Source organism: Pseudorhodobacter antarcticus (assembly GCF_900110135.1).
In the GTDB taxonomy this organism is placed as follows: Bacteria; Pseudomonadota; Alphaproteobacteria; order Rhodobacterales; family Rhodobacteraceae; genus Pseudorhodobacter; species Pseudorhodobacter antarcticus.
Genome location: NZ_FOCO01000011.1, coordinates 1 through 101,473, shown reverse-complemented (window position 1 = coordinate 101,473; position 101,473 = coordinate 1). Strand labels below are relative to the sequence as shown.

Annotated in this window: 86 protein-coding genes, 1 tRNA gene and 1 pseudogene; 39 read left to right on the top strand and 49 right to left on the bottom strand. The window is 60.4% G+C overall.

Annotated features, from left to right (window positions below; all coding sequences use genetic code 11):
• The 8 genes from BMY36_RS20430 to BMY36_RS07825 all read right to left on the bottom strand — a co-directional run.
• Nucleotides 1–269, bottom strand: a 269-nt coding sequence (locus BMY36_RS20430; protein WP_074818566.1) for an IS3 family transposase, incomplete at its 3' end; no start/stop codon positions are given.
• A 530-nt stretch (nucleotides 270–799) separates the two neighbouring features.
• Nucleotides 800–1,279 (bottom strand): RNA pyrophosphohydrolase, encoded by a 480-nt coding sequence (locus BMY36_RS07855; protein ID WP_050519650.1) that lies wholly within the window; start codon nucleotides 1,277–1,279, stop codon nucleotides 800–802.
• Between the two features lie 65 nt (nucleotides 1,280–1,344).
• On the bottom strand, nucleotides 1,345–2,682 hold the full coding sequence (locus BMY36_RS07850) for a carboxyl-terminal processing protease CtpA (RefSeq protein ID WP_050519670.1): 1,338 nt from the start codon (nucleotides 2,680–2,682) through the stop codon (nucleotides 1,345–1,347).
• A gap of 8 nt (nucleotides 2,683–2,690) precedes the next feature.
• Entirely contained in the window at nucleotides 2,691–3,815 is a 1,125-nt protein-coding gene (locus tag BMY36_RS07845; protein ID WP_050519649.1) for a murein hydrolase activator EnvC family protein, read from the bottom strand.
• Entirely contained in the window at nucleotides 3,812–5,329 is a 1,518-nt protein-coding gene (gpmI, locus tag BMY36_RS07840) for a 2,3-bisphosphoglycerate-independent phosphoglycerate mutase (RefSeq protein WP_050519648.1), read from the bottom strand. The genes BMY36_RS07845 and gpmI overlap by 4 nt, the downstream gene beginning before the upstream one ends.
• 119 nt (nucleotides 5,330–5,448) lie before the next feature.
• Nucleotides 5,449–5,919 carry a 23S rRNA (pseudouridine(1915)-N(3))-methyltransferase RlmH gene (rlmH, locus tag BMY36_RS07835; RefSeq protein WP_050519647.1) on the bottom strand — a complete coding sequence of 157 codons (471 nt, stop codon included), beginning with the start codon at nucleotides 5,917–5,919 and terminating at the stop codon, nucleotides 5,449–5,451.
• Nucleotides 5,919–6,305, bottom strand: a complete 387-nt coding sequence (rsfS, locus tag BMY36_RS07830; RefSeq protein WP_050519646.1) for a ribosome silencing factor — start codon at nucleotides 6,303–6,305, stop codon at nucleotides 5,919–5,921. The genes rlmH and rsfS overlap by 1 nt, the downstream gene beginning before the upstream one ends.
• 196 nt (nucleotides 6,306–6,501) lie before the next feature.
• Nucleotides 6,502–7,836, bottom strand: a complete 1,335-nt coding sequence (locus BMY36_RS07825) for a mechanosensitive ion channel family protein (RefSeq protein ID WP_050519645.1) — start codon at nucleotides 7,834–7,836, stop codon at nucleotides 6,502–6,504.
• 254 nt (nucleotides 7,837–8,090) lie between these two features.
• Here BMY36_RS07825 and leuC point away from each other — a divergent pair, with 254 nt between their 5' ends.
• The 5 genes from leuC (at nucleotide 8,091) to leuB (ending at nucleotide 13,474) form a co-directional block, all read left to right on the top strand.
• Nucleotides 8,091–9,509, top strand: coding sequence for a 3-isopropylmalate dehydratase large subunit (gene leuC, locus BMY36_RS07820; protein WP_050519644.1), 1,419 nt, complete (start codon nucleotides 8,091–8,093; stop codon nucleotides 9,507–9,509).
• Between the two features lie 12 nt (nucleotides 9,510–9,521).
• A complete protein-coding gene (leuD, locus tag BMY36_RS07815; protein WP_050519643.1) occupies nucleotides 9,522–10,127 on the top strand; it encodes a 3-isopropylmalate dehydratase small subunit in 606 nt (201 codons plus the stop codon).
• A 282-nt stretch (nucleotides 10,128–10,409) separates the two neighbouring features.
• Nucleotides 10,410–11,216 (top strand): hypothetical protein, encoded by an 807-nt coding sequence (locus BMY36_RS07810; protein WP_175469266.1) that lies wholly within the window; start codon nucleotides 10,410–10,412, stop codon nucleotides 11,214–11,216.
• A gap of 32 nt (nucleotides 11,217–11,248) precedes the next feature.
• Complete coding sequence (locus BMY36_RS07805) at nucleotides 11,249–12,268, top strand: endonuclease/exonuclease/phosphatase family protein (RefSeq protein ID WP_074818581.1); 1,020 nt, start codon at nucleotides 11,249–11,251, stop codon at nucleotides 12,266–12,268.
• A 96-nt stretch (nucleotides 12,269–12,364) separates the two neighbouring features.
• The gene (leuB, locus tag BMY36_RS07800) at nucleotides 12,365–13,474 is read left to right on the top strand and encodes a 3-isopropylmalate dehydrogenase (RefSeq protein ID WP_050519667.1); all 1,110 of its coding nucleotides are present in this window, start codon (nucleotides 12,365–12,367) and stop codon (nucleotides 13,472–13,474) included.
• A gap of 127 nt (nucleotides 13,475–13,601) precedes the next feature.
• On the opposite strand, the gene BMY36_RS07795 is transcribed toward leuB, so the two are convergent.
• The gene (locus BMY36_RS07795) at nucleotides 13,602–14,498 is read right to left on the bottom strand and encodes a DMT family transporter (protein ID WP_050519666.1); all 897 of its coding nucleotides are present in this window, start codon (nucleotides 14,496–14,498) and stop codon (nucleotides 13,602–13,604) included.
• Nucleotides 14,499–14,665: 167 nt separating this feature from the next.
• Between BMY36_RS07795 and BMY36_RS07790 the strand changes: the two genes are divergently transcribed.
• Nucleotides 14,666–15,622, top strand: coding sequence for a DMT family transporter (locus BMY36_RS07790; RefSeq protein ID WP_050519642.1), 957 nt, complete (start codon nucleotides 14,666–14,668; stop codon nucleotides 15,620–15,622).
• A gap of 502 nt (nucleotides 15,623–16,124) precedes the next feature.
• On the top strand, nucleotides 16,125–16,379 hold the full coding sequence (locus tag BMY36_RS07785) for a hypothetical protein (RefSeq protein ID WP_050519641.1): 255 nt from the start codon (nucleotides 16,125–16,127) through the stop codon (nucleotides 16,377–16,379).
• A 98-nt stretch (nucleotides 16,380–16,477) separates the two neighbouring features.
• On the opposite strand, the gene BMY36_RS07780 is transcribed toward BMY36_RS07785, so the two are convergent.
• From BMY36_RS07780 to BMY36_RS07755, 6 genes are all read right to left on the bottom strand, one after another.
• On the bottom strand, nucleotides 16,478–17,392 hold the full coding sequence (locus BMY36_RS07780) for an ornithine cyclodeaminase family protein (RefSeq protein ID WP_050519640.1): 915 nt from the start codon (nucleotides 17,390–17,392) through the stop codon (nucleotides 16,478–16,480).
• Nucleotides 17,389–18,012, bottom strand: coding sequence for an HAD family hydrolase (locus BMY36_RS07775; RefSeq protein ID WP_050519665.1), 624 nt, complete (start codon nucleotides 18,010–18,012; stop codon nucleotides 17,389–17,391). Before BMY36_RS07775 ends, BMY36_RS07780 begins: the two co-directional genes overlap by 4 nt.
• Entirely contained in the window at nucleotides 18,012–19,019 is a 1,008-nt protein-coding gene (locus BMY36_RS07770; protein WP_050519639.1) for a DMT family transporter, read from the bottom strand. Before BMY36_RS07770 ends, BMY36_RS07775 begins: the two co-directional genes overlap by 1 nt.
• Nucleotides 19,020–19,083: 64 nt before the next feature.
• Nucleotides 19,084–19,536 carry a YaiI/YqxD family protein gene (locus tag BMY36_RS07765; protein ID WP_050519638.1) on the bottom strand — a complete coding sequence of 151 codons (453 nt, stop codon included), beginning with the start codon at nucleotides 19,534–19,536 and terminating at the stop codon, nucleotides 19,084–19,086.
• Nucleotides 19,537–19,542: 6 nt separating this feature from the next.
• Nucleotides 19,543–20,373 (bottom strand): S-formylglutathione hydrolase, encoded by an 831-nt coding sequence (gene fghA / locus BMY36_RS07760; RefSeq protein ID WP_050519637.1) that lies wholly within the window; start codon nucleotides 20,371–20,373, stop codon nucleotides 19,543–19,545.
• Between the two features lie 8 nt (nucleotides 20,374–20,381).
• Nucleotides 20,382–21,308: an AEC family transporter gene (locus BMY36_RS07755; protein ID WP_050519636.1), complete on the bottom strand. Its 927-nt coding sequence runs from the start codon at nucleotides 21,306–21,308 to the stop codon at nucleotides 20,382–20,384.
• Nucleotides 21,309–21,667: 359 nt separating this feature from the next.
• On the opposite strand from BMY36_RS07755, the gene BMY36_RS19190 reads away from it, so the two are divergent.
• Entirely contained in the window at nucleotides 21,668–22,261 is a 594-nt protein-coding gene (locus BMY36_RS19190) for a thermonuclease family protein (protein ID WP_231579713.1), read from the top strand.
• 54 nt (nucleotides 22,262–22,315) lie between these two features.
• Here the strand turns inward: BMY36_RS19190 and rlmN are convergent, their stop codons facing one another.
• Nucleotides 22,316–23,494 carry a dual-specificity RNA methyltransferase RlmN gene (gene rlmN, locus BMY36_RS07745; RefSeq protein WP_414811682.1) on the bottom strand — a complete coding sequence of 393 codons (1,179 nt, stop codon included), beginning with the start codon at nucleotides 23,492–23,494 and terminating at the stop codon, nucleotides 22,316–22,318.
• Nucleotides 23,495–23,586: 92 nt separating this feature from the next.
• Nucleotides 23,587–24,111: an invasion associated locus B family protein gene (locus BMY36_RS07740; RefSeq protein WP_050519635.1), complete on the bottom strand. Its 525-nt coding sequence runs from the start codon at nucleotides 24,109–24,111 to the stop codon at nucleotides 23,587–23,589.
• A 190-nt stretch (nucleotides 24,112–24,301) separates the two neighbouring features.
• Between BMY36_RS07740 and BMY36_RS07735 the strand changes: the two genes are divergently transcribed.
• On the top strand, nucleotides 24,302–25,294 hold the full coding sequence (locus BMY36_RS07735; protein ID WP_050519662.1) for an asparaginase: 993 nt from the start codon (nucleotides 24,302–24,304) through the stop codon (nucleotides 25,292–25,294).
• 368 nt (nucleotides 25,295–25,662) lie between these two features.
• On the opposite strand, the gene uvrC is transcribed toward BMY36_RS07735, so the two are convergent.
• From uvrC to BMY36_RS07690, 10 genes are all read right to left on the bottom strand, one after another.
• A complete protein-coding gene (gene uvrC, locus BMY36_RS07730) occupies nucleotides 25,663–27,528 on the bottom strand; it encodes an excinuclease ABC subunit UvrC (protein ID WP_050519634.1) in 1,866 nt (621 codons plus the stop codon).
• Nucleotides 27,529–27,839: 311 nt separating this feature from the next.
• Complete coding sequence (locus BMY36_RS07725) at nucleotides 27,840–28,619, bottom strand: SDR family oxidoreductase (RefSeq protein ID WP_050519633.1); 780 nt, start codon at nucleotides 28,617–28,619, stop codon at nucleotides 27,840–27,842.
• A gap of 1 nt (nucleotide 28,620) precedes the next feature.
• Entirely contained in the window at nucleotides 28,621–29,565 is a 945-nt protein-coding gene (locus BMY36_RS07720) for a calcium/sodium antiporter (protein WP_050519632.1), read from the bottom strand.
• 8 nt (nucleotides 29,566–29,573) lie between these two features.
• Nucleotides 29,574–29,798, bottom strand: a complete 225-nt coding sequence (locus tag BMY36_RS19435; RefSeq protein ID WP_139193971.1) for a hypothetical protein — start codon at nucleotides 29,796–29,798, stop codon at nucleotides 29,574–29,576.
• A gap of 3 nt (nucleotides 29,799–29,801) precedes the next feature.
• The gene (locus BMY36_RS07715) at nucleotides 29,802–30,641 is read right to left on the bottom strand and encodes a S49 family peptidase (protein WP_050519631.1); all 840 of its coding nucleotides are present in this window, start codon (nucleotides 30,639–30,641) and stop codon (nucleotides 29,802–29,804) included.
• Between the two features lie 162 nt (nucleotides 30,642–30,803).
• Nucleotides 30,804–31,442: a 4'-phosphopantetheinyl transferase family protein gene (locus BMY36_RS07710; protein ID WP_050519630.1), complete on the bottom strand. Its 639-nt coding sequence runs from the start codon at nucleotides 31,440–31,442 to the stop codon at nucleotides 30,804–30,806.
• Nucleotides 31,439–35,968: a MupA/Atu3671 family FMN-dependent luciferase-like monooxygenase gene (locus BMY36_RS07705; RefSeq protein WP_050519661.1), complete on the bottom strand. Its 4,530-nt coding sequence runs from the start codon at nucleotides 35,966–35,968 to the stop codon at nucleotides 31,439–31,441. Before BMY36_RS07705 ends, BMY36_RS07710 begins: the two co-directional genes overlap by 4 nt.
• Nucleotides 35,969–35,978: 10 nt before the next feature.
• Nucleotides 35,979–36,965 (bottom strand): glycosyltransferase family 2 protein, encoded by a 987-nt coding sequence (locus BMY36_RS07700; protein ID WP_074818564.1) that lies wholly within the window; start codon nucleotides 36,963–36,965, stop codon nucleotides 35,979–35,981.
• A gap of 8 nt (nucleotides 36,966–36,973) precedes the next feature.
• Nucleotides 36,974–43,309, bottom strand: coding sequence for a type I polyketide synthase (locus BMY36_RS07695; RefSeq protein ID WP_050519629.1), 6,336 nt, complete (start codon nucleotides 43,307–43,309; stop codon nucleotides 36,974–36,976).
• Nucleotides 43,310–43,640: 331 nt separating this feature from the next.
• Nucleotides 43,641–45,053 carry a hypothetical protein gene (locus BMY36_RS07690; protein ID WP_050519628.1) on the bottom strand — a complete coding sequence of 471 codons (1,413 nt, stop codon included), beginning with the start codon at nucleotides 45,051–45,053 and terminating at the stop codon, nucleotides 43,641–43,643.
• Between the two features lie 286 nt (nucleotides 45,054–45,339).
• Here BMY36_RS07690 and BMY36_RS07685 point away from each other — a divergent pair, with 286 nt between their 5' ends.
• Complete coding sequence (locus BMY36_RS07685; protein ID WP_050519627.1) at nucleotides 45,340–46,086, top strand: WecB/TagA/CpsF family glycosyltransferase; 747 nt, start codon at nucleotides 45,340–45,342, stop codon at nucleotides 46,084–46,086.
• On the opposite strand, the gene BMY36_RS07680 is transcribed toward BMY36_RS07685, so the two are convergent.
• Complete coding sequence (locus tag BMY36_RS07680; protein WP_231579712.1) at nucleotides 46,087–47,055, bottom strand: glycosyltransferase family 2 protein; 969 nt, start codon at nucleotides 47,053–47,055, stop codon at nucleotides 46,087–46,089. It abuts the gene before it with no gap.
• Between the two features lie 299 nt (nucleotides 47,056–47,354).
• Between BMY36_RS07680 and BMY36_RS07675 the strand changes: the two genes are divergently transcribed.
• Both BMY36_RS07675 and BMY36_RS07670 read left to right on the top strand, forming a co-directional pair.
• A complete protein-coding gene (locus tag BMY36_RS07675) occupies nucleotides 47,355–48,290 on the top strand; it encodes a CpsD/CapB family tyrosine-protein kinase (RefSeq protein WP_050519625.1) in 936 nt (311 codons plus the stop codon).
• Nucleotides 48,291–48,301: 11 nt separating this feature from the next.
• Nucleotides 48,302–49,699 (top strand): GumC family protein, encoded by a 1,398-nt coding sequence (locus tag BMY36_RS07670; protein WP_050519624.1) that lies wholly within the window; start codon nucleotides 48,302–48,304, stop codon nucleotides 49,697–49,699.
• Between the two features lie 106 nt (nucleotides 49,700–49,805).
• Here the strand turns inward: BMY36_RS07670 and BMY36_RS07665 are convergent, their stop codons facing one another.
• From BMY36_RS07665 to BMY36_RS19880, 3 genes are all read right to left on the bottom strand, one after another.
• Complete coding sequence (locus tag BMY36_RS07665) at nucleotides 49,806–50,519, bottom strand: sugar transferase (RefSeq protein ID WP_050519623.1); 714 nt, start codon at nucleotides 50,517–50,519, stop codon at nucleotides 49,806–49,808.
• A 168-nt stretch (nucleotides 50,520–50,687) separates the two neighbouring features.
• Complete coding sequence (locus tag BMY36_RS19885) at nucleotides 50,688–50,927, bottom strand: hypothetical protein (protein ID WP_175469265.1); 240 nt, start codon at nucleotides 50,925–50,927, stop codon at nucleotides 50,688–50,690.
• Nucleotides 50,928–50,969: 42 nt separating this feature from the next.
• Nucleotides 50,970–51,179 carry a hypothetical protein gene (locus BMY36_RS19880; protein ID WP_050519621.1) on the bottom strand — a complete coding sequence of 70 codons (210 nt, stop codon included), beginning with the start codon at nucleotides 51,177–51,179 and terminating at the stop codon, nucleotides 50,970–50,972.
• A gap of 341 nt (nucleotides 51,180–51,520) precedes the next feature.
• On the opposite strand from BMY36_RS19880, the gene BMY36_RS07650 reads away from it, so the two are divergent.
• Nucleotides 51,521–52,741 carry a glycosyltransferase family 4 protein gene (locus BMY36_RS07650; protein WP_050519620.1) on the top strand — a complete coding sequence of 407 codons (1,221 nt, stop codon included), beginning with the start codon at nucleotides 51,521–51,523 and terminating at the stop codon, nucleotides 52,739–52,741.
• 29 nt (nucleotides 52,742–52,770) lie between these two features.
• On the opposite strand, the gene BMY36_RS07645 is transcribed toward BMY36_RS07650, so the two are convergent.
• From BMY36_RS07645 to BMY36_RS07635, 3 genes are read right to left on the bottom strand one after another with little or no spacing between them, the layout of a single operon-like run.
• Nucleotides 52,771–53,604 carry a glycosyltransferase family 2 protein gene (locus BMY36_RS07645; protein WP_074818561.1) on the bottom strand — a complete coding sequence of 278 codons (834 nt, stop codon included), beginning with the start codon at nucleotides 53,602–53,604 and terminating at the stop codon, nucleotides 52,771–52,773.
• On the bottom strand, nucleotides 53,589–56,174 hold the full coding sequence (locus BMY36_RS07640) for a hypothetical protein (RefSeq protein WP_050519618.1): 2,586 nt from the start codon (nucleotides 56,172–56,174) through the stop codon (nucleotides 53,589–53,591). Before BMY36_RS07640 ends, BMY36_RS07645 begins: the two co-directional genes overlap by 16 nt.
• 42 nt (nucleotides 56,175–56,216) lie before the next feature.
• On the bottom strand, nucleotides 56,217–57,176 hold the full coding sequence (locus BMY36_RS07635; protein WP_050519660.1) for a hypothetical protein: 960 nt from the start codon (nucleotides 57,174–57,176) through the stop codon (nucleotides 56,217–56,219).
• A gap of 86 nt (nucleotides 57,177–57,262) precedes the next feature.
• On the opposite strand from BMY36_RS07635, the gene BMY36_RS07630 reads away from it, so the two are divergent.
• A complete protein-coding gene (locus BMY36_RS07630) occupies nucleotides 57,263–57,508 on the top strand; it encodes a WGR domain-containing protein (RefSeq protein WP_050519617.1) in 246 nt (81 codons plus the stop codon).
• On the top strand, nucleotides 57,505–58,551 hold the full coding sequence (locus tag BMY36_RS07625) for a saccharopine dehydrogenase (protein ID WP_050519616.1): 1,047 nt from the start codon (nucleotides 57,505–57,507) through the stop codon (nucleotides 58,549–58,551). The genes BMY36_RS07630 and BMY36_RS07625 overlap by 4 nt, the downstream gene beginning before the upstream one ends.
• Nucleotides 58,552–58,555: 4 nt before the next feature.
• Here the strand turns inward: BMY36_RS07625 and BMY36_RS07620 are convergent, their stop codons facing one another.
• The 5 genes from BMY36_RS07620 to BMY36_RS07600 are packed head-to-tail and all read right to left on the bottom strand — an operon-like array spanning nucleotide 58,556 to nucleotide 63,156.
• A complete protein-coding gene (locus BMY36_RS07620; protein ID WP_050519659.1) occupies nucleotides 58,556–59,293 on the bottom strand; it encodes an SDR family NAD(P)-dependent oxidoreductase in 738 nt (245 codons plus the stop codon).
• A complete protein-coding gene (locus BMY36_RS07615) occupies nucleotides 59,293–59,835 on the bottom strand; it encodes a DUF3833 family protein (protein WP_231579714.1) in 543 nt (180 codons plus the stop codon). The genes BMY36_RS07620 and BMY36_RS07615 overlap by 1 nt, the downstream gene beginning before the upstream one ends.
• Before the next feature lie 23 nt (nucleotides 59,836–59,858).
• Nucleotides 59,859–61,121, bottom strand: coding sequence for an MFS transporter (locus tag BMY36_RS07610; protein ID WP_050519614.1), 1,263 nt, complete (start codon nucleotides 61,119–61,121; stop codon nucleotides 59,859–59,861).
• A complete protein-coding gene (locus tag BMY36_RS07605) occupies nucleotides 61,118–61,870 on the bottom strand; it encodes a DUF1365 domain-containing protein (RefSeq protein WP_050519613.1) in 753 nt (250 codons plus the stop codon). The genes BMY36_RS07610 and BMY36_RS07605 overlap by 4 nt, the downstream gene beginning before the upstream one ends.
• On the bottom strand, nucleotides 61,867–63,156 hold the full coding sequence (locus BMY36_RS07600; RefSeq protein WP_050519612.1) for an NAD(P)/FAD-dependent oxidoreductase: 1,290 nt from the start codon (nucleotides 63,154–63,156) through the stop codon (nucleotides 61,867–61,869). Before BMY36_RS07600 ends, BMY36_RS07605 begins: the two co-directional genes overlap by 4 nt.
• A 208-nt stretch (nucleotides 63,157–63,364) precedes the next feature.
• Here BMY36_RS07600 and BMY36_RS07595 point away from each other — a divergent pair, with 208 nt between their 5' ends.
• On the top strand, nucleotides 63,365–64,012 hold the full coding sequence (locus BMY36_RS07595; RefSeq protein ID WP_082224837.1) for a sigma-70 family RNA polymerase sigma factor: 648 nt from the start codon (nucleotides 63,365–63,367) through the stop codon (nucleotides 64,010–64,012).
• A gap of 11 nt (nucleotides 64,013–64,023) precedes the next feature.
• Nucleotides 64,024–64,656: a ChrR family anti-sigma-E factor gene (locus BMY36_RS07590; protein WP_050519611.1), complete on the top strand. Its 633-nt coding sequence runs from the start codon at nucleotides 64,024–64,026 to the stop codon at nucleotides 64,654–64,656.
• 37 nt (nucleotides 64,657–64,693) lie between these two features.
• Here BMY36_RS07590 and BMY36_RS07585 read toward each other — a convergent pair whose 3' ends face one another.
• Entirely contained in the window at nucleotides 64,694–64,891 is a 198-nt protein-coding gene (locus BMY36_RS07585) for a DUF1674 domain-containing protein (protein ID WP_050519610.1), read from the bottom strand.
• A 76-nt stretch (nucleotides 64,892–64,967) separates the two neighbouring features.
• Here BMY36_RS07585 and BMY36_RS07580 point away from each other — a divergent pair, with 76 nt between their 5' ends.
• The 10 genes from BMY36_RS07580 (at nucleotide 64,968) to BMY36_RS07535 (ending at nucleotide 77,114) form a co-directional block, all read left to right on the top strand.
• Nucleotides 64,968–66,236: an RsmB/NOP family class I SAM-dependent RNA methyltransferase gene (locus tag BMY36_RS07580; RefSeq protein WP_050519609.1), complete on the top strand. Its 1,269-nt coding sequence runs from the start codon at nucleotides 64,968–64,970 to the stop codon at nucleotides 66,234–66,236.
• Between the two features lie 102 nt (nucleotides 66,237–66,338).
• Nucleotides 66,339–68,069 (top strand): heparinase II/III family protein, encoded by a 1,731-nt coding sequence (locus tag BMY36_RS07575; RefSeq protein WP_050519608.1) that lies wholly within the window; start codon nucleotides 66,339–66,341, stop codon nucleotides 68,067–68,069.
• A 27-nt stretch (nucleotides 68,070–68,096) separates the two neighbouring features.
• A complete protein-coding gene (gene purH / locus BMY36_RS07570) occupies nucleotides 68,097–69,701 on the top strand; it encodes a bifunctional phosphoribosylaminoimidazolecarboxamide formyltransferase/IMP cyclohydrolase (RefSeq protein WP_050519607.1) in 1,605 nt (534 codons plus the stop codon).
• Between the two features lies 1 nt (nucleotide 69,702).
• Nucleotides 69,703–70,185 (top strand): signal peptidase II, encoded by a 483-nt coding sequence (gene lspA / locus BMY36_RS07565; protein WP_050519606.1) that lies wholly within the window; start codon nucleotides 69,703–69,705, stop codon nucleotides 70,183–70,185.
• A 52-nt stretch (nucleotides 70,186–70,237) separates the two neighbouring features.
• Nucleotides 70,238–70,765, top strand: a complete 528-nt coding sequence (locus tag BMY36_RS07560) for a DUF3035 domain-containing protein (protein WP_050519657.1) — start codon at nucleotides 70,238–70,240, stop codon at nucleotides 70,763–70,765.
• A 97-nt stretch (nucleotides 70,766–70,862) separates the two neighbouring features.
• A complete protein-coding gene (locus BMY36_RS07555; protein WP_050519605.1) occupies nucleotides 70,863–72,224 on the top strand; it encodes a M16 family metallopeptidase in 1,362 nt (453 codons plus the stop codon).
• A complete protein-coding gene (locus BMY36_RS07550) occupies nucleotides 72,224–73,537 on the top strand; it encodes a M16 family metallopeptidase (protein ID WP_414811681.1) in 1,314 nt (437 codons plus the stop codon). The genes BMY36_RS07555 and BMY36_RS07550 overlap by 1 nt, the downstream gene beginning before the upstream one ends.
• A gap of 63 nt (nucleotides 73,538–73,600) precedes the next feature.
• A complete protein-coding gene (gene mutL, locus BMY36_RS07545; RefSeq protein WP_050519604.1) occupies nucleotides 73,601–75,424 on the top strand; it encodes a DNA mismatch repair endonuclease MutL in 1,824 nt (607 codons plus the stop codon).
• Nucleotides 75,421–76,587 (top strand): DNA recombination protein RmuC, encoded by a 1,167-nt coding sequence (locus BMY36_RS07540; protein WP_050519603.1) that lies wholly within the window; start codon nucleotides 75,421–75,423, stop codon nucleotides 76,585–76,587. The genes mutL and BMY36_RS07540 overlap by 4 nt, the downstream gene beginning before the upstream one ends.
• Nucleotides 76,584–77,114: a HutD/Ves family protein gene (locus BMY36_RS07535; protein WP_074818557.1), complete on the top strand. Its 531-nt coding sequence runs from the start codon at nucleotides 76,584–76,586 to the stop codon at nucleotides 77,112–77,114. Before BMY36_RS07540 ends, BMY36_RS07535 begins: the two co-directional genes overlap by 4 nt.
• Nucleotides 77,115–77,120: 6 nt before the next feature.
• On the opposite strand, the gene BMY36_RS07530 is transcribed toward BMY36_RS07535, so the two are convergent.
• Nucleotides 77,121–77,942 (bottom strand): ABC transporter permease, encoded by an 822-nt coding sequence (locus BMY36_RS07530; protein WP_050519601.1) that lies wholly within the window; start codon nucleotides 77,940–77,942, stop codon nucleotides 77,121–77,123.
• Between the two features lie 131 nt (nucleotides 77,943–78,073).
• Between BMY36_RS07530 and cysQ the strand changes: the two genes are divergently transcribed.
• The 7 genes from cysQ to BMY36_RS07495 all read left to right on the top strand — a co-directional run bounded on the left by cysQ (nucleotide 78,074) and on the right by BMY36_RS07495 (nucleotide 86,558).
• Nucleotides 78,074–78,868: a 3'(2'),5'-bisphosphate nucleotidase CysQ gene (cysQ, locus tag BMY36_RS07525; protein ID WP_050519600.1), complete on the top strand. Its 795-nt coding sequence runs from the start codon at nucleotides 78,074–78,076 to the stop codon at nucleotides 78,866–78,868.
• The gene (locus BMY36_RS07520) at nucleotides 78,865–80,085 is read left to right on the top strand and encodes a glycosyltransferase family 2 protein (protein WP_050519599.1); all 1,221 of its coding nucleotides are present in this window, start codon (nucleotides 78,865–78,867) and stop codon (nucleotides 80,083–80,085) included. The genes cysQ and BMY36_RS07520 overlap by 4 nt, the downstream gene beginning before the upstream one ends.
• Nucleotides 80,086–80,270: 185 nt before the next feature.
• On the top strand, nucleotides 80,271–81,167 hold the full coding sequence (gene galU / locus BMY36_RS07515) for a UTP--glucose-1-phosphate uridylyltransferase GalU (RefSeq protein WP_050519598.1): 897 nt from the start codon (nucleotides 80,271–80,273) through the stop codon (nucleotides 81,165–81,167).
• A gap of 3 nt (nucleotides 81,168–81,170) precedes the next feature.
• Nucleotides 81,171–82,400, top strand: coding sequence for a glycosyltransferase (locus tag BMY36_RS07510; protein WP_050519597.1), 1,230 nt, complete (start codon nucleotides 81,171–81,173; stop codon nucleotides 82,398–82,400).
• A 62-nt stretch (nucleotides 82,401–82,462) separates the two neighbouring features.
• Nucleotides 82,463–83,473: a glycosyltransferase family 2 protein gene (locus tag BMY36_RS07505; RefSeq protein WP_050519596.1), complete on the top strand. Its 1,011-nt coding sequence runs from the start codon at nucleotides 82,463–82,465 to the stop codon at nucleotides 83,471–83,473.
• Nucleotides 83,470–85,167: a DUF5927 domain-containing protein gene (locus tag BMY36_RS07500; protein WP_050519595.1), complete on the top strand. Its 1,698-nt coding sequence runs from the start codon at nucleotides 83,470–83,472 to the stop codon at nucleotides 85,165–85,167. The genes BMY36_RS07505 and BMY36_RS07500 overlap by 4 nt, the downstream gene beginning before the upstream one ends.
• 2 nt (nucleotides 85,168–85,169) lie before the next feature.
• Nucleotides 85,170–86,558, top strand: coding sequence for a nodulation protein NodH (locus tag BMY36_RS07495; RefSeq protein WP_139193970.1), 1,389 nt, complete (start codon nucleotides 85,170–85,172; stop codon nucleotides 86,556–86,558).
• A gap of 9 nt (nucleotides 86,559–86,567) precedes the next feature.
• Here BMY36_RS07495 and fzlA read toward each other — a convergent pair whose 3' ends face one another.
• The 8 genes from fzlA to BMY36_RS07455 all read right to left on the bottom strand — a co-directional run bounded on the left by fzlA (nucleotide 86,568) and on the right by BMY36_RS07455 (nucleotide 97,224).
• Nucleotides 86,568–87,233, bottom strand: coding sequence for an FtsZ-binding protein FzlA (gene fzlA / locus BMY36_RS07490; RefSeq protein WP_050519594.1), 666 nt, complete (start codon nucleotides 87,231–87,233; stop codon nucleotides 86,568–86,570).
• A gap of 74 nt (nucleotides 87,234–87,307) precedes the next feature.
• The gene (gene mtgA / locus BMY36_RS07485) at nucleotides 87,308–88,015 is read right to left on the bottom strand and encodes a monofunctional biosynthetic peptidoglycan transglycosylase (protein ID WP_050519593.1); all 708 of its coding nucleotides are present in this window, start codon (nucleotides 88,013–88,015) and stop codon (nucleotides 87,308–87,310) included.
• 101 nt (nucleotides 88,016–88,116) lie between these two features.
• Nucleotides 88,117–92,664, bottom strand: a complete 4,548-nt coding sequence (gltB, locus tag BMY36_RS07480) for a glutamate synthase large subunit (RefSeq protein ID WP_050519654.1) — start codon at nucleotides 92,662–92,664, stop codon at nucleotides 88,117–88,119.
• Nucleotides 92,665–92,710: 46 nt separating this feature from the next.
• On the bottom strand, nucleotides 92,711–93,088 hold the full coding sequence (locus BMY36_RS07475; protein WP_050519592.1) for a hypothetical protein: 378 nt from the start codon (nucleotides 93,086–93,088) through the stop codon (nucleotides 92,711–92,713).
• On the bottom strand, nucleotides 93,078–93,818 hold the full coding sequence (locus BMY36_RS07470; protein ID WP_231579710.1) for a hypothetical protein: 741 nt from the start codon (nucleotides 93,816–93,818) through the stop codon (nucleotides 93,078–93,080). Before BMY36_RS07470 ends, BMY36_RS07475 begins: the two co-directional genes overlap by 11 nt.
• The gene (locus tag BMY36_RS07465; RefSeq protein WP_050519591.1) at nucleotides 93,818–95,254 is read right to left on the bottom strand and encodes an NAD(P)-dependent oxidoreductase; all 1,437 of its coding nucleotides are present in this window, start codon (nucleotides 95,252–95,254) and stop codon (nucleotides 93,818–93,820) included. The genes BMY36_RS07470 and BMY36_RS07465 overlap by 1 nt, the downstream gene beginning before the upstream one ends.
• Nucleotides 95,255–95,414: 160 nt before the next feature.
• The gene (locus BMY36_RS07460) at nucleotides 95,415–96,221 is read right to left on the bottom strand and encodes an undecaprenyl-diphosphate phosphatase (protein ID WP_139193969.1); all 807 of its coding nucleotides are present in this window, start codon (nucleotides 96,219–96,221) and stop codon (nucleotides 95,415–95,417) included.
• A 16-nt stretch (nucleotides 96,222–96,237) separates the two neighbouring features.
• On the bottom strand, nucleotides 96,238–97,224 hold the full coding sequence (locus tag BMY36_RS07455; RefSeq protein ID WP_050519589.1) for a complex I NDUFA9 subunit family protein: 987 nt from the start codon (nucleotides 97,222–97,224) through the stop codon (nucleotides 96,238–96,240).
• A 149-nt stretch (nucleotides 97,225–97,373) separates the two neighbouring features.
• Between BMY36_RS07455 and BMY36_RS07450 the strand changes: the two genes are divergently transcribed.
• From BMY36_RS07450 to BMY36_RS19185, 5 genes and pseudogenes are all read left to right on the top strand, one after another.
• A tRNA-Leu gene (locus BMY36_RS07450) sits at nucleotides 97,374–97,458 on the top strand.
• Between the two features lie 232 nt (nucleotides 97,459–97,690).
• On the top strand, nucleotides 97,691–98,518 hold the full coding sequence (locus BMY36_RS07445; protein WP_050519652.1) for a flagellar motor protein MotB: 828 nt from the start codon (nucleotides 97,691–97,693) through the stop codon (nucleotides 98,516–98,518).
• Nucleotides 98,519–98,634: 116 nt separating this feature from the next.
• Nucleotides 98,635–99,942, top strand: a complete 1,308-nt coding sequence (locus BMY36_RS07440; protein ID WP_050519588.1) for a flagellar hook protein FlgE — start codon at nucleotides 98,635–98,637, stop codon at nucleotides 99,940–99,942.
• 12 nt (nucleotides 99,943–99,954) lie between these two features.
• Nucleotides 99,955–100,881, top strand: a pseudogene (gene flgK, locus BMY36_RS20425) (flagellar hook-associated protein FlgK); the annotation flags it as partial.
• Between the two features lie 317 nt (nucleotides 100,882–101,198).
• Nucleotides 101,199–101,473 (top strand): transposase (locus BMY36_RS19185; RefSeq protein WP_139193968.1); only part of this gene is annotated, 275 nt, incomplete at its 3' end.

The following is a 101,473-nucleotide window of genomic DNA, read 5'->3' as shown; positions in this document are numbered from 1 at the left end:
GCATTGGCCAAAAAATCCCGTTCCACCACAAGTTGGCCAATCTTGGAATGCAGCTTGTCGAGTTCAGCCGCACTTACCTGCTCCGGGGCGGCACCTCGGCGCGCAAAAGCTGTCGCCATGTTCTCTATCGCCGCGCGCTTCCAAGTGCCGAGTTGTGTCGGATGAACATCGTACTTCTTCGACAGCTCCGCCAGCGTCAGCTCCTCACGGATCGCTTCAAGCGCAACCTTGGCCTTGAAATCAGGCGAATGGTTCTTTCGTTTCTTCATTCTGGATCACTTCTCTCATCATGCGATCCACCTTAACAACTGGTCCGAAATTCCGCGACCAACTCTGTCGACAAAGGCCTCAATAAACCGAACGACGTTGTCAGGCCCAACATAATCATCCACGCAGGCAGGCAACAAAAGCGTCTGGGCGCGGGAACTTCCTTGGATGTGTTTCATGCACGAGGATACCATTTCTGCACCCCGCAAGGAATCCCTGATGAGGTGGAAAAGGAAGTAATCAGGGCCATTTCCAGGGGCGATGGGTTTTCACACAGTCTGGGTCGTTTACGCAAACTGATCAGCAGCCCAACAAATCAAAAAACCTGCTGATATGGCGATTTTAAGAGTTACAAAAAATTTCTAGCCCTTTTATCAGGGTGATTAGTTCAATATTAGCGATTGCGGGAGCAGTACTATTATTGATTCCTGCAACGCAAGGGTTTCTATCTGTCTTGGAGGGTTTTCATCCTATCAGTGATGTCTAAACAAATAACATCGCCCCCAAACCACTCTTCATCAAACCCCACCCCTCACCCCAACCACGCCCTGAACACCCCCACAACCTCCTCATAAACCGCCCGCTTGAACGGCACGATCGACGCGATCATCTCGTCCGCGCCAATCCAGCGCCATTCGGAAAACTCCGGGTGGTCTGACGCGATGTTAATCTGCGCATCCGTCCCCAAATACCGGTACAAAAACCACTTTTGCCGCTGCCCCCGGTATTTGCCGCCCCAAACCTTGCCCAACAGGTCCGGCGGCAAATCATAGGTCACCCAGCCATCGGTTTTGCCCAACCGTTCCACCAAATCCGCCGTGACCCCGGTTTCCTCCCACAACTCGCGCAGGACGGCCGCACCGGGCTTTTCACCGTCATCAATCCCGCCTTGCGGCATTTGCCAGGCGGGCACGGTCGCATCCAACCGCTGCGCCGCAAAAATCAGCCCCTCCGCATTGATCAACATCACCCCCACACAGGGGCGGTACGGCAAGGTGGCGGCGTCAATCATGGCAATATCCCAATAAAAAAGGGGGGCAAAATCGCCCCCCTTGTCAACTTTTCAGGCGCGCTGCGTCAAGGCTTCACAGCCATCGCATTCAGCCCCTTCAAAATATCCACGGCATAGGCGAGTTGGTAGTCCTCCTCGCGCAGCTTGGCGGTTTCTTCCTCACGCGCGCGGTCCGCTTCCAACAGCAAACGTTCATCGTCGGACATGGAGTCGTTGTCCAACGCGCCCCGCAGCGATGCCTCAGTGCGCGCAGCCACGGCCGACAACGGCTCCTCCGTCTCCTCAACCGGTTTGCGCGGCGGCTGTGCCACGATGATGTCGGGTGCCACGCCCAGCGCTTGGATGGACCGGCCCGATGGCGTGTAATACCGCGCGGTTGTCAGGCGCATTGCCCCTTCGCCGCGCAGCGGGATAATGGTTTGCACCGACCCTTTGCCAAAGCTTTTGGTCCCCACCACAATCGCGCGGCGGTGATCTTGCAACGCGCCCGCCACGATTTCCGATGCCGATGCCGACCCGCCATTGATCAACACAACCACAGGCTTGCCCCCGGTCAAATCGCCGGGTGTGGCGTTCACACGTTCACTGTCGCTGGCCTCACGCCCCCGCGTTGACACGATTTCCCCAGTTTCCAAAAACGCATCCGACACTTGAATCGCTTGGTTCAACAAACCACCGGGGTTGTTGCGCAAATCCAGCACCACACCCGAAACCTTGTCCCACCCGCCAAGCTCGTCCGAGGTTTTCTTCAACCCCTCCTCCAACCCAGGATAGGTTTGATCGTTGAACGTGGTCATCCGCACCACAATCGTTGTGCCCACGGCCCGCGTGCGCACCGCTGTCAGCTTGATCGTGTCACGAATGATCGACACATCAAACGGTTCCGCAGACCCGGCGCGCACCACGGTGATGATAATCTCGGACCCAACTGGCCCGCGCATCATTTCCACCGCCGCATCCAGCGTCAGGCCCAAAACCGACTCGCCGTTCACATGCGTGATGAAATCGCCAGACTCGATGCCCGCCGCCGCCGCTGGCGTGTCATCCATCGGCGACACCACCTTCACATAGCCTTCTTCTTGCGTCACCTCGATGCCAAGGCCGCCAAATTCGCCCCGCGTTTGCACGCGCATATCGTCAAAATCCTTGGGCGCAAGGTAACTGGAATGGGGGTCAAGCGAGGTCAACATCCCATTGATCGCCGCTTCAATCAGCTTGTTGGTGTCCACGTCCTCCACATATTGGCCGCGGATCCGCTCAAATATATCGCCAAACAGGTCCAACTGCTCATAAACGCTCGTGTTTTTCTTCGGCTCTTGCGCCAACAAGGGGCCCGCGATCTGTGTGGTCAGCAAAATACCTGCAACCGTGCCGCCCAAAGCAGCCATAGCGAATTTCTTCATTGCCCGTATCAATCCTTTGTTGCGGCGAACCATGGGGCCGGATCAACCGGCTCGGTGCCTTTTCTAATTTCAATATAAAGCGTTTCTGTCTCGCGTATACCACCCACATCGGTTGCAAGTGCCAAAAACTCCGCACTGTTTTGTGAACCGCCGCCCCCCATCAACCCCAAAGGCGCACCAATCCCCACCACTTCGCCCACTTCGCCATAAACCGTATCAAGGCCCGCCAGCACCAACAGATAGCCCCCGCCGGGTTCAAGGATAATCACATTTCCGTAGTCCAGCAGCGGCCCGCGATATCTTATCGTCCCCGCCCATGGGGCCGTCACCAACGCCCGCGCGCGGGTCGACAGCGTCATCCCCGGCCGCCGCGTCCCGCTTGGGTCCGCCTCACCCGCGCGGCGCAACAAACTGCCCAGCGTCGGCAGGTCCAACGTGCCCATCGCGCTCTCAAAACTGCGCAACGTCGCCCCGCCATCGGTGCCCAACGTCAGCCCATCGGCAAACGCCCCCAGCGTGTCCGCACTTTCCAACAGCCCGCGCAACACCTCCGGGTCCTCGGTAAACCGCCGCGGCAGGGTCGTGCGCTCTGATATCGCCTGCGACAACGTGCTGCGCGCCGATTGAGCCGCCCCCAGCCCGCGTTCCAGCACCGCCCCCCCCGCCACTTGCAACCCGCGCAAATCGCGCAATTCGGTCAATTCGGCCTGCAACCGCGCCACCTCGGCCTGCAACGCGGGCGTCACCTCCGACAATATCATCCCAGACCGCACTGTCCCCAACGGCCCCGAGGGGTGCAACAGCAACAACGGCTCCGGCGTGGCCACCATCTGGCTCAACACGCCCAACAACTGGCTCACACGGGCGCGCTCCGCATCAAACTGCAAAATCAGCGATGCCTCGCGCACTTTCGCCTGCCGCAACCCATCGCGCAACGCCCCCAAACCCTGCTCATAGGCTTGGATGGTCTGCGTCAGCGCCGAAACCCGGTCCCGCGCGCTTTGCGCCTTTTCCATCGCGGCCACCGCCACGCCAAGCGCATCCGCCGCCTGCATCGCTTGCTCCGCCACCGTTTGCGCCCGCAAAGGGGCCGCACAAACCAGCAAGGCAAAAAGGACGGCCGCGCGCATCATTGGATCAGGCTTTTCCCCGTCATCTCAACCGGTTGCGGCAAGCCCATCAACTGCAACAGGGTCGGCGCCAAATCCGCCAACCGCCCTGCACGCAAGGTCGCCCCCGCAGGCCCACCAAACAAAATCACCGGCACCAAATTCGTCGTATGCGCCGTATGCGGCCCGCCTGTTACCGGGTCTACCATCACCTCGCAATTGCCATGGTCGGCGGTCACAATCATCGCGCCGCCCACCTTTTCCAACGCCGCCAGCGCCAAGCCCAACCCATTGTCCACCGCCTCGCACGCTTTCATCGCCGCGCCCAAATCGCCGGTATGCCCCACCATATCGGGGTTGGCAAAATTCACCACGATCAAGTCATAGCCGCGCTCAATCGCGCCCACCAACTCCGCCGCCACCTCCGGCTCCGACATTTCGGGCTGCAAATCATAGGTGGCCACTTTGGGCGATTTCGGCATGGCGCGGTCCTCGCCCACGTTCACCGCCTCCGAGCCACCGTTCAGGAAAAACGTCACATGCGGGTATTTCTCGGTTTCCGCCAACCGAAATTGCGTGCGCCCCGCTGCGGCCACCCACGCCCCCAACGTGTTCTCCAAAACGGGCTTGGGGTACGCGCTGGTCATATAGACATTATGCTGCACCGAATAATCCACCATCCCCAACATCGCCGCCCAGCGCGGCCGCGCCGATGCATCAAACCCGTCAAACGCCGGGTCGCCCAGCGCCGCCAAAATCTCGCGCGCCCGGTCCGCGCGGAAACTCAAGCAATAAAACCCATCGCCGTCCCGCGCGCCGCCGTACCCGTCAATCACCGTGGCCCCAATAAACTCATCCGTCTCACCGCGCGCATAAGCCGCCGCAACCGCCGCCTGCGCATCCGCCGCGCGCTCACCTTGACCCGCAACCATCGCATCAAACGCCAGTTGCACCCGCTCCCACCGCGTGTCGCGGTCCATCGCGAAATACCGCCCAATCACCGTGGCAATCGCCACACCGGGGCCAATCCCCGCCAACAACCGCGCCATATGCTCAGGCGCGGAACTTGGGGCCACATCGCGCCCATCGGTGATCGCATGAATAACCACGGGCACACCCGCCGCGGCCACGCAATTGGCCGCCGCAATCACATGCGCCACATGCCCATGCACGCCCCCATCCGAGATAACGCCCATCAAATGCGCCGTCCCGCCACTGGCCTTCAACGCCGCAATAAACGCCAACAGCTCCGGGTTCTGCCCAAAACTCCCATCCTCAATCGCCAAATCAATCGCGCCAAGGTCCATCGCCACCACGCGCCCCGCGCCAATATTGGTGTGCCCCACTTCGGAATTGCCCATCTGCCCGCGCGGCAAACCCACATCTGGCCCGTGCGTGATCAGCGTTGCATGCGGACACGTCGCCATCAAACGATCAAAATTCGGGGTATCGGCCAAAACAGGCGCATTGGCCGTGCGATCATCGCTCAACCCCCAACCATCCAAAATGCACAACACAACGGGTTTGGGGGTGGTCATGACAAGGCCCTTTCACAAACGCTTGCCCCGTTTTACGCCGCGCGCGCGCTCAGGGCAACCACGCGCCACCCTTGCCAATTCATCTTGGCTTAAATACCTAAAACCGCCTACAAACCAAACTATTCGCGGTGATACGGACTGCCCGCCAAGATCGACGCCGCCCGGTACAACTGCTCGGCCACCATCACCCGCACCAACATATGCGGCCACACCATCGCCCCAAACGACAGCGCAAAATCCGCCCCCGCGCGAAACCCCGGTGCCAACCCATCCGCGCCGCCAATGCAAAACGCCACATCTTGGCGGCCACCATCACGCCACCGCGCCAATTGCTCGGCAAATTCCGGGCTGGTCATACTGCGCCCACGCTCATCCATCACCACACACAGCGCACCCGTTGGCACCGAGCGCGCCAGAAGCGCGGCTTCGGCCTCCATCCCGCCGCCCTTGCGGTCCTCGACTTCTACAGACGCAAAAGGGCCAAGCCCCAAGGCCCGGCCCGTCCGGTTGAATCGCGTCACATAATCGTCAATCAACGCGCGCTCGGGTCCGGCACGCAGCCGCCCCACAGCGCACAGATGCACCCGCATCAGTCCTCCTCGCGCACGCCTATGCCCATGTGACCGCCGGGCTGCCACATCTTTTCAAGGTCATAAAACTCGCGCACTTCGGGGCGGAAAACGTGAACAATCACATCGCCCGTATCAATCAGCACCCAATCGCCGGTCTCTTTGCCTTCCATCCGGCACACCATGCCAAACTCTTGCTTCAACCGATCGGCCAGCTTCTCGGAAATCGACGCGACCTGCCGCGACGACCGCCCCTCACAGATGACCATATAATCGGCCATATCCGACCGACCGCGCAGATCAATCATCACCACGTTCTCGGCCTTGTCATCGTCAACCGATGCCAGCACCCGCGCCAGCAAAATCTCAGAATCCAAGTGGTTTTCAGCATTGGCAGGGGCCGTCATACGCGCCGCCCGTGGCCCAACCGGCAGTCCGGTTGCAGGATCAGAATGAGACAGGACATTGTCCTCCAGAATATCGCGCGCCAGCCCATTGTCATGTCACATCCCCCCCGGCGCACGGGAATGGCGGCACAGTAACACTGTGCGGCGCAAACCACAATCACAGCCCACGCCCACGCGCAACCCTTGACGCAGCCCATTACCGCAAAATAGCGCTTTCGACCGGTCCGCCATCCCCCAAAACCCGCACTTCACGCTGCGGAAACGGAATGGACACCCCATGCGCCTTGAACGCATCCCACAGCGCTAAATACACATTGCCCCGAATATTGGTCAGGCCCCCCGTCGGGTCCGATATCCAAAACCGCAGAATGTAATCCACCGAACTGTCGCCAAACCCCACGATATGACACACAGGCGCGCGGTCTTTCAAAACCCGCGTCACCCCCAGCGCCGCCTCAATCGCCAACTTGCGCACGGCGTGCGGATCGTCGCTGTAAGCCGTGCCAAAGAACAGATCCAACCGCACAAATTCATCCGAATGGGACCAGTTCACCACCTGCCCCGTGATTAAATCCTCATTCGGTATCAGGTATTCCTTGCCGTCCCGCGTCACCACCGAAACGTAGCGCGCCCCAAGGCTTTCAATCCAGCCAAACGTCTCACCCAGTGAAATCACATCGCCGGGTTTTATCGACTTATCCAGCAAAATGATAATGCCGGATACAAGGTTCGACACCACCTTTTGCAACCCAAACCCAAGGCCCACCCCAATGGCCCCCGACAACACGGCAAGCCCCGTCAAATCAAACCCAACCGCCTTAAGCCCGATAAAAATCGCCCCGCCAAACAGCACAAGATTGATCGCCTTGCTGGCCAGCACTTGCATCGACGGGCTAATATCGGGGTTTTTGTTGATGCGGTTGGTCGCCCCCCGCGTCACCAACCGCGCGCCCGCCACCAACATTCCGGTCACGATCATCGCCTTGATCACCGTCAGCGCCGACAGCCGGAAATCCCCAAACGTAATCGCCAAACTGTCCAGAAACGACACAATCGCAGCATCAAACCCAAGGATGACGGCGACAACCCAAATCCCCGCGCCCCAACTGACCACCCGCGACAAAAACTTGTTCCCAATCAACTTCGCCGCGAAATTCACCAACAGCAGCAACAACCCAATCGTGCCCGCCACCTCAAACAACTGAATCCGCGATGGCCAAGTGACATAGCCAAGCCCCCAAAACGCCAGCCAACTGAACCCCGTGAACATCATCAACGTCAGGTTATGGTCAATCGTCACCACAAGGCGCAGCTGCCATTTTTGCATGCCCTCGCGCGCCCGCGCCCAGCCTGTCAACCGCCGCGACACCATCCCGCGCAGCAGCTTGACCAGCACAAAAATCGCGACAATCCCCGCCACCTGATAAAACCGCCACGGCACCAAAAGCGATCTCACAAACACATCGGCTTGGGCAAAAAGCCCGGATGTGGCGTCCAAAATCTCTGGGGTCAGCGGGTTGATGGGGTCCATGCGCGGCCTTTCACGGGTAAACTTGGCTTTGCAGCATACCCACCCCGCCCCCCAATGCAAATCACATTGCCCAACAGCCCGCAAACGCGTATATCAACCCCATGATACGTTTTTTCGACATGGATGATCGTGCGCGCCTGCCTTGGCGGTTCTTCGGCCAACGCCGATCTGTGCTTGCGCGCGCTTGATCGCTCCCCGTCCCGGCGGCCCTATTCGAACACCCATTCCCTTTCCCTAAGATAAGAGATCGCGCCATGACCGCTCGTACCCTTTACGACAAAATCTGGGATGACCATGTCGTCCACCAAGCTGATGACGGCACTTGCCTGCTCTATATCGACCGCCATTTGGTCCACGAGGTCACCTCCCCCCAAGCGTTTGAAGGCTTGCGGATGACGGGCCGCAAAGTGCGCGCACCCGAAAAAACCATCGCTGTGCCGGACCATAACGTGCCCACCACGCTGGACCGCGCCAACGCCGCCACCATGACCGAAGACAGCCGTATTCAGGTGGAGGCGCTTGATAAAAACGCCCGCGATTTCGGCCTGCACTATTACCCCGTGTCCGACGTGCGCCAAGGCATCGTGCATATCGTCGGCCCCGAACAGGGCTGGACCCTGCCGGGCATGACCGTGGTGTGCGGCGACAGCCACACCGCCACCCACGGCGCATTCGGCTCGCTCGCCCACGGCATCGGCACGTCCGAGGTTGAACACGTCCTTGCCACCCAAACCCTCATCCAGCGCAAAGCCAAGAATTTCAAAGTTGAAATCACAGGCAGCCTGCGCCCCGGCGTCACCGCCAAAGACATCACAATGTCGGTTATCGGCCAAACCGGCACCGCTGGCGGCACCGGATACGTCATCGAATACTGTGGCCAAGCCATCCGCGAACTGTCCATGGAAGGGCGTATGACCGTCTGCAACATGGCTATTGAAGGCGGCGCACGCGCAGGCCTGATCGCGCCGGATGAAAAAACCTTCGCCTATTGCATGGGCCGCCCCCACGCCCCCAAAGGGGCCGCATGGGAAGCCGCCCTGACCTATTGGAAAACGCTTTTCACCGACGAAGGCGCGCATTTCGACAAGGTTATCACCATCAAAGGCGAAGACATCGCGCCCGTGGTCACATGGGGCACCTCGCCTGAGGATGTTTTGCCCATCGACGGCGTCGTCCCCTCCCCCTCCGACTTCAAAGGCGGCAAGGTCGAGGCCGCCCAGCGCAGCTTGGACTATATGGGCCTAACACCCGGCATGAAGCTGACCGACATCAAAATCGACACGGTGTTCATCGGCTCTTGCACCAATGGCCGGATAGAGGATTTGCGCGCCGCAGCCGCCATCCTCAAAGGCCAAAAAATCAAGGCGGGGATGCGCGCGATGGTCGTCCCCGGCTCCGGCCTCGTGCGCGCGCAGGCGGAGGAGGAGGGGCTGGCCCAAATCTTCCTCGACGCAGGTTTTGAATGGCGTCTTGCAGGGTGTTCCATGTGCCTCGCCATGAACCCCGATCAACTCGCGCCGGGCGAACGCTGCGCCGCCACCTCGAACCGCAATTTTGAAGGTCGCCAAGGCCGCGGTGGCCGCACGCATCTGCTGTCGCCCGCCATGGCCGCCGCAGCCGCGATCACGGGGCACCTCACCGACATCCGCGAATTCGCGCCCGAACACGTTTAAGGAACCGAAATCATGGAAAAATTCACCAAACTCACCGGGGTCGCGGCCCCCATGCCCTTGGTCAATATCGACACCGATATGATCATCCCAAAGCAGTTTTTGAAAACCATCAAACGCTCCGGCCTTGGTGCGAACCTGTTTGACGAAATGCGCTTTACCCTCGACGGGCAGGAAATCCCTGACTTCGTCCTCAACCAGCCCGCCTACCGCCGCGCGGAAATCATCGTGGCGGGCGACAACTTTGGCTGCGGCTCCTCACGCGAACACGCCCCTTGGGCGCTTCTGGATTTCGGCATCCGCGCCGTGATCGCCACCAGCTTTGCCGACATCTTTTACAACAACTGCTTCAAGAACGGCATCCTGCCGATCGTGCTGCCCGAAGATGTCGTCGCCATCATGATGGAGGACGCCCAGCGCGGCGAAAATGCCCGCATCACGGTGGATCTGACCGACCAAACCGTCACCACCTCTGACGGTCAATCGTTTCCATTCGAGGTCGACGCCTTCAAAAAGCATTGCATGATGAACGGCTTGGACGATATCGGCCTAACAATGGAAAAAGCCGCCAACATCGACACCTATGAGGCAAAGGCAGCAACCGCGCGCCCTTGGGTCTAATTCCACCCCACACACAACATCTAGGGTCGCCCCCCCGGCGGCCCTTTTTTTAACCTTAATTTGATGCAATCAAGCGACACATTTTCCGCTAATCCGCCACAAATCTTTAGTTTCTTCACAGCAACAGTTGCGATGGTAACCGAAAGAAGGCACAATTTGGGCAAGATTAAGGCAGTCCGCCACAATGTGCGGGAAATGATGGGGATAAAGGCACGGCGTCGTATCGTGCCTACCCTGAATGAGGATAGAGCAGCAGTGCTTTCACAATTCGCAGGGGCGCTGATGCGCGCCTTCATGGTTATGGTGCTTGTCGCCACGCCTTCGGTTTTGTTGCCGGGCGTGACCGCCGATGGCCAACAAATGGTCGCCCTTGTGGCGCTGTTTTTGGGCATCCTCACCTTTGTGGAATACAACGCCACCTATCCCGGCATGATCGAATTCCGCGACGCCCCCCCCTTCAACCGCACCCGCTTTCTCATGCTCCTCAGCATGGTGTTTTTCCTGTCCATCATGGCGCGCGGCGGTGCCGACCCCTCCACCCTTGCAAGGTTGTTTGAGGCGTTGGGCATCCTGATCGGTCAATCGCTGGATTTCCCCTATTCCCCCGTCCGCCTCGTCACCCTAACGCTGGCCGATACCAGCACACCCGCGCATGTGATCGCCGTGCGCTCCGCCGCAGGCGTTGCCTATTTCATCTCCCTCATCACGCTGGCCATTTTTGCACTGCTGCTGCGCATCGACAATTGGCCCACCAAAAACGGCGCGTTCAATGTGTGGACCAACCTGCCCACGTTTGACCCCACGGTGGGCGGCGATGTGGTGGCGCGGCTGGAACGCGATGCCCGCTTTAACCTCGCCCTTGGGTTCTTGCTGCCGTTCCTCATCCCTGCGGTGGTCAAACTCGGCGGCATGGGCATGGGCTCGCTCGATCTTTACTACGCGCCCACCCGCGTTTGGGTCATGGCGTTGTGGGCCTTCCTCCCCGCCTCCCTTTTTATGCGCGGCATCGCCATGACCCGCATCGCGCGCATAATCCGGGAAAAGCGTGAACGCAACGCCGCCGCGATTCCCTGCGATATCGCGGCGTGAAACGGGCGCTGGCCTTTGGCGTGCTGCTTGCGCTGGCCCCGCCCGCCACCGCCCAACCCACGACCCTGCGCATCGCCACCTATTACCCCGACCTTACGCGCAAGGGGCCGGGCCTGCTGCTGCGCGATATACTTGCAGGCAAAGACCCCCAAATCGCCGCCGTGATCAAAACCATCGCGGCCCTGAACGCCGATGTTCTGGTGCTAACGGATATTGATTTCGACCACGGGCGCGTCGCCCTCACCGCCCTCGCCGACCGGCTTGCAGACGCGGGCAGCCCCTACCCTCACCACTTTACCAGCCGCCCGAACACCGGCATGGCCACGGGGCTTGATATGAACGGCGATGGCCGCTTGGGCGGGCCGGGGGATGCCCAAGGGTTTGGTTTTTTCGCGGGCAAATCCGGCCTCGCCGTCCTGTCCCGCCTGCCCATCATTGAACCCCAATTCCGCGATTTCAGCGATTTCCTTTGGGCCGATCTGCCAAACAACACCCTTGGCGACAGCATGGCAAACCCCGCCCGCGCCGCCCAACGCCTGTCCACCACCGCCCATTGGGATCTGCCCGTGACCCTGCCCAATGGCACGCCGCTGCACCTCCTCATCTACCGCGCCACGCCCCCCGTGTTCGATGGGGTCGAGGATCGCAATGGCCGCCGCAACCATGATGAAACCGCGTTTTGGACCCAACTCCTCAACGGCACCCTCCCCTATGCGCCGCCCCCCGCGCCCTTCATCATCCTCGGCGATGCCAACCTCGACCCCGTCGATGGCGATGGCAACCGCACAGCCATCAACACCCTGCTGGGTGACCCCCGCATCCAGGACCCCGCACAAACGGGCATCCCCGGCCGCCCCGACACGCGCGGCGATGCCACCCGCGACACCGCCCTTTATGATTTTGGCGGCCTGCGCGTCGATTACGTCCTGCCCTCTGCGGACCTGACCATCACAAACGCGGGCGTCGATTGGCCCCTCAGCGGTGATCTCGCGGCAGCCCACGCCGCCGCCTCGCGCCACCGCCCCGTCTGGGTCGATATCGCCCTACCTTAAACTGCGGCCGCTCTTGAACCAGCCCCCAACCTTGACCACGCCCCCCCAAAACGCTACGCCACTCCCAACTCAACCTTGATGTGCAGGAGCGTTCCTTTGGCCAATCCCTCCCTTCTAATTCTCGCCGGTGACGGTATCGGCCCCGAAGTCATGACCGAGGTGAAAAAGATCATCACTTGGTTCGGCACCAAACGCGGCGTGCATTTCGACGTGACTGAAGATCTTGTGGGCGGCTGCGCTTACGACAAACACGGCACCCCCCTGCACGACGATACAATGGCCCGCGCCATGCAGGTGGACGCGGTTCTCTTGGGCGCTGTCGGCGGCCCCGCGTATGACAACCTTGATTTTTCGGTGAAACCCGAACGCGGCCTGCTGCGCTTGCGCAAGGAAATGGATTTGTTCTCCAACCTGCGCCCCGCCCAATGCTTTGACGCGCTGGCCGATTTTTCCAGCTTGAAAAAAGACATCATCTCGGGCCTCGACATTATGATCGTGCGCGAACTGACCTCTGGGGTCTATTTCGGCGAACCGCGCGGCATTTTCCCCGATAACGAAGGCGGGCGTGTGGGCGTCAACACCCAGCGCTACACCACCAACGAAATTCGCCGCGTGGCGCGGTCCGCGTTTGAACTCGCCAAACGTCGCGGCAACAAAGTCTGCTCGATGGAAAAGGCCAACGTAATGGAATCCGGCATCCTCTGGCGCGAAGAGGTGCAATGGGTCCACGATCACGAATACCCCGAGGTGGAGCTGTCGCATATGTACGCCGACAATGGCGCGATGCAGCTGGTGCGCTGGCCCAAACAGTTTGATGTGATCGTAACCGACAACCTGTTCGGTGACATTCTGTCCGATTGCGCGGCCATGCTCACAGGCTCGCTCGGCATGCTGCCCTCCGCCAGCCTTGGTGCTGTCCAAGCCAACGGTCGCCCAAAGGCGCTTTATGAACCGGTCCACGGCTCCGCCCCCGACATCGCGGGTCAGGGCAAGGCAAACCCCATCGCCTGCATCCTCAGCTTTGCGATGGCGCTGCGCTATTCGTTCGATATGGGCGATGATGCGGCCCGCGTGGAAAAAGCGGTGGAAACCGTGCTGGCCAACGGGGCGCGCACCGCCGATTTGATGGACAAAGACGGCGGCACGCCCATCAGCACCACCCAAATGGGCGATGCGATTTTGGCCGCACTCGACGCGTCCCTCTAACCAAAAAACGCGCCCCCTGAACTCAACCGGGGGGCGCGAACCGCGCGGTTCGCAGGTTAAAATTTGGTTAACAAAAAAACGGTAATGCTGAAGTATCAACGTGTTACGCGATGCATCGCACGCGATTTCACGCGATGCGCGCGCGCCGCCCCAGCCAAACCACCGCAGCCACCGCCACCGCAAACCCCAGCATCACAGGGGTCACCACCTCACCCAAAATCAGCGCTGAAATGCCCAGCGTGACAAACGTTTGCAACAGTTGGACCTGCCCCACCCGCGCAATCCCCCCCATCGCCAGCCCCGCATTCCAAAAGAAAAACCCCGCAAACATCGACCCAAAAGCAAGGTATCCCAGCGCCCAATAAGCTTTCACAGGCGGCGCATGAACCCCGCCCCCCTCCCACGCCCACGCAGCACCAAGGCCCGTCAATGGCAGGCACAAAACCAGCGCCCAAGCAATCACCTCCCACCCTGGCATCCGCCGCGCCAGCTTGCCCGACACCACATATCCAAAGGCCGAAACCACGGCGGCACACAGCAGCCAAACATGCCCAATTCCGGGCGCAAACCCACCGCCCCGCAGCGTGAACCCCAACACCAGCGCCGCCCCCAACACCCCCCAGGCCCAAAACGCCACCCCCGGCTTTTCGCCCCCAATCAACGCCGCAAAAACGGCCGTCAACAGCGGCAAAACCCCCAAAACAATGCCCCCATGCGATGCCGGAACCGTCTGCATCGCCACATTCGCAAATCCGGGAAACCCAAACACCAACGTGGCCCCAATCACTGCAAAACTGCCCAAATCGGCGCGCGGAAATCGTTTACCCGCCGCCACCAAAACGGTGGCTGATGCCAACCCCGCCAAAAAAGCGCGGCAAAACGTGATAAAAGCCGGGTCAAACCCCGTCAGCGCAATTCGGGTGGCAGGCAAGGTCGCGCCAAATATCACCACCCCGATAAACCCCAACATCAACCCCAGAATGGGCCGCTGCGCCGTGATCTGTGGGGTGGGTCTGCTCCGCATCCCGCCTGCATAACGCGGGGGCCACGCCCTGCCAATCAGCAAAAAAGCCGCCTCTATGACCGCCGCCGCAAATATACGCTTGATTTGCGGGAAATTCCGCCACGGACCTTGCTTACCAGCCCGAACAAAGGCAAAACCAAAGCACCCTAGCGCAGATCGAGACACAAATGCCCGTTGTAAAATCCAACCTGCGTGGCGCGCTGATGGCGCTGGTATCCTTCGCGATTTATTCGACCCATGATGTGTTCGTGAAATTTCTGGGCGCAGATTATTCGCCCGTGCAAATCATCTTCTTTTCGGTGCTGCTGGGGTTTCCACTGGTCGCCCTGATGCTGATCGGGGACCGCAACGACGGCAATCTGCGCCCCAAACACCCGTGGTGGACCGCCCTGCGCACCGTGTCGGCGATGATCACGGGCCTGTCCGCGTTCTACGCATTTTCTGTGCTGCCCTTGGCGCAAACCTATGCAATTTTGTTCGCAGCCCCCTTGCTCATCACGCTGCTGGCCATCCCAATTTTGGGCGAAAAGGTGGGCGTCCGGCGCGGCTTGGCGATCGTGGTGGGGCTGTGCGGGGTCATGATCGTGCTGCGGCCCACGGGCACATCGCTGGGTTTGGGCCATATTGCCGCGCTCGCGGCCGCCGTCTGTTCATCGCTGGCATCGGTTGTGGTCCGTAAAATCGGGCAAGATGAACGCTCTGTCGTGTTGATGCTATACCCAATGGTGGCGAACTTTGTGGTGCTGGGCCTTGCCCTACCCTTCGTTTACAAACCCATGCCGATTGAACATTTGGGCATGATCGGCATCATCGCCACCTTTGGGTTCGTGGCCAGCTTGTTCATCATCGACGCCTATAAATCGGCCGAGGCGGTGATCGTCGCCCCGATGCAATACAGCCAAATGATTTGGGCCGCGATTTTTGGCTACTTCATCTTTAATGAAGCGCCAGATGAATGGACGCTGATTGGGGCGAGCGTGATCATGGCCAGCGGGGTTTACATCGTGCTGCGCGAAAGCCGGGGGAAAACGTCGAAAAACAGCCCGGTGCTGGAAAGCCGGTCCCGGCCCGAAACCGGGGTTCTTCCGCGCATCAGCCTGTTGTTAACCCGCGACCGGGGCTAGGATTAGCGCGGCCAGCCTGACGCGGCTGGGCCCTTACACCTTCAGCCCGACCCCGTTTTGAAGCTTTTGCACTCTTAGGGGTGAATTTCGGGCTGTGCCCGGTGATTCCTTTGCAATCTCCGTAACATATGGGCAGCGGGGGCCGCAGATGCCCCGTTCGGGCCGCGCCGCTGCGGCCATTTTGGGGCCAAAAACCACCCTTTTTGGGCCTTGTAAAAATGCACAGTGATGGTGCGATGGCACCGCTGGGTGCGCTTTTACGCGTCCCGTCACGCGCATTTGACTCACTGAAATAGGAACCCCCGCTTTTGCGCCTTGTTTTGCAGGGGTCTGTGGACGCTGGCCAAAAAATGCAGAGGTTTCAAAACGCTACAGCATTTTTGCGTGATCAGCCGCGAGGGAAGCGTGATTTTCTATTCGCGCTGTTTGGGGCCATGTTCAATTTATCCGGTCAGACAGTCTGATCGAATTGAAACCTTAAACACCTTCTTTGGAGATCATCATGAAAAATATCGTAGCAGCGTCCACCATCTTCGTTCTTTTGGCAGGGGCCGCATCGGCAGCCAGCAATGTTCGCAATGAACGCCCAGACTTTGCAATGCCCAAAGTGTCTGTGGAACAGGCTGAGCAAGTCAAAGCCGACACACTTTACACCCCCAAAGAATTGCAGCGCGCTGGTCGTGACGCCAATGATTTGGTGACCGTGACCGTGTTCCCATCAACGGGCAAAGTTGACGGGCCAAGCCTTGGCGGCTGATCCGCGTTGACGGTGACGGATTTGGGGCGTTCGCAGGTTGCGGGCGCCCAATTTTTTTGCCCCTGCCAATGGGGCGGGTTTGATATGGCAGAATTAATTTAACGATTGCGCCACGCGTGCAGGATATAGGTCGCCGTCATCAGGTCCAGATGCGCGCCACCACCGTTTTTGGCGATGGTGATGTCGTCGGGGGTGCGGCGGTCATAGCTGCCTTTGGCAAGGTCGTAAAAATCGGCGATGATATGGCTTTCGGTGATGGCACCGCTGGCGATCGGCATCATAATCTCGCCTATGTGATGCAGCGTTGTGGCGCGGGCATCGACAAACAGACGCGCGCGGGCGATGGCCGTATCATCCACCTCACGCATATCGGGGCGAAAAGCACCAATCAGATCAAGGTGTTGGCCGGGCTGCAACCAATCGCCCATAATCAGCGGCGTCTTTGACATGGTGGCGGTGCAGATGATGTCGGCCGCTTTGACGGCGGTTTCCAGATCGGTGGCGGCGGTGATGTTATGCGCTTGCGCAAACGCTGCGGTGGACACTGGATTTCGGCTCCAGACCGTAAACTCCGGTTTGGTGAACGTGCTGGAATAGGCTTCAATCATTGACGCAGCAACCGTGCCTGCCCCAACAAGCAAAATTTTGCGGCTGTCGGGCCGGGCAAGTTTTTTCGCGGCCAGCAGGCTGTCGCCCGCCGTTTTCCATTTGGTGACAAGGTGGAAATCCACCAACGCCTCCAGCATCCCGGTTTGGTCGGCATACAGCGTGACAGAACCGTTGATGGTGGCCGCATTATGCGCGCCGTTGCCCGGAAAAATCGTGGCGCATTTCACCAACTGGCCCAAACCATCAATCCATGCGGCGCGGTTTAGCAGCGTGTCGGGACCGCGGTACAGAAAACTGTCGCCCACTTCGGCGCGCGGCAGGCGGTGCCCGGCCTCCAACGCGTCCGTTAGGGCGTGCCAATTCAGGGCGGACTCGGCGGCGAATGGGACGATTTCAAGGGTCATGGCGTGGCCTCCTCTTCGGTCAATAATCCGGCTGTGATCAGCCGCCTAGCCCATGCTTTGGGCCCGGTGAAATGATGGGTTTGCCAACCGCGCATTGCGGCGGCGGCGATGTTTTCTGCACGATCATCGGTGAACAAAAGCGATGCGGGGGGCAGGCCGCAATCCTCCTCTACCATCACGTAAATTTCGGGCGCGGGTTTGGTAACCTGCATCCGCCCCGAGACATAAAGCCGATCAAATTCGTTCAAAAATTCATATTGGGTTTGGGCATAGGCAAAGGCATCGTCGCCGAAATTGGTCAGCGCAAATACGGGCGTGCCCTTGGCGCGCAGGCGGCGCAGCAAGGTGATGGACTGTTCAATGCGCGGCGCGGCCAGTTTGATCCAGCGATCATACCACCAGCGGATTTCGCGCGCCCATTCTGGATGCTGTGCGGCCGTGTCATACACCGTATCGCGAAACAAACCGCCCGCGTCGATGCGTTCATTCATCGCGTGCAGATCGACAGCGGCGAACAAGGTGCGGCGGCGATCCGCACCGATTTGGCTGTCGTAATACCGTTCGGGCTGCCATTCGATCAGGACATTGCCGATATCATAAATAACCGCTTTGGGTTTCATCATGCCTCCGTATCGCCACCAAGAGCCGAAGATCGCAAGTTGCCAGGAACAGAGGCCAAAGGCGGCACATCCGGTTTTACGCGGGTTTCGCGCCAGACCACATAAAGCCCCGCGCCGCAAATCAACGCGATACCTACCCATGCGACCGCATCGGGCCATTCGCCGAAAATTACCATGCCAAACAGAATGGCCAGCGGCATAGAGATATATTCAAACGGCGCGACCAGCCCCGCCTCACACGAGCGGTACGCGTGGGTGATCAGCAGCGCACCGATCGCCGACGCGCAGCCCGTCAGCACCAAAATGGGCCAATCGGCCATCGCAGGCCAGTGCCACGCGCGTGTCAAAAAGGCGAGCGACGGGTCCGCCCCATCGTAAAACGCGCCGTGCCCAAGAATAAGGCCGCTGATAATGCAGACCCCGATAAAGGTCATTTGCACATACAGCGTCAGGGTTATGGCGCTTTCCGTGGCCCCCATCCGCCGCGTCAGCATGTGCAGCATGGCATAGCACAGCGCGGCAAACAGCGGCAGCAGCATGGCGGGGTGGAAAATTCCCATGCCAGGGCGCAGCATCACGATAACGCCCAGCAATCCAACACCGACAGCGGCCCAACGGCGCGGCCCCACTTTTTCGCCCAGCATCGGCACCGAAAGTGCGGTGATCAACAAAGGGGCAATGAAAAACAGCGCCACAGCATCGGCGATGGGCATGGCCGCCAGCCCAAGGAAAAAGCACAGGTTGGAGGTGACGACGAAACCGCCCCGCACCAAATGCAACCCCAGCCGTTTGGTGCGAAACGCGCGCAGCCCGGCGGCAGACGACAGCACGATGCCCATGATCACTGCCAACCCGATCAGCGAGCGGATCAGGACGATTTGGTGCAGCGCATAGCCGCCGCTTAGGAATTTGATTGCGCTGTCATTGATCGAGAAAAACGCAGACGCCCCCATCGCGCTGGCGATGCCCAGCAGCAGGATGCGGCGGTCGGGGGTGTGTGTCATCATGGCAAAGCTTCACCCTTGGCCTGCGCGCCTGTCTGTTCCCCTTGCGACATCCACGCCCCCTTTATCATTGACGCTTTGCCGCCTGAACCAGCCGTTCCAGCGCGTCCAAAAATCGCGAACGGTCGGTTTTGGAAAACGGCTTGCCGCCACCTTGGCGAAACGGGTCAGCGCTGCGCAAATCCTGCATCAAATCGCGGGTGGCCAGCGTTTGGCCGATGTTGCGGGTGTGCAGTTCCTCGCCATTGTGTTTCAGGACCAGCGCGCCGTTTTCGACGCAGCGCGCCGCCAGCGGGATGTCGCCTGTCACCACGATATCACCTTTGGTGCAGCTATCCGCGATCCATTTGTCCGCCTCATCCGGGCCATCGGCCACAAAAACACTGTCCACCAGCGGATTGGCTGACGGGCGGATGCCACCGTTGGACACCAGCACCATGCGAATGGCGTGGCGGGTGGCGACCTTTTCCGCCTCGGCCTTCACCGGACAGGCATCGGCGTCGATGTAAATCACGGTCATGGGCGGTCACGCATAAAGGGCATCGGCGTGAAAGCTGATGTGATCTTCCATAAAGGTAGAGACGAAGAAATAGCTGTGATCATAGCCTTTTTGCATGCGGAAGGTAATGTTTTGGCGCGCACTTGCGGCAGCTTCGGCCAACGCCTCGGGGCGCAGCAGGTCAAGGAACTGGTCAGACCCGCCTTGGTCGATCAAGATGGGGCCATCAAACCCGCGTTTTTTCATCAACAGGCTGGCGTCATGCGCGGCCCATTTGGCCGTGTCCGCGCCCAGATAGGCCGTGAATTGCTTGCGGCCCCAATCGCTGGCCGTGGGATTGGCGATGGGCGCAAAGGCGGAGACGGAGCGGAAACGACCGGGGATGGACATGGCGATGGTCAACGCGCCGTGGCCGCCCATCGAATGGCCTGTGATGGCTTGGCGGGATTCGTCCAAGGGGTAGGCGCTGAACAAAAGGCGGGGCAATTCGTCGGTGATATAGTCCCACATTTGAAAATTCGCGGCCCATGGGGTTTCCGTGGCGTTGACGTAAAACCCCGCCCCCTGCCCCAGATCAAAGGCATCATCATTGGAAACGCCCGGCCCCCGCGGGCTGGTGTCGGGGAAAATCAGCGCGATGCCTTGTTCGGCGGCCCAGGCCTGCGCGCCCGCTTTGACCATCGCGTTTTCATGGGTGCAGGTTAGGCCCGACAGATACCACAGGACGGGGACGGGGTCATGCTCTGCCTCTTCGGGCAGAAACATCCCAAAGGTCATGTCGCAGCCGCACACCTCGGAGGCGTGGCTGTAGACGCCTTGGACGCCGCCGAATGCGCGGTTTTCGGAAATGGTTTTCATATGTCCCCCTAGCCCATCACGAGGGCCATAACGATCGTGACGGTCACGATGCTGATCGTGGTTGAAATTAAGATCGAGGCGGACACCCGTTGCGGGGCCACCCCGAAATGCTGCGCCAGAATGTAGACATTGCCCGCCACTGGCAAGGCGGCGGCGGCGATCATCACGCTTGCGGGGCCGGGATCGACCTTGAACAGCACGATGGCGGCAAAGGCGACGGCGGCGGGGTGCAGGACGAGTTTGCAAAAGGAAAGCCAGCCCGCGACGGCGACCCGTTCGGCGGATTTGGTGGCAAGCGACGCGCCGATTGCAAACAGCGCGCCGGGGGTGGCGGCACCGCCCAAAAGGGCCATAAAATCATTGATGGGTGCGGGCACCGGATAGCCCGTGGCGGACCATGTGAGGCCAAGCGCCATAGAGACAATCATCGGGTTTTTCAGCAGGCCAAGGGCAAGGGCGCGCAAAACACCCCAGTTCATCCGGCCTTGGCGCACGCCTGTGATGATCAGGGTGATGATGGTGGAAAACACGATCAGATCAATCGCGAGGACCATTAGAACAGGACCAGCTGCCTGCGGACCCATGAGGACGACCAGCATGGGGACGCCCAGAAATCCGGTGTTGCCGATCACGGCGCATTGGGCCTCAATCGCCGCCTCCTCCACCGGGATGCCGCGCCAAAAGGCCACGCCCATCGCAAGGACATAGACGACGCCGCAGCCCCAGAGGTAGGCGGCGACGAAACGGCTGTCCCAAATTTCAGCCAGCGAGAGGTTGGAGGCGAAGCGGAACAGCATGGCCGACAGGGCGAAATAAAACACGAATTTGGTGAGGTATCCCGTCGCCTCGGCCGTGAAAAACTTGGTGCGGCCCGCGAGATAGCCCAAGCCGATGAGGGCAAAGAAAGGCAAGGTTTTGAGGAGGATGGGCAGCATCAAAGAAACCTTCGCGCGGGGCTATCCCTTTGGTTTCACGGGGCGGGTGGGGATGCAAGATGGGGGCGTGGGTTTTTTGGTGGGGTGTGGCAGGGGTTGGGGGTGCGATGCGGGGGGTGCATCGCGCGCGATGCAGGCGTTAGGGTATTGATTTTGTTTGGTTGTGTTACTTTTGTTAGGGGAAAATTAAGATTTGGATTGCGGGTTGGGGGGATGGGGTGCAGAGTCGGGGTGAACCCCGACCTACGAATTTGGGGCAGGTGAGGCGCGCGACAAAGACCGAGACATTGGTGGGGGTGGCGCGCTAACCTTTGTTACCTGGATTTTGGGTGATTCCGGGTTTTTTTGGGGATAGCGGTTTGGAACTATTATTGCTTGGCCTGTTCTTAGGTGGCGCTGTCTTTGCTGTGTGGTGGATGTTTACGGGCAACGACGAGCCCAAAAATCGCGGCGACAAACCAAAACCCAGTCAGCGCACGCGCGCTGCGTATGCTCCGTTTGATGCAGCCCGCGCAAAGCCTGCGCCGGACTTTACCACGCTGCGCGGGTCGGCGTATGTCGTGGACGGCGATACGGTTGTGATCGACAAAGTTCAGATCAGATTGTTTGGCATTGATGCGCCGGAAATGAACCATCCCTACGGCAAAAACGCAAAATGGGCGCTGGTCAATTTGTGCAAAGGCCAAATCATTCGAGCGGTGGCTGTGGCGCAAGACGCCCACGGGCGCACGGTGGCGCGCTGCTATTTGGCGGACGGGCGCGACCTGTCGGCCGAAATGGTCACGCAAGGGTTCGCGATAGATTGGCCAAAGTATTCCGGTGGCCATTATGGCCCGATGGAAACACCCGATGCGCGGCGCAAGATGTGGTTGGCGGATGCGCGCCAAAAGGGGCGGATGGATGTTTGGGAGAAGTTTGACGCGCAGCAAAAGGCGCGGGCGGCGGGGAATTAGGCGTTTGAGGCGGCAAAGGTTGGGGTTTGCCGCCTGTTTGGGCGTTGGCGCGGGTTACGCTTGTTCGGCCGCTGCCCGCGATTTGCGGACTTTTTCGGTCGCGGATTTCAACTGGCCACACGCCGCCATGATATCTTCGCCGCGCGGTTTGCGGATGGGGGAGGCGTAGCCTGCCTCGTGGATGATATCCGCGAACGCGTGGATGCGGTTGTTTGAGGAGCGTTTGTAGGGCGCGCCGGGCCATTCGTTGAAGGGAATAAGGTTAACCTTGGCGGGGATGCCGCGCAGCAGGTCGACCAGACGGTAGGCATCCTCTTTGCTGTCGTTCACCCCGTCGAGCATCACATATTCGAACGTGATGCGTTCGGAATTGGTGAGGCCGGGATAGGCGCGCAGAGCATCGAGAAGGGTCGCGATGTTCCATTTTTTGTTGATGGGAACCAGTTGGTCGCGCACCTCATCTGTGGTGGCGTGGAAGCTGACGGCCAGCAGGCAGCCGATTTCCTGCGCGGTGCGGGCGATTTCGGGCACCACGCCGGAGGTGGAGAGCGTGATGCGGCGGCGGCCCAGCGCGATGCCTTCGCCATCCATCACGATTTGCATCGCGTCGCGGACGTTTTCGAAATTATACAAAGGCTCGCCCATGCCCATCAGCACCACGTTCGACACAAGGCGCGCGGCGGGGTCGGCGTTCGACGCGCCTTTGACGGGCCATTCGTTCAGATCATCACGGGCCAGCATAACCTGGCCGACGATTTCACCGGGCGTTAGGTTGCGGACCAGTTTTTGCGTGCCGGTGTGGCAGAACGAACAGGTGAGGGTGCAGCCGACTTGGCTGCTGATGCACAGGGTGCCGCGATCGGTTTCGGGGATATAGACCACCTCCACCTCATGCCCGCCCTGAATACGCACAAGGTATTTGCGGGTGCCATCGGTGGAGGTTTGTTTGGTGACGACTTCAGGCAAGGTGAGTTCGAATTTTTCCGTAAGGATTGCGCGAAAATCCTTGGAGAGATTGGTCATCTCGTTAAAATCGCGCAGGCCAAAGAAATAGACCCATTGCCACAGCTGGCCCACACGCATTTTGGCCTGTTTTTCGGGGCAGCCTGCCGCGATCACTGCGGCACGCAACTGGTCACGGGTGAGGCCGATGATGTTGGTTTTATCGCCCTGCGGCAACTTGCGGGGGATGGTGTGGACATCTTGGGTGATGGGGGCGGTCATTTGGGGCATCCTGAAGGGTAAACCCGTCTGTACAGGGGTTTTGAGCAAATGAAAACGCCCCCGGCGGGTGCGCGCGGGGGCGTTAACGGTGCGGTGGGCGCTTATTTGCAGCGCTGCTCTGCCTCGGCCATCGCGGCGGTGAAGCCGAGAAGCGAGAAGGTGTCTTTGGTTTGCGTGCCACGGCCCGAACGTGCGGTGACGATGGCGGAGCCGCCGGCCTTCATCGCGGCGAGGATGCCTGCGTCATCGGACGGGCTTGTTGGCCACGCCCATTCGCCGTCCGAGATCATGTCAAAGGATTTGCCGTCGATGTTGACGTTGACGGGGGAACCGGAGGCGAAAGGATAGCCGCCTGTGAACGAAACCTCACCCTTGGCACCGGTGCCGGGGCGGAAGGTGACGAACATGAGGATGTCACCGCGACGGGCGGAGACGACTTGGCCATCTTTGCTGTTCACGGTTTCCTTGGGTTTGGAGACGCCCCAACATTCTTTGGGCTGTTGCCAGACGCAAACGCTCCAATCCGTTTTGGCGGAAACACATTCGGTTTCGGATTGCGCGAAGGCAGCGGATGCGCCCAACCCAATGAAAAGACCGCCGAGCGCCCCGATGATGCGTGATGTCATGTTTTCCACAGCCTCCAGCCGTTTGATGCCTCTGTCCCGGACCGCCCAGCCCGTTTCACGAGCTTTTCCTGTGGCACGGGTCGTTTCAACTCGATATTTCATGCATAACGCAAAAAGGGCAGGTCGTAAAAGCCCTATGCGCAGGAAATCGCGCATGTTTGATGTGGAAATTGGAAAAGGGACGGGGAAAATGGGGAAATCGGCAGCGATTGCGGAATTGTGGCGCGGCGGGCAGTTGGAAAGCACGCATTTTGGGCATGCGGTGATTTGTGGCGCGGATGGGTCGATCGAGGCGGCGTGGGGCGATCCGGGCACGGTGATTTTCCCGCGGTCGAGTTGCAAGATGATGCAGGCATTGCCGTTGATGGAAAGCGGGGCGGGGCGGGATTTGACGCCAAAGCAGTTGGGCTTGGTCTGTGCCAGCCACAATGGGGCGGCCATTCACCGCGAGGCGGTGGCGGCGTGGTTGGGCGATATGGGCCTGACTGAAGCGGATTTGCGGTGCGGCGTGCAAGAGCCTGCGGACCGGGCGGAGCGGGATTTGTTGATTAAAACCGATGCGAGCCCCTGCCAGTGGCACAACAATTGTTCGGGCAAACATTCCGGATTTTTGATGCTGAACAAGCATTTGGGCGGGCATGCGGAGTATATTGAGGCGGACCATCCCGTGCAAATGGCCGTGAAGGCGGCGCATGAGGAGGTGACGGGCGAGGTGAGTGCGGGGTTTGGCGTGGATGGGTGTTCGGCGCCGAATTATTCGACCAGCTTGCAAGGTTTGGGGCGGGCGATGGCGTATTTTGCCTGTGCGGAGGAAGGCGGCGATGCGCGGGCCAATGCAGCCTACCGTTTGTCGCGCGGGATGATGGCGCATCCGGAGATGGTGGCGGGTGAAGGGCGGGCCTGTACCGCGTTGATGCGCGCGATGGGGGGCCGGGTTGCGATTAAGACGGGGGCGGAGGCGGTGTTTGTGGCGATTATCCCTGAGTTGAAAAAGGGGATTGCGTTGAAAGTGATGGACGGCGGCACGCGCGGGGCGGAGTTGGCGATTACCGCGTTGTTGGTGCGGCTGGGGGTGTTGGATGCGGCCCACCCGGTGGTGGGGCAATACTTGAACACGGTGGAGCGCAGCCGCCGGGGGATAGAATGTGGAAGTTTGCGGGTGGCCGCGGGATTTGGAGTTTGACATGAAGAAACGCCGCCAGCCCCTTACCCGGTGCTGGCGGCGGTCTTTTGGGCGCAGCGAAGTGATCCGATTTTACGGTCTGGGTGGGGGCATTAAGTCCGTATCATCGAGCTACTCTTAATCGCTGCTGATCTTGGTGTGACGGGGATTCATGGCGGGATCGGGGCAAGTGTGGGGCATTGTTGCGATGTTTTGGATTTTAAGAGTTTTTGGGGGTTTAGGTTGGACAAGCCGGGGGCGCTGCCTGTGGGGATAGGTCGACCGGGGGCGCTGCCCCCGGGACCCCCGAGGTATTTTTACCAAGATGAATGGGCGTTTTAGATAAACTTTAGGTGTTTGCGTTTGGGGTCGCGGTGGGATGGGGTGGGCTAGGATTTTTCGTTGAAGAAATCGGAGATTTTTTGCGCAAGGGGTTCGGAAATGCCGCCGACGGCCATGAGGTCGGGGATGGCGGCGCGGCTGACCGCCTTGGCAGAGCCGAAATGGGCCAAGAGGGCGCGTTTGCGGGCGGCGCCAACGCCGGGGATGTCATCCAGCGGCGTGGCGCTGACGGCTTTGGCGCGTTTGGCGCGGTGCGCGCCGATGGCCCAGCGGTGCGCCTCATCCCGCAGGCGCTGTACGAAGTAGAGGACGGGGTCGTTCATTCTGAGAGCGAAGGGGCGTTGGCCGGTGCGGTAAAACTCCTCTTTGCCCGCGTCGCGGTCCACGCCTTTGGCGACACCGATCATCGCGATGTCATCCACGCCCATTTCGGACATGATGGAGGCCACCGCAGAGACTTGCCCTGCCCCGCCGTCGATCAGCAGAAGGTCGGGCCATGCGTCGGAGGTGCGATCGGGGTCCTCTTTTATCAGGCGTTCAAAGCGGCGGGTCAGCACCTCTTTCATCATGCCGAAGTCATCGGAATTGGCACCTGCGGCCGATTTGATGTTGAATTTGCGGTATTGTGATTTCAGGAACCCATCGGCCCCGGCCACGATCATGCCGCCCACGGCATTGGTGCCGCTGATGTGGGAGTTGTCGTAAACTTCAATCCGCTGAGGGGGGCTGTCGAGATCAAACGCCTCGGCCAGAGCATCGAGCAGGCGGTTTTGCGTGGCGGATTCGGACATTTTGCGCGCAAGGCTTTCGCGGGCGTTGCGGGCGGCGTTTTCCACGAGTTCCGCCTTTTCGCCGCGTTGGGGCAGCGTGATTTCGACGCGGCGGCCTGCGCGGTCTGACAGCACTTGGGTCACCAAATCCTCATTTTCGACGGCGTGCGAGAGGAGGAGGAGGCGCGGGGGTTCTTTGTCATCGTAAAACTGGGTGACGAAAGCCTCCATAATCTCCGCCGCGTCGGCATCGTTTGGGATGCGGGGATAGAAGTCGCGGTTGCCCCAAGATTGGTTGGCGCGGATGAAAAACACCTGCACGCAGGCGTGGCCGCCTTCGACATGCAGGGCGATCACATCCGCCTCGGCCACGGTTTTGGGGTTGATGTGTTGGGCGGATTGGACTTGGGTCAGCGCCTTGATGCGGTCGCGCAGGGCGGCGGCGCGTTCAAATTCCATATCATCAGAGGCGCGGGCCATTTCAGACGCGAGGTTGGCCTGCACATCGGTGGTTTTGCCCTCCAGAAACCGTTTGGAATCGGCCACAAGGCGAGCGTAATCGGGGGCACTGATTTTATCGACGCAAGGGGCGGCGCAGCGTTTGATTTGATATTGTAGGCACGGCCGGGTGCGGCCCGCGAACATCGCATCGGTGCAGTTGCGCAAGAGGAACACGCGTTGCAGCTGGTTTAGGGTACGGTTGACGGCCCCCGCGCTGGCGAAGGGGCCAAAGTAATGGCCTTTTTCACTGCGTTTGCCGCGGTGTTTTCTAATCATCGGGAAAGCGTGATCGGTGGGGATGAGGATGTTGGGAAAAGATTTATCGTCGCGCAACAGCACGTTGTAGCGCGGTTTGAGCTGTTTGATGAGGTTTTGTTCCAGCAAAAGCGCCTCGGTCTCCGTGCGCGTGGTGAGGAACATCATGGTCGCGGTTTCGGATATCATGCGGGCGATGCGGCCCGAATGACCCGAGGGGCGGGCGTAGTTGGACACACGGTTGCGCAGGTTGCGCGCCTTCCCGACATACAGCACCTCGGACGCGGTATTGAGCATGCGGTAGACGCCGGGCGAGCCGTCGATGGTTTTGAGATACGCTTGGATAACCGCGTGGCCGGTTGGGGTGTTGGGATCATCCGTGGTCACGTTAAAACACCCCTGCGCCGATATATCGATTCTTTGCCTGCCTGCAACGATCCTATGGCCGGGGCAAGGGCAAACCTATCCCCCGTTTCTGTGGATAACTCTGTTAGGAATATTGCGCCAGTGTGGAATTTCCCTTGTATTTGGCCCCCTTCGCTTGAGTGCCTAAAAAATAGGCGCTTTGTTAGGGTATTGATTTGATTGGGTATTATTTTAATCATGGGGCAAAGGGCTGATTTGTAAGGAGAAAAAGTAACGGGTTGGTAACGGGTGTGGCACCAGTGTACAACTTTTCGCTGCAGATGCGAAAAAGGTCATTCAACCCCAAGGATATCAGGGGTTTGCCATGCCAAATGTTGACCGCCATCGACGCAAAGAAGCTGGCCTGTGACGGCGGGGGCATCAAGGAAATAGCCCAAGGCGGCGGTGATATCGCTGGGGTTTGCGCCGCGTTGCAGGACGGTGTTTTGGCGTTGGATGGCAAAGTGTTGCGGGGTTTGGCGCGCGCCCTGCAGGGTGGGGCCGGGGCCAATGGCGTTGACGCGGATTTGCGGCGCGAGGGCCTGGGCGGTGGTTTGGGTCAGCGCCCAGAGGCCCATTTTGGCAAGAGTGTAGGTCATGAATTCGGGGGTGAGTTTGCGCACGCGCTGGTCGATCATGTTGACGATCAGCGAGGGGGCGAGGGGTTCGCCGTTTGCGTCGGTTTGGGTGGGGAGCGCTTGGGCGGCGAAACCTTGGGTCAGTAGGAACGGCGCGCGCAGGTTGGAGCCGATGTGGCGGTCCCAACTGGCGCGCGTGGCGGTGTGGACCGTGTCGTGTTCAAAGATCGAGGCGTTGTTGATGAGGACGGTGAGGGGGCCGCCCAAAGCATGGGATGCGCGGGCGATCAGGGTTTCGGTTTGGGCATCATCAAGCAGGTCAGCTTGGACCGCGACACCGCGCTGGCCCATCGCGGTGATTTCAGCCGCGACCTGTTCGGCATCGGGGGCAGAGGTGGCGTAATGCACGGCGACATCATGCCCGCGTGTGGCGAGGTACAGCGCCATTGCGCGGCCCAAGCGGCGGCCAGCGCCTGTGACGAGCGCGCGGGCCATTTCAGACCACCAGCGAGACGGTGTAGGCGACATAGATCGCCACAAACGCCACGCCAACGGTGCGGGTGATGTTGAACCGCATCAGGATGAACGGGATCAACAGGAGCGAGGCGGCGGCCATGACCCACAGATCGGATGTCAGCATTGAGGGGTCAACCGGGATGGGGCCGACAAAGCCCGCGACGCCGATGATGCCCAGCAGGTTGAACACGTTGGAACCGATGACGTTGCCCATTGCCACATCGGCCTGTCTTTTGAACGCGGCGATGACGGAGGTGGCGAGTTCGGGCAGCGAGGTGCCGACAGCAACCAGCGTGAGGCCGATCACGGTTTCGGAAATGCCGTAGAGGCGGGCGATGTCGGACGCGCCTTCGACCAAGAAACCCGCGCCGATGGGCAGGCCAATGAGGCCAACGACCAGAAAGGCGATAATTTTCCACCACGGCGCGGAGGGGTCTGCGCCCTCCAGATCTTCTTCGTCGGTGGCGGTGTTGCGGTGCTGGCGGGCGGAGTGGATGTTATCGGCGATCATCAGGGCGAGGCCGACCAGCAGAATGCTTGCGTGCCACCATGTGATGGGACCAAGGAAGCAGAGGCCAATGAATAAAGCGGTGGCAGCGAGCATGGTGATGAAGCCGCGCGAAACACCCAAAGTGGAGGAATGGATGGTGCAGATAATCGCGGGGATGCCGAGGACCAAAAGCACGTTGGCGATGTTGGAGCCGACGACATTGCCCAACGCGATGCCGGGGGCATCGTTCATGATCGCTTGGACCGAGACGAGGAGTTCGGGGGCGGAGGTGCCGAACGCAACCACGGTGAGGCCGACGATCAGGGGCGGGATGCCGAGGCGCAAGCTGAGGTTGACCGAGCCGCGCACCAGCGCATCGCCTGCCAGAACCAGCAGGACAAGGCCCACCACGACATAGACAACATCCATCAGCATTTAGAACTTCATCCTTTGGGGTTTGTTTTTATGTCGCCGTCACAGCCGACGGTGCCGCAGCCTGTGGTGCCAATAATATGGCGGCCGCAGGAGGTGCAGGTGACTGTTTTTTGCGCGGTTTTTTGGCGGGGTTTGCGCAGGCCTTTGGGGGCGAGCGCGCCGAGCCAGCCGAGTTTGCCGAACATCGCGAGGACGATGATGACGATCAGGAATATGGTGACGGCTTTGACCACGCCCTATAACCCGAAACGCGCGCGGGTGGCGTGATCTTCGGCGGCGGTGAGGGCGCCTGCCGCGAGGTTTTGGCCAAGGTTTTGGCCAAAGTTTTGGGCGGCGGATTGCAGACCAAAGCGCGACAGGAAGGATTTGCGTTGGCCCATTGGGCGCAGGGCGACCTTGTCACCGTACAGCGATTTCAGTTTCGGGACCAAATGGGCCACACCATCTGCAAGACCCACATCAACCGCGCCCTGCCCCACCCAAACATCAGCGTTAAACAGATCGGTGGTGGTGGACAGCCGCGCGCCGCGCCGGGATTTGACATGGGCGATGAAGGCGGCGTGGATGGGTTCTTGGATTGCGAGCAGCCGGTCCACATCACCCGGTTTTTCGGGCAAAAACGGATCGGCCAGCGATTTGGAGGTGCCGGAGGTGTGGACGCGGCGTTCGACACCGTATTTTTCCATCAGTTTTGGAAAGCCGAAGCTGGCGAAAATGACGCCGATGGAGCCGAGAAGCGAGCTGTTATCGACCCAGATGTTATCGGCGGCACAAGCGAGCCAATAGCCGCCCGAGGCTGCCACGTCCTCGACAAACGCATGGACGGGGATGCCTTTTTCATCGGCCAAACGGCGGATGCGCGCGGCGATAAGGCTGGATTGCACCGGAGAGCCACCCGGCGAATTTATGATCAGCGCCACGGCGGCAGGTTTGCCGCGAAAGGCGCGTTCGATCGTGGGGGCGAGGGCCGCATCGGACAGGGCGGGGGAAAACCGGCTGCCGCCGCCGATGCTGCCTGCAAGGCGGATCACGGGGACGACGGGCGGTTTGTTCAGAAAGGGAATGAATTTGCGCATGGGAGGGATGTAAGGGGTGCTTGCGGGCGCGGCAAGGCGGGGAGCCCATTTGAGGTCAAATATTTGTGAAGGGCGGCGGTGCGCCACATCCGCGCGCGGGCTTGGCGGGGCGGGGCGGGGCGGGCGGAGAGGTATTTGGACCAAGCCGAATTGGGGGCGGTTTTAGGCGGTGACGAGGGTGAGGACGTGGTTTTGGCTGTGGGTGTGGTGGCCTGTGAGTTGGGTGTTTTTGGGAAAGCCCGGCACGTCGAGGGTGAAGCGGGCGGTGAAGGTTTGCGGACCGAGGGTGATTTCCATCGCCATATAATCGAGCAGGGTTTGGGAGCGGGGGTATTGCGCTTTGTAAGTCGCTTCTTTGGCCGAAAAGATGAGTTTGGCCTGTAGGGCGGCGTTGGGGCCGAGGGCGGAACGTTCGGAGGGTGACAGGATGATTGGCCAGAGGTCGGGGTCCAGCGGCGTTGCGGGTTCTAGGTCGATGCCGATAAGGGTGGGTGCGCGGGTGAGGGCTGCCAAGCAGGCGGTGGCGCTGTGCGTGATGGAGCCGTTTAGGCCCGGCGGCCAGATTGGCGCGCGGTCATCGCCGTGGGGGATGGCGGTGGGGGCGATGTTGAGGGCGGCCATGGCCATGCGGGCGGCAGCGCGGCCCGCGGCGAATTCCAAAGCGCGTTTGGGGGTGGCGGAGATGGATTCTCCCGGCCACAGCGGTGCGTTTTGGGTGGGGTAGGTGGCGGCCCAAGCGATGGTTGGGCCGCCTGTGGCAAGCGCGCGCGCGGCGGTGAGGAGTGCCGCGAGATTGGTCACGCGCCTGCCGATTGGCCTGCGCGCATGGCACGGCGGCGCGCCATCGCATCGGTGCGGGTGTCGGCGCGGTCGTTTGCGGGTGGGGGTGTTGGGGGGGCTGCGGTTGATGCGGTGCCGTTGGTTTTTTCGATATGGGCCGCGAGGGCATCCAGCACCGGGAAGCGGAAGATGTCGGTAATGGAGAGTTTGGCAGCACCAAGTTCAGCGCGGATTTCGCGGTGTGCTTGGACGGCCAGCAAGGAGTGGCCGCCGATGGCGAAAAAGTTATCCTTTGCGCCGATGTTGGGCACGCCGAGGACGCGGGACCAGACGGCGGCGAGGGCTTGGGCGACGCCGATGGGGGCGACATAGGTTTGGGGTTGCGGGGCGGTTGCCGTGGAGGGGGCGGGCAGCGCGTTGCGGTCCACCTTGCGGTTTGGCGTGAGGGGGAAGGTTTCCAGCGGCACGAAATGTTGCGGCATCATATGCGCGGGCAAGGCCGATTGCAGAGCGGTGCGCAGGGTTTGTTCCTTGGCTGTGCCGCGCAGATAGGCCACGAGGCGCAGATCGCCGGGGGTGTCCTCTCGTGCCATGACGACCGCTTGGGCCACGCCGGGTTGGGATTCCAGCACGGTTTCAATTTCACCCAGTTCAATCCGGTAACCGCGCAATTTGACCTGATGATCGGCGCGGCCAAGGAAATCGAGGTGGCCATCATTGCGCCAGCGCACCAGATCGCCCGTGCGGTACATGCGGCCTGCGTGGAAGGGGTTGGGCAGGAAGCGTTCGGCGGTGAGGTCGTCGCGCTGCCAATAGCCGCGCGTCACGCCATCGCCGCCAATCCACAGCTCGCCCGCGACACCCAAGGGCACGGGGGATTGATGGTCGTCCAGCACATAGGTTTGCGTGTTGGCGATGGGGGTGCCGATGTTGACGACGCCCTGCCCCGGCGTGGCCGTGGTTGTGGTGGACCAGATGGTGGTTTCGGTGGGGCCGTACATGTTTTCGATGCGCGCCGTGGTGGCGGTTTGCAGGTCGGCGACCAAAGCGGATGGCAGCGCCTCACCGCCCAGCATCAGGGTTTTGAGGGTAGAAAGGGCGGCGCGGCTGTCATCGTTCATCGCGATCATGCGGGCCATCGACGGGGTGCATTGCAGATGGGTGACGTTGTGGCGGATGAGTTGGGCGGCGATGGAGTAATCATGCGCATCGGGGCCTGATTGGTTGGAACGGCGCAGCACCTCGGCCAAGGGATAAAGCCCTTCCATCACGGTTTGGGTGTTGATGCCGTAGTCGATGAGGCAAGCCACCTCGGTCACGCCGATCTTTTTCAGGGGTTCGACGCGGGCGAGGCAATCATCGACGGTGCCGAACAGGCCGGAATCCTCAAAATAGCGTTTGAAGGCGAAGTCGAGGATCGCCTCATTCTCTTCATCAGACAGGGATTGCAAATCAATTTGCATGGGGTTTTCGACGCCAGCGGGCTTTTTGAACGCGGGAAAGGCCCATGCGTATTGTTTGATCAGGCCAGCCGCAGAGCGCAGGTAATCCTTCATCGGTTCGCGGGCGGTTTCGCGCGACAGTTCGCGGTCGCGGGCGATGTAGGTGTGCAGCATCAAAGTGACGCTGTGGTTGGCCGGGTCGTGGCCCGCGCCGCGCAGAGCGCTGCAATAGAGTTTGATTTTGTCGCCGACTTCATCGACCGATTGGCCGAGGAGGTGGGTGAGGACGTTTGCGCCAATCTCGCCCGCCTCAATCCACGTTTGGGGGTTGCCTGCGGTGGTGACCCAGATGGGAAGTTCGGAAGACACCGGGCGCGGCTGGGTGATGACAGCGTGCGTGCCGGTTGTGGTGGGAAATTCAACCGCCTCACCCCGCCACAAACGGCGGACTTGGTCGATGGATTTGAACATGGCGTCGCGGTTATTGGGCGGTGTGTTTTCGGGGCGCAGCACGAAATCATCGGGGTGCCAACCGCTGGCCATCGCAAGGCCCGCGCGGCCGTTGGTGAGGTTGTCGATCACGGCCCAATCCTCGGCTATGCGCGCCGGGTGGTGCAAGGGGGCCACGCAAGAGCCTGCGCGCACGCCGATGTTTTTGGTGACAGCGGCCACGGCGGCCCCGGTCACGGAGGGGTTTGGATAAGGGCCACCGAAGGCGTGGAAATGGCGTTCGGGCGTCCAAACTGCGCAAAACCCGTGGGTGTCGGCAAATTTCGCACCTTCCAGCAGCATTTCGTATTTTTTGGGGCCAGCGCCATCGTCATTGCCCCAGTAGTATAGGGAAAATTCCATGCCTTTTGAGGAGGATATGGTGCCGGATGATACGAGTGCGCGGTTTTCATCCGACGACAGCACGAGTTTAAAACCGCGCGCGAGGGTCCAGAACAGTTCCAGCACGGAGATGTCGAAGGATAAAGAGGTGACGGCGAGCCAGACCGAGCCTGCGGCGTGGTCGATGCGCTGATCCATTCCGGTGAAGAAGTTGGCGACGTTGCCGTGTTCGACCATCACGCCTTTTGGCCTGCCGGTGGAGCCGGAGGTGTAGATCATATAGGCCAGATCGTCGGCGGTGGCGCCAGCATCGGGGTTATGATCGGGGGCGGTTGCAATGCGCGGATCGGTGTCGATGCACAGGGTTTGCGGGCCTGTGGGGATTTGATCTGCCAGCGCGGTTTGCGTGACGATGACCGGGGCGGCGCTGTCGGTGATGAACAGCGCGATACGGTCGGCGGGATAGGCGGGGTCCATGGGGACATAGGCGCCGCCCGCCTTGAGGATGGCGAGCGCCCCGATAAGAAGGTCGAGCGATCGGGTGGCGCACAGGCCCGTGAGGGTGCCGGGTTTGACGCCCATTTGCGCCAGCACATGCGCGGCGCGGTTGGCGCGGGCGTTGAGTTGGGCGTAGGTGAGCGTTGCCCCTTCGAACACCACGGCGGGGGCGTTGGGGGTTTTGGCGGCTTGGATTTCGAATGCGCGGTGCACGGTTAAGGTGCGATCGTAATCGGTTTTGGTGGCGTTGAACTGGTGGATGATTTGGTCGCGTTCCGCATCGGGCAGGATGGGGAGGGCGGTGCAGAGTGTGTCTGGACCAGCGGTTTGCAAGGCAGTAGCGAAAGTTTGCAAGCGGGCGAGGAAGGCTGCGGCATCGGTTGGGGTGATGCGGGAAGCGTCGAAATGTAGGCGGTCGGGGGTTAGGGTGATTGCGCTGCCGTGCAGGAGCGCGGTGGTGGAAATGGCGATCAGCGGAGTTTTGAGGCCGCTGAGGGCCGGGTCGCGGCGCGGCAGGTCGACGGCGAAACCGGGGGTTGGGGTGGGGTTAAAGCTGGATTGGGCATCAGCGATGGAGCCGCCCGCGTTGAGGTGAATTGGCGACCAGCCGGACAGGTAGGGCGAGGTTTGGTTGCTTTTTACCGCGAGGTCGATTGCGGTGAGGCCAAGCGCGCGGGCGGCCCCGAGGGCTGCGGCGAAAGGCGGGATTTGATGTGGGAGGGATTGCCAATCAGGCGTGGCGGCGGGTTGCAGGCCGGGCAGATCGACGGGGGTGAGGGCGGCAAGGGAGCGGCGCATTTTGCCTTCTTGTGGCGCGGCGGCGGCGATTGCGGCGGTGATTTCAGCGGCTTGCGCGCCGGGGCTGGGCAGGTGCGTGGCGGTGAGGGTGCCGGGGCAAACCGGGGTTCCCGATAGGTCGGTGAGTGCGGTGAGGGTGATGGCCCCGGCGGCGCAGGCGATGGTGAGACCTGCGGGGGTGGCGGCGAGGACGGTGCCGGGGGCGGCGGTGTGTTCGGCGGTGGTTGCGGCTGCGATTTCTGCGGTGATTTCTGCGGTGATTTCTGCGGCGGCGACCAGCAGGATTTGGCCTGCAACCTCAATTTTCGGGCAGGCCAAGGGGTTGGCGTAGGTGCCATGATCCAGCGCGCGGATGAGGGCCGAGATTTGGGTCGCGGTTTGTGTGAAATCGAGGCGGGCGGCGGCATTTGGGCGGTCGGCGCGGCGGTATTCGGAGCGTTGCGTCAGATCTTGGGGGGTGCCGGGGGCGTTGGATTCCAGCGCGGTCAGCACGGCGGGAAAGCTGTCGATGGCGGCGGCGAAGCATTTGGTGTTGAGCGTGAGTGCTGTGTCATTTTCGGCGATATCAAACAGGCGCTGTTCCAGAATGGCCCCTTCATCAACCCCCGCCAGCATGCGGTGCCATGTGATGCCGTGCGTGGCCTCACCGTTCAGAATGGCCCAAACCGGGGCATTCAGGCCTGCGTAGCGGGGCAGCGGGCCGTCGTGAAAGTTCACCGCTTGGGTGGCGCGGGACAGGATCGCATCCGGGATAACGTTGAGGTTGGCGATGGAGAGAAGCCAATCGGTGCACAAATCGCCAAGGCGGGTGTTCAGGTCGGCCCCCTGCCCTTCGACACGCAGGCCCTTTGACTGGCCCCATGCGCGCACATCCGGGTTGCGGGTGACGAGGGCGGCGATGGTGTGGCCGCGCGCCAGCAGCGCACCCGCGCATTGGATGGTCAGGGATTCGTTGCCGATGATCAGGGCGGTGGCCATTGTATTCTCCTTACCGCTTGCGCGGGGTGGTTTTATATTGCGGGCCGCGTGTGAACCAGCGCCACGCATGGGCGATAAGATCGCGCAAAAAGCGCGGGGGGTCGCCCCGGTCTTTGGTCTGGATCAACAGCCGGATGCGCCACAGGATAGAGCCGAATATAAGCGAGATTGTGGCGAGGGCGGCGTAAAAGCGACCGTGGGTTTTGGTGAAATAACGCAGGCGGCTGTCGAACCAATAGGCGGGCATGCGCGCCCATGTTTTCATGCCCGTCGATACGGAACCGATGTGGGTGACGTGGCTGTGGCGAACGTAATCGGTGGGATAGCCTGCGCTGGCGGCGCGGTGGCACAGCTCGGTTTCTTCAAAATAGAGGAAGAAGGTTTCGTCGAAAATGCCGATGGTGTCGAGGACATCTTGGCGCATCATCAAGCTGGCGCCTGCCAGCCAATCCACGCGCGTTGTGGTTTGTGGGATGGGTTGGGCGACGATGTATTTTGACAGGAGGCGGCTGACGGGGCCGAAGCGGATGGAGGATTCAAATTCCGCAAGCGCGGAGGGGAAGCGAAAGGCGGTGCGGTGGGGTTCGCCATCGTCGCCGTGGATATAGCTGCCTGCGAAGCCTGTGATCGGGTTGGTGTTAAGGTGGTCGTAAAGCGCGCGGATTGCGCCTGCATCGGGGAAAGCATCGGAGTTGAGCATGTAGACGTAATCGGGGCGCTGGTTGTTTGGCAGGCCCGCGCGGATGCCGACGTTGTTGCCCGCACCAAAGCCGCCGTTGTGGCCCGATTGCAGGACGCGGACAGGAATTTCGCCGATGTCCCAGCCGTTGGCTGTGAGGGCGGCGGAGAGGATTTCAAACGAACCATCGCCGCTGTCATTATCGACGATGGTAATTGCGCCGGGGATGCCCGCCATTTCACGCAGCGCCGATTGCACCGATTGCAGGGTCATATCGGCGGTGCGCCAGTTGAGGATGACGGTGAGCAGGGTTTTCATGTGGGGACTTACTCTGCCGCTTGGGCCAGAACGGGGTGGGTTTCGGCGTCTACGAGGCTGGCGCGCAGGGCACCTGCCAGCACGCGGACGTTGGGTTCTAGGACCATAGAGTCGTGATCGCCGGGCACCTCGATCACCTGCAACGCAGGCGCGAAGCGGGTGAGGTCATTATCGGGGAATACATATTCCTTGGAGGTGCTGACCCATGCGCCACCGCTGACCTGCCAGCGCAAATTCAGCGGCGGGCGGAACAGGGTGGTTGGCCCCTTGCGCAGTGGCAGGGGGTAAAGCGGCAGGGCGGCGCGGAAAGCCGCCTCAATCGCGGTGTTGTGAAACGCCCCCTCAACGGTGGGGGCGGGGGCGTTGTTTTTCGTGCGCTCCCATTCCCAGCGGGCGCGGGCCCAATCCAGCAGATACGCGGGGCCCTGTTTGCGCAACTCGTGCAGTTTGATGCGGGCCTTGTCGCTGCGGGTCAGGCCGGGGCGTAGGGGCAAGGGCGTGTCCAGCAGGGCCAACAGCGACACCTGTTCGCCGGCCTTTTCCAACTGGCGCGCCATTTCCCAAGCGGTCAGGCCGCCCCCCGAAAAGCCGCCCAAAAGGTAGGGGCCGTGCGGTTGGATTTGGCGCAGTTCGGCGATGTAATCGGTGGCGGCCTGTGGGATGGTGTCGTGCGGGGGCTGGTCCCCGTAAAGACCGCGCGCTTGCAGGCCATAAAAGGGGCGGTCGCCGCCGATCAGTTGCGCAAGGTGGCGCAGGTTTAACACGTTGCCAAACATGCCCGCCACAAGGAAAAACGGGGTTTTCGGGCCGCCATCGCGTTCGTGCATCGCAACCAGATGGGTGAAGCGGCGTTTGGGTGTGTCGCGCGTTGTGGCGGTGTCTTGGGGGCCGATGCGGTCCTCGATCAGTGCCGCGCAGGCGGCGATTGTCGGGGCCTCAAACAGCACCGAGATGGGGAAATCCACGCGGTAGGTTTTGCGCACCATCGCAAACAGGCGCACAGCGATGAGGGAGTGGCCGCCGAGGGCGAAAAAGTCATCCATCACGCCGACTTGACCGACGCCGAGGAGGTCTTGCCAAAAGCCAGTCAGGGTGCGTTCGACATCGTTGCGGGGTTCAATATAATCGCTGTCGAGATCGGGGCGCGCAAAGGATTGGCCTTTGGTCGGGGCCGATTGCGTGGCGTTGGCCTGTTTGACCAAGGCGGGCAGATCGAGCGAGGAGACGATGATTTGGGGCGTGTTCAGCGCCAGCGCGCGGGTGAACGCGTCTGCACCCATGCTGGGCGGGATGCCTTGGGACAGGGTGTGAGCAAGGCGTTCTTCGGCTGCCGACAGTTGTTTTGGGCCGCTGTCATCAAACGTCAGATCACGCGCATCGGGGGCGGTGAAATTGAGCGCACCGTCAAGGCGGCGGATGGTGAAGCCTTCGATTTCAACGATCACGCGGCCTGTGGGGTCGGTGAGCGTGATGTCGAAAACCGCCGTTGCATCGGTGGCGCGGTTTGGCGCGGCGCTGCGCACCCAAGAGGTGATTTGATCGGGCAAAGTGGCATAGGATTTGAGGCGACCGTAGGACATGGGCACCCACAGATGGTCTGGGGTGTAGCCGTCGATCAGGCCCATGGCCCAACCGGTGGCGAGATCCATCAGGGCGGGGTGCAAGTGCCAAGGGCCGGGTTCGTTTTGAAACGCGGGGGGCAGGGCGAGGGATGCGATGCCTTCGCGCGCGCCATATGCGCGGCTGTTCAGGACACGCCAGCGGGGGCCGAAAGTGAGGTGGGTTTCTTGGGGAGAGGTGAGGCCTTGGCCTGTTTCGGGGGTGCCGCAGCGGGATTGGATGGCCGCGAGGTCGATTTGTGGCGCGGTGTCGGTGAGGGGGAGCAGGCGCGCTTGGGCGTTGAGTTGCCAGCCGGTGCGGCCTTTGGAGGTGATCGCCGAGCGCAGATCAAAGGCGAACCCTTCGTCGGTTTGGGTCAGGGTGGCGCGAATATCGGGGACATCCAGCGGGCGGAAGAAATAGAGATCGCGCAGTTCAAACTTGGTGAGGCCCACGTGGGCCATCGCTTGGGCTGCGATTTCCAGATACCCGGTGCCGGGGATCAGGGCGTGGCCGGATTTGGTGCGGTGGCCGTCCCGCACCCAACGGTCGCTGCCCAAATGCGCGGTGAATTGGCGGTTGCCTGCAGCATCAAACCCAGCCGCATCCAGCAGGGTGGCGGTGATGGGTTCGGGGGCCTCGGGCGTGGCGGTGCGGTTGGCCAACGCCTCGGCGGCCATGCCGACATCGGACCAGATGCCCCAATTGAGGGCGGTGACGGTGGTATTGCCGCCTTTGCGCGACTGGGCATAGGCGTTGAGATAGGCGTTGGCGGCGACATAATCGACCTGCCCCGCAGGCCCCGTGACGGTGGAGGAGGAGGCGAAAAGGACGAGCCGTTCGATGGACCCATCGGGGAAAATATCGGCCAACACCTTGGTGCCGTGGAGTTTTGCGGCAAACACCCCTTCGACACCTGCGGGGGTTTTGGACAGCAGCGGGCTGTCATCAATCACGCCTGCAGCGTGGATGACGGTGTGGATTTTTCCGAAGGTTTCGGTGATTTCAGCGGTGACATTGCGCATTTCCTGCGCGTTGGTCACATCGGCGGTATAGACCGCGATTTGGCCCAAGGTTTGCAAATGTTGCAGCGCAAGGATACGGCGCGCGGTAGCATCGGTTGGGCTGTGGGTGGCGAGGTAGGCGGGCCAGTCCACCTGTGCGGGCAAGGGGCGGCGCGCGATAAGGGCAATTTTTGCGCCGTGTTCGGTCATCAGATGCTCGGCCAGCGTAAGGCCGATGCCGCCGAAACCGCCCGTGAGCAAGACAGGCGCGCCGTTTGGCATATCGAGTTCGGCGCTTGGCAGGTCGATGGGTTTTAGGCCCAGTTCCAGCCGCTTGGTGCCGCGCAAAACAGCTATGGTGTTGGCGGGATTGGCCAAAAGTTCGTCGATGATTTGCGGGATGAGGGCGGTTAGGTCGGGTTTGCCGCGCCGCGCGGTTGGCAGCACAAGGTCGCAGGTGGCTATGGTGATGCCGGGGATTTCGCGCGGGATGACCAAGGCGGGACCAGCGATCAGGGCCTTTTCGGGATAAGGCAGCCCTTCGGTGCGGGCTGACGCGGCACCTGTGGTGAAGATGGTGATATGGGGTGGCGCGCTGAGGGTTTCAGCGGCGAGGGCTTGGCCGAGAAACATCAGGGAATAGAACCCATGTTCGACGTTGCGCTGGAAAAAGCTGGAGCCGGGGCGGAAGGTTTCTGCGCCCGTGACGCCCCAGAAATGGGCGATGCGGGTGGGGGTTTGGCCTGCGGCAATCAGATCACGCAGCAGGGCGTCATACCCTTCGCGGCCGCGTTCGGGGGCGAGGCGGTAGCCGCCTTTGCCATCGGGGCCATACGCATCGCCGGGGCGGACGGGGATGACGGTTTGACCCGCGGCGATAAGCGGGGCAAAGGCAGCATCGGCCAGCCCGGTGGCATCGGCGAACACGAGCCACGTTTGCGGCGCGAGGTTGGGCAGGTCGGTTTCAATATCCACATCGGTGTCAACGCTGCGGGGGCGCCAATGCGGTTGCCAGCCCCATTTCGTGGCATCTTCAATCCGCATCGGCAGATCGGGGGCGGTGATGGCCGCCTGCCCCGGTTCAATGAAATATTGTTTGCGTTGAAAGGCATAGGTGGGCAGCGGCACGCGGTGGCGGGGGACATCGCCCCAGATCGGGGACCAATCCACATCGACGCCGCAAGCCCACAGGCGGCCGATGGTGGCGATGTGCCATTGATCATCGGGGATTATCTGTTCGGGGTGGCGCAGGGCGGGGATGACTTGGGCGGCAGGCGCGCCATTGACCTGTGCCAGCGACGACATGGCGCGGCCCGGACCCATTTCCATATAAACGCGGTTCGGGGATTTCAGCGTGTCCATGCAGGCGGCGAAATTGACGGTGTTGCGCAGGTGGGCGACCCAATAATCGGGGTTCGTGGCCTGTGCATCGGTCAGTTTGACCCCTGTGGTGTTGGAGATGATGGGCAGGGTTGGGGCGTTGAGTTGAAGCCCGCGCAGGTAGTCGCCAAAGCGGCCCAGAATGGGGTCCAGCATTTTGGAATGGGCGGCAATATCAATTGCGATGCGCTGGGTTTCAATGTCGCGCGCAGACAGGGTTTGCGCGAGGGAGTTGAGGGCGTGGTCGGGGCCGGAAACGACACAAAGGCCGGGGGCGTTGACGGATGCCATATCAAGATCATCGGTGAGGAGTGGGCGGATTTCCGTGGCATCCAAGGGGATGGAAAGCATGCCGCCGGGGGCGATGGTGTCGAACAAGGTGCCGCGCAGATGGACGAGGCCAATGCAATCTTCAAAGCTTAACACGCCCGCGAGGCAAGCGGCGGTGTTTTCGCCCATCGAATGACCGACGAGGGCGGAGGGCTGCACGCCCCAGGATTGATAGAGTTTGGCCAGCGCATATTCGGTGATCATAATCAGTGGCAATTGCACCGAGGGGCGTTTTAGGGCGTCATTGGCGGCCTGTTCGGCGCCTTTTTCGGGCAACCACAGCGCGCGGATGTCGTAATCAAGTTTGGGTTGCAGAATGGCGAGGCCGCGGTCCATCCAATCGGCAAATTCCGGCTCGGTTAGGTAGAGGTCGCGCGCCATGCCCGCAAATTGCGCGCCGCCACCGGGGAACATGAAAACGACATCGGGGGCGGAAATCGGTTCGTGCGACCAGATGCGGCGGGGGTCCGACCCGTCGAGCAGATCGGCGGCGTGGTGATGGTTTTCGGCGACGATCACCCGGCGTTTTTCAAACGCGCGGCGGCCGTGTTTTAGGGTCCATGCCACATCGGCGAGGGGTTGATCGGGGTTGGCGCGCAGGTGGGCGGCGAGGGTTTTGGCTTGGGCATCAAGGGCCGCTTTGGATTTGGCGGAGATGACCAGCAGTTGGAACGGCCAATCGCTGTCGCCGGATGGGGCGCGAGGTGGGGATTCTTGCAAAACCACATGGGCGTTGGTGCCGCCGACACCGAGCGAGTTGACGCCTGCGCGGCGCGGCCCTTTGCGGCGGGGCCAATCGGTGAGGCGGTCATTGACGCGGAAGGGTGAGTTTTCGAAATCAATCGCGGGGTTTGGCGATTTGAAGTTGAGGCTGGGGGGCATTTGGCCGTGATGCAGGGCAAGGCTGGCCTTGATCAAGCTGGCGACACCTGCGGCGGTATCGAGGTGGCCAATGTTGGTTTTGACGGAGCCGATGCGGCAGAAATTGAGGTCAGAGGTGGTTTCGGCGAAGGCCTCGGTCAGGGCGGCAACTTCGATGGGGTCACCGAGGAAAGTTCCGGTGCCGTGACATTCGACGTAGTCGATGGTGTCGGCGGTGACGCCTGCGACCGCTTGCGCCTCAGCTATCGCGCGGGCTTGGCCATCGACCGAAGGGGCGAGGTAGCCTGCTTTGGCGGAACCGTCATTGTTGACGGCGGACCCTTTGATGATCGCCCAGATATGGTCACCATCGCGCACGGCATCGGCGGCGCGGCGCAGCACGACCACGCCCGCGCCAGAGCCGAAGACGGTGCCTTGGGCCGCCGCATCAAACGCGTGGCAATGACCATCGGGCGACAGGATTTCGCCATCGTTGAAGATGTAGCCGCGCCCTTGGGGCAGTTCAATCGTGACCCCGCCTGCAAGGGCCATGTCACATTCGCCTGTCAGCAACGCTTGGGCCGCGTAGTGGACCGCGACCAGCGAGGTGGAGCAGGCGGTTTGGATGTTGATCGACGGCCCTTTGAGATCGAAGATATGGCTGACGCGGGTGGACAGAAAATCCTTGTCGTTGCCAGTGTGACGCAGCAAAAACATACCGGTGTTTTCGACCAGATCGGGGTTGGAACACAGGTTGAAATAGAAATAGCTGCCCATGCCGCAGCCGCCGTACACGCCGATGCTGCCGGGGAAGTTTTCGGGCGGATGGCCTGCGTGTTCCAACGCCTCCCATGCCACCTCTAGGAATTGGCGGTGTTGGGGGTCGAGGATTGCAGCCTCTTTCGGGGAAAATCCGAAAAATTCGGCGTCGAAATGATCAAAATTGTCCAAGGGCGCGCAGGCGGGAACGTAGTTGCGATGGCGCAGGCGGGCGGGGGTTTCGCCATTGGCCAGCAGTTCAGCGGGCGTGAGGTGGCGGATGCTTTCCACCCCTGCGGCAAGATTGGACCAGTATTGCGCAACAGTGGTAGCACCCGGAAGGTGTGCGGCCATGCCAACGATGGCAATATCATTGTCGCCAAGGTCCATCTGGTTTGCCAAATCTGCCATGCGGGTGCCTGTGGCCCTTTCACTTTTTCATGTCTTGCGGGGCCTGCAACTGCAACACCGTCTAATTCCCTAGAACAACAGGGTAAAAATAGCCCAAAGCGGTATGATTTGATACCCGTTCTGACGCCGCAGCGCGATCAGTGCGGCGGGGGCGACAATGCCACACGGTTGCCACAGTCTTGCCGTTTTAGGCCGTGAAAGCGGGGGGGCGGGGCGGCGCGTGCCTTAATTGGCATCGGCGGCTGCGGCGATTGGAATTAAATTGGAAACAATTATTCTGGGCGATGGGTGGGTCCCGGCGGCGCGTTCACCGAATCATTGTTAATAAATCCTAAAGAACCGTGCGGGGGCCGCCGCCCCGGTTAAGACCCGCCTGCCATGCCGCGCGGGCGGCAGTTTTGCGGCTGGTTGCCAAATCTTCGGCATAGCCCATCAGCGCGCCTGCCATGAGCCAGGAAAAGGGGATAAGCGTGGCGTTGGGCAGCAGATCGACCAGATTGACGGCATAAATCAGCGCGATGGCGCAGGCGTAGGGCGAAAAGGCGGTGGAGCGTTGCAGCAGCGCCTCGCGCCCCAAAAAGATCAAGGGCATGATAAGCAGGCCAAATTCGGCGATATAACCGAGCCAGCCATAGGTGCCCAACACGATAATCCATTGACCGTCTGGGATGGTCAGGATGCGCCCATCAATCGGGTCCATGATCAGGTTGCGGCCATAGCCGCCCCAACCAAACAGGGGTTTGTAGGCGGCGCGGGCCAGCAGCTCCTCCTCGTTCATCACGCGGAAGTTTAGGGATTGGTGGCGTTCGGGGCTGAAGGCATAGGCGTAATCAAGGATCGCATCCATTGGCACCAATTGCGCGCCGCGCAGCAATGGATAGCTGAGGACGATAACACCCAAAAGGGCTGCAAGGGCGATTTGCCAGCGCCGCCCCAGCAGCAAAATAACCGGGATAAGCATGAGGGCGTAAACCATCGGGCCAACGCTGCGGCACAGCACCAAAACCACGCAGAGATACATGAAGATCATCAGTTGTTTTGGCCGTTCGGCGGCAGTGCCTAGGCGCAAATGAACCAAGGCGGCCATCGCGGCCATAAGGGCGAAAAACGCGACCCACAGGCCGTGCGGCATGAACACCATGGGCCGAAACCCGTTGCCCCGCATGCTTTGCAAAAAGTCATGTTGGAAAAACCCGTAAATCCAGACGTTGAGTTGCGGGGACAGGCGCGATTCCAGCACCATTGGCACGGAATAGACCAAGCCTGCGGCGACCAAAGCGGCGATAATAGCGCGCATTGCCACCTCGGACCGCAGAAGGGTGCGGGCCAGAAAGAACGGGATGAGGGCGATGAATTGGTAAGTGACGGTTGCAGCGCTGTCATAAAGTCGCAGGGCGGGCACATCGCCAGACAGGATTGGGATAGGGTCAGGGTTGGTCATGGCGGTGGCAAACGGGCTGATGACATACAGCACGATCAGGGTGCGGCCGATCAAGCTGCGGGGCAGAAAGCTGACTTTTTCATTCAAAACCCAGATGGTCAGGGCCAGTGCACACAGGTTGGCGATGGTGAATTTATCCATGTCCGGCACGGCAGGCAGGTTGAAATTCGCCAAAGGCGGCAGCAGCATATACGCGCCAAGGATGGACCAGATCAGGGCTTGTTCGCGCGGCAGACGCCGAAACAGGGCGGTCGCGATGACCGGCCACATCAAAAGCATCAGATAGGCGATTGGGTTGGGCATGGGGGTGGTGCGTGTCCTTGTGGTTTGGGGGTTATAGCATGGGGGGACGGGCCAAACTATCCTTTCGCCGATGGATGCTGGGGGGGGTGCGTATTTCCCCGCCCGCACCGGACGCGGCGGCGGAATATGTGGCGCAAAACGGGGGATTTGGCGGATATTTGCCCAAATAACCCTAGCGTTTGGAAACAGAGTGTTGCGGGGGCTGTATGATTTGGGGGGGCTGCACCCCATCGCGCGGGCGCGGGTTCCGTGTTAAAAGTGGCACAAACCGCGCGGGATTGCCTGAATGAATTTTGTATTTTCCAACACCACGATTGCGATCACCCACAAGGATGCAGCCAGCATTATGGCCGAAGTGTCCGCGCGACTGACCGCTGGGGAGGGGTTTGCGCTGGCCACGATCAACTTGGACCATGTGGTAAAGCTGGGGCGTGACCCGGCGTTTTTGGCGGATTATGCGGCGCAAGATATTGTGGTGGCGGATGGCAACCCGATTGTGTGGCTGTCGCGGATGGCGGGCAAGGCAGTGTCGCTGACGCCGGGGTCGGATTTGGTGTTGCCGATGGTGCGCGCGGCGGCGGCGGCGGGCCGCCCGGTGGTGTTGCTGGGCAGCACGGATGATGCCTTGGCCGGGGCGGCGACAGCGTTGCGGGGGCTGGTGCCGGGCGTGGTGATTGGGGCGACGATTGCCCCCGATTTTGGGTTTGACCCAAAGGGGACTGTGGCCGAGGCGATGCTGGCACAGGTGGCAGCGCTGGGCCCGTGCCTGTGTTTGATCGCGCTGGGCGCGCCAAAGCAGGAGGCGCTGGCGGCCTTTGGTCGCCGATTGGCCCCGCAAGCCGGGTTTGCCAGCATCGGGGCGGGGGTGGATTTTCTGTCGGGGCATCAAGTGCGCGCGCCTGCGTGGGTGCGGCGGATTGCGATGGAATGGTTTTGGCGGATGGCCAAAAACCCGCGCCGGTTTGGCCCGCGCTATATCGGCTGTGCGGCGATTTTGCCGGGGCAGATGGTGGCGGCGATCAAGCAGCGCTGACTATTTATATTCGATAAGACCGGTTTGTTTGCGCCGCAAGCGTTGGGTGTAAAAGCCGATGGCGCCCTGCGCCTCGGGCAGTTTGCCCAACACGCTGAAAAAGGCGGGGGCAAGGCCGATGCGGGGGGTCAGGCGCAGGATTTGCAAGGGCCATGCCAGCAAAACCGCCAGCCCTGCAGGATGCAGCGCGCTAAGGATGAGGGCAGCAAGTGGCACGCCCGCCCCCCAGATCAAAGCACGGCGGGTCTGTGTGACCCAGTGGCGTTCGGGGCCGCGCCCGTGCAGCGCCGCCCCTTCGGCATAGGCGTGACCCGCGCGGCGGCTGCGTTGCCACCATTGGTCGATGCGGGTGATTGCGGCGTCATGCAGGGTCATTTCCGCATCAATCCGCCAAATTTGCACGCCCGTGCGGGCAAGGCGCAGGCACAGTTCCGGCTCCTCTCCGGCAATCAGATATGGGGTATAGCCGCCGACGCTGCGCAGATCGGCCACGCGCATCAGAGCATCGCCGCCGCAAGCGCGGGTTTGGCCGATGGGCGTGTCCCATTCGGCATCGCATAGGGCGTTATAGATAGAGGCATTGGGGTGGCGTTCGCGCCTGCGGCCACAGATCACGGCGGCGGCGGGGTGGGCATCCGCAAAATCCAACGCGGTTTGGACCCATGCGGGCTGCACCGTGCAATCCCCATCGACAAATTGTACGAAAGGGGCCGTGACCAGCGCCAGCCCTGCGTTGCGCGCGCGCGCTGCGGTGAACGGCTGCGCCATATCCAGTGCCACCACTTGCGCGCCCATGCCCCGCGCCATATCCGCGCTGCCATCGGTGGAGCCTGAGTCCACATAGATCACGCGCCCGACTTGCGGTTGCAGGGACGCAATGCAGGCCTGCAGCCGCACGCCTTCGTTGCGGCCAATGACCACAGCATCGACGCGATTTTTTGGGGCGGGATGGGGGGGATTGCTGGCCACGGGTTGCCTTTGTTGGGTCAGAATGGGGTGCAGCATACGCGGGGCACTGTGGCTTTGCCAAGGCTGGTTTGGGACGTGGGATGGGCGGACAGGCGGCGTGCAAAGTCTTTCAATTTTTTGGATTATCTGTTAGCTAGATCCAACTGGGCGGGGGCCCGGACGAATCTGTTTGGCATGCGCCCATCGGCGCGTAACCAAAGGGTGAAGGCCGTATTCTTGCCTGCTGTCTTGCGGGTTCATATATGTGTAACCGCCCACCCTTCGTTGTGAAGCTGGGGGCAGCAGGAGCCTGAATTCAGATGGCCAACCACGATATTTCGTTGTCGCAAGCCCTTTGGCCGGCAGATCTAGAGCAGGCGCCGATGGACGATGAGAATTTTCGCAAAATGGCAGAAGACGTAAAACGACCCCGCGCGCCGGGAATTTCGGTGTTTCGCAATGCGCCCATCCATGCGCTGCCCGCAACCGTAGAGCCACGAGAGGTGGAGCCGGAGCCGATAATGTTGGCCCCGCACAAACCCGAACGGGTGTGGGAATCACTGAACCCCGTGACGCTGAATGAGGCGGTGCTGAATGGAAATGGTCTGTTTACGCAACCGCAACAATTCAGCGGGACGCAGTATTTTGACATTTTGCGCACCCGTTTGTTGCACGCGATGCAAGAACATGGGTGGAAGCGGATTGCGATCACATCGCCCACGCATGGCTGCGGCAAAACCTTTGTCGCGGTGAACCTTGCGTTGAGTTTGGCGCGGCGGCCGTCCAGCCGCACGGTGCTGCTAGATTTGGAATTGCGCCAACCGGGGGTGGCCAAGCTGTTGGGCCTAGGCGATGTTGGCCATATTCGCGAATTTTTGAACGGCGAACAGCCGCTGGAAAGCCATTTTCGCCGGGTTGGGCGCACGCTGGCGCTGGGGCTGAACGACCGCGCGATGCTGGATGCCGCCGAGGTGTTGCACGAGCCCAGCACCGCCGAGGCGTTGGCCGCGATGACCGATGCGTTGAACCCCGAATTGGTGGTGATTGATGCGCCGCCCGTTTTGATGTCGGATGATGTGCTGGCATTGTTGCCGCAGCTGGATGCGGTTTTGTTGATCGTCGATGGCACCAAAACCACCGCCGCCGAAGTGCGCGCCTGCGAGCGTTTGTTTGATGGGCAATGCCCATTGATGGGGGTGGTGTTGAACCGCGCGCAAGACCGTGGGCTGGGCCGTTACCGCTATGGCAACACTTAAGGGGCGGGCGCATGGGACAGATTCAAAGCATTGAGGACCTGATCAACATGTTGATCCGTCGCCGCCTGTTGATTGGTGCGGTGGCAGTGTTTGGCATGGTGATAACCGTGTTGTTCGTGATGTCAAAAGCAGACGTGTTTGAAAGCACCGCGTTGATTCAGGTGCAATCGCCCACGGTGTCCAGCGCGGACGGCACGGAGGCCCCGCGCGAAAGTTCGGCGCAGCGGTTACAGGCGATCCAACAACGGCTGACCACGCGCGAAAACATGCTGGCGGTGATTGCGCGGCATGATCTGTATGCGGGTTTGCCGCTAACCGACGACCAAAAGGTGCATTTGCTGCGCATATCCTTGCGGTTTGAAACGGTGGCCAGTGCGGCCGCCGCAGGGTTTGGACAAGCGGCCGAGGTTTCGGCGATTTTGATCAGTGCGCAATCGGACACCCGCGCCAAAGCGGCCCGCGTGACCAATGATTTTGCGCAAGGGATTTTGGATGCGGGGGCTGCGGGGCAGATAAACCGCGCGCGCGAGGCGTTGGATTTTTACCGCGAGGAGGCCAACAGCCTGAGGGCCGCGATTGATGCGCGCGAGGCAGAGATTGCCGCGTACCAAGCCCGCAATGTGGGCGCCCTGCCCGCGCAACGCGAATCGTTGCGGTCTGAATTGACCGGGCTGGAAACGGAATTGCGCAGTTTGGACCAAGCCTTGGTCGCGGCGCGCAACGAACGGGCTGCGATTGAACGCAAAGCGACGTTGCGCGCAACCGATCGGCGGGATTTGGACAGTTTGAGCGCGGAAATTGAAACCTTGGGGGCGCAAAGTGCAGCGCTGGAGGCGCGGCGGGCCGAGATCACAAGCGTGGTGACCGAAGGCCAAGATGTGGACCGGGTTTTGTCAGATTATCAGCGCGGTTTGACGCAATTGCAGACGCAGTTTGAGGCCGCAAGCCGCCGCAGCGCCGAGGCAGAAACGGCGGCGCGGCTGCAAGATCGCCAGCAAGGCGAAACCTTTTCCATATTGGAGCGCGGGATTGAGGCCGATTATCCGATCAGCGGGGGGCGGCGCAAACTGGCGATTGTAGGGGCGTTTGGCAGCTTGATGCTGGGGGTGGGCCTTGCGTTTTTGCTGGACCAAATGCGCCCGGTATTGCGCACGCGCAGCCATTTGGAACGCGAATTGGATTTGCGCCCGATCGTGGCGATTCCGGAAATGCGGGCATCGGGGCGGCCCCTGCGCCAATGGTTCAGCAAGGACATACATACGCTGTCCGACCTTGCCCGCCATGTGCCAGAAATGCGCGCAAGGGCCGCACAAAGCATTGGGGCCGGTGGCGCGCCAAGCCGCGTGCAATTGATTGGCGGCGGTGTGGCGGTGATTTTGCTGGTGGCGGTTGCGGCGGCGATGACCTGACGCGCGGGTTGGGGCACGGGCGTAATGACCTGCTGCCGGATTTTGATATGAAAAAGGCCCGCGCCGGGGGATCGGTGCGGGCCTTTTTATGTGGCTTAGGGCGGTGTCAGTAGCCGGTGCATTTCATCACAACACCCACCGTGCGCGACAGCACCCGCATGTCTGTCATCAGCGACAGTTCAGCGTCATAGAAGGCGTCGTAATCAGCCCGCGCTTCAAACGTGGTGTTGTTGCGGCCGCTGGTTTGCCAAAACCCGGTGATGCCGGGGCGCAGGCCGTAATACGCGGCGCCGGGATATAGGGCTTGCTGGTTCAGCATGATGGGGCGCGGGCCGACCAAGCTCATCTCGCCGACCAGCACGTTCCACAGCTGCGGCAATTCATCCAGCGAGGATTTGCGCAGGAATTGGCCAAAGGGCGTGATGCGCGGATCGCGCTTTAACTTTTGGGTTTGGTCCCATTCAATGCGCGCTTGCGGGTTGGCGGCCAGATATTCGGCCATACGATCATCGGCATCGCTGACCATGCTGCGCAGCTTCCACATGCAAAAATGCCGCCCGTGCAGACCGACGCGCTTTTGGGTGTAAAAGGCGCTGCCGCCATCGCGGCGCACGGCAAAGGCCAGACCCGCAATCAAAGGCAGGATGATGGGCGCGGCGATCATGACCACTGCAACGTCAAAGGTACGCTTGAACATTTGGCGATAAAGGCCCCGCGCCTTTGGGCGCAGGTGCAAATCCACGCCCAGATCAAGGGGGCGGGATGGATGCTCAATCGCGCCGGTGCCCCCGGCGATCAGATCGGAATAGCTGATTGTCATTGTTACGCCCCCAAACACAATTGGGAAAAAGTTAAACTGGGTTTGGCAACGTCAAAGGTGGCCTTGGCAAATGTTGCCAACGCATCACTCCCACGCATGCAATCAGAATCAGAAAAAATGCAGATCATCACGAACACTCGGCAGTTACGCCCCCATCTTTATTTTATCTTATTCACAATGAGGATGGAAAGGATGACGTTGCGCATCGGCCATATTTTCGTCAAATTTACTAACATATTTTGCCTTATTTTCCAAAAGCGGCAAAATGAGGCGCAGAAAAATCGCCCTGCAGTTGAGTCGTTCCAAAAACACTGGGGATTTGATCCTGCGCTGATTCGGTTTTGTCGTATCGCGCGGGGGCGCTGCGAAATGTTGACTATTTTTATGGGGCAATAATGTGCCGCCCATGCCGCAGAGTATTGTTTCTATTTGGGAAATAGTCCGAAATGGTTAACGGGACTGTGTCGCAAATACCACCGCTGGCTGCGGTTCTTTTTGCGACATGCGGGCCATCGCAAAAACGATAAATCCGACTGCGCCCAGTGAACCTGCAACGGGGTAAAGCAAAACGGCGGCCCAAATTGGCAAACCAAATGTCAAAGATCCAATGGTCGCAAAAAGACCTGCAATGATGCCCGAAACCAAGATGCCGATAACCATTTCAACGTTCCTTTGTCTTTTTCCGGCTTTGCCAGAGTTGCGGGGCTGTTGGGCTGGGTTCGAAAGGTCTGTGGTATTTGTCTTTCGTCGGTTCCAGTCCCGCAGCTGTCTGCGCCTATGCTTGAAGTTGACCCGAGATTGTGGCGAGAGTCAGGCAAAAAACGTGCATCCTTTGGGCTTGCAATATTTTCCGCCGATTCGACCGCTGCGCGAAAGCGGATTTTTGCCAACTGCCTTGGGCGCGGCGGCTGTTGTGGGGGCGCGTTAACGAAATATTCATGTGGGTTTGCAAGGGTGTGGAACAGGGATAGATCAAAGGGGCAAATCCAAAAGGTGCCGTAGTGAAGATTGCTTGTCTGGTGAACACCTATCCCCGCGCGTCGCACACGTTCATTCGGCGCGAGGTGCAAGCGCTGGAACGGTGCGGTTTTGATATTCACCGTTTTGCCATGCGGTCCGAACGCGGCAGCCTGATGGACCCCGCCGATCTGGCCGAGGATGCCCGCACCGAGCATGTGCTGCGCACAGGGATTGCGCGGTTGGTGCCATCGGCGCTGGGATGGATGTTGCGCCGACCTGTGCAAACGGCGCGGGGCGTGGCGCTGGCGCTGCGCTGTGGGGCGGTGGGCGCGGGCGGCACACCGGGCACGGGCGGGCGGTTGCGGCATATGGTGTATTTGCTGGAGGCGGCGCATGTGGCGGCGCGCTGTGCGGATTTGGGCATCACGCATATCCACGCGCATTTTGGCACCAATTCGGCGGCGGTGGCGATGCTGGTGCGGGTGTTGGGGGGGCCGCGTTACAGTTTCACCGTGCATGGCCCGGAGGAATTTGATGCGCCCTTGGCGCTGTGTTTGGGTGACAAAATCCGCCATGCGGCGTTTGCCGTGGCGATCAGCAGTTTTGGGCGCAGCCAGTTGTACCGATGGGCACGGCCGAGCGATTGGGCCAAGTTGCATGTGGTGCATTGCGGGATTGAGCCTGCGAAATTTACGGCCCCCACCCCCCCGCCCGCGGGCGGGCCGCGTTTGGTGGCAATTGGGCGGCTGGCAGAGCAAAAGGGCTTTTCGCTGTTGATAAAGGCGATGTCGCTGGCGGCGCCTACCCATCCCGGTCTGCACCTTACCTTGGTGGGTGATGGCCCGATGCGCGGACAGATTGAAGCGTTGATCGCGGCGAACCACCTTGGGGACCGCGTGACATTGGCGGGCTGGCAGGATGAGGCGGGGGTGGCGGCGGCGCTGTCACAAGCGCAGGCGTTAATATTGCCGTCCTTTGCCGAAGGGTTGCCGATGGTGGTGATGGAGGCGATGGCGGCGGGCCGCCCGGTGATTGCCACAGCAATTGCGGGCGTGCCGGAGTTGGTGGTGGCAGGCGATACGGGCTGGATTGTGCCCGCAGGCAGCGCGGTGTTTTTGGCCGAGGCGATGGCGGCGTTGGCGCGCACATCGCAAGCGGATTTGGCTGCGATGGGACAAGCGGCGCGCGACCGGGTGTTTGAGCGCCATGATGTGGATGTGGAAGCGACGAAACTTGCAGGGTTGCTGCGGGGGTTGGCCTAAGGGGCTTGGGCTGGGGTTGGGGGGCGGGGTCAGCGCCCGCGCGTCCAATCCGTGCCGCCGCGCCGCAGTTTGACCGCCAGTGAGACTGCGGCGTAGGTGGCAAACCCCAACGGGTCGCGCAGCGCACGGCGGATCACGCCAGTCAGGCCCAGCGGCGTTTTACCTTCGCGCGCCATGATGTCGGGGAAAAGGGCGGATATTTGCGCCACGCCAGCATCTTGTCTGCGGCGCACGCGGACCAGTGCTGCGAACCCTTCGATCATCGGCCAGTGATAGGGGGCGGGGACGCTTACGCGTTCGCCCGGTGCAAATTGCAAGCGGGCGAACGTGTCATCCGAAATGATGTCGGGGAAATCACCCCAGCGCGCGCGGCCCGCTGCGTTGACCGCAAACAGGCCGTAACCGGGGGCGATGCTGCGGGCAAATGGCAAGGTTTGCCAAAAGCGGGCATAGGCGCGGGTGATCGCAGACTGCGCGCGGGGAATGGTGGCGCGGCCAGAGGCGTAAAGTGCTGTGGGCTGATCCAGCGCATGGGCGAGTTGCGCCATGAGGCCGGGTGAGACGATGACATCGGCATCAAGGTAAGCGCGCATGTCGCCATGCGCCGCGCGGTCGCCTGCGTTCAGCGCACCGATTTTGCCACCTTGGGCGCGGTCGATCACCCGCAGATGCCAGCCTGCCGTTTGGGCCTGTGGGCCAAAGGCCTGTGCGCGCGCGGCCGTATCATCGGTGCAGCCGTTGGCGACCACAATCACCTCGGCCCCGCCGGGCACGGGATGGGAGGCGAAAAGGGCGGTCAGGCAAGGGCCGATATAGCCCGCCTCATTGCTGGCGGGCAGGATGACGCTTAGCAAGATTTGCAGCCATGCGCCAAGGATTGCCAGCGGGGGTTATCATCGCCCAAGTGCCTGAGGCCGCCCCAGCTGCCCCATTTGTTCGGGCTGTAAATATCGACAAAGGCGTTGAAGGGTTCGGGGGTCAGGGCTGCCCACCCTTCGATCAGGCGATCATAGAGGACGCCCATTTGCGGGGAATAGTTCAAGTGGTGGAAAAACGCGGTCACATCATCATCGTTCAGCAGGCTGGCGGTGGCGACGACATGGGTGCCGCCTTCGTACATCACCAAATCAAGGCCGCGCGCGGCGGCGATGCCTGCGTGATAGGGCAGAACGGAGGTAAGCAGCGACACCAGCGTGTCGGCGGTTTGCCCGGTGACAAAGCCGTTTTCCAGTTCGGTCGCGGCGCGGTCGGTGGCCATATCAAAGCGGTGCTGCGCGATGTAGGCATCGCGGGCGGGGCCGGTTAACGATTGCTGGTCGGCCTGCGACACCGCCATTTGGCGGCTGTCGCGCAGCCAGCCTTGCAGGACCGCCGCCTTATCATCGCTGCCAAGGCCAGCGGCGAAATAGCCGGTGACGGCGTAAGCATCAAAGCTGTCGACCGGCGGTTTGCGGCCTTCGGCCACGGCCAAGGGCGCGTCGAAGATTTGTTCCTCTAGCCCTTGCCAGCCGGTTTGGGTGGCGATCACGCGGACCAGGCGGTCGGCGTCTGCGGGGCCGAACACTTCGGCCCAGATGTCAGCCACTTCGGCGGCGCGCAGGGCGTAAAACTGCACCCAGCAATCGCTGGCATCCCAGCGGGCGCGGCACTGTTCATCGGCCCAGGTGGCTTGGGTGAATTGCCAATTCCACATCTCGTTTGAATATTCGACTTGGGCGCGCAGCCCTGCGGCCAAGCGATCACGGACCACCTCGGCATAAGCGCGCACCAGCGCATCGTCGGCCAAATGCGGAAGGGTGAACCATGCATCGGCGCGCAGATCATTGGCGAGGGCGACCATCACCTCGACCGGGACGCCTTTGATTGCCCAGCTGAAATCAGCAGGTTTGGGGCGGTCTTGCAGGCGGGCAAGGGTGGAATTATTGGTGTCCATCCAATCCATAAAGCGCAGGCCCTTGGTGCCGCGAATACGGGCCAGCCAGTCGGGGTTGAACATCGCGCCCGCATCATGGGCGGCCAAGCGATCGTCGCGCACCACGGATATTTCGCGGATGGGGTTGGCGGCGTCCACCGCCGTAATGGTCAGGGAGACAGAGCCGGAACCGGGGGTATAGTCGAACACGATCAACCCCGGCCCGCCATCAACGATCTGCGCGCGGCCTTCCAGTTTCATCGCGCCCGCGCCCGCGTAACGCAGCACATAGCGGCCCGCGACCATGCCTGCATCTGCGGGCAGATCGGTTAGGAACAAGGTGGTGATCCCTGTCGCCTCCAGCGGTAAGGATGTGGGCCAACCGTTCGGGTCAAGGTATCCGCCATCGCGCAGGGTCTCATATTCGATGCCACCCCATTGGCCGGGCAATTGCCCGACCCAAGGGCGGGCGGTTTTCATCACATCAAGGAAAGGTTGCTGTACGGACCAATCGACCACGCCCGACAGGCCCAATGCCAGCTTTGGGTTGGTGATTGCGCGCGGCAGGTCGGCCGTGGAAGGCGGTGTGATTGCGGGCGCGGCGGCGATTGCGGGTTCGGGTTGTGCAATCGCAGCCGGGGTGGCGGCGGCGGCGGGGGCGGGGGTTTGCACGGGTGCTGCGGGTGCTGCGGCGGCCAGCGCCTCAATCCTTGGGGTATCATCGGCGCGGTAGGTGGTGACGGCATCCCAAGCGATGCGTTGGAACACGGCGGCTTGGGCATCGGAAATCACCCCTGCCCGGCTAAGCCATTGGCGGGTGAGTTTTGGCGGCAGGCCTGCGGGGTCTTTGCCTGTGATCACCGACAAATGCACCAGTGCCAGAAAGTACAAGGTTTGGTGGCTGGGGTGAATATCATCATCATAAAGCGCTTGCAGCGTGGTTATGCCCGGCACCTGCCCCGCCGCAATCGCATCGGCCAAGCGGCCCATCGCCTGACCTGCCGGGATAAGGCGGACCAAAGGCGCACCGTCGGGGCGGGCGGCGTTGGCGGTGGCTGTCATCCCTTCCCACAAGGGCAAATCGGCGGTCAGGCGTTCGCGCCACGGCACACCTGCGCCAGCGTCCCCTTCGATCACCACGCCCGGGCTGCTTTTGATGCTGGGCCATGTCTCGTAAATGTAGACTTGGGTATCGGGGCGACTTTCCCATGCCAGCCCTGCAAATTTCGCGACATAGCCCGCGCTGTCATTCCATTCGATTTGGTTTGCCACAGGCACCGCCTCGGTCAGCACCAAAACCTTGGTGTCGCCTTGGGGCAAGATCACCCGCGCGTCGCCTTGTTCGCCGTCTGCGCTGTTGTCCCATGCAAAGCGCAAGGGCGCGCCGTTGATCACCTGTGCGGCCACCGACATTTCCTGCCCTTGCAGCCGCGCGCCGCCCTCAACCATTGCGGGCAAGGACGGGCCGACAAGGCTGTGGCCCACGAACAAAATATCGGCAAGCAGGGTCAAATAGGACATCGGGCGGGCCTTTCGTTACATAACACACGCGGCGGGGCGGGTTTAGCCAGCCACCCCGGTCAAAGAATAGCGCGTGACGACCTGCCAGACCAGTGTTTGCAACGGTGCAATCGCTGCATCTGGGATGGGTGTTGCAGGCGTCCCATCGGCGCGCAACAAGGCCCCCGGTAACCCAAGCGGGCTGCGATGATACAGCGTGGCGAAATGGGTTAGGGCAATGATATAGGCCCCCAGATCATTCAGGTGGATGGGGTCCACGGCCCCTGCGGCATCGCGGGAAAACAAATCCTCACGACGGGTCAGGCCGGGCACCTCGCCCGCCTCGATCGCGCGGGTGACGGCGGCAAGGGTTTGGCCGCCGGGGATGAGGTGGATGGTGCCGACATCGGGTGCAACCATGGCCACGCGCAGCAATTGGTCTTGCCAAGCGCGGGTGAAATCGGCGTCGATGCGGTTTAACCAGCCTTCGGCATCGTCCAAACGGTGCCATGTTTCGTAGAGGTACAGACGCGCGTTTGGATTGCCGGCGCGGGCGGTGCGCGCCCAATGGGCCAGCGCATTGGCGCTGTCGTGATAGCGAATGGCATCGCGAATTTCCACCATTTCGGTCAGCACCACCGCGTCATACGCGCCCGATGCAAGGGCTGTATCTGCGGGGCGGTGGTTTGGGTGCGCGTTTTCCTGTTCCATGCCCGGCACATCACCTTTGCGGTGTTGATCAAGGCTGGCCCCCCACCCCAGTTGGCTGGCGTGGCTGTGCGCGGTAAACCCTGCGGCAGCGGCGAGTTGGTTCAGCATCACGGGCATATCGCGACCCACAAGGCTGTGACCAAGGTGATAGACCGACAGCACTGCATCGGGCGGGGTTAGGGGCGTGGTGTACAGGGCGTTAAACGCCGCCGCCGCCATCGCTTTTGGGGACGCTGTGCGCCATAGGGCAAGACCTGCACCGCCCGCCAAAACCCCTGCCAATCCAGCCCATAATACCGCGCGTCTGTTCATCTGATCGCCTTTCGCATCGCTTTTCATCTGTTGTGCAGATGTAGATCTGGTATCTGTGGCCCCAGAAACCAAGCCGGGGGGCGGAAATGATCGGTTTCCATATGCTGCGCAATCGCAAAGGCCATGCCCGGTATTACCGTGTGGATGTGGCGTATAACCTATTTGGCGAATATTCCGTGCTGCGCGAATGGGGGGTTCGGGGGGTGCCGGGTGCATCGGGTCGCAGGCAGGTGACGTGGTTTGCGAATTTGCGTGATGCGTGTTTGGCGGCAGAGGCGTTGCAAACGAGCGCGGCGCGGCGCGGATACAGCCGGTTTCAGGGGGAAGTATGACACATATTTGGGTCCGGGCCGAACAGCGCCCGAATGAAGAACGCGTGGGCGTGACGCCTGCGGGGGTGGCCGCCCTGATGGCCGCAGGGTTTGCCGTGACGGTAGAGGAAAGTGCGGTGCGCGCCATACCCATCGCGGGCTACCGCGCCACGGGGTGTGCGATTGCGCCTGCAAACTCTTGGCCCGATGCGCCGCGCGATGCGATCATTTTTGGGTTAAAGGAGTTGCCCGAGGATGGCACCCCCCTGCCCCACCGCCATATCCTGTTTGGCCATGCGTATAAGGGGCAACCATCGGGGCAGGCGTTGCTGGCACGGTTCAAGGCCGGGGGGGGGACCCTGTATGATATTGAGTATTTGGTGGATGACGCCGGCCGCCGCGTGGCCGCGTTCGGCTATTGGGCGGGGTATGCGGGGGCGGCGGTCGCGCTGAAATGCTGGGCGGCGCAAGCGCGGGGCGGGGTTGCGGGGCCAGTTGCCACTTATGCGGGTCGCGCTGCATTGTTGGCGGATTTGGCGCAGGATATGGCGGGTTTGGATGCGCCGCGCGCGCTGGTGATTGGGGCATTGGGGCGGGTTGGCACGGGTGCTGCGGATTTATGCGCGGCGATGGGAATGGCCGTTACCAAATGGGACATGGCGGAAACGGCGCAGGGCGGACCGTTCCCGCAAGTGTTGGCGCATGAAATTTTCCTGAATTGCATCCTTGCGCAGCCCGGTTGCCCGGTGTTTGTGCCACAGTCCGCGCTGACCGCCCCCCGCGCACTGCGGGTGATTGGCGATATTGCTTGCGACCCGACATCGGATTTTTCACCGATCAAAGTGTATGATTCCGCAACCGATTGGGCGGCCCCTGCGCTGCGCGTGGCGGATGATCCGGTGCTGGATGTCACGGCAATTGACAACTTGCCCAGCCTACTGCCCGTGGAAAGCAGTGAGGATTTTGCCGGGTTGTTGCTGCCGTCGCTGCTGGCGCTGGATGATTTGGACGCAGGCGTTTGGGGCCGGGCAAAGGCGCTGTTTGACCAACACACCCACCCTTAACCCGTTATTTTGGCGCAAATACCCGGTAATAGGCCCAATCTGGCAGGAATTGCGACAGGCGGAACAGCCACGAAAACACGGTGGGGAAGTTGGCCTTGAACCGGTCGGTTTGCATCAATTCAAACATATGGCGCGCGGCCTCCTCCGGCTCCATCAAAAACGGCATGGTGAAATCGTTTTTGTCGGTCAAGCGGGTGCGGATAAAGCCGGGGTTGGCCAGTTGCACGGTGATGCCGGACCCACGCAGATCGGCGTACAGGGTTTCGGCCATTGCCATAACACCCGCCTTGGCCGGGCCGTAACCATTGGCCCCCGGCAATCCGCGAAAGCCAGATAGGGAGCCCGTCAGCACCACATGGCCGGACCCGCGTGCGACCATGCCGGGCAGCGCCGCACCGATCACCCGCGCGCAGCCGGTAAAGTTGACATTACACATGGTTTCAATCTGTTCAGCGTCCCAGGCCTGCGCTTTCATGGGCCAGTACACGCCTGCCAAAAACACCACGCCATCGACATCGCCCACCTGTACCGCTGCGCGCGCCACGGATGCGCTGTCGGCCACGTCCACCACCACGGCGCGGGCGCGGCCCGGCATTTGCGCCACCGCATTGGCCAAACTCGCCTCTGACCGGGCGGACAAAATTACCTCGGCCCCCGCAGCGCTGATTTGGCGGGCAAGGGCCAAACCCAACCCCTCACTCGCGCCAACCAACCAGTATTTTTTACCCTGCCAATTGCGCATCATGCCGCTGCCCCCCCGGTTTTGGGTCGCATGGTTGCGACCAGTTCGGCAACCTTGATGCCCCATTTGAAAAACTGACTGCGGTTCATGATGGTGCCGTTTTCCATCAGATACATCCAATCGGTGACTTGCAGCACATGCCCCCCCGCCGAGGGCGCAAGCTGGATGTTGTAGCGCAAAACCACGCTGGAGCCTGAAACCTGCCCCGACCCTTCGCCCGGCACATCGGCGGCCAGCGCGCGAATATCGCCGCCATTGCCCAGATGCAGCGTCCAGCAGCGGGCCTGTTCCAAACCACTGTCATAGCGGAAATCTTCGCGCAAGGTGCCAACGGCGCCATCCCAAGTGCCGTGCATATCAGCCACAAACCGCGATGCCACGCGCCCGGTGGGGCCATAAATCACCCCTTCGCATTGGATAGGGCCGCTGAGGTGTTGGCGCGGGTCAAAGGCGGGGCCATGGGCGCTGTAATCGGCTGGCGATTGCGCAGCAAAGCCAATCCAGCGCCGCGCGATAAGGGCCAAAAGCACGGTCAGGGCCATGCCTGCAAGCAGGGTGAGGATGGTCATGATCTACCTTTCAGATGAGGTGAGGGGAGCGGGGCCGTTGCGGGAAGCTGCGTGCGGGCCAAAAGGGCAATGGCAAGCAGTTTCAGCACGCAAGGCAAGCCCGCATAAAGCAGCGTTAGGGTGTAAAGCGCTTGGTCGCTGTTATCCGGCCCCGCGCGAAAGCCGCCCAATTCCAACAGCGGAAACAAGGTCAGCGCGGCAAAAGCCAGCGTGAGTTTTGAGGCGAAAGACCATAGGCCAAAGCCCATCGCCTCCCCCCCGCCGCGCTGGGACAGGGTGCGGGCGAAAATGGCAGGCAACAGGACCATGTCGGCGGCCAGCGCTGCCCCCGACGCGGCAGAGATGAGGGCGAAGGCAAGCACATCACCCGTGCCAAGGCGCAAGGCAAAAAGAAAGGCGAGAATGGCAAGAACCATGCCCGCCAGCAGGGTTTGTTTCTGGCCATATGTTGCGGCAAGGCGGCCCCACAGCGGGGCGGTTATGGCGGCGGCCAGAAAGAACAGCAGCAGCAGCGGGCCTGCAAGGTCGGGCGCGCCAATCCGGCTTTCGACAAAAAACAGGAATAGGGTGGAGGTGACGGCGACCGGGGCTGCATTGACCAGCGCGAGCAGCAACAGGCGGCGGACCTGCGGTTCGGCCAACAGCGCAAACGGGGACGGGGTTGGCATGGCGGGGCCGGACGCGGTCCATTGCCCGCGCATGGCCAGCGTGCCCGCCACGCATAAAACTGCAAAGCCGATCGCAAACCCGGTGAAGGGGTGGCCCATCATCAGGCCAAAAATACTGGGGGCAACCGCGGCGGCAGAGATACCAAGCAGCGCGCCAGATTCGCGCCAGCCCGCCAGTTGCAAATGCCCTCCAGGCAGAGTTTGCGCCCGCGCGACCCCTTGGGCGTAAAAGCAGATGGTCAGGAAGGAAAAGGCGGAAAAGAGCGCGGCAAGCATCAGCGCGAACCACCAGATCGGCGGCAAAAGCGGGGGCATGGCGAACAGGCCCAGCATGGCCGCGCCCATCACCGCCACGGCCACGCCGACCATCAGGCCCCGGTACTGGCGGCCCTTTTCGGCCAGCCAGCCCAGCGCGGGGTCTTGGACTACATCCACCAGCCGCAACGCGCCCAAGACAACACCCAATGTGATTAGGGACACGCCATATTCATCGACATAAAACTTGGGCGCATGAATATAGATCGGCAGGCCGGCCGAGGCGATGAGGGCCGCAAACAGCGACCAAGGCCACAGACGGGCGCGCGGGGTCATTGCGACACGTCCTGTTCGGGCGGTTCTGGGCGCGAGAAATAAGGCGCACGTTTGATCCACAGCTTTAACGCTTGCCAGTGAATAAGGGTTAGAACGCGGCGCGAGCCGAACGGGCGGCGCAGGCAGGCGGCAAGAATGGCGCGGTTGGTTAGGGGGGTGCGCGGGCCTGTTAGCGTGGCGATGAGGCCCCCGTTGCCGTTGGTGTAATCAATCCAAATCCCGATGCGATCGGCCCGGATGTCAAAGCGAAATTCATACCCCCCCGACACAGGTTGAAACGGCGAGACGTGAAAGATTTTCTGGGCTTTGATGTGATCTTCGCGGGTGATCGGTTCCAAATCGGGGCGGTGGCACAGATAGGAATGGCGGTCGCCAAATGTATTGCTGACCTCTGCCACCACAACGCGCAGATGGCCTGCTGCGTCATGGCACAGCCAAAAGGACACGGGGTTGAACACATGACCCAGCACGCGTGGCTGGGTCAAAAGCTGTACTTGATCGCCCCCAGGCAAGCCATGTTCGGCCAAAACCGCGCGCAGCCATGCAACCCCTGTGCCCGCCTTTGGCGTGCCGCCGTGGTCGCGGTCCCAGACCGATGTCAGATTGGCGCTGTTGCGGGAAAACAGGCCGGGCGTGGTGGCCGCGTCTGCATCAAAAAGCACATAATCAACGCCATAGCGAAACGCGTTTTCAACCGCGCCGCGCCTGCCGTGAAAGGTTTGGCCTTTGATGTAATCAACCCGGTTCATGCAGGTTGCACCTGCCGGGCGCGCAGGGCGTTCACTACATCGACCGCGCTGGCAAAGCCGTCCTCGTGGAACCCGTTGCGCATCCACGCGCCGCAAAACCATGTGGCCTTGGTGCCGTTGGTCGCGCGAATGGCCTTTTGCGCGGCCAAGGCGCCAAGATCGTAAACCGGGTGGCGAAAGGTGATTTGGTCATGAATCAATTCCTGCCGGATGGGTTTGTTGGCGTTCAGGGTGACAAACAGCAGGTCATCCATTGGGATGGGTTGTAGCGAGTTCATCCAATAGGTCAGATCAATCCGGTCCGGGCGCGGCCCCGCCCCTTCGACATAGACCCAAGATGCCCAAGCGGCGCGGCGTTTGGGCATCATCGCGGCATCGGAATGCAGGACGACATCATTGGGCTGATAGCGGATGGCGCCCAGATTTGCCGATTCCTCCGGGGTGGGGTCGGTCAGCAGGCGCAGGGTGTCATCAGAATGGGTGGCAAAGATCACCTCATCAAAGGTTTCCCATTCGCCGCTAACGGCCCGCACCATCGCCGCATCGGTGCTGCGCTGCACGGCGGCCACGGGCGCGCCAAGGCGCAGATCGACGCCCGCACCCACAAGTGCCGTTTGGACGCGGCGGACATATTCGATGGAACCGCCTTGGACCGTGTACCACTGGTGCTGGCCCGTCACGCCCAACAACGCGTGGTTTTTGAAAAAATCGATCATCGCACGGGCGGGGAAATCGAGGATGCCCGTGGTCGGCGTGGACCAGATCGCCCCCGACAACGGCAAAAGATAGTAGTCGCGGAACCAATCGCCCGCGCGCAGCTTCACCAGCAGATCACGAATGGTCAGCGACCCATCGCCCGCCAGCGTTTCGGCCTGCGCGTTAAACCGCATGATGTCACGCAACATGCCCCAGTATTTCGGATTCGCGATATTGCGTTTCTGGGCGACCAGCCCCGCCCAATCGCGAAACCCGTATTCAAACCGCCCGCCCCCGATGGAGGCGCCAAAGCTCATATCGCTTTTGGCCGTGGGCACGCCGAGTTCATCAAACAGGGCCACCAAATTGGGGTAATTCACATGGTTGAACACGATAAACCCGGTATCGACGGGTTGATCGCCGCGTTTGCCTGCGATCATGGTGCGCGCGTGGCCGCCCAGACGTGGCTCTGCCTCAAACACTGTGACGTGGTGATCGCGGCACAGCATGTGGGCGGCGGCCATGCCAGAAATGCCGCCACCGATCACAGCGATGCGGCGGGTGGCGGGGCCTTTGGTTTCAAACGGCATAAAACGGCTTCTCCTGCGGGGCGTGACCAGCGGGACGGTGACGCCGCTGGGGTAAATTGGGTACGGGGGCTATCTGGCCTTGGATCACTTTGCACAGCCCCCGTGCTGTTGCGGCCTTATTGCCGCGATCTGGGTGAAAAATCCACCTTTCCCCCAATAAATTCACAAATTCTATGATCCAAAGCAAAAACCAACGCGTAATTGGAATATGTTAGATTTTACGCCCCATCAAAAAGCGGATGCACAGCCCCCCGGACAGTTCTATGCTGTGGGGGGTGCACCACTATGCGTGCGCCAGAAAGGGCTGTCGGTGCCATCGGATACGGTTGAAGATGATTGGGGTGTGCTGATCCTGAAAGTGCGCGACAATCAGGATAAAGCGGCCTTTGCGGCGCTGTTTCGGCATTTTGCCCCGCGCATCAAGGGGTTCTTGATGAAATCGGGGGCCAGCGCGTCCTTGGCCGAAGAATGCGCACAAGACGTGATGGCGACCTTGTGGCAAAAAGCGCATCTGTTTGACCCGACCCGCGCATCTGCTGCAACTTGGATTTTCACGATTGCCCGCAACCGCCGTATTGATGCCTTGCGCAAATCACGCCGCCCCGAGCCGGAGGATTTGCCTTGGGGCCCCGAAGCAGAGCCCGACCAGCAAGACGCGCTGGAATTAAGCCAAGACACCGAACGATTGGGCGCGGCGCTGGCGCTGTTGCCCGAAAAGCAACGCCAGTTGATTGAGCGCGCCTATTTTGGCGATCTGACCCATAGTGAGATCGCCGCAGAAACCGGTTTGCCGCTGGGCACCATCAAATCCCGTATTCGGCTGGCGTTGGAACGCCTCCGCCACAAGATGAGCTGAAAGAGAACGTTATGACCATACGCCACCACATATCAGACCAACTTTTGATGGGTTATTCCGCCGGGCAATTGCCCGAAGCGTTCAACTTGGTCGTCGCTGTGCATCTGTCGATGTGTGATGATTGCAAATCGCGGTTGGGCGCGTTTGATGCGGTTGGCGGCGCGTTGATGGACGATTGCGACGTGGCGATGGCGGGCGACAGCCTGGCCGCCACGATGGACCGTTTGACCCGCACCACCCCGGCCGTGCCGCGCCGCGCCAGCAGCGTTTTGCCCAGCCCGCTGATGGATTATATTGGTGGTGATCTGGATGCGGTGAAATGGCGATCCATCGGGATGGGCGTGCGCCAAGCCATTTTGCCGACCGAAAAAGGGGCCACAGCGCGGTTGTTGTACATCCCCGCAGGCCAAAAAGTGCCGGATCACGGGCATCGCGGCACCGAATTGACGCTGGTGTTGCAAGGCGCGTTTCGCGATGAAACCGACAGGTTCGGCCCCGGCGATCTGGAAATCGCTGATGAGGATTTGAACCACCAGCCCATCGCCGAAGCCGGAGCCGATTGCATTTGTTTGGCCGCTACGGATGCGCCCTTGCGGTTCAACGGGGTTTTGCAGCGTTTGGCGCAGCCGTTTTTCCGGATTTAAGCCCCGCGCGCATCGCTGGGCCAACAGGGCATCGCAATCAGAAATCGATTGCGATGCCTTTCTTCTCCCAATCGCCGTAACGCACGGCCTCTGGCCCATCGCGCCCGCCCAATTCCTTGGGCATCGCGGCGGTTTTTGCATCTGCCTGCGCGCGGCGGGCCGCAGCCTCGGCCAAGGCGCGCTGTGCGGCGGGGGCCAAATTGGCAGGGGGTAGACTGGATGTGTCGTCGGTCATGATCCGGGGTTCCTTGTTTCGCCTTTGCGGGTGATATAGGCCCAAGGGCAAGGGCAGACAACCGAAGGGTGACACTATGGCAGTCGATGGAACAACAGCGCGCAATGCGGCGGTGACCCTGTTGGGGGCTGTGCTGGACGAAGGCGCGCAATTGAGCCAAGCGCTGGACGCGCCCGACAGCCCCATTGCGCCTTTGTCCCCATCAGACCGGGCGCGCGCGCAGCGGTTGGTTTTGACCACCTTGCGCCATATCGAACAGGCGGACCGGGTGCTGGCGCCCTATCTGCGCAAATCGCCGCCCGATTTTGTGCGCAATGCGCTGCGGCTGGCCGTGGTGGAAATGGCGGTGGACGGGGGTGCGGCGCATGGCGTGGTGAATGCAATGGTTGATATTGTGCGTCACGGCAACCGCACCGGGCATATGACCGGGCTGGTCAACGCCGTGCTGCGCAAAGTTGCGGCCACGCCAGACCCCTTTGTCAAACTGCCGCCGCAGCGCATGCCGCAATGGCTGCGCCAACCTTTGGTCCATCGCTGGGGCCGCGATGTTGTAGCCGCGATTGAGGCGGTGCAGGCGCAAGCCCCACCGCTGGACCTGACGCCGAAAACCAGCGTTGAAATTGAGGGGGCGGTGGCCCTGCCCACGGGCAGCCTGCGGATTGGGCAGTCTGTGCAAGTGTCCGCACTGCCGGGGTTTGCGACGGGCGATTGGTGGGTGCAAGATGCGGGCGCTGCAATGGCCGCGCGCCTGCTGGATGCGCAAAAAGGCGAGGTGGTGCTGGATTTATGCGCCGCACCGGGAGGCAAAACCCTGCAATTGGCGGCCACCGGGGCAAAGGTGACGGCAGTGGATATCTCCTCTCCGCGCCTTGCGCGCTTGCACGAAAACTTGGCGCGCACCGGGCTGACAGCGTCAATCATCGCCACGGATGCGCTGCATTGGGAACCGGGATATCTGTTTGACGCGGTGCTGCTGGATGCGCCCTGTTCGGCCACGGGCACGTTGCGCCGCCACCCCGATTTGCCGTTTTCCAAGGATGGCAGCGATGTGCCGCAACTGGTCGCGCTGCAAGCAGCACTGATCGACCGCGCGCTGGGGTTCTTGAAACCCGGTGGGCGGTTGGTGTTTTGCACATGTTCGCTGTTGGCAGAGGAAGGCGAGGACCAACTGACAGCCACCCTTGCCCGCCACCCGGCCCTGACGGTGGAACCACCAACCCTGCAAGGTATTGATCCTGCGTGGATAACACCCGATGGCGGTTTGCGCTTGCGCCCCGATTATTGGGCAGACATCGGCGGGATAGATGGGTTTTTCATGGCACGCTTGCGCACACCCGCCGCCTGACCCTTTGTTTTGCGGTGACAGCGCCCGCAGGGGGCGTTAAGGTTGTGGGAATATGACCCGCAATTGGGCCTGACGATCGAGTGGCAACCTGCATGAGGCACCTTGGCTTACCCGGATAAAGACGGGTTCGCGGCGCGTTTGACGCGTTGGCAGAACCGGTTGGCCGCTTGGCGGGCGCAGCGCAGTCATGCCGCAACGGGATTTGTGACCACCCCAGAACCGCGCAGCATTGGCCTGTTTGCACGGGGCAAACAGTTGACAGCTGGCAACTTTTTGCTGGCAGGGCATCTGATAGAGGCGTCCGGCAAATCCTTGTGGGATGCGCCCATCGACGCACCCGAATTTTGGGCGGAAGCGCATGGGTTTGGGTGGCTGGATGATCTGGCCGCTGTGGGCGACCCCATTGCACGCGCGCGCGCCCAAGATTGGACCTGGGATTGGATTGCGGCGTTTGCCACTGGGCGTGGGCCGGGTTGGACGCCAGATTTGACGGGTCGGCGGCTGATCCGTTGGATCAACCATGCGATATTTTTGATGAATGGCCGCGATTCGGTGCAAACCCGGCAATATTTTGCGGCGATGTCGACGCAAACCATGTTTTTGTCGCGCCGCTGGCGGGCGTCAGCCCCCGGTTTGCGCCGATTTGAGGCGTTGACGGGGTTGATCTATGCTGGTCTTGCCTTGACCGGGATGGAACGGGTGGTGGCCCCCGCGGTGGCCGCATTGGCCCGCGAATGTGAGGCAGAAGTGGACGCAGATGGCGGCCTGCCCAGCCGCAACCCCGAAGAATTGCTAGAGGTTTTTACCCTGCTAACCTGGGCCGCGCAAGCGCTGGGTGAGGCGGGGCAAGTGGTGCCCCAAGCGCACCGCGCCGCGATTGAACGCATTGCCCCCACCCTGCGCAGCTTGCGCCATGCCGATGGGGCGTTGGCGCGATTTCATGGCGGCGGGCGCGGAATGGACGGGCGGTTGGACCATGCGCTGGCCGCATCGGGCGTGCGCGCGGCCCCCGGCAGCGGCCCTGCGATGGGGTTTTTGCGGCTGGGCGGCGGGCGCACCACGGTGATTGTTGATGCCACCGACCCACCCGCCGGACCTGCGGGCGCATCGGCACATGCATCGACATTGGCGTTTGAAATGACGTCGGGGCGCAGACCCGTGATTGTGAACTGCGGATCGGGCGCGCCGTTTGGCCCCGAATGGCACCGCGCGGGCCGTGCCACCCCCAGCCATTCAACCCTGACGGTGGAAGGGTATTCCTCCAGCCGGTTGACCCAAAGCGCCCCCGAGGTGATGGCAGACCGCGCCCATGTCACCCAAACGCGCCCCACCGAAACCGCCGATGGCCACGCGCTGCGGCTGGCGCATAATGGTTGGATTGCAACGCATGGGTTGACCCATTCCCGGCTGCTGATCTTGTCGCATGACGGGCGGCATTTGGGCGGCCAAGATGAATTGCGCGCCGTATCGGCCGAAGATCGCGCCCGCCTGACCGCCGTCATGGCCCGCAAAGGGGCTGCGCAAATCCGGTTCGCCATTCGGTTTCACCTGCATCCCGATGTCGATGCCGCGATTGATATGGGCGGCAATGCCGTGTCGCTGGCCCTGAAAAGCGGCGAGATTTGGATTTTCCGCCATTCCGGCGCACAAGGGTTGTCGGTGGAACCCTCGGTTTATCTGGAAAAAGGGCGGATCAACCCGCGCGCGAGCAAACAAATCGTACTTTCCGGCCATGTGGACAGTTTGGACGCTGTGATTGGCTGGACCTTGGCCAAAGCACAGGATACTCCGCTGGCCATCCGCGATGTGGAACGTGACGACGTTTCATCTTGACCTGAACGCTGCCAAAAGGACTTGCCCATGCCCGCCGATCGCTTGCCCGCCGATATTGTCCATGTAAAACGCGCTTTGCTGTCGGTGTCTGACAAAACTGGGTTGATCGACCTTGCCCGCACGCTGGCGGCGATGGGGGTGGAGCTGTTGTCGACGGGGGGGTCTGCGGGGACATTGCGCCAAGCGGGGCTGACAGTTGTTGATGTGGCCGATGTCACGGGGTTTCCCGAAATGATGGACGGGCGGGTGAAAACCCTGCATCCGAATGTGCATGGTGGGTTGCTGGCGTTGCGCGATGATGCGGGTCATGTCGCGGCGATGCAGGCGCATGGGATTGCGCCAATCGACCTGTTGGTGGTGAACCTGTATCCGTTTGAAGCGACCGTGGCAAAAGGTGCCGATTATGACACCTGCATCGAGAACATCGACATTGGCGGGCCCGCGATGATCCGCGCGGCGTCCAAAAACCACCGTTTTGTCAATGTGGTGACCGACCCCGAGGATTATGCGGCGCTGTTGGCGGAGTTGGGGACGCATGATGGCGCAACCAGCTATGGGTTTCGGCAGGGATTGGCGCAAACGGCCTATGCACGCACGGCGGCTTATGATGCCGCGGTGTCAAATTGGATGGCGGGCGCGCTGAATGTGGTCGCCCCGCGCCGCCGCGCCTTTGCGGGCACTTTGGCGCAAACATTGCGATACGGCGAAAACCCGCATCAACGCGCGGCGTTTTACACCGATGGCAGCGCGCGGCCCGGTGTGGCCACCGCCAAGCAATGGCAGGGCAAGGAGCTGTCGTATAACAACATCAACGACACGGATGCCGCGTTTGAACTGGTCGCCGAATTTGCGGGCAAAGGGCCTGCAGTGGCGATTATCAAACACGCCAACCCCTGCGGTGTGGCGCTGGGTGCGACATTGGCCGAGGCGTATGGGCGTGCGTTTGATTGCGACCGCACATCGGCGTTCGGCGGGATTATCGCGTTGAACCAAACGCTTGACGGGCCAACGGCAGAGCGGATTGTCGAGATTTTTACCGAAGTGGTGATTGCGCCCGATGCCGATGACGCCGCGCGCGCGGTGTTTGCGGGCAAGAAAAACCTGCGGCTGCTGACCACGGGCACCTTACCGGATGCAGCCACGTTGGGGTTGGCATTTCGCCAAGTCGCGGGCGGGTTTTTGGTGCAAGACCGCGATGCGGCCAATGTGACGCTGGATGATTTGCGTGTGGTGACCAAACGCGCACCAACGGATGCCGAAATGCGCGATTTGTTGATGGCGTGGACGGTGGCGAAACATGTCAAATCCAACGCGATTATCTATGTCAAAGATGGCGCGACAGTGGGTGTGGGCGCAGGGCAAATGAGCCGCGTGGACAGCACCCGGATTGCGGCGCGCAAAGCGGATGATATGGCGCAAGCGATGGGGCTGGCGCAGCCGCTGACCATCGGGTCTGTGGTGGCGTCGGACGCGTTTTTCCCCTTTGCCGATGGGCTGATCACAGCGGCCGAGGCTGGGGCAACCGCGATCATCCAGCCCGGCGGGTCGATGCGCGATGATGAGGTGATTGCAGCGGCGGATGCGGCGGGCCTTGCGATGGTGTTCACCAATCAACGCCATTTCCGGCACTGATATGCGGATATTTTGGGCCGCTTTGGTGATTTTCGTGGCAGATCAGGTCAGCAAACTGGCGATCGTGTTTGGCCTGAACTTGCGCGAAATTGGGGATATGGATGTTTTTCCACCCTATTTGACGTTTCGCATGGCGTGGAACAAAGGCGTGAATTTTGGCCTGTTCGCGCATGATGCCGAAATTATGCGTTGGGTGCTGATCGCGGTGTCGCTGGTGATCACCGCTTGGGTATGGCGCTGGATTTCCAGCAGCAAACAGCCGAACATGGCACAGATTTCGGCGGGGATTTTGATTGGCGGTGCGTTGGGCAATGTGGTGGACCGGGTCGCTTATGGTGCGGTCGCCGACTTTTTGAACATGTCGTGTTGCGGGTTTGAAAACCCTTATGCGTTCAATGTGGCGGATATTGCGATCTTTGCCGGGGCGGCGGGCCTTGTTCTGTTTGCAAGCGATGCGAAAAGTAAAACGCGAAAGACCCCGTGACGCGCCGATTACTTTCGGATAAACAAAACGCAGTGATGTGAAGGAGGCGGAGATGCTTGCAGGAAAAGGAGCTTTGGCGGTTGCCGCGTTGGCGATGCTTGTGCTGACCGCCTGCGGCGGGGGTGAACCGCGCTTGATGAACGTGCAATCGTCGGGCAACGGGCCGGATGAATTCGCGATTCTGCCGCCCAAAGCATTGGAAATGCCCAAAGATTTGCAAACCCTGCCAGAGCCAACTCTGGGTGGCAGCAACCTGACAGACCCAACACCTGAGGCGGACGCCGTCGCAGCCCTTGGCGGTCGTTTGACCACAGGTGCAGGTATTCCTGCGGGGGATGGCGCGCTGGTAAACCATGCTGCGCGCTATGGCCGCAGCGCGTCGATCCGGCCCGACCTTGCCGCCGAAGATTTGGCGTTTCGCAGCGACAACAACGGCCGCATCTTGGAACGGTTGTTCAACGTGAACGTCTATTTCAAGGCATATCGCCGCCAATCCTTGAACCAGCAGGCCGAATTGCAGCGCTGGCGCAGCCGTGGCGCGCGGACCGTATCGGCCCCCCCCGCCCAAAATGGCGAGTAACGCGCAGCGCTTGATTGGTCACGTCATCGTCAAGATGGCTTGACCCCATGCGCGCGATGTCTAGGTGTAGGGCTGCACCGTTAAAAAAGGACTGCCGATGCCGCGCAACCTGTTCCTAACCCTTGGTTTTGGGGTGTTTTCGGCCTTTGTGTCTGGGCCTGTTCTGGCTGACACAGTCACCACATTCACCTTGGACAATGGGTTGCAAGCGGTGGTGATCGAAGATCATCGCGCCCCTGTGGCTACCCATATGCTGTGGTATAAAATCGGGTCCGCGGATGAACCGCGCGGCAAATCGGGCATTGCGCATTTCCTCGAACATTTGATGTTCAAAGGCACCGAAACCGTTGCCCCGGGTGAATTTTCTGCCGTGGTCGAGGCGCAGGGTGGCAATGACAACGCCTTTACCTTTTACGATTATACCGCTTATTTTCAACGGGTTGCTGCGGACCGCCTTGATCTGATGATGACAATGGAGGCGGACCGAATGCGCGGTTTGATCCTGTCCGAGGACAATGTGATCACCGAACGCGCCGTGATTGTCGAAGAACGCGCGCAGCGCACCGACAGCGACCCCGGCGCGCTGTTTGGCGAACAAACCCGCGCGGCGCAATATCTGAACCACCCTTACGGCACCCCCGTGATCGGCTGGAAACATGAGGCGGAGGCCCTGACCCGCGAGGATGCGCTGGCGTTTTACCGCCAGTTTTACGCCCCAAACAACGCGATTTTGATTGTCGCGGGCGATGTGGACCCCGCCGAGGTCAAGGCAATGGCCGAAAAACACTATGGCCCCGTGCCCGCCACGCCAGATCTGGCCCCCCGTCAACGCGTGATTGAACCGCCGCAATTGGCAGAACGCCGGTTGTCGATGGTCGATGCGCGCGTGGCCCAACCTTATGTCATCCGCACCTATCTGGCCCCCGAACGCGACGCGGGCGCACAGGAAAAGGCCGCCGCGCTGACTGTTTTGGCCGAATTGCTGGGCGGCAGCGGCACCACATCGGTTCTGGCGCGCGCTTTGCAGTTTGGCGATGCACCAAAGGCGGTTTACACCAGTGCGTTTTACGACGGAATGTCGCTCGATGTGTCCAGCTTTGGGTTTGTGGCGGTGCCGACACCCGACACCAGCTTGACCGAGGTGGAGGCGGCGGTGGACGGCGTGATCGCGCAATTCATGACCGATGGGGTGGATATGCAAGCGTTTGACCGCATCAAGCGCCAATTGCGAGCTGATGAAATCTATGCCCGCGACAATGTCGAAGGTTTGGCTCGGCTGTATGGCACGGCCCTTACAAGCGGGTTGACGGTGGAGGATGTGCAAGCTTGGCCGCAGATCTTGCAGGATGTCACGCCAGAGCAAGTGATGGCTGCCGCGCGCGATGTGTTTGATCGCAAAAATGCGGTGACAGGCTGGCTGCAACGCGTGGACGCCACAACGGCGGAGAGAGGGCAATGATGATGCGCTTTGTTTTTGCAGCGATTTTGGCGCTAAGCATGCCGATGGGCGCGCACGCCGCCTTGCCCATCCAATCCGTCACATCGCCGGGCGGTATCACGGCGTGGCTGGTGGAGGATCACGCGATCCCCTTTACCGCGCTGGAAATTCACCTGCGCGGCGGCACATCGTTGGACCCCGCCGACCAACGCGGGGTGATAAACCTAATGACCGCGCTGATTGAGGAAGGGGCCGGCGATCTGGATGCGCAAGGGTTTGCCAACGCCCGCGACGATCTGGCAGCGTCTTTCCGCTTTCAGGCAGGGACCGATAGCATCAATATCTCTGCCCGGTTTTTGACCGAAAACCAAGCACAGGCGGTGGATTTGCTGCATTTGGCACTGACCCAGCCCCAGTTTGATGCCGAAGCTGTGGAACGCGTGCGGGGCCAGGTTTTGGCCAACATTCGGTCATCGACCAAAGACCCCGAAACGATTGCATCGGACCGGTTTGACCGCTTGGCCTTTGGCACGCACCCTTACGGCAGTTCGGGCGACGGGACAGAGCAAAGCGTGGCAGGCTTGAGCCGCGATGATATTTTGGCGGCGTTCAAATCGGCGATCAACCGGGGCGACATCTATGTGGCGGCCACGGGCGATATTACGGCGGCCGATTTGGGTATTTTGCTGGACAGATTGCTGGGCGATTTGCCAACAACGGGCGCGCCTTTGCCCAAACGCGCCGATCTTGCGCTGAAACCCGGCGTCACGGTGGTTGAATTCCCCGGCCCGCAATCGGTGATTTATTTTGGCCATGACGGAATCAAACGCGATGATCCTGACTTTTTTCCAGCCTTTATATTGAACGAAATCTTGGGCGGGGGTCGGTTTTCGGCGCGGTTGATGACCGAAGTGCGGGATAAACGCGGGCTGACCTATGGCATCGGCACCTTTCTGTCGCCGATGGACCATGCCGAATTGATGTTGGGCCAGTTTTCCAGCGCCAACACCACGGCGGCCGAAGCGATTGAAATTGTGCGCAGCGAATGGCAGCGCGCCGCCACCAATGGGGTCACGGCAGAAGAGTTGGCAAAAACCAAGACCTATCTGACCGGCTCCTATCCCTTGCGGTTCAACGGAAATGCGCGGATTGCGCGGATTTTGGTGGGGATGCAGGCCGATGGGCTGACCATTGATTACGCCGACACCCGCAATGCCCAGATTGAGGCGGTGACGCTGGACGATATGGCGCGTGTGGCCAAGCGGTTGCTGCGCCCCGATGCGCTGCAGTTTGTGATCGTGGGCGCACCCGAGGGGCTGACATCCACCCCGTAAAAGCGGTGGATAACCCCGGCGATATGGTGGCACGATTGCCGGGATCATGCTAATGCTGGTGGTATGAACACCACTGGCCCCCATATAAGCGCGCCCGCGCGCCCGATCATCCGCCAATTGGATGAAGCCGCCATCAACCGCATCGCGGCGGGTGAGGTGGTGGAACGTCCCGCATCGGCGGTAAAGGAACTGGTGGAAAACGCGCTGGATGCAGGCGCGCGGCGCATCAGCGTTGATTACGCAGACGGCGGCAAAACCTTGATCCGCGTCACCGATGATGGCTGCGGGATGACCGCGCAGGATTTGCCGCTGGCCCTGTCGCGCCATGCCACGTCAAAAATCGACGGCAGCGATTTGCTGAACATCCATTCCTTTGGGTTTCGTGGTGAGGCACTGCCTTCACTGGGCGCGGTTGGGCGTTTGACCATCACATCGCGCACGGCGGACAGTGACGCGATGATGATCGCCGTTTCGGGCGGACGGACGGAGGCGCTGCGCCCGGCGGCGTTGACCGTTGGTACCGTGGTGGAGCTGCGCGATCTGTTTTACGCGACGCCTGCGCGGTTGAAATTCATGCGATCCGACCGCGCCGAGGCGATGGCGATTGCCGAAGTGATCAAACGCTTGACGTTGGCAGAACCGGAGGTGGGGTTCACCCTGCGCGATGTGTCGGGTGGTGAAGCGCGGGTGATGTTTCGTGCCGACCCCGTGTCGGGCGATTTTTTTGATGCGCTGCGGGGACGTGTTTCCACCGTGTTGGGCCGCGATTTTGCCGATAACGCTTTGGCGATTGACGCCCCGCGCGACGGGTTGCGGCTGGTCGGATATGCCGCCTTGCCCACCTATTCGCGCGGATCATCGGCCGCGCAATACCTGTTTGTGAATGGTCGCCCGGTGCAGGACCGCCAGCTGTTTGGCGCGTTGCGGGCAGCATACATGGACGTGCTTGGCCGCGATCGGCATCCGGCGGCAGTTTTGAACGTGGAATGTGACCCGCAATGGGTGGATGTTAACGTACACCCCGCGAAATCTGAAGTGCGGTTTCGCGACCCGGCACTGGTGCGCGCGCTGATCGTGTCGTCCTTGCGCCACGCGCTGGCCGAGGCGGGGCACCGTGCATCATCCACAGTGGGCGCAGAAACGCTGGGTGCATTTCAAGCGGAAGCCGGTGGGCCTGCGCGCGTTTATCAAATGGACCGCCCATCGGCGGGCGCGATTTCGCGCGGCTTCGCGTTGCAAGCGCCTATGGGATTTGCCGAGGCCCCTTCTGCCCGATTTGACGCGCCTTTGCCAACGGCAGATGTGTCGCGCCCTTTGGGGGCTGCCCGCGCACAGGTGCATGAAAATTACATCATCGCGCAAACTGCAGATGGTATGGTGATTGTGGACCAGCACGCGGCGCATGAACGGCTGGTGTATGAACGGCTAAAAGCGCAGCGTGACGGGGCTGGCATTGCGGCCCAAGCGCTGTTGATCCCTGATATTATTGAATTTTCCGCCAATGACTGCGCCCGCCTTTTGGATGCCGCAAGCGACCTTGCCGCCCTTGGTTTGGTGATTGAGGCGTTTGGCGGCAGTGCCATTGCCGTGCGCGAAACGCCGGCGATTTTGGGCCGCGTGGATGCCGCCGCCCTGCTGCGCGATATTTTGGATGACCTTGCAGATTTGGGCAGTTCGGACCGATTGCAAGCGCGCATGGACGCGGTTTTGTCGCGCATGGCCTGCCACGGGTCTGTCCGTTCTGGCCGCCAAATGCGCCCCGAAGAGATGAACGCCCTGCTGCGAGAGATGGAGGCGACGCCACTGTCGGGCCAATGCAACCACGGACGCCCGACCTATGTGGAGCTGAAACTGGCAGATATTGAAAAGCTGTTTGGCCGCAGATGATTGAAATCGCTGGGCAAACCTATGTTTGGAATGATCCGCTGGTCCTGATTGTTGCGGGTGTGGCGCTGGTGGTGCTGGGATTTTTCCTGCTTATTCTGCGGGCGGCCGGGCAGTCGGCGCGCGCGGCGGAACCGTTGATGCGCGAAATGGGGTGGCTGGGCCAGCGCGTGCAGCATTTATCCGAAGGGCAGGAACGGCTGGCAGGCGGGTTGCACCATGTGTCCGAAACCCAAACTCATTCGCAAACCGCGATGCTGCAACTGATGGAACAGCGGTTGATGGAGGTGCAGCGCGGCATGACTGAAAGCCTGCATGGCACATCAACCCGCACCGCGCGCAGCCTTGGGGCGTTGCATGAACGGCTGGAAACCATCGACAAGGCGCAGGCAAATATTGAAAAACTGTCGGGCAACGTGTTGGGCTTGCAGGATATTTTGTCGAACAAACAAACCCGCGGCGCGTTTGGCGAAATCCAGCTGAATGATATTGTCCACAAGGCGCTGCCGCCCGATGCCTATACGATGCAGGCCACCTTATCCAACGGGCGCAGGGCGGATTGCCTGATCCACCTGCCCAATCCGCCCGGCCCGATCGTAATCGACAGCAAATTCCCGCTGGAGGCGTATGAGGCGCTGCGCCGCGCCAAAACCCCGCTGGACATGGCCGAGGCGGCGCGCCAAATGCGAGTTTCGGTGCGCGCCCATATTAAAGCCATATCCGAGAAATATATTCTGGAGGGGGAAACAGCCGATGGCGCGCTGATGTTTCTACCATCCGAGGCGGTATATGCGGAATTGCACGCCAATTTCCCGGAACTGGTGCGCGACGGGTTTGACGCAAAGGTGTGGATCGTGTCGCCAACCACCTGCATGGCCACGCTGAACACCATGCGCGCCGTGCTGAAAGATGCACGGATGCGTGAACAGGCGGGAGCAATCCGCGCGACCTTGCGCCTGTTGCACCGCGATGTGGAGCTGGTGGTGGAACGGGTGGAGCGGTTGAACACCCATTTCAACCAAGCGCGCGCCGATTTGGACGGCATCGGCACCGCCGCCGAACGCGCTGGCAAACGCGCGGCGCGGTTGGATAATTTTGATTTTGAAGATCTGTCGCCCGATCTGCCCCCCAGCCCGGATTTGATCGCCGGGCGGGCTGCACAATGACTCGCCACCTTTCGCGGGCCGATTATGTTGACATGCCTTGGGCCAATGGGCGCGGGACAACTGTAGAAATGCTGCGCCATGATGCGGGTGGGCGGATGCTGTGGCGGTTTTCTATGGCCACGGTGGCCGAGGCGGGGCCATTTTCGCAATTCCCTGATATTGAACGAAATTTAACGGTGATTTCGGGGCCGGGCTTTGACCTTGCTGGGGGCGCACACCTGCGCGCAAACCTGTTGCAGCCTGTGGCCTTTGCGGGCGACATCGCTTTGCGCGCCCAGAATGTGGCCGGTGTTTCGGTGGACTTCAACGTGATGACCCACCGCAGCTTGCCGTTGCCGCATGTGCAATTGATCGAAAACACACCGATTGCAGCGCGCCCGGGTGCCACTTTGTGCCTGTTCGCCTTGGACGACCTGCGGTTTGGCGACACCCTAATGGCGTGCCATGACCTGCTGTGGGATGCGCCAAATGGCATCCCCTTGGGCACGCGCGCTTTGGCAATTCACCTGTTCACGAACCCGACGTAACCGCCGTTAATGCTTGGCACCCCAGCTTACGGAGGCGTGTTTGCGCGTGAAGCTTTCCAACATCAGGCCAATCACGAACAGCACCAATGTGACCTTTATCGGGTACATATAATTGCTGTAATGCGGGTGATAATTCAGAAAAATAAAACCGCGCCCTTGGTCAATCGTGTGAAACAGCGGGTTCCAATCGAACATCGACAGTTTGTGGGTGGGCATGGTGTTGGCGACAAACATCTTACCGCTCGCGATCATATTGGCGCGCTGATACAGCTGCGAAATGATACCCACCGCGTCGGGGGCCCAAGGTTTCATCGCCAAAACGATGGTGCCAATCGCGGCCCCACTGCTCCACGACAAAATAAGCATCCCCAATGCGCCGGGCAGATCATGGATGCTGATGGGCACAAAAGCGGCGTGATAGATGTACAAAACCACCGTGGCCGACAAAACCTGCGTATAAAGTGCCGCCAATGCCGCCGAGGTGATCGCCACAAACGTGTTCATTGGCGCGTGTTTCATCATTGCAGATGTGGGTCCATCACAGCCCGCAACAGCACCCAAGGATTTGACATGCGTCATGAACATGAAAATGCCCGACATCACATACAGCAAAAAGTCGCCCCGGATTGCAGAACCGCGCATGCCAAGCAGGCTGAACATTAGAAAAAACACCGCGACCAGCATCACGGTTTGCACAATGTTCAACAACAACCCAATCACCGGATTACCATGATTTTTGCGCACATTTCGCACGGACGCATGGAACACCAGTTCCAGCATCCCAAAAGCGGTGCGGGTCGGGGTTCGCCGGGGGGCGCTTTGGAACATCGTTACCCTACCTTTGCTCTCGGGCTGCCGCCTTGATACACGGGAAATATTGCCGATCTGTTAAGTTCTTATGATAAAGGAATGTCAACTTAGAGGCAATGATGCCGAAAGCCCGCTGATCGGAGAGAATTATGGACTATGCCCCCCTTGTGTCGCTGATGCGCAAACTGGTCTTGGACGCTGGCGACAAGATTATGGAGGTTTATGCCGCCCCCGATTTTGACGTGCGCGCAAAATCGGACGCAAGCCCGGTTACCGAAGCCGATGAGGCCGCAGATGCGATCATTTCCGCCGGATTGCGCGCCGCCTATCCAAACGTGACCTTGATCACCGAGGAGCAGGCGGACAGTCACAGCCTGCAAGCCAGCACATTCCTGATCGTGGATCCTTTGGATGGCACCAAGGAATTTGTGCAACGGCGCGGCGATTTTACGGTGAATATTGCCTATGTTGAAAACGGCGTGCCTGTGCGTGGCGTGGTTTATGCGCCCGCAAAGGGGCGGTTGTTTTACACCCGCGCGGATGGCCAAGCAATTGAAGAGACTGGTGATTTCCTTAAAGATCAAGCTGGCCCCTGCCATGAAATCAAAGTGTCGCAGCCCGATAACGCCGCCCTAATGGTGGTCGCGTCGAAATCGCACCGCGATGCGGCAACGGATGCCTATATCGGCAAATATGCGGTGCGCGACATGACATCGGCTGGCAGCAGTTTGAAGTTTTGCTTGGTCGCTACGGGCGAGGCGGATTTGTACCCCCGGTTGGGTCGCACGATGGAATGGGACACGGCGGCGGGCGATGCGGTGTTGCGCGGGGCGGGGGGGCATGTGGTGCATTTTGAAACCCACGAACCTTTGGCTTACGGCAAACCCGGCTGGGCCAATCCGTTTTTCATCGCTTACGCCCCCGGCGTTGCCCTGAAGACATGACCCCCCCCCCCGCCAGTTTAATTATCGTCAGCCGCCACCGTACGGCGGCATTGATGCGGGCGCTGGCGGGGGTGGTACAGCTGGATCACCCCGCGTTTGAGGTGATTGTGGTCGCGGACCCCGTCGCGGTTGCGGCGGTTCAAGCCCTTGGTTATCCTATCAAAACCGTCATTTATGATGAGGCGAATATATCCGCCGCGCGCAACCTTGGCTTGGCGCTGGCCGCAGCCCTTGTGGTGGCGTTTTTGGACGATGATGCTGTGCCCGAACCAACATGGCTGCAGCGATTGGTCGCGCCTTTTGCCGATCCGCGCGTCACGGCGGCGGGTGGGTTTGTGCTGGGGCGGTCGGGGCTGGCATGGCAATGGCGCGCGGCGTGGGTTGATGCAGATGGGTTTGACCATCCGTTTGCGGCGGGGCCGTCCCCCAGCTTGCACCCCGGCACCCCCCGCCGCGCAATAAAGACACAAGGCACCAACTGCGCCTTTCGCCGCGAAGATTTGCTGGCAATTGGCGGGTTTGACGCAGGGTATAGGTTTTATCTGGATGAGGCGGACGTGAACCTGCGCCTTGCCGCGCACGGCGCAGGGCGCGGGGACCTGACTGCGGTGGTGCCGGATGCGGTGGTCCATCACGGGTTTGCGGCATCGGCGCGCCGGCGGGCGGACCGCGTGCCCCGTGATTTGGTTGAAATTGGCCGCAGCCTTGCCCGCTTTGCTGCAAATCATGGCGCAGATGCAACTGCACTGCCGCGCCATATCGCGCAGCAACGCGCGCGCTTGATCCGCCACATGGTCGGCGGCGCCATTGAACCTGCAGATGTCCACCGCATTTTGGCAAGCTTGCACGCAGGGCTGGCCGCGGACCAAACGCAGCCCTCTGCCCCCACGCCCATCCTTGCCACCCCGCCCCCTTTTTCCCCGTTACCAAAGACCGGGCCGCGCAGCGGTTGCGTGCTGTTTGGCACCGCAGCCCAGCGCCACGATCTGGCCGCAGCCGCACAGCGCGCCCGGGCCGAAGGGAAAATTGTCACCGTCATCATGTTGTCGCGCGGCGTGCGTGCCCACCAGCATCAGTTCACCGATGGCGGCTATTGGCAGCAAAACGGGGGGCGTTTTGGTCGGGCGTTTCGCTGTGCAGCGCGATTTGTGTGGCTGCCCGCGCCGGAACGGCTAAAGCGTGAATTGGCCCGCTTGTCTAAATACCGGCCCGTGTAGGCAATCAAACCTTCCAACACTGTTTGCTATGGCTGATCTGTCATCGGCACGGCATTGCCAATTGTTTCCGATTCGCCAGTATATTGCCAAAATTTCACCCCAATTAGATGTAATAGCTGTAACCGAGGTGTAAGGTCGCATGAACGAGTGTCTCCTTCGATTAAACTATAGTTAGGTGTGCCAAGATGAAGATCAAAAAAATCACAAAGGCTGTTTTTCCGGTTGCAGGCATGGGAACGCGTTTTCTTCCTGCGACGAAATCCATTCCAAAAGAAATCATGACCTTGGTGGATCGCCCCTTGATCCAATATGCAATTGATGAAGCGCGGGCGGCGGGCATCAAGGAATTTATCTTTGTCACCTCACGCGGAAAATCAGCGTTGGAGGATTATTTTGACATCGCACCAGAGCTGGAATCGACCCTGCGCAAAGCGGGCAAAAAAGAGCTTTTGGAGGTGTTGAAAGACACCAACATGGACAGCGGCGCCATCGCCTATGTCCGCCAAAACCGCCCGATGGGTCTGGGCCATGCCGTTTGGTGTGCCCGCCGCTTGATCGGCAACGAACCTTTTGCCGTCTTGCTGCCCGATGACGTGATCGCAGCCGAAAAACCCTGTTTGCAGCAAATGGTAGAGGCATATGCCGAAACTGGCGGCAACATGGTCGCCACGATGGAGGTCGCCCCCGAAAAGGCCAGCGCTTACGGCGTCTTGGACGTGGCCGAGGATATGGGGTCGATCGTGCGCGCCAAAGGTATGGTGGAAAAGCCAAAGGCCGAAGATGCGCCATCAAACCTTGCGGTGATCGGGCGTTATATCTTGTCACCCCAAGTATTGACCAACCTGAACCAGATGAAGCAGGGCGCAGGTGGCGAAATCCAGTTGACCGATGCTATCGCGCAGGAAATTGGCGGCAAAGAGGCGGTTTACGGCTATCGCTTTCGTGGTAAGCGCTATGATTGCGGGTCTAAAGCGGGGTTTTTGCAGGCCACCGTGGCCTTTGCACTGGCCCGGCCCGACCTGCAGTCGGAATTCAGCGACTACCTGCACGACGTGATCGCGCAGCAAAAGGCGGCGCAGTAAACCATGCTTGCCCCCACCCGGCTGCCCCCTGCGGCCCGGTTGCTTGACCTGACCCGGCTGTTGTCGCGGCTGGGCAAAGGGCAACCGACCGGGGTAGACCGGGTGGAGGCTGCCTATTTGGCGCATCTGTTGGCGCATCCCTGCCCCTGCTTTGCGCTGTTGCGCAGCAAGATGGGGTTTTTGCTGTTGGGCCGTCCCGGCATGCAGGCGTTTTCTGGCCTAATGTCGGGGCAAATCCCCCTGCCGCCTGCCGATATGCTGTCGCGCCTTACCCGGCGCCGCGACCCCATTTTGGCGCGCGCGGAAACTGCCCTGCGCCGTCTTGCCATCGCGCGTGCCCTGCCGCACCGCTTGGGGCACATGATGCGGGCCCATCTGCCGCGCGGGGTGTCATATCTGAACACAGGCCACGCCAACCTGTCCCACAAAACCCTTGCCACGATCAAATCCAGCGGCGCGCAAGTGTCCGTGCTGCTTCATGATACCATCCCGCTGGACCATCCTGAATATACCCGCGCAAGCACAATCGCGGGGTTTGACGCAAAGCTGGCTGCAACGGCGGCCCATGCCGATCTGGTGATCCATTCTGCCGCCGTGACCCGCCACCAAACCGAAACCCATCTGGCCCGCCACGGTCGCATCCCGCCGGGGGTTGTCGCATCTTTGGGCCTAACCGCGCTGCACCCCACCACCCTGCCGCCCCGCGCCAAACCCTATTTCGTGACCCTTGGCACCATCGAGCCGCGCAAAAACCACGGCTTTTTGCTGGATCTGTGGGACCAAATGCACCGCACCATGCCCGGCGCCGATATCCCCGATTTGCTGATACTGGGCCGTCGTGGCTGGGAAAACGCGGCGGTGTTTGCGCGACTCGACGCCCTGCACCGCCATGACCAAACCGTGTTTGAACTGCCAAACCTGCCCGATGATCACGTCGCAGGCCTGCTGCAAAACGCCAGCGCGCTGCTGTTTCCCAGCCATGTCGAAGGGTTCGGACTGCCCCCGTTGGAGGCCGCAAGCCTTGGTGTAGCGGTTATTCTGCCACCTTTGCCAATTTATCGTGAAACATTGGGCGATTACCCCGTTTACGCAAGCCTAGAGGACAGTTATTCTTGGTTGGAAACAATCATCCGGCTAACGGATGGAAAGAGTGCGCAAGACAGGCAAGAAAAGAGGGCGTTGCGGTTGCCGCAATGGGCGGATCATTTCAACACAGTGTTAAACCTTGCCTGATAGTGGTTAGCCAGTGGACAGTGCTGCGCCAAAAGGTGGGACGGCTTTATGGAAAGTAACGTGTGAGCATATTTTCACGATATCGGCTTCGGCTTGCGCGCAAACGCTGGCTGTTTCGCGCCTTCCGCAAGCGGATGGAGCTGAAAGCCGTTGCCAATCGCACAAGGGCGATCAAAAAGGCCGATATCCTGTTGTTTTCCACGCTGCGCAACGAACGCGTGCGCCTGCCTTTCTTTTTGAAATATTATCGCGACCTGGGCATCAACCATTTCTTGATCGTGGACAATGGCAGCGATGACGGCTCGCTTGAATATCTCCAAGATCAAAAAGATGTCTCGGTTTGGCACAGTAAACACAGCTACAAGCGGTCCCGCTTTGGGGTTGATTGGCTGAACTGGCTGCAAATGCGCTATGGCCATGACCATTGGACGCTGGTTGTCGACCCGGATGAGTTTTTCATCTATCCGTTTGCCGATACGCGCCCATTGCGTGCGCTGACCGATTGGCTGGATGCGTCATCCATCAAATCGTTTTCGGCGATGCTGTTGGATATGTACCCCAAAGGCCCGATTGGCGCGCAACCCTACCGCGAAGGGCAGGACCCTTTTGAAATTGCCCAGTGGTTTGACAGCGGCAATTACAGCATCACGCGCAACCCCAAATATGGCAACCTGTGGATACAAGGTGGCCCCCGCGCCCGCATGTTTTTCCCCGATAAACCGGAACGCGCGCCTGCGCTGAACAAAACGCCTTTGGTCAAATGGAGCCGCCGCTACGCCTATGCCTCCTCCACGCATATGCTGCTGCCGCGCGGCCTTAACCTTGTCTATGACGAATGGGGCGGGGAAAAGGCCAGCGGCTGCCTGCTGCATGCCAAATTCCTTGATACCTTCGCCGCCAAGGCGGAGGAGGAGATGAGTCGCGGCCAGCATTACGCCAACAGCCATGAATACAAAGCCTACAAAGCCGCGATGAACGACAGCCCCGATATGTGGTGCAAATGGTCTGAAAAATACATCAACTGGCGCCAACTGGAAATTTTGGGCCTGATGTCCAAAGGTAACTGGGCATGAGCGTTGGCATCGTGATGCTGTGTCACACAGCACTGGACCGTGCAGCACAGGTGGCGCGCCATTGGGTGGAACGCGATTGCCCCGTGGTCATTCATGTCGACCAGCGCGTTTGCAAAGCCGATTTTGACATGCTGCAAAAAGCGCTGGCTGACCTGCCCGATGTGCGGTTTTCCGGTCGGTTTGCCTGCGAATGGGGCACTTGGGGCATCGTGGCCGCAACCCAAGGGGCCGCCAGTATTTTGTTGCGGGATTTTCCCGGCGTGCGCCATGTCTATCTTGCATCCGGGTCCTGCTTGCCGCTGCGCCCCGTCCGTGAACTCATCGCTTATCTTGAGGAACGTCCCCGCACGGATTTCATCGAATCTGTCACCACCGCCGATGTCGGCTGGACCGTTGGCGGTTTGGATGTCGAACGCTTTACCCTGCGGTTTCCCTTTTCGTGGCGCAAACAACGCCGTTTGTTTGATGGTTATGTCCGGCTGCAACGCCTGATTCGCTTCAAACGCCGCGTGCCCCCCGGCGTTGTGCCACATTTGGGCAGCCAATGGTGGTGTCTGACCCGTCAAACCCTCTCCGCCATTCTCGAGGATCCGGAGCGGGCCGAGATTGACCGCTATTTCCGCCGGGTGTGGATCCCGGACGAATCCTATTTCCAAACCCTGGTGCGCCGCTATTCCGCCAATGTGGAAAGTCGGTCCCTGACCCTGTCCAAATTCGATTTTCAGGGCAAACCGCATATTTTCTATGATGATCACCTGCAGCTTTTGCGGCGGTCCGATTGCTTTGTTGCCCGCAAAATCTGGCCCAATGCGAAAAAATTGTACCGTGTTTTCATGACCAAAGAGGGGGAAGGCCAAGCCGCCGCCGAACCCCACCCCGGCAAAATTGACCGCTTGTTTTCCAAAGCGGTGGAGCGGCGCACCAAAGGCCGGTCCGGCCTTTACATGCAAAGCCGCTTCCCGAATGAAGATTGGGAAAATGGCAAAAGTGCATCACCCTATTCCGTGTTCGAAGGGTTTGCGGAACTGTTTGAAAATTTTGAACCGTGGCTGGGCAAAATGACCGGCACGCGGGTGCATGGCCATTTATTTTCGTTAGAACGAGTGGAATATTCCGGCGGTGAAACCATTTATAACGGGGCTATGTCCAATTCGGCGGCGTTGCGCGACTATAACCCCAAAAGTTTTCTGGCCAATTTGCTGTGGAACACGCGCGGTGAACGCCAATGTTTCCAATTTGGCCCCGCCGATAACCAAGAAATAAACTGGCAATTGGGCAGCGACCCGAACGCCACGATCTCTGTGATTTCAGGTGCTTGGGCCGTGCCTTTGTTCCGGTCCAACCTCAATTTCTCTGAAATCCGGCAAGAGGCGGCGCGCCTGCAACGGCTGGAACAGGAACATTTATTGGTGCTGCGCAGCCCGTGGACAAAGGCGCGCTGCCGGATTTGGAACCTTGCCGAATTTGTCGAAAACCCGATGGAGCCTTTGCAAACCATCGTCGATGAAATCAGCCCCCGCGCCCTGCGCCGCTTGACCGAGGCACCGCGCATGGCCGACCTGAAGGGTTTTGGTCAATTCTTGCAAAACCTGCGCAATCAAGGCATGCAACCGATGCTGATGGGCGATTTTCCGGTGGATGATAACCTACAACAAAACGCCGCCCGCAAAGGCCGGCCCTATTTGGTAAAATAGCTGTGGATCGAAAATTTGACAGTTTCGTGCTGTTCGCTGAAATGCGCACAGGCAGCAATTTTCTTGAGGCGAACCTGAACGCCCTGCCCGGCATTGCCTGCCACGGAGAGCTGTTTAACCCGCATTTCATCGGTAAACTGAACCGGGATGCGTTGTTTGGCATCACCCTTGCCGCGCGTGAGGCGGACCCAAAGACCATGCTAACCGCAATGCACGCCCAATCCACCGATCTGTCGGGTTTTCGCTATTTCCACGATCACGACCCCCGCGTTTTGCCACTCGTTTTGGCCGATCCCCGCTGCGCCAAGATCATTTTGACCCGCAATCCGGTCGAAAGCTATGTCAGCTGGAAAATCGCGCAGGCCACCGGGCAGTGGAAACTGACCCAAGCAAAGCGTCTAAAGACCGCCAAAGCGGTGTTCAATGCGGATGAATTCACCGCACATCTGGCGCAGTTGCAGGATTTTCAACTTGCCTTGATGCACGGATTGCAAACCAGCGGGCAAACAGCGTTCTATATCGACTATGAGGATATTAACGACACGGATGTGCTGAACGGTCTGGCGCGGTTTTTGCAAGTGCAGGGTGCTTTGGAGGCGCCGGATGACACGCTGAAAAAGCAAAACCCCGAAGATATTTCGGAAAAAGTTGAAAACTATGATGAAATGCTGGCCGCTTTGGCGCGGCTGGACCGTTTCAACCTTGCGCGCACTCCCAATTTTGAACCCCGCCGCGCGCCCGCAATTCCGTCTTTTATGGCTGCAGGGGCCGCGCTTTACATGCCGCTGCGCGGCGGTCCCGAAGGGGCCGTGACCGCGTGGTTGCAGGGCCTTGGCCCGATGATTGGTGATTTTGGGCAAAAATCGCTGCGCCAATGGCTGCGCAAACATCCCCAACACCGCAGTTTTACCGTGCTGCGCCACCCCGTTGCGCGCGCCCATACCGCGTTTTGCACCCATATCCTGACCGGGGCCCTGCCGCATATCCGCGAGGCGTTGATCAAAAGCTATAAGGTCGCGCTGCCAAAGCCGGGCATTACCCTCCCTATTGAGGAGCATCGCCAAATCTTTATCGAATTTTTGCGGTTCCTGAAACTCAACCTCGCGGGCCAGACTGGCCTGCGCATTGACCCGCATTTTGCCAGCCAAACCGCCGTTATCCAAGGATTTGCACAGTTCCAAGGCCCAGACCTTGTGCTGCGCGAGGACAGTCTTGCCATGGGCCTTGGCTTTTTGGCATCTGAAATTGGCGCGGATTGCCCGCCTCTAACCCTCCACCAAGATCCAACCTTGGACCTGCTCGCCCAAATCTACACGTCTGCGGTGGAGGCGGCTGCGCGCGACGCCTATAGCCGCGACTACATGGGGTATGGTTTCAAAGATTGGGTTTAGCGTTTAGGTCTAAAAATCCAGATCGGCATAATGCGACGGCGGCGGGAAACCCGGCACTTGGTCCATCAGCAAGGGCCGAAACGACGGGCGCGATTTGATTTTCGCGTACCAATCTTTGACATTCGCCGACCGGTTCCAATCCACGTCCGAGATATAATCCAAACAGCTTAAATGCGCGGCGGCCGTAAAATCTGCCAGCGTCATCACATCCCCCGCCAGCCAGCGCCGTTGGTCCAGCAACCATGCCATGTAATCAAGGTGGTATTTGATCCGCTGCGCCCCAAATTTCACGGCCTTACTGTCGGGATACCCCAGCTTCATCACCTTTTTATTCACCCGCTCGTACAGCAGATTCGAGGTGACTTCTTTGTGAAATTTATCATCAAACCAAGCACATAAGCGACGCACCTCAAATCGTCCATCGGCATCACGCGGCATCAAGGTGGGTGTCGGGATCGAATCTTCCAGATACTCGCAAATCGCTTGGCTTTCGGTCATCAACTTGCTGTCCATTTTCAGGATTGGCACTTTACCCGCCGGGTTGCGGCGCAAAAAATCGGCGGAAGGTTCCCAATACCGCTCCTCCACCAACTCCACCTCCAGCTTTTTCTCTGCCAAGGTCAGCCGCACCTTTCGGCAAAACGGCGACAAGGGGAAATGGTAAAGACGGTTCATCGCGGGGCAACCTTCAACAGGGCAATTGGGCTTCTTATCTGCCAATGGGCGGAAAATTCAATCCCACATCGGCTTTAACCTTCAAAACAAGCCGATCTTCCATCCCGGCGAATGGTTTCGGCCCCATCCAATATCGCCGCCGATCGTTTGCGCAAATTTGGTGATGGGTTTGCGGCATTGCGCCCCTTTGGATCGGGCAAAACCGCCGCCAACCGTGCCGCATGCACCGCCGTCAACGCGCTAGGTGCAACGCCAAAATAATGGGCGGCGGCGGCTTTGACTCCAAACACGCCTTCATCAAACTCCGCCACATTCAGATAAACTTCTAAAATCCGCCGTTTGGACCAAACCGTTTCCATCACGGGCGTGATCACCGCTTCGGCAGCTTTGCGAACGTAATTGCGCCCGTGCCACAAAAACACGTTTTTGACGACTTGCTGGCTTAACGTCGATGCGCCACGGTTGCTGCCTTCGTCAATGGCGGCGCGAATGGCCCCCATATCAAACCCCCAATGCAGGCAAAAATTGGCATCCTCGGCCGCCACAACCGACCGCGCCACCACCGGGGCAATATCGTCCCAATCCACCCAGTCTTGCTGCACACCCCCCAAACGCTGGCCTTCTTGCCACATATAGACCGTGGTTGGCGGATTTAGCACGGCAAACAGCAGCACAAATGCAAGCATCACACCGCCCAAGGCAAGGGCACCGCGAAACGCCCAACGCAGGGCCCAACGCCACGGCGTGCGGATCTTTTTGGGTTTGCTGCTACGTTTTGCCATGCCCCGTTAAGCCATGAAGCCCCGCTGCAATCAAGCGGTGATCGGGCAAGCGGTGATCGGGCAAAATGGCCCGGCGAAACATGCCGCCGGGCCAGCGTTGATCACTCTGCAGGGACCGCCTCACGCTCATCGCTCAAGGGATGCGGGATGTGAACCAGCATTTCCTTTGGGCAGGCTTGCAGGAAATTCACCCGCTCGTTCGCCCAATCATTCAGGATCGCTTGCGCCTTCTGGCTGCCGGTTTCCGCCGCATGGCGTTCAATTAACCCGCGCAATTGCGCCTCCCAATGCGGATGGGTGACCGCACAGGTGACAAGGCTTTCAAGGTTCATAAACTCTTCGGCCACACCTTCGGGATCATACAAATACGCCATCCCCCCGGTCATCCCCGCCCCGAAATTCGCGCCAATGGACCCCAGGATGACAGCCACACCCCCCGTCATATATTCGCACCCATTGGTGCCGCAGCCTTCAATCACCACGGACGCGCCCGAATTGCGCACTGCAAATCGTTCGCCCGCGCGGCCACAAGCCAGCAGCAAACCCGCTGTCGCACCATAAAGAACCGTGTTGCCGATGATGGTGTTTTGCGACGCATCCAGCGGGCTGGACATCGGCGGACGCACAACGATCATCCCGCCCGACAGGCCTTTGCCAACATAATCATTGGCATCGCCCGACACTTCCAGCTTGATCCCGCGCACCGCAAACGCACCCAGCGATTGCCCACAAGACCCTGACAGTTTCACTGTCAAATGGTCCTCTTGCAGCGTGTTGCGCATGCCAAAGCGTTTCACGATATGGCTGGATGCGCGCGTGCCGATGGTGCGATGCGTGTTGCGCACGGCATAAGACAACTGCATCTTTTCGCCTTCTTCAAAAAAGCGCGCGCCGTCTTTGACAATTTCGGCGTCCAGCGTGTCCGGCACCGCATTGCGCGGGCGCGACCGATCATAGGTGATGCGGTTCGCACCATCGACGGTGATCAACAGCGGGTTCAAATCCAGATCATCCAGATGCGCCGACCCACGCGAAACCTGGCTCAGCAAATCCGCCCGTCCGATGATTTCATCCATCGACCGCGCACCGATGCTGGCCAAAATCTCGCGCACCTCTTGGGCATAGAAGGTGATCAGGTTGACGACCTTATCCGCGTTGCCCGTGAACTTTTTGCGCAAATTCTCATTCTGGGTACAGACGCCCACCGGGCAAGTGTTACTTTGGCATTGGCGCACCATGATGCAGCCCATCGCGATCAGGGCGGCGGTGCCGATGCCATATTCCTCGGCCCCCAACATTGCGGCCATGACCACATCACGCCCCGTGCGCAAACCGCCGTCGGTGCGCAAGGTCACACGTTCGCGCAGGTTGTTCATAGAAAGGACCTGATGCGCTTCGGTCAGGCCCATTTCCCACGGCAGGCCTGCGTATTTGATCGACGTGGCAGGGCTGGCCCCGGTGCCGCCATTATGGCCCGAAATCAAGATCACATCGGCCTTGGCCTTGGCCACGCCCGCCGCAATCGTGCCCACACCCGAACTCGACACCAATTTCACGGTGACTTTGGCGCGGGGGTTGATCTGTTTCAGGTCATAAATCAGCTGCGCCAAATCCTCGATCGAATAAATGTCGTGATGCGGCGGCGGGGAAATCAACGTCACCCCCGGCGTGGAATGGCGCAAGCGCGCGATCAGCGCCGTTACTTTCATGCCAGGCAACTGCCCGCCTTCACCCGGCTTGGCGCCTTGGGCGACTTTAATCTCCAGCTCCTCGCACGCGTTCAGGTATTCGGCGGTGACGCCAAAGCGTCCCGATGCGACCTGCTTGATCTTGGCGGATGGGTTATCGCCATTCGCCTCGGGCAGGAAATGTGCCGGATCTTCGCCGCCCTCGCCGCTGTCAGATTTCGCGCCGATGCGGTTCATCGCAATGTTCAATGTCTTATGCGCCTCGGGCGACAGCGCCCCCAGCGACATGCCGGGCGTCACGAACCGTTTGCGGATGGAGGTGATGCTTTCCACCTCCTCAATCGGCACGGGTTTGCCAAGGGTTTTGATGTCCAGCAAATCGCGCAAATGGATGGGCGGATTGGCCCGCATCGCCGCCGAAAACTGTTTCCAAATGTCATAGCTGGCGCGGTCGCAGGCCGTTTGCAGCATGTGCATGGTTTGCGCTTCCCAAGCATGTTTTTCACCGGACCGCCGCGCTTTGTAGATGCCACCAATCGGCAGCACATCCGCGCCACCTTGCCAGCCGCGCGCGTGAACCTCCTCCAACTTGTGCTGGATGCCAGACACGCCAATCCCCGAAATGCGGCTTTGCATACCGGGGAAATATTCGGCCACCATCGCGCGCGACAGGCCGACCGCCTCAAAGTTCAGGCCGCCGCGATAGGACGACAGCACCGAAATCCCCATTTTCGACATGATTTTCAACAGGCCCGCGTCAATCGCCGCGCGGTACCGCCGCATCGCGTCGGTCAAACTACCATCAATCAGGCCACGATCAATGCGGTCCGCAATGCTGTCTTGCGCCAAATAGGCGTTCACGGTGGTCGCGCCACAGCCGATCAGCACCGCGAAATAATGCGGGTCGATACATTCCGCCGACCGCACATTGACCGAACAAAACGTCCGAAGGCCTTTGCGCGTCAACCACGAATGGACAGCACTGGTCGCCAAAATCATCGGCATCCCAATACGGTCCGGCCCTTGGTGTTCATCCGTCAAAACCAAATGGCCCGCGCCCGACCGCACGGCATCCTCGGCCTCGGCGCGAATACGCTCCAAACACTGGCGCAAACGGTCCGGGTGGGCATCAGGCGGGAATGCGCAATCAATCACCGACACGCTCGACCCGAAATGCTGCATCATCGCGTCAAATTCGGCGTTGGCAATAAAGGGGCTTTCCAGCAGCAAAATCTCGGTCTGGCTGCTGTCCTCATCCAACACGTTTTTCAAATTCCCAAACCGGGTCTTCAAGCTCATCACCCGGCTTTCGCGCAGGCTGTCGATGGGCGGGTTGGTGACTTGGCTAAAGTTTTGGCGGAAAAAATGCGACAGCGGACGGTAAATGCTGGACAGCACGGCGGCGGGCGTATCATCACCCATCGACGCAATCATTTCTTTGCCATCCTCGGCCATCGGGGCCAAAACCTGCTCCAACTCCTCCAGCGAATACCCAGCGGCGATCTGGCGCTTGCGCAGTTCGGTGCCCGTGAAACACGCATGTTCCGGCAGGTTGGCCAGAAAATCGTTCAACTCGACCACTTTTTCAATCCAGTCGCCGAACGGCTGTGCTGCGGCCAGTTTATCCTTCAGCGGGCCATCGCGGTACAGCTTGCCCTCAACCATATCGACCGCGATCATTTGCCCCGGCCCAAGCGCGCCTTTTTCGCGAATGGTGGTTTCATCCACCGGCACCATCCCCGCCTCGGACCCCGCGATCAGCAACCCGTCACCCGTCACGACATAGCGCATCGGACGCAAACCGTTGCGGTCAAGGCCCCCGCACACCCAGCGCCCATCGGTCATCGCAAGGGCTGCGGGACCGTCCCACGGCTCCATCACGGCATTGCAATAGGCGTACATATCCGCCCATGCTTTTGGCATATCGGTCGTGGTTTTGCTCCACGCTTCGGGCACCAGCATTGTCTTGGTAAAGGGCGCATTGCGGCCCGACCGCACCATCACCTCAAACACCGCATCAAGCGCGCCACTGTCGGATGCGCCTGCCGGGATGATTGGTTTGATGTCCTCGGCCATTTCGCCAAAGTTGTTAGATGCCATGCGAATTTCATGGCTGCGCATCCAATTCACGTTGCCTTTCAAGGTGTTAATCTCACCGTTATGGGCCAACATGCGGAACGGCTGGGCCAACCACCACTGCGGGAATGTGTTGGTGGAATAGCGTTGGTGGTAAATCGCAAAGGCGGATTCGAACCGCGGGTCCATCAAATCGGGGTAAAACACCGCAACCTGTTCGGCCAGCATCATGCCTTTGTAAATGATCGACCGGCAGGACAGGCTGCACAGGTACAAGCCCGCGATTTGCGCCGCGTTCGCCGCTTTTTCAATCCGGCGGCGGATGATGTACAGATCGCGCTCAAACTGGTCGTGGTCAATATCCTTGTCACAGCGGATCAGGATCTGCTCAATTTCTGGCCGGGTCGCATTGGCTTTTTCACCCAGTACGGCCGTTTCCACCGGGCAATGCCGCCAGCCGTAAATGTAATGCCCCATCCGCAAAACTTCGGTTTCAACGATGGTCCGGCAGCGTTCCTGCGCCCCAAAATCGGTGCGCGGCAAGAACACTTGGCCCACCGCGATCAGCTTGTTGATATCGGGTTCATGCCCGGTGCGGCGCACTTGGTCATAGAAAAACTTGACCGGGATTTGCACATGGATCCCCGCACCATCACCGGTTTTGCCGTCCGCATCCACCGCGCCCCGGTGCCAAACGGCCTTTAGCGCGGCAATACCGTTTTCCACCACTTTGCGGCTGGGTTTGCCCGAAATCGCAACCACAAGGCCTACGCCGCAGGATGCGTGTTCATCCTCGGCCTTGTACAGGCTGTGCTGGTCCATATAGGCGCGCTTTGCTTCCTCGGCGGCAACCCAAGCGGCGTCATAAACAGGGGTATTTGTCATGGGGTCAACTCCGTCGATAAGGGTGCAAGAAGGGGTCACAAGGGGGTCAGTCATCGTCGCCTGCCTCCATTACGTCCAGCATTTGGGCGTAAACTTCGTTCGGCGTCATCGTCCACGGAAAGGCGTGGCCTTGGTCATAGGCACTGCGCCATGTGTGATAATTGTCCTCAAACGTGGCTTCATCGACGTAAAACGCATCGGCGTCCAGAAATTCAGACGTCATCACCACGCCTTGCCAAAACGGAGCCATTTCTATCAGCGCACTACCCTCGCCCTGCCCGCGTATCATCAGGCTCAGCACAGGTTCGGCCGCCACACCACCAATATCATCGGCGGAATCGACACGGCCCAGCCAGATCACCACAGGCTCGAACCCGTCTTGCTCGCAAGTGTAAAACTCACCTATTTCCAGTTCAAAATCCACCCGCAGCCCCTTTGGAATAGTTGCTTAGGATTGCGTCACATTCGAACACGGGCTGCATGGCGGCGAACCCCGGCTCACCCGGAAACATAAATTCCACGGGGCTGCCGTCCATCGGCACATACCCCTCGCCGCCGTCCCATTCGGTCGGGCCCGCAAAAAACAACCGCCATTCCGGGTGGATGTATTCCGTACCCCGCGCGCGCCGCAACGGCGTGCCAGCCGTATCGGTTTCGCCATATTCAAATTCAGTTTGCGACAGGGTCACGCCATCAATCACCACCGATTGCCCGGTCAAACGGTCAAACCCGCGCACCCGGCTGTTTTCGCCGTTATCCCGGCTTAGGTTAAAGGCAAACGTGTCGATGCCACCCAACAGATCGGTGAATGATGCTTGATCCTCGGGGGCCGCGTCCAGCGTTTGGCGCACCGTCGGGTTCAATTCGATGCTTTCCACCCACTGCCCCTCACGGTCAACCCGGCTTAGGAAAAACATCCCCTCTTGGTCGAAATCGGCGCGCCACTGGTCACCCGGCGTATCCTGCGTGCAGGTGTAATAGGTTGATACGCGGCATGCCCGCGATTGCACCGTTAAAAACGCCGTGCAACCTTGTGGCGGCACAAACGACCCCGCCTGTGCGGCCTGCGGGGCGGCAACACCCCCCAAAGCAAAGCCCAAAACGGCAGCACAAAACGGCAGAGCTTTCATCACGTCAAACCCACCGCGCAGCATCACTCGGCTGCCACAGACGCGGTCTGCGCGATATAGGCCAGCATCGCATCCGCCGCCTCACGCCCATCCCGGATTGCCCAAACAACCAAACTGGCCCCGCGCACGATGTCGCCCACGGCATAAACCCCCGGCATATTGGTCGCATGGGTTTTGTAATCGGCCTTGATGGTGCCCCAACGGGTCACACCCAATTCGGGCTGGTCCCACAGGCCCGGCAAATCCTCTGGCTCAAATCCCAATGCGGTGATCACCAAATCTGCAGGCTCAATGTAATCCGCGCCCTCAATTACCTCCGGCATTTGGCGCCCCGATACATCGGGCGCACCCAAGCGCATCTTTTGCACCATCACACCGTCAATGGTATCGCCGCCGGTGAACCCTTTGGGCGCAGAAAGCCACACAAATTCAACGCCTTCTTCCTCGGCATTTTGGGTTTCACGCTGGCTGCCGGGCATGTTGGCGCGGTCGCGGCGGTACAGGCATTTGACCGATACAGCCCCTTCGCGAATGGCCGTGCGCACGCAGTCCATCGCGGTATCCCCGCCGCCAATCACGACAACCCGCTTGCCAACCGCGCTTAAGGTGCCGTTGTCATAATCGGGCACATCATCGCCAAAGCTTTTGCGATTGCTCGCGGTCAAAAACGCCAGCGCGGGCACCACTTCCTTGGCGCCCCCGCCCGGCACTTGAATGTCGCGCGCTTTGTACACGCCCGTCGCGATTAACACCGCATCATGCTGGCCCCGGATCGCATCAAACGTCAAATCCTTGCCCACGGTGCAGTTCAACACAAACTGCACGCCTGCGTTTTCCAACTGCTCCACCCGCTGCATAACAACCGGTTTTTCCAGCTTAAAACCGGGGATGCCATAGGTCATCAACCCGCCCGCCCGGTCATAGCTGTCATAGACAGTGACCTGCACGCCCGCACGCCGCAGCACATCGGCGGCAGACAAACCACCCGGCCCCGCGCCAATAATCCCCACGCTTTCGGTGCGTTCACGGCCCGGCTTGATCGGCTTTACCCAGCCATTTTCCCAGGCCAAATCGGTCAGATATTTTTCAACCGACCCGATGGTGACAGTGCCGTGCCCTGAATTTTCAATAACGCAATTGCCCTCACACAGCCGGTCTTGCGGGCAAATACGGCCGCAAATTTCTGGGAATGTGTTGGTGGCTTGCGACAACTCATACGCTTCTTGCAAACGCCCCTCGGCGGTCAGGCGCAGCCAGTCGGGGATGTTGTTGTGCAACGGGCAATGGCTTTGGCAATAGGGCACGCCGCATTGGCTGCACCGCGCCGCCTGCTCGGCCGCTTTATCCGCTGCATAATCGCGGTAAATTTCGTGGAAATCTTGGGCGCGCAGGTTTGGCGGCCGCTTTTCGGGCATCTCCCGCGCGACAGTGACGAAGCGAAGCATGCGTTCCGTGGCCATAAAGCTCTCCCCCGCGGGTTGTGATTGTAGGGAAGTGATACTTTACGCCGCATCAATATAAAAGTCAGCAATGCTTACCTAAATGATGGTATTTTTACAGAACGATCGCCGCCGCAATAATTTCTTGGCGATAATAGGTCAGCACTCGTAACCTAACCCCTCAATACCCCAGCGACAGCGCCATCAATGCCAAGCTGCCCACAATGATTCGCCACCAACCAAACACCGCATACCCATGGCGGCTGACGTATCCCAGCAGCCAGCGCACCACCACAACCGCCGCAAAAAACGCCGCGATGAACCCGATGATAATCTCATTCACCGCGCCCGCATCCAGCACATCGCGGTTTTTATACAGATCATAGGCAAACGCCCCGCCCATCGTCGGCATCGACAAAAAGAACGAAAATTCTGCGGCTGTGCGTTTGTTCGCCCCCAGCATCAACGCACCCACAATCGTCGCCCCCGACCGCGACACACCCGGAATCATCGCCAAACATTGGATAAACCCAATTTTCAACGCCACCCCCAGCGGCAGCTTCATCGCATCATCATACCGCGGCGCAGGGGCAAGCCGGTCCACGAACACCAACACAATTCCGCCCAAAATCAGCATAATCGCAATCAAACGCGGGCTTTCAAACAGCACCGTCTTGATGAAATCATGTGCCAACACGCCAATGAAAACCGCAGGCAAAAACGCAATCAGCACCGACAATATCGTGCGCCGCGCGACAGGGTCATGCGGGGCCGCCGCAAAAACGCCCCACAGCTTTGCCGCATAAACCGACAGCACCGCCAAAACCGCGCCCAGCTGGATCACCACCTCAAACGTCTTGCCGCTGCTTTCAAACCCAATGAAATGCCCCGCCAGCAATATATGCCCGGTAGAGGAGACAGGGATAAATTCCGTTAGCCCCTCCAGCACCCCCAAAAACAGCGCGGCCAGCGTGGTATCAGCCATAATCTGCCCCCTTCACGGATCAGGGTTTGCGCAGGTTTTTGGCACTGTCTTTGATCGCCGCATATTGCCCAGACGCGCGATACCGCCACAAATATTCGGGCAACATCGCATCCATCGTCACCGGGGCAATCCCCAAATCCGCAAAGGTCCGCGCGCCATCTGCCACCACATTGTCCACGCGCAAGCTTTTCACTTGGTCGCGGGTCAGCATCTTATTTTCAATCAACCCGCCCGTCACAAAGGACAACAGATCAAACCCCGACGCCATCAACGTCGCCGCAAAATAAGGGATGTTCAGCACCAAACGGCGGCGCTGAATGACCAACAGCATCTTTTGCATCAAATCGCGGAAACTCGCCGCCTCTGGCCCGCCCAATTCATAAACCCCGGGTGCCGCAGCCCCCGTGGCCCCCAAAACCGCCGCTGCCGCCACATCATCCACATACACCGGCTGAAACCGTGTTGCTGCGCCAACCACTGGCAAAACGGGCCCCATCCGGCTCATCGCGGCAAAGCGGTTGAAAAACCCATCCTCGGTGCCAAAAACCACCGAAGGGCGCAAGATGACGGCCTGCGGAAATGCTGCCAAAACCGCCGCTTCCCCCGCCGCCTTGCTGCGCGAATACTGGCTGTTCGATGTCGCATCCGCCCCGATAGCGGAGATTTGGACCAAATGCGCCACGCCTTCCGCCGCCGCAAGGCGCGCAATCCGCCCCGCCCCTTCGGTCTGCACTGCATCAAAATTATTCTTGCCGCGCGCATCAAACGTGCCAACGCAGTTGATCACCGCATCCGCCCCCTGCAACGCGCGCTGCACGGACGCTTCATCGCGGATGTTGCACAAAATCGGCTCCACCTGCCCGACGACACCGTAAGTTTTCACAAACAGCGCTTCATTCGGGCGGCGCACGGCCACCCGCACCCGCCATCCGGCCTGTGCCATCCGCCGCGCGATATACCGCCCGACAAACCCCGAACCGCCATAGATTGTGACCAGTTTGCTCATCCGTCGTGCCCCCGTCTGCAATGCTTTTTGCTTGGGGTTCTGCTTATCCCCCCCCGTGCTTTCAAACAAGCAGCAAAAGGCCGCATGATTCTGTTTGATGCCCGTTGACACTGCATCACCGCCGCTTTACATCGCCCCTCACGACACCTGCCCAGGTGGCGGAATTGGTAGACGCGCACGGTTCAGGTCCGTGTGCCGCAAGGTGTGAAGGTTCGAGTCCTTTCCTGGGCACCAGTCGCCGGAAAAGCTGCGTTGCAGTTGGTCCCTTCCTAAACTGTCCCGCTTTTTTGAACTACCAACGAAAAAGCGGGACAGGTTTTCGGTCCCTGCCCCCTGGCTACTCCGCCCGCGATATTTCTCACACCATTTGCCACACCGTGCCATAATCACAAAAATTGTACAGGTTTACATCACCTTAACCGCGGTCGGCTATCACTGGTCTTGGGTGTAATAAATGGGTGATGTGATGGACCGGCAACCAAATGCCAGGCCAGTCATCATTAAGCGAAAGAAGATTATCAAAGGCGGCGGGCACCACGGTGGGGCGTGGAAAGTTGCATATGCTGACTTTGTGACGGCCATGATGGCCTTCTTTATGCTTATGTGGCTGTTGAATGCGACGACGGAAAAACAACGAAAAGGGCTCGCGGATTATTTTAGTCCGACGATTCCGGTGAACCGAATATCGGGTGGTGGGGATGGTGCGTTTTCGGGCGACAGCGTCACCGCATCTGGCGACCAACCCCAAAGCGGGGCGGGTGCTGCCACGATGTATTCCCCCGAACAGGGCCAAAGTGAGGATGCAAGCACCGAAGCTAGCCAAATGAAAGCGCAGGCAGAGGATTTGCAAGAGGCCCTGACAGCGCGCGGCGGCGAAAGCATGACAATGGAACAAGCCTTGCGTCACGTTGTCACCAAAGTGACCAACGAAGGTTTGGTGATCGAACTTTTCGATCTAGAGGAAATGCCCCTTTTTGATGGCAACACCGCCACGCCTATGCCCGTAGCCAAGGAAATTGCCGCCTTGTTGGTTGACGTTTTGTCGATGACCACCAACAAACTTGCGATCAACGGCCATGTCAGGGCGTTTCCGATCACTTTGGTGGAAAACCCGGCCTGGGCCATGTCGGCGTCACGGGCGCAGACCATGCGCGCCTTGCTGCAAGACGCCGGAATTGATTCGGCGCGGGTTGCCAGAATTGGCGGGTTTGCAGATCGAAAACCGGTCACCTCTAACCCCATGGCCATCCGCAACAACCGGCTGGAGGTGGTCTTGCTGCGACGAAACCGTTGAAAAAATTAGGTTTTGGGCGTCGATCGCTTCAAACTTTAGGTATTAGGCGGATCTTAAGGCACGCGCGTCATTTTGGGTTTTGACCAAGGGTCGAAGCAGCAGAAAGGCGCTATCACATGACGATTTCCTCCTCGCTCAACGCCGGGGTGGCGGGGCTTAACGCCAACGCCACCCGCCTGGCAACCATTTCAGACAACATCGCGAATTCGGGTACGTTTGGCTACAAACGGGCGCATGCCGATTTTCAAAGCATGGTCATCACGCAGGCCCAAGGGTCTGGCACCTATTCAGCGGGCGGTGTGCGCGCCTCCAGCAGCCGGGTGATTGATGAACGCGGCGCATTGGTTGGCACGTCCAACGCGCTTGATATTGCGGTATCGGGCCGGGGCATGCTGCCCGTGGCAACCATCGCAAGCCTGACCAACAACGCCGAAAACAGCTCCATGATGATGACCACAACCGGGTCGTTCCGCCCAGATTCAAACGGCGTCTTGCGTACAGAGGCGGGGCTGGTTCTGCTTGGCTGGCCTGCGGATGCAAACGGCACCATCCCAGTTTTGCCGCGCGATACCATGTCGGGGCTGAAACCTGTCACCATCAACGCCAACCAGCAGGCGGGCGACCCCACAACCGCGATGAAACTGGGGGTGAACCTGCCCGCGACCAACACTGTGGCAGATGCGACGGGCGGCACGCTGCCTTTGTCTGTCGAATATTTCGGCAACCTCGGCACGTCCGAAACCCTCGATATTTCGTTCACCCCAACGGTCCCCGCCACAGGTGCGTCAAACCAATGGACCATGATCATCCGCGATTCCGCGCAATCGGGGGCGATTATTGGGGAATATACGCTCGCCTTTGACGACACGCGCGGGTCGGGCGGCACGCTTGCCTCTGTAACAGCCGTGTCGGGCGGGGCCTATTCCGCCACTGATGGCACCCTTGCGTTGACGGTCGCTGGCGGCCCCTTGACCATGACCATTGGGCGGTTGGGTGATCCAAACGCATTGACGCAATTGTCAGACAGCTTTGCGCCAACAGCCATCACGAAAAACGGCTCCCCCGTCGGGAACCTAACAGCGGTAGAGGTGGATCAAAACGGTTACATCAACGCAACCTATGACACCGGTTTTACGCGCCGCCTGTATCAAATCCCGATGGTCGATGTGCCAAACCTGAACGGATTGACCGCGCTGAACAACCAAACCTTCCAAACCTCTCCCGATTCCGGTTCGTTCTTTCTGTGGAATGCGGGTAATGGTCCCACAGGCGCCGTTGTCGGCTATGCCCGTGAAGGGTCCACCACCGATGTGGCGGCGGAATTGACCGCGCTGATCCAAACACAACGGGCGTATTCCTCCAACGCAAAAGTCATCCAAACCGTGGATGAAATGCTGCAGGAAACCACCAATATCAAACGTTAAGGGAGCAACGGGATGAGCATTTCTGGATCCATGTCGAGCGCACTATCGGGACTGTCCGTCGCCGCAAGGTCTGCGGAAGTCATCTCCTCCAACATCGCAAACGCGCTGACCGAAGGTTACGGTCGGCGCGACCTTCAAATTTCGGCGCGCCAGGTCGGCGGAGCGGGCCAAGGCGTTCAGGTGAATGGCATCACCCGCGAAATCAATCAGGTTTTGCTGGGTGACCGCCGCATCGCAGATGCCAATGCCGCCAATATGGACCGACGCGCCAATTTCTTGCAACGCTTGGAAACCGCGATCGGCACGCCAGACAATAACGCCTCGCTGACCGGGCGGATCGCGGCGTTTGACTCCGCCCTAATCGCCGCCGCTGCACAGCCCGAAAGCGCCGCGCGCCACGCCGATGTTTTCAACATGGCACGCGCCGTCACCGACACATTCCGCACCATTTCGGGCGAAATCCAAACGTCCCGCAGCACAGCAGACGCGCGCATCGCGACCGAGGTGGGGGAGGTGAACCGCGCCTTGACCGCAATCGCGGACCTGAACCGCAACATTACCACGCAGTCCAGCACAGGCCGCGACACCTCTGGCTTGCTGGACCAACGCCAGCAATTGGTGGACCGTATCGCCTCCATCGTGCCGCTGCGCGAAGTGACTCGCGAAAATGGTCATATCGCCCTGTTTACAACGGGCGGTGCTGTTCTATTGGATGGCAAAACGGCAAAACTGGAATTTACGCCTGTCGGTTTAATCACGCCAGATATGACCCAAGCATCCGGCGCGCTATCGGGCTTAAGCATCAATGGGCGGCCCTTGAACACCGGGGCGAATGGGCAGATCGCAGGCGGATCTTTGGCGGCCGAATTTGCTATCCGCGACACGCTGGCCCCCGCCGCGCAGGCCAATCTGGATGCCATCGCCCGCGACCTTGTCACCCGGTTCCAAGATCCCGCACTGGACCCGACACTGCTCAGCGGCGCCGCCGGGCTTTTCACCGATGCGACGGGCCCCTTCACGCCAACGGATGAAGTTGGTTTGGCAAGCAGGCTTGGCATCAATGCCGCCGTTGACCCCGATCGGGGCGGTCAATTGTGGCGTTTGCGCGATGGGATTGGTGCTGCGGCCCCCGGCCCGGCTGGCCAATCCACGTTGTTTTCGACCATGCAAAACACACTTAAGGGCACCTCTATAAATTGCCCCACCGCCCACACTGCGGTATGGTGGGACAGTGAACTGGCGGTGGGGATGCGGCGATGGCGCAGATGGGTTTTTTCGATCTTTCGGACCGTTACGCGAGTCTGGATGCCAAGAAGGACCCGCTGGTCGAGATTGACACCGTCGTGCCGTGGGAGGAGTTCCGTCCCACCCTTGAGCGAGCCTGGCGCAAGCCGGATGCGGATCGCAAGTCCCGCGCGGGACGCAAGCCGATGGACGCGGTTTTGATGTTCAAGACGCTGGTTCTGAGCGCGCTCTACAACCTTTCCGACGACCAGATCGAATATCAGGTCCGCGACCGGTTGTCTTTCAT

Excerpts from the sequence above, each read along its gene's own strand:
- BMY36_RS07855 (WP_050519650.1), bottom strand. The coding sequence starts at position 1,279 with ATGATTGACGCCGCCACCTTGCCGTACCGCCCCTGTGTGGGGGTGATG.
- BMY36_RS07850 (WP_050519670.1), bottom strand. The coding sequence starts at position 2,682 with ATGAAGAAATTCGCTATGGCTGCTTTGGGCGGCACGGTTGCAGGTATT.
- BMY36_RS07845 (WP_050519649.1), bottom strand. The coding sequence starts at position 3,815 with ATGATGCGCGCGGCCGTCCTTTTTGCCTTGCTGGTTTGTGCGGCCCCT.
- gpmI (WP_050519648.1), bottom strand. The coding sequence starts at position 5,329 with ATGACCACCCCCAAACCCGTTGTGTTGTGCATTTTGGATGGTTGGGGG.
- rlmH (WP_050519647.1), bottom strand. The coding sequence starts at position 5,919 with ATGCGGGTGCATCTGTGCGCTGTGGGGCGGCTGCGTGCCGGACCCGAG.
- rsfS (WP_050519646.1), bottom strand. The coding sequence starts at position 6,305 with ATGACGGCCCCTGCCAATGCTGAAAACCACTTGGATTCTGAGATTTTG.
- BMY36_RS07825 (WP_050519645.1), bottom strand. The coding sequence starts at position 7,836 with ATGGACCCCATCAACCCGCTGACCCCAGAGATTTTGGACGCCACATCC.
- leuC (WP_050519644.1), top strand. The coding sequence starts at position 8,091 with ATGACCGCTCGTACCCTTTACGACAAAATCTGGGATGACCATGTCGTC.
- leuD (WP_050519643.1), top strand. The coding sequence starts at position 9,522 with ATGGAAAAATTCACCAAACTCACCGGGGTCGCGGCCCCCATGCCCTTG.
- BMY36_RS07810 (WP_175469266.1), top strand. The coding sequence starts at position 10,410 with ATGCGCGCCTTCATGGTTATGGTGCTTGTCGCCACGCCTTCGGTTTTG.
- BMY36_RS07795 (WP_050519666.1), bottom strand. The coding sequence starts at position 14,498 with ATGCGGAGCAGACCCACCCCACAGATCACGGCGCAGCGGCCCATTCTG.
- BMY36_RS07790 (WP_050519642.1), top strand. The coding sequence starts at position 14,666 with ATGCCCGTTGTAAAATCCAACCTGCGTGGCGCGCTGATGGCGCTGGTA.
- BMY36_RS07785 (WP_050519641.1), top strand. The coding sequence starts at position 16,125 with ATGAAAAATATCGTAGCAGCGTCCACCATCTTCGTTCTTTTGGCAGGG.
- BMY36_RS07780 (WP_050519640.1), bottom strand. The coding sequence starts at position 17,392 with ATGACCCTTGAAATCGTCCCATTCGCCGCCGAGTCCGCCCTGAATTGG.
- BMY36_RS07775 (WP_050519665.1), bottom strand. The coding sequence starts at position 18,012 with ATGAAACCCAAAGCGGTTATTTATGATATCGGCAATGTCCTGATCGAA.
- BMY36_RS07770 (WP_050519639.1), bottom strand. The coding sequence starts at position 19,019 with ATGATGACACACACCCCCGACCGCCGCATCCTGCTGCTGGGCATCGCC.
- BMY36_RS07765 (WP_050519638.1), bottom strand. The coding sequence starts at position 19,536 with ATGACCGTGATTTACATCGACGCCGATGCCTGTCCGGTGAAGGCCGAG.
- fghA (WP_050519637.1), bottom strand. The coding sequence starts at position 20,373 with ATGAAAACCATTTCCGAAAACCGCGCATTCGGCGGCGTCCAAGGCGTC.
- BMY36_RS07755 (WP_050519636.1), bottom strand. The coding sequence starts at position 21,308 with ATGCTGCCCATCCTCCTCAAAACCTTGCCTTTCTTTGCCCTCATCGGC.
- rlmN (WP_414811682.1), bottom strand. The coding sequence starts at position 23,494 with ATGCCCCAAATGACCGCCCCCATCACCCAAGATGTCCACACCATCCCC.
- BMY36_RS07740 (WP_050519635.1), bottom strand. The coding sequence starts at position 24,111 with ATGACATCACGCATCATCGGGGCGCTCGGCGGTCTTTTCATTGGGTTG.
- BMY36_RS07735 (WP_050519662.1), top strand. The coding sequence starts at position 24,302 with ATGGGGAAATCGGCAGCGATTGCGGAATTGTGGCGCGGCGGGCAGTTG.
- BMY36_RS07725 (WP_050519633.1), bottom strand. The coding sequence starts at position 28,619 with ATGGCCCGCGCGCTCGTCACAGGCGCTGGCCGCCGCTTGGGCCGCGCA.
- BMY36_RS07720 (WP_050519632.1), bottom strand. The coding sequence starts at position 29,565 with ATGCTGATGGATGTTGTCTATGTCGTGGTGGGCCTTGTCCTGCTGGTT.
- BMY36_RS07715 (WP_050519631.1), bottom strand. The coding sequence starts at position 30,641 with ATGCGCAAATTCATTCCCTTTCTGAACAAACCGCCCGTCGTCCCCGTG.
- BMY36_RS07705 (WP_050519661.1), bottom strand. The coding sequence starts at position 35,968 with ATGGCCACCGCCCTGATCATCGGCAACGAATCCCTGACCATCCAATGC.
- BMY36_RS07700 (WP_074818564.1), bottom strand. The coding sequence starts at position 36,965 with ATGAAAACCCTGCTCACCGTCATCCTCAACTGGCGCACCGCCGATATG.
- BMY36_RS07695 (WP_050519629.1), bottom strand. The coding sequence starts at position 43,309 with ATGGCAGATTTGGCAAACCAGATGGACCTTGGCGACAATGATATTGCC.
- BMY36_RS07690 (WP_050519628.1), bottom strand. The coding sequence starts at position 45,053 with ATGCCCAACCCAATCGCCTATCTGATGCTTTTGATGTGGCCGGTCATC.
- BMY36_RS07685 (WP_050519627.1), top strand. The coding sequence starts at position 45,340 with ATGAATTTTGTATTTTCCAACACCACGATTGCGATCACCCACAAGGAT.
- BMY36_RS07675 (WP_050519625.1), top strand. The coding sequence starts at position 47,355 with ATGGCCAACCACGATATTTCGTTGTCGCAAGCCCTTTGGCCGGCAGAT.
- BMY36_RS07670 (WP_050519624.1), top strand. The coding sequence starts at position 48,302 with ATGGGACAGATTCAAAGCATTGAGGACCTGATCAACATGTTGATCCGT.
- BMY36_RS07665 (WP_050519623.1), bottom strand. The coding sequence starts at position 50,519 with ATGACAATCAGCTATTCCGATCTGATCGCCGGGGGCACCGGCGCGATT.
- BMY36_RS19885 (WP_175469265.1), bottom strand. The coding sequence starts at position 50,927 with ATGGGCGGCACATTATTGCCCCATAAAAATAGTCAACATTTCGCAGCG.
- BMY36_RS19880 (WP_050519621.1), bottom strand. The coding sequence starts at position 51,179 with ATGGTTATCGGCATCTTGGTTTCGGGCATCATTGCAGGTCTTTTTGCG.
- BMY36_RS07640 (WP_050519618.1), bottom strand. The coding sequence starts at position 56,174 with ATGTCCTATTTGACCCTGCTTGCCGATATTTTGTTCGTGGGCCACAGC.
- BMY36_RS07635 (WP_050519660.1), bottom strand. The coding sequence starts at position 57,176 with ATGAACAGACGCGCGGTATTATGGGCTGGATTGGCAGGGGTTTTGGCG.
- BMY36_RS07630 (WP_050519617.1), top strand. The coding sequence starts at position 57,263 with ATGATCGGTTTCCATATGCTGCGCAATCGCAAAGGCCATGCCCGGTAT.
- BMY36_RS07625 (WP_050519616.1), top strand. The coding sequence starts at position 57,505 with ATGACACATATTTGGGTCCGGGCCGAACAGCGCCCGAATGAAGAACGC.
- BMY36_RS07620 (WP_050519659.1), bottom strand. The coding sequence starts at position 59,293 with ATGCGCAATTGGCAGGGTAAAAAATACTGGTTGGTTGGCGCGAGTGAG.
- BMY36_RS07615 (WP_231579714.1), bottom strand. The coding sequence starts at position 59,835 with ATGGCCCTGACCGTGCTTTTGGCCCTTATCGCGCGGCGCTGGATTGGC.
- BMY36_RS07610 (WP_050519614.1), bottom strand. The coding sequence starts at position 61,121 with ATGACCCCGCGCGCCCGTCTGTGGCCTTGGTCGCTGTTTGCGGCCCTC.
- BMY36_RS07605 (WP_050519613.1), bottom strand. The coding sequence starts at position 61,870 with ATGAACCGGGTTGATTACATCAAAGGCCAAACCTTTCACGGCAGGCGC.
- BMY36_RS07600 (WP_050519612.1), bottom strand. The coding sequence starts at position 63,156 with ATGCCGTTTGAAACCAAAGGCCCCGCCACCCGCCGCATCGCTGTGATC.
- BMY36_RS07595 (WP_082224837.1), top strand. The coding sequence starts at position 63,365 with ATGTTAGATTTTACGCCCCATCAAAAAGCGGATGCACAGCCCCCCGGA.
- BMY36_RS07590 (WP_050519611.1), top strand. The coding sequence starts at position 64,024 with ATGACCATACGCCACCACATATCAGACCAACTTTTGATGGGTTATTCC.
- BMY36_RS07585 (WP_050519610.1), bottom strand. The coding sequence starts at position 64,891 with ATGACCGACGACACATCCAGTCTACCCCCTGCCAATTTGGCCCCCGCC.
- BMY36_RS07580 (WP_050519609.1), top strand. The coding sequence starts at position 64,968 with ATGGCAGTCGATGGAACAACAGCGCGCAATGCGGCGGTGACCCTGTTG.
- purH (WP_050519607.1), top strand. The coding sequence starts at position 68,097 with ATGCCCGCCGATCGCTTGCCCGCCGATATTGTCCATGTAAAACGCGCT.
- lspA (WP_050519606.1), top strand. The coding sequence starts at position 69,703 with ATGCGGATATTTTGGGCCGCTTTGGTGATTTTCGTGGCAGATCAGGTC.
- BMY36_RS07560 (WP_050519657.1), top strand. The coding sequence starts at position 70,238 with ATGCTTGCAGGAAAAGGAGCTTTGGCGGTTGCCGCGTTGGCGATGCTT.
- BMY36_RS07555 (WP_050519605.1), top strand. The coding sequence starts at position 70,863 with ATGCCGCGCAACCTGTTCCTAACCCTTGGTTTTGGGGTGTTTTCGGCC.
- BMY36_RS07550 (WP_414811681.1), top strand. The coding sequence starts at position 72,224 with ATGATGCGCTTTGTTTTTGCAGCGATTTTGGCGCTAAGCATGCCGATG.
- mutL (WP_050519604.1), top strand. The coding sequence starts at position 73,601 with ATGAACACCACTGGCCCCCATATAAGCGCGCCCGCGCGCCCGATCATC.
- BMY36_RS07540 (WP_050519603.1), top strand. The coding sequence starts at position 75,421 with ATGATTGAAATCGCTGGGCAAACCTATGTTTGGAATGATCCGCTGGTC.
- BMY36_RS07535 (WP_074818557.1), top strand. The coding sequence starts at position 76,584 with ATGACTCGCCACCTTTCGCGGGCCGATTATGTTGACATGCCTTGGGCC.
- BMY36_RS07530 (WP_050519601.1), bottom strand. The coding sequence starts at position 77,942 with ATGTTCCAAAGCGCCCCCCGGCGAACCCCGACCCGCACCGCTTTTGGG.
- cysQ (WP_050519600.1), top strand. The coding sequence starts at position 78,074 with ATGGACTATGCCCCCCTTGTGTCGCTGATGCGCAAACTGGTCTTGGAC.
- BMY36_RS07520 (WP_050519599.1), top strand. The coding sequence starts at position 78,865 with ATGACCCCCCCCCCCGCCAGTTTAATTATCGTCAGCCGCCACCGTACG.
- galU (WP_050519598.1), top strand. The coding sequence starts at position 80,271 with ATGAAGATCAAAAAAATCACAAAGGCTGTTTTTCCGGTTGCAGGCATG.
- BMY36_RS07510 (WP_050519597.1), top strand. The coding sequence starts at position 81,171 with ATGCTTGCCCCCACCCGGCTGCCCCCTGCGGCCCGGTTGCTTGACCTG.
- BMY36_RS07500 (WP_050519595.1), top strand. The coding sequence starts at position 83,470 with ATGAGCGTTGGCATCGTGATGCTGTGTCACACAGCACTGGACCGTGCA.
- fzlA (WP_050519594.1), bottom strand. The coding sequence starts at position 87,233 with ATGAACCGTCTTTACCATTTCCCCTTGTCGCCGTTTTGCCGAAAGGTG.
- mtgA (WP_050519593.1), bottom strand. The coding sequence starts at position 88,015 with ATGGCAAAACGTAGCAGCAAACCCAAAAAGATCCGCACGCCGTGGCGT.
- gltB (WP_050519654.1), bottom strand. The coding sequence starts at position 92,664 with ATGACAAATACCCCTGTTTATGACGCCGCTTGGGTTGCCGCCGAGGAA.
- BMY36_RS07470 (WP_231579710.1), bottom strand. The coding sequence starts at position 93,818 with ATGCTGCGCGGTGGGTTTGACGTGATGAAAGCTCTGCCGTTTTGTGCT.
- BMY36_RS07465 (WP_050519591.1), bottom strand. The coding sequence starts at position 95,254 with ATGGCCACGGAACGCATGCTTCGCTTCGTCACTGTCGCGCGGGAGATG.
- BMY36_RS07455 (WP_050519589.1), bottom strand. The coding sequence starts at position 97,224 with ATGAGCAAACTGGTCACAATCTATGGCGGTTCGGGGTTTGTCGGGCGG.
- BMY36_RS07445 (WP_050519652.1), top strand. The coding sequence starts at position 97,691 with ATGGACCGGCAACCAAATGCCAGGCCAGTCATCATTAAGCGAAAGAAG.
- BMY36_RS07440 (WP_050519588.1), top strand. The coding sequence starts at position 98,635 with ATGACGATTTCCTCCTCGCTCAACGCCGGGGTGGCGGGGCTTAACGCC.